Raw genomic sequence first — 112,563 nt, 5'->3', positions numbered from 1 at the left:
ATGATCTTCGAGCCGGCAGCCGATTCCCTCATCGGGAGGGATGGCAGGCAAGATGGGGGCGTGACCCTTATCGATCAGCTGCCGAAGTCCGCGGACCCCGACGCCCTCTACGAAGCCTTCGAGTCGTGGGCCGGGGAACGCGGTCTCACCCTCTATCCCCATCAGGAGGAGGCGCTGATCGAGGTGGTGTCGGGTGCGAACGTGATCGTGTCGACGCCCACCGGCTCCGGCAAGAGCATGATCGCCGCGGGTGCGCACTTCGCTGCGCTCGCCCGTGACGAGGTCACCTTCTACACCGCTCCGATCAAGGCACTCGTCTCGGAGAAGTTCTTCGAACTGTGCAAGATCTTCGGCACCGAGAACGTCGGCATGCTGACCGGCGACGCGTCCGTGAACTCCGACGCCCCGATCATCTGCTGCACGGCCGAGGTGTTGGCCTCCATCGCGCTGCGCGACGGCAAGCGGGCCGACGTCGGCCAGGTCGTGATGGACGAGTTCCACTTCTACGCCGAGGCCGACCGCGGCTGGGCCTGGCAGATCCCGATCCTGGAGCTGCCGCAGGCCCAGTTCATCCTGATGTCGGCGACGCTCGGCGACATGTCGATGTTCGAGCAGGACCTGACCCGTCGGACCGGCCGTCCCACCTCGGTGGTCCGCTCCGCGACCCGGCCCGTCCCGCTCTCCTACGAGTACAGGCTGACGCCGCTCACGGAGACGCTCACGGAGCTGCTCGAAACCAGGCAGGCGCCCGTCTACATCGTCCACTTCACCCAGGCCCAGGCCGTGGAGCGGGCCCAGGCGCTGATGAGCATCAACATGTGCACGCGGGAGGAGAAGGACCAGATCGCCGCACTGATCGGCAACTTCCGCTTCACCACCAAGTTCGGCCGCAACCTCTCCCGGTACGTACGGCACGGCATCGGCGTGCACCACGCCGGCATGCTGCCCAAGTACCGCCGTCTGGTGGAGAAGCTCGCGCAGGCCGGCCTGCTGAAGGTCATCTGCGGGACGGACACCCTCGGCGTCGGCGTCAACGTGCCCATCCGCACGGTGCTGTTCACGGCCCTCACGAAGTACGACGGCACCCGTGTCCGGACGCTGCGCGCACGCGAGTTCCACCAGATCGCGGGGCGTGCCGGGCGGGCAGGCTTCGACACGGCCGGCTTCGTCGTCGCGCAGGCTCCCGAGCACGTCGTCGAGAACGAGAAGGCCCTCGCCAAGGCCGGCGACGATCCGAAGAAGCGCCGCAAGGTGGTGCGCAAGAAGGCTCCGGAAGGCTTCGTCGGCTGGACCGAGGGCACCTTCGACAAGCTCATCGCCTCCGATCCCGAGCCGCTGACCTCCCGCTTCCGTGTCACGCACACGATGCTCCTGTCGGTGATCGCCCGCCCGGGCAACGCGTTCGCCGCCATGCGCCATCTGCTGGAGGACAACCACGAGCCCCGCAAGCAGCAGTTGCGGCACATCCGGCGGGCCATCGCGATCTACCGCTCGCTCCTGGACGGCGGCATCGTCGAGAAGCTCGACGAGCCCGACGCCGAGGGCCGCATCGTGCGTCTCACCGTCGACCTCCAGCAGGACTTCGCGCTCAACCAGCCGCTGTCGACGTTCGCGCTCGCCGCGTTCGAGCTGCTCGACCCCGAATCCCCTTCCTACGCCCTGGACATGGTGTCCGTCGTGGAGTCGACGCTGGACGACCCGCGGCAGATCCTCGCCGCCCAGCAGAACAAGGCCCGCGGCGAGGCCGTCGCGTTGATGAAGGCGGACGGCGTCGAGTACGAGGACCGCATGGAGCGGCTCCAGGACGTGACCTACCCGAAGCCGCTGGAGGAGCTGCTCTTCCACGCCTACAACACGTACCGCACGAGCCACCCGTGGGTGGGCGACCACCCGCTGTCCCCGAAGTCCGTCATCCGCGACATGTACGAGCGGGCCCTCACCTTCACCGAGTTCGTGTCCCACTACGAGCTCGCACGCACCGAGGGCATCGTCCTGCGCTACCTGGCGAGCGCGTTCAAGGCACTCGACCACACCGTCCCGGACGACCTGAAGTCGGAGGACCTGGAGGATCTGATCGCCTGGCTCGGCGAGATGGTGCGCCAGGTCGACTCCAGCCTCCTCGACGAGTGGGAGCAGCTCGCCAACCCCGAGGTGATGACGGCCGAGGAGGCCCAGGAGAGGGCGGACCAGGTCAAGCCCGTCACCGCCAACGCGCGCGCCTTCCGCGTCCTCGTCCGCAACGCCCTGTTCCGGCGGGTGGAACTCGCCGCCCTCGACCACGTCGGCGAACTCGGCGAGATGGACGCCGAGTCCGGCTGGGACGCGGACGCCTGGGGCGAGGCCATGGACAAGTACTGGGACGAGTACGACGACCTCGGCACCGGCCCCGACGCGCGCGGCCCCAAGCTGCTGCTGATCGAGGAGGAGCCGCAGCACGGACTGTGGCGGGTCCGGCAGACCTTCGCCGACCCGAACGGCGATCACGACTGGGGCATCAGCGCGGAGGTCGACCTCGCGGCCTCCGACGCCGAGGGCCGCGCCGTCGTCAAGGTCACCGACGTCGGCCAGTTGTGAGCACAGGAGAACTCGACACATGACAACGAACCCAGCGGAACGGCTTGTCGACCTGCTCGACCTGGAGCAGATCGAGGTCAACATCTTCCGCGGCCGCAGCCCGGAGGAGTCCCTGCAGCGGGTCTTCGGCGGACAGGTGGCGGGCCAGGCCCTCGTCGCCGCGGGCCGCACCACCGAGGGGGACCGGCCCGTGCACTCGCTGCACGCGTACTTCCTGCGCCCCGGCCGACCCGGCGTGCCCATCGTGTACCAGGTCGAACGGGTGCGGGACGGCCGGTCGTTCACCACGCGGCGTGTCACGGCCGTGCAGCAGGGCCGCACGATCTTCAATCTGACCGCCTCCTTTCACAAGCCTGAGGAAGGGAGCTTCGAGCACCAGTTGCCGCCGGCCCGTGAGGTTCCGGATCCCGAGTCGCTGCCGACCGTCACCCAGGAGATCCAGGAGCATCTGGGCGCGCTCCCCGAAGCGCTGGAGCGCATGGCCCGGCGCCAGCCGTTCGACATCCGCTACGTGGACCGGTTGCGCTGGACCCCCGAGGAGATCGAGCACGCCGAGCCCCGCAGCGCCGTGTGGATGCGTGCCGTCGGTCCGCTGGGCGACGACCCACTGGTCCACACGTGCGCGCTCACCTACGCGAGCGACATGACCCTGCTGGACGCCGTCCGCATCCCGGTGGAACCGCTGTGGGGCCGGCGCGGCTTCGACATGGCGTCGCTCGACCACGCGATGTGGTTCCACCGGCCGTTCCGCGCCGACGAGTGGTTCCTTTACGACCAGGAGTCGCCCATCGCGACGGGGGGACGGGGCCTGGCCCGTGGCCGGATCTACGACCTGGAGGGGCGGCTGCTCGTGTCCGTCGTCCAGGAAGGGCTGTTCCGCAAACTGGACGTCTGACGCGTCGCACCCCTCGGGGCCGGGCCGCGGATCAGTCGTCTCCGCGACGCAGCCACCCGAGAAGCCCTCGATGACGCCCGCTTGCTCGGTCGGACCGGTGATCGGGATCGGCGTCGGCGACAGGGGTGGGGTCGGGGTCGGGGTTGGGCTCGGGGTCGGGGTCGGGAGAAGCAGGCCGGCACTCGGGTCCCGGTCCCTGCTCGGGGCCGGGCCTCGCGGCGGGTCGCGGTGCGGGGCGGTCCGCGCGTGCCTCCACGAGTGCGCTCGCCAGGTCCGACCGGAGCCAGGCCACCTCGTCCGCATCCTCCGCGGTCATGATCCGCCGGGTGAGAAGGGCGGCCGGCGAGTCGGGGGCGGCGCTCCGCGAGGGCGGTTCGGGCGCGAAACGGTTCATGTGGGCCCGCTCGCAGGGGTCCGGGACCGTCTCCTCGACCTGAGCCGCTTCCAGCAGGGAGGCGAGTGCGGCTGCACGCGCCCAGGGGTCGTTCGCCTGCCGCAGCAAGGAGCCCAGATGCCGTCCCCGCCAATTGCGGGCCCGCAGATCGAGGCCGGCGTCCAGCCGGCGTCGGAGCGGTTCGGGTGTCCGGCCCCGCAGCAGCGGCGCGTGCTTCTCGTCCTCGGTGAACCGCCGCAGGTCCTCGGCCGCGTACAGCCACACCACGGTCCGGTAGCGGTTCAGGTAGAAGCCGACAGGCGAGACGAGGCCCAGCCGTGCCAACCGTGTGAATCGTGGCGTCGTGACTCCCAGCAGGGCCGCGCCCTCAGCGGTGCCGACAGCCCTGACCTGTTCGCGCAGGGCTTCGGGGAACCCGTCCTCGGAGGCCACCCGGTCGATCTCCGCCCGGGTCACGCGGCGTCCTCCACCGCCTTCGTCCGGAACGGTCCTGATCCGGCCCAGCCGAACGGCGAGATCGAACTCGCTTCGCTTGAGTCCCAGTTCACGGGCGGCGCGACTCTGCGGTAGCGCGGGTCGGGTGGTCCCCCCGACGGCCGCGCGAAGTGTGGTCGGGACGGATTGCGTGATCGTGTCGACAGGCATGGTGGCTCTCCCCCGTCAGCGGCGCGCACCCTCGTGCGCTGCTCCGAGAAAAACCGTAGCCGGTTTGCCGGATTTCGGTCCGAGCCTGTGGACAACTCCGAACGTGGGGGCATCCGTGCAGGTCAGCGCTCGTCCAGATCCACGTACAACCGCGTGCGCTTCCTGCCCTGGCGGGCCCTCGCGGGCCCTGGTGGATCCTCGCGGGCCCTCGCGCGCCCGCCCTTCACCCGCCCTTCACCCGCGGCTTCCTGCGCCGCCCCGGCGCGGGTCAGAGGTCCAGCACGGAGGAGTGCTCCGGCTGCCGGGCGTCGACGTGAAGGTGCTCGCCGACGCGGTTCACGAGCAGGGTCGCCTCGTAGGCGACCTGGCCGATGTCGGCCTCCGCGCCGCTGAGCACACACAGGCAGCTGCCCGTGCCCGCCGCCGTCACGAAGAGAAGGGCCTCATCGAATTCGATCATGGTCTGCCGGACCTGGCCCGCCCCGAAGTGCCGCCCAGACCCCTTGGCCAGGCTGTGCAGGCCCGAGGAGACCGCGGCGAGGTGTTCGGCGTCCTCCCGCCTGAGCCCCGTACTCGCCCCGGTCACCAGCCCGTCGTTCGACAGCACCAGCGCGTGCCGTACGTGCTCGACCCGCTGGGTCAGATCGTCCAGCAGCCAGCCAAGCCTCTGATTCTCAGCCATCGTCCGTCTCCCCCTGATGCTCGACTCCCCCTGGATGGAGGATCCGATCAACCAGCCTTCCCCACCACGGGCATCCGGGCAAGGAGGATAGGGCCATGGCACAGAAGATGACCGATGAGCAATGGCGGGCGTTCGTCTCGCAGGGAACCCGCACCGGCAAATTGTCGACCGTCCGGGCCGACGGGAGCCCGCACGTGGCCCCGATCTGGTTCCTGCTGGACGGCGACGACCTCGTGTTCAACACGGGGAAGGACACCGTCAAGGGACGCAATCTGGCCCGGGACGGACGGGTCGCCCTCTGCGTGGACGACGACCGTCCACCGTTCGCCTTCGTCGTACTCCAGGGGCACGCCCAGTTGTCGGAGGACATCGACGAGGTACGCCTGTGGGCGGGACGGATCGGCGCGCGGTACATGGGTGAGGAGCGGGAGAAGGAGTTCGCCGACCGCAACGGCGTACCCGGCGAACTCCTCGTCCGGGTGAGGATCGGCAAGGTTCTCGCCCAGGCTTCCGTCGCCGACTGAACCTCCGGATCACCGTCCCGGCGCGCGACGCCCGCTCGGCGGGCGAGCGCGCCGGGATCGACCGGCCAACGGCCACCGGCCGTCAGGGGCATACCGCCGAACGTGGGACGTCCGCGCCATCGGTCGCCCGGCAGCAGCCGGACGGTCAGCCGACGGTGTCGAGCATCCGCGCGGTGTGCATCCGTCCGGCGTACTCGACGAGCCTGACCAGCACTTCCTTGCCCGAGTCACGGTCACGGGCGTCGCAGAGAACCACGGGGGTTCCCCGGTCGAGGTCCAGGGCACGCGACACCTCGCCGGCACCGTACGCGCGCGCTTCGGTGAAGCAGTTGACGGCCACGACGAACGGGATGTGCCGGTGCTCGAAGAAGTCCACCGCGGGGAAACAGTCCTCCAGCCGACGGGTGTCGGCGAGGACGACGGCACCGAGCGCCCCCTGCGACAGCTCGTCCCACAGGAACCAGAAGCGGTCCTGACCGGGTGTGCCGAACAGGTAGAGCGACAGGCCCGACCTGATGGTGATGCGGCCGAAGTCCATGGCGACGGTGGTGGTGACCTTCTGGGACACGCCGTCGGTGTCGTCCACCGACTCACCCGCCTCACTGAGCAGTTCCTCCGTGCGCAACGGCCTGATCTCACTGACCGCGCCCACCAGGGTGGTCTTGCCCACGCCGAATCCGCCTGCGACGAGGATCTTCAGCGCCAGGGCGGTCGAGTCACCGCTCGTCGCGTCCGAGTGTTCGGGGACCATCGATCACTTCTCTCGGGAGTGCCGGCAACGGTCGTCGTCGGTCCGTGTGCGGAGGACGCCATCATGGCAACCACCGTGCCACTTCGCGGGATTGGACCGCAGATGCGGTCTTCTGGCCGATTCGGTCCGGTTGAGTGCCGGGATGGGAGCGGGACACGTCGTGGACGGGTTCCGCGCGGGGTGCGTTCCGTCATCCGTCATCTACAGGGCCCTCAGCCCCTCGATGACCTCGCGCAGAATGCGCTCGTCGGGCAGTTTGGCGGGCGGCACCGGCCGGGTCACCGTGACACAGCCCAGTTCCAGGAGGTCCCCCAGGAGCACTCTCACGACACCCACGGGCAGGTCTGCGCCCGCCGCCAGCTCGGCAACCGACTGGGTCTCCGTCCGGCAGAGTTCGACGATTTCCAGGTGCTCCGGCCCGAGCGAGGTGTCGGCGCCGGCGTCGGGTGCCCCGGTGTCGAGGGTGACCAGGGCGATGAGGTCGAAGCGCATCCCGGCGGGACCGGACGTGGTGCGTCCGCCCGTCATCGCGTACGGACGGACCAGTGGCCCGGCCTCGTTGTCGTACCACTGGCTGCCCGGTTCCTCGCGGGTGCCCGTACGGTCCTCGCTCATGAGGGGCGGCCTCCGTCTCACCTGGCCGCGGGCGGTTGGGCCGACGCGCGCGGCGCCGTGCGCAGGTGCTCGCCGACCTGTTTGACGAGGCGTGCCATCTCGTAGGCGACCAGGCCGATGTCGGCGGTCGCGGTGCTGAGGACGGCGAGGCAGGAGCCGTCCCCGGCGGCTGCGACGAAAAGGAAGCCGTCGTCCATCTCCACCATGGTCTGACGGACTCCGCCCGCGCCGAAGTGGCGGCCCACGCCCTTGGCCAGGCTGTGGAACCCGGAGGCGACCGCCGCGAGATGGTCCGCGTCCTCGCGCCGGATGGCGCCCGACGCGCCGACGGCGAGCCCGTCGTTCGACAGCACGACGGCGTGCCGCACCTCGGCGACGCGCAGCGCCAGGTCGTCGAGCAGCCAGTCCAGTTCACCGGACCGCGGTGCGGTCCCCAGGCCGGGGTCCTGCGTCATGCGGGGTCTCCTTCACTGCGGTCGCCGCCCGCTGTCGGGTCGGGGGTGATGCCGTCGCCGGGTGCGGGTCCTCCGCCACGGGCCCATCCCGCGCGGTAGGCGGCCATGCGGTCGCGTACCGACTCGGGGGTCCGCTCCTCGTCTCGACGGTCCGGGGCCCGTACGGGCTCGGCGGAGGGCTCCTTCCGCAACTGCGGGGCGAGGCTTGCCTGCCGCACGCGCCGCGGGAGTCCGTCGGGCTCTTCGAGGGCGGCCTCCGCCGCCCGGTGCAGGCGCAGGGTCGCCACGCCGGGCGGGGCACTGCCGTGCGACGCTTCCGCGCCGGCTGCCGGACGGGCCGCCCGCGGCGGGACCAGGGCGGGCCTGTCGACGGGCGTGCCGAGGGAGTCCGGCTCCGCGGCGGCGCCGGGCACGCGCGCGTAGGCGCGTTCCTCGGGCCGGACCGTCCCCTCCCGGCGGGTGCCCGAACGTTCCTCCACGCCGGTGCGCAGCAGGGCCGTGGGCAGCAGCACGACTGCGGTCGTGCCTCCGTAGGGCGATGTCCGCAGGTGAACGGCGATGCCGTGCCGGGCGGCCAGCCTGCTGACGACGAACAGGCCGAGGCGGTCGCTGTCGAACAGGTCGAGGGCCTCGGACTGCTCGATGCGGCGGTTGGCCTCGGCGAGGGAGTCCTTGCCCATGCCGAGGCCCCGGTCCTCGACCTCGACGACGAAGCCGTTGCCCACGGGCTCGCCGGTGATGCGGACCCTGGTGTGGGGCGGCGAGAACTGGGCGGCGTTCTCGATGATCTCGGCCAGCAGGTGGATGAGGTCGGCGACCGCGGTTCCGACGACCGATGTCTCGGTGAGGTGGCGTACCTCCACGCGCGCGTAGTCCTCGACCTCGGAGACGGCGGCGCGGATGACGTTCGTGAGGGAGACCGGTACCCGCCAGGCGCGCCCCGGGGCGGACCCGGAGAGGATGATCAGGCTCTCCGCGTGGCGTCGCATCCGGGTGGTGAGGTGGTCGAGCCGGAACAGGTCGCTGAGTTCGTCGGGATCCTCGGAGCGGCGTTCCATGCTGTCCAGCAGGCTGAGCTGGCGGTGGACGAGAACCTGGCTGCGGCGGGCGAGGTTGACGAACACCCCGGAGACACCGTCGGCGAGTTCCGCCCGTTCGACCGCCGCGCGCAGGGCCGCGCGATGGACGGTGCCGAGCGCTTCCGCGACCTGCCCCGCCTCGTCCTCCGCGGGTGGTCCGGGCGGGACCTCGGCCCGGATGTCGATCGTCTCCCCCGCGCGCAGTCTGCGCATGGCCTTGGGAAGCCTGTGCCTGGCGATCTCCAGGGCCGTGTTGCGCAGGCCGACCAGTTCGACGACGAGGCCGCGTCCGATGCGTACGGAGATCACGAGGGAGGCCGCGACGGCGAGGAGTCCGAGGGCGACCGCGGCGCCCGCCGCTGAGAGCAGTCCTCGGCGCAGCGGGTCAGCCCGGTCGGCCACGGCGCTTCCGGCGTCGGCCTGGATCGACCGCATGTCGTCGCGCACGCGCGCGTGGGCCGCTTTCCAGCCCGCGGCGGGTGCCGCGTCGAGCGCGTCCCGACCGGGCCGGGCCGCGAGCACGTCGTCCTCGATCGCGCGCACGTCGTCGTACGCGTTCCCGTCGGCGAGGTCCGCCCAGGCCGCCCGCTCGGACCCGCGCAGGTCGGCCGCCGCCGCCTCGGTCAGGAAGCGACGGGTGTCCACGGCACCGGTGAACAGGCGCAGGCGCTGTCCGTCGAGTGTCGCGGCCGGCCGGGCACCGGCGAGTACGGCGTCCTCCCTGGCGAGCGCCTCGCCCGCTCGCGAGAATTCGAGCAGCACGCGTGCGTCGGAGCCGATTTCCGCGTCCTGGATGCCCGTGAGCGCGCCGTCCACGGCGAAGGCCGCGTCGATGGCGCGGGTGTACCGCTCGTACGTCTCTCCCCAGCCCGCCTTCCGCTCCAGTACGGCGGTCCGCAGGGAGTCCAGGCGCTCGGCGGCGGCGACGAAGGCTTCGAGACGGCCCGCGACGCCCGGGGGCAGTTCCTCGCCGTCGGCGACGGTGTTGCGGTCCCCGAGCCTGAGGGCCGCGACGGCCCGCCCGGTGCGTGCCGACAGCTTTTCCAGTTCGGCCTCGCGTGCGGCGGTGGCCTCGGTCGCATGGCCGACGGCCACGGTGCGCTCGTCCTGGAGCGCTGCCACGGCGGCGGCGACGGGGGCCCGCACCTGCGCGTCCACGCGCTGCAACTGCCGCAGCCGTGACACGTCCTGGGCGGTGGTCACGGTGGCGTAGCCCCACAGGGCCAGCAGGGACATGACCGGCACCATCAGCAGGCAGACGATCTTCGCGCGTACCGTGCGGGGCCGCAGGGTCCAGCCCTCCGGCCGCGAGGAGGCGTCACCCGGTTCGGCGCCCTCGGGCTGCCCGGGCCCGGGGTCCTCCTCGGCCGGTGGTCCGGCGTGCGCTCGGCGGCCCCGTTCCGGGGCCGGGGACGGAGAGCCGTCCTTGGGGGTGCTGCGGGATGTACGCATGGCCTCCTCGCTCTGAGAGGTTCGGGCGCGTCCTCCGGGTGGCAGGTCCGGGCCCTTCACGTGCGGGCGGCGCTTTCGACGGGCCGCTGGGCCGACGCGGACGCCTCGCGTTCGCCGGCGGTCGGGGAGAGCGCGACGAACGCCGAGGTCAGGAAGAGGTAGGACCCGAGGCCGACGGCGAGGGGGAAGACGAACTGCATCGCCGCGGCCCCGGGCAGGACGTCGTCGGAGGGGGCGACCCGGACCCCGACCGCGATCATGCCGGTGTAGTGCATGCTGCTCACCGCGCCGCCCATCACCAGCGAGGCGACGGCGACCGCCTTGGGCGACTTGATGTTGAGGGCCGCCCACAGGGCCGCGGTCGCGGCGACGACGGCGATCACCACGGAGACGGCGACGAGCACCGGGTCGAACGTCACCTCGCCGTGCAGTCGCAGGGCGGCCATGCCGAGGTAGTGCATGCTCGCCACGCCGAGCCCGGTGGTGAGGCCGCCGACGAAGAGCGCGCGGCCCCGACCGCGGCCGTAGCCCACGGCGAAGACGCCGGCTCCGACGACGACCATGGCGACGAGCAGACTGAGCACGGTCAGTGGCACGTCGTAGCGGATGTCGGTGCCGCTGACGCTGAAGCCGAGCATCGCCAGGAAGTGCATCGTCCAGATGCCCGTGCCGATCGCGGAGGCCGCGGTGAGCAGCCAGTTGCGGCGCGACCGTCCCGAGGCGGCGAGGGCGCGGACCGTGCAGCGCAGGCCGAGGGCGGCTCCCGTGCAGGCCATCGCGTACGACAGCACGGGGGTCAGCCAGCCGAATGTGGCGTGGTCCATATGTCCCATGGCCCAGGGACGCTAGCCCGGCGCGAGGCGCACGAAAGGGGCGCATTTCGAAAGGTGTGGAAATCTGCCGCAGCCGTGCGCCGGAACGATCGCACCGTGTCCGAACATGTGCACCGTTTCGCGTCTTACGTCGGGTTTCGGCCATGTCGCCGAGACGCCCCGTGCGGGATCATGCGGTGCATGAGTGACGACCACACGCAGGTCCAGGAGTTCTTCACGGCCCGCGCGGCGGCATGGGACGAACGCTTCCCCGACGACGGTCCGGCGTACGAGGCGGCCGTCTCCGAGCTCGGTCTGCGGACCGGCGACCGGGTGCTGGACGCGGGGTGCGGGACGGGGCGCGCCCTGCCGCCCCTCAGGGACGCCGTGGGGCCGTCGGGAGTGGTCCTGGGCGCGGATCTGACGCCGGCCATGCTGGCGGCGGCGGTCCGGGCGGGACGGCAACGGGCGGCGCACTTGCTGCTGGCCGACGTGGTGGGGTTGCCGCTGCGCACGGCCGCGCTGGACGCCGTCTTCGCGGCGGGGCTGATCGCGCACCTCCCGCGTCCGGGCGAGGACCTGCGGGAGTTGGCACGGGTCGTGCGGCCCGGTGGAACGCTGGCGCTCTTCCACCCGATCGGCCGGGCGGCCCTCGCGGCGCGCCAGGGCCGCCGGATCACCCCGGACGACCTGCGCGACGAGGCCAACCTCGGCCCGCTCCTGGCAGGCTCGGGCTGGCAGTTGACCTCGTACGCGGACGAGGACAGCCGGTTCCTCGCGCTGGCGGTCCGCGAGGGCTGAGCGGCCGAGCGGGCCGCGAGATCCGAGGGGACAGCCGGCAGCGAGGACGGGGGACCGAGCGGGTCGACCCGCCACGGGGGCCGAGGGGCCAAGGGGCCGAGCAGACTCACCGGCCACGATCCCCCGGGGAACCGAGCGGTCACCGGCGCCGCGCCGGACCTGCCTGCCGCCACCCGTGAGGACATCGACGAAGGAGGGGCGGGGGTGGCGATTTCGCGGCACACGCCCCCTTCTGGTGCCGAAGCTTCAACTCTACGTTGAATGACAGCAGTTGAACCGCGAGCGAGGACAACCGCACAGGGGGAAGGTGGTCCGCATGTCCGGCATGCCGGCAAGACTCCGCAAGTTCTTCTCACGTCCACGACCGTCCGGGGCCGGGGAGCAGGCGCCGCCCGCGCGAGAGCGGCCGCGCAAGCGCACGCACAACCTCTTCGAGGCGGCGGCCGCCTACGTGTCGGCCTGCGCCGAGGACGATCAGGACGCGATCGACGAGGCCGCGACCTGGGTGTCGCCCGAGGCGCTCTCGTTCGGCGTCAACGAGCTGGCGTGCCGTGCCGTCATCGCCCTCGCCAGGGAACGCGACGTGTCGCCCTCGACGGTGGCGCGCACCCTCCTCGGCCTCCCGGCGGCCTGAGCCGGGCGGCCCGGGACACGACCGGCTGACGCGACCAGGGCGGCGCGGCGGACGCTCCCCGGCGGCCTCGAGTTCGTTTCGCCCCTTTCCAGGAGGATAATCGCAGGTCCGTACGCGTTCAGGACCCGTGACAACCGCCGCGGGGGCGCATTAGGGTGCGCCGACAGATGTAGCGATGGGGAGGCTGGCATGGCCGGGACGGACGATGAGGCCGTGGCCACCGAGGACGACGACGCGCTGTACGTGCTGACGGCGGTGCTCTTGACGCCGGCGCAGTTCCCCAGCGTCCTGGGCGACGACTACCCGGAAGCGTGCGCGACGCTCGGTATCGCGCCGCTCTCCGACGGTTACGGCCTGGTGCTCGGCCAGGACGGGGACGGCGCGCGATGGACCGTGATCATCGACGACGTCTCCCTGGTCGCCGTGGCCATCGCCTCCTGGGACTGCGGCATGGAGTACGACCTGTCTCCCGACGACCGGACGATGGTCGCGGCCCTGCCCGGTTGGCCGCTCGCGCTGGCCGTCGCCGCGCCGGGGGTGCCCGCTCCCCACGACCCCTCGCCGGAGGTCGCGGACCAGGCTCCGCTGTCCCCGCCCGACACCTCGGGCTGGGGTCCGGCTCAGCGGCGCCTCGGCGCCGACGAGATCGCGCTCCAGTGGGCCGCGTGGCGTGAGCAGATCGACGACAAGGAGTTCGCGACCTCGAACACGGAGCGCTCCGAGCCCTCGGGATCGTCCGAAGCCCCGGATGCCTCGGAGCCCTCGGATTCAGGGGATGCCTCCGAGGGCTCAGCCGGCTCCGGGGGCTCGGGCTCGGCCGGGGCGTCGGACGAGAAGGCTCCGGTGACCGGTTCCGGCCAGGACGGGAGCGGCACGGGCGAGCCGCTCACCGGCGTCAAGCGCGTACTGGCCGAGGCGCGTGCCTATGTGGAGACGCCGCCCCCGCTGGGGCGCGTCCGCTCATCCTTCGCCCCGGGCGACGCCAGGATGCTGCGGGCCGACGGGCCGGGCTGGTCGATGGTCGCCAGGACCGACGACATCGCGTTCGTGCTGCTCGACGAGAAGCCGGGCGAGGTCCTCCCGATCGGCCGCGGCGCCGAGCTGCCCGGGCTGCTCGAAGCACTCGAGAAGATGGCCGTGCGCCCCAGTTAACCGGGGGGGGCGGTCGCACGGGCTGCCGGCGTTGCGGGCCGGGAGGCCGCCCGGCCGGGGTCGGGCAGCGCGCGGCCCTTCCGCCTTGGGCGTTGGTCCACGTCGGGCGGCAGGCACCGTCGCCGGACCCTACCCCCTCCCTCGCCGGGACGGGCAGGCCCGCGTTCCCGGCATGGCGTGACACGTACCGGCGTGTGGCGTGACACGTACGGGCGCGGGGCGCCGCGGTCCTCGGGCTGCGTCTTCGCACCCCATATCGCCGACGTCATCCATGTGTTGCGCGCCCATGGGCGGCGCGCGCCGGGAATCGCACGATGGGCAGCCACCAGTTCCCCCTCCCCGTTGCCCGGAGGCCCGGTCATGCGCCTGTCCCGAAGCGTCCCCCTGCTCGTCACCGCCCTGCTCTCGCTGGCCGTCGCGGGACCGGTCCCGGCCGGGGCCTCGTCCGGAGGTCAGGAGCGCTGTGCCCGGCAGGACCGGATACGGGTACCGGGGGCCGCGTTCCAGCAGAGCGCCTGCCTTCCCGACCTGACGACGTCCGCCCTGGCCGGCACCGCGTTCACGGACACGGCCGACCAGGCGGGGCTGACCGCCCGCGCCACCCGGAGCCCGTCGGGCGTGCCGGGCGTTCAGATCGACGGGTACTTCCCCGACCGGTCACGCTCGAACAGCACGCACGGATGGCGGCACGACGCCCAGTTCGTGATCCGCCTGCCCGAACGGTGGAACGGCGGGCTCGTGGTGACGGGCGCGCCGGGAACCCGCAAGCAGTACGCGACCGACGTGGCAATCTCCGACCATGTGCTGGCCCTGGGGTACGCGTACGCCGCCACCGACAAGGGCAACAACGGGCCCGACTTCTACCGCGACGGCACCCGGCCCGGTGACGCGGTCGCGGAGTGGAACAGCCGCACCACGCAACTCACCCGGGCCGCCCGCAAGGTGGTGGCGCAGCGCTACGGACAGGCGCCGCGCCGCACGTACATGACGGGCATCTCCAACGGGGGCTATCTGACGCGATGGCAGTTGGAGAACCGTCCCGAGCTGTACGACGGCGGCGTGGACTGGGAGGGGGCCCTCTGGACGGCGGACGGGCCCAGCCTCCTGACCTCGCTGCCCGCGGGTGTGGCCCGGGTCCTCGGCACGGCTCGCGACGAGGACCTGTACGCGGCAGGGTTCGCCCGCGGCTCCGAGTTCCTGTGGCCGTACCACGAGAAGGCCTACTGGGGGATCACGCAGAAGGTCTACCGGGCCGAGTTCGACCCTGCCTACGACCCCGGCTGTCCGGGCGCGAGCGCGGGCTCCACGACCGAGCAGATCCTCGCGCCCTGTGCCTCGGACGCCGCCTACGACTACGCGTCCCGGCCCGCCTCCGTGCACCGCGCGGTCGCTCGGGTCTCGCTGACGGGGCGGATCGGCAAACCCCTGATCACTTTGCACGGGGACCTCGACGCCCTGCTCCCGAAGGCCGTGGACTCCGATGTCTACGCGCGGATGGTGGCCGGCTCCGGACGCAAGGGGCTGCACCGCTACTACACGGTCGAGGGCGGCACGCACGTGGACGGGCTGTACGACTCGTTCCCGGAGCGGCTGCGTCCGATCCTGCCGTGCTACCGCTCGGCCTTCGCCGCGCTGACCGGGTGGGTGGAACGGGACACTCCGCCGCCCGCGGACCGTACCGTCGGCAGGCCCGCGAGTGGCGACGTGGTGAACTCGTGCGCTCTTGAAGGGAACTGATCGGCCCGGTACCGGATCAGCGGCCGATCTCCTTGCGGGTGACGCGGCGCAGCCTGCGCCGCTGCGAGGGGTCCAGCGTCATGTAGGCGGCGGTCGGGACTCCCAGGACGATCAGGAGTGCGGCCCACCAGGGCAGCCAGATCAGCAGGATGAGCCCGGCCGCCACACCCCCTGCGGCGATCTTCGCCTTCTTCGACATGTGCGTCGCCTCCTCCGCGGCAAAATGCCGCTCTCTGTGGGGAGAACGGGTCCGCGCTCCCGGCGGTTCCAGGTCACGACCCTGAGAGAACCCTGAGGCACACCCCTGCCCGACCCCGAGGAGCCGCTCGGCTCCCGCGACGGCCCCGCGCGCCGGACGGCTGGGAAATCGGGTTCCGTCCCCGCCACAGGGATACCCCTCCCGACGGCGGAACGTGCGCGCCGGGACGTCGGGATCCGCGTGCCGGACGTCGGGATCTGCGCGTCGGTGGTGCGTGCGGTGGCGCGGATGGCCAGGATGCCGGGAGACCTGGGAGACCCGGACGACCTGGGAGACCCGGGCGACCCGGGCGACCCGGGCGACGGAAATGCTCGGGATGCCGACAGCGCGCTACGCCCCGTGACGCCTTCGCCATGTGCGTCGGGCGTTCGACGTGCTGTACTCTCGGCGATCGCCCACCGGTAGTCAAACTTGAGGAATGCATCATACCCGTGCAGAGGATTCCTGCGGCAACTTCTTCCGAGATCTCCGAGCTGGCCCGCTGCTGCGCCGTCTTCACGCCCTCCGATCCGGCCCGTACGGGCCTCGTGGCCTTCTGGTCGCCGGATGGCGGGAGCCCTCCCGGCATCGGCTCGGGAAGCGTCGAGGAACTGACGGTCGCCCTGCCCGGCGAGGACGGCATCGAGCTGGTGCGCGTGCCCGCCGTCGTACTGCCGGTGCGGGCGGCGCTGCCGGTCCTCACGCGTGCGCGCGCTGCGGCGCACGCCCACGCTTCGACCGCCTTCTGGGGCGCGGCGGCGGTGCTCGCGCTGCAGCTCGCGGCACGGGGGCTGCTGCTGCCGGGGCTGAGCAGTGGCGACCACGACGCGTGGCGCGCGGGCCCCCTGACGTCGGACGACGTGCGGCGCGTCCGCGACCTGGCCGCCGCGATGCCGCCGCACGCCCACGCCGTACCGCTGGAGCCGGGGTCGTCGCACGCGCGCGCGGAGCCGTCGGATCCGGCGTCTCCGCGCCTGCCGGACCAGGAATGGCTCTTGAGGGCCTTCCTGGACGCGGTGGCCGACACGCTGCCCCGCTCCCCCGCCGCGGAACTCGCGGCGGGCGGTCCCGTCTTCGCCGCCACCGAGCCCCGCCGGGTGCCCGAGCACCGCGCGTGGGCCGCCGACGTGGCGGCGGGACACGACGCGGGCGTGCGGATCTCGCTGCGGGTCGAGGTGCCGGGTCTCGCCTCGGCGGAGTCGGACGAGACGCCGTTGCCGTTCCGTGCGGTGGTGCAGGTGCACAGCGTCAGCGACCCCGCCCTGCTGGCGGACGCCGCCGAGGTGTGGGGCGGCAGGAGCACGGCGTTCGGCCCGCGCGCGCGGATGGACGCCCTGCTGGCGCTGCGGCGGGCCGCACGGGCCTGGCCCCCGCTCGCCCCGCTCCTCTCGGCGGCCGTGCCCGACGCCGTCGAACTCGCCGACGAGGAGGTCACCGAACTGCTCGGTGAGGGGGCCCGACTGCTCGCCGCCGCCGGAGTGGCGGTGCACTGGCCCAGGGAACTGGCCCGCGAGCTGACGACCGGCGCGGTCATCGGTCCGGCCGAGGCCGAGGAGAGCGCCGGCAGGCTGTCGTCGGACGCGCCCTCGTTCCTGTCCGCCGACGCGCTGCTGGCCTTCGACTGGTGGTTCGCGCTCGGCGATCAGCGGCTGACACGGCAGGAGCTCGACCGGCTCGCCGAGGCCAACCGGCCCATCGTGCGGCTGCGCGACCAGTGGGTGCTCGTCGACCCGCGGGAGGTACGGCGCGCCCGTGCCCAGCAGGACCGCAAACTGTCCCCCGTCGACGCGCTGAGCGCCGTTCTGACCGGTTCCGCGGAGGTCGACGGCCGTCGGGTCGACGTCCGTCCCACCGGATGGCTGGCGACACTGCGGGACAGCCTGTCCGATCCGGAGGGCCACGAGCCGGTCGGTCAGCCCGCAGGGCTGGATGCGACGCTGCGCGACTACCAGCTCCGCGGACTCGACTGGCTCGCCCGCATGACGTCGCTGGGACTGGGCTGCTGCCTCGCCGACGACATGGGCCTGGGCAAGACGATCACGCTGATCGCGCTGCATCTGCACCGGCAGACCGACGAGTCGGCCGCCGGGCCCACACTTGTCGTCTGCCCGACATCCCTGATGGGCAACTGGCAGCGGGAGATCGAGAGGTTCGCCCCGGGTACTGCGGTGCGCCGCTTCCACGGCGCGCGGCGGAGCCTGGAAGGGCTGGCCGACGGCGAGTTCGTCCTCACGACCTACGGGACGATGCGGCTCGACTCGGCACGGCTCGCCGAGGCGTCGTGGGGCATGGTCGTCGCGGACGAGGCGCAGCACGTGAAGAACCCGTACTCGGACACGGCCCGCCGGCTGCGGACGATCGGGGCACGCGCGCGCGTGGCGCTCACCGGGACCCCCGTGGAGAACAATCTCTCCGAGCTGTGGGCGATTCTCGACTGGACGACTCCCGGCCTGCTCGGTCGTCTCGGCACCTTCCGCACGCGGTACGCGCAGGCGGTCGAAGGGGGCCGGGAGCCGGGAGCCGCGGACCGGCTCGCCCGGCTGGTGAGGCCGTTCCTCCTGCGGCGCCGCAAGTCCGACCCCGGCATCGCACCCGAGCTGCCGCCGAAGACGGAGACCGACCGTGCCGTGTTCCTCACCAAGGAGCAGGCCGGCCTGTACGAGGCGGTGGTGCGCGAGACCCTCGCGGAGATCTCCGCGGCCGACAGCATGGCCCGGCGCGGACTGATCGTGAAGCTGCTGACGGGCCTGAAGCAGATCTGCAACCACCCGGCGCAGTTCCTCAAGGAGGACCGACCGACGATCGCGGGCCGCTCCGGGAAGCTGGAGCTGCTGGACGAGTTGCTCGACACCATCCTCTCCGAGGGCGCGGCGGTCCTGGTCTTCACGCAGTACGTGCAGATGGCGCGGCTCATCGAACGGCATCTGCACGCGCGCGGTGTGCACACTCAGTTCCTGCACGGAGGGACGCCCGTCTCCGAACGGGACGCCATGGTGCAGCGTTTCCAGGACGGTGAGGTGCCCGTGTTCCTGCTGTCGCTGAAGGCCGCGGGCACGGGGCTGAACCTGACCCGCGCGGAGCATGTCGTGCACTACGACCGCTGGTGGAACCCCGCCGTCGAGGCGCAGGCCACGGACCGGGCGTACCGCATCGGCCAGACCAGGCCGGTGCAGGTGCACCGGCTGATCGCCGAGGGGACGATCGAGGACCGCATCGCGGACATGCTGACGCGCAAGCGCGAGCTGGCGGACGCGGTGCTCGGCGCCGGGGAGTCCGCCCTGACGGAGCTGACCGACACCGAACTCGCCGAGCTGGTGGAACTTCGAGAGGGCACCCGATGAGCGACTCGTACGAAAGTGGCCCGGAGCGTACGTTCGCCGCGCTGCCGGCCGCACGCGCAGGAGGGTTCGCGCAGACCTGGTGGGGGCGTGCCTGGCTGACGGCGCTGGAGGACGCCGCGATGGACTCGGAGCAGGTGAAGTCGGGCCGTCGGCTCGCGCGCGCGGGCGCCGTGGGCGCGGTGTCGGTGCGTCCCGGCCGTGTCACCGCGGTCGTCCGGGACCGTGACGGCACCTCGCACCGCGCGGACGTCCTGCTCCAGGAGCTGTCCGGGGTGCAGTGGGACAGGTTCCTGGACATGGCCGTGGAACGGGCCGGGCACATCGCGGCGCTGCTCGACCGCGACATGCCGCCGCACCTCGTCGAGGACGCGGCGGCAGCCGGGGTCGAACTCCTGCCGGGCATGGGCGATCTGGAGGCGGAGTGCGACTGCGGCGCCTGGGACCACTGCGGTCATACGGCCGCGCTGTGCTATCAGCTGGCGCGTCTGCTCGACCAGGACCCGTTCGTGCTGCTGCTCCTGCGGGGCCGCTCCGAACGTGATCTCGTCCGGGAGCTCCAGGCGCGCAGCGAACTCCCGTCGGGCACGCCCGAGGAGGGGGAACCGGAGGAGGGGGAGCCTGAGCCCGAGGGCGTGGACGCCGCCGAGGCCTACGCTGACGGAACGATCCTGCCGCCGCTGCCGCCCGTTCCGGAGGTGCCCGCGGAGGCGGGCCTGCCGCCGTCGCTGGACACGGAGCGCGATCCGGCTCCCGGAGTCGACCCGGACGCCCTGGAGTTCCTGGCGGCGCAGGCCGCCCGGGAGGCGCGCCGGCTGCTCGTCGAGGCGCTGGGGACCGGCCATGCGCAGCACTCCCCGGAAGCCCCTTTGACGCTGGGCCAGGACGCTGTCCGGTTGGCGTCGGGAGGCCCCGACACCTCGGTCTCCCGACGGCTCGCGGAGGGTTCGGGGCGCGACCGTGAGGGGCTGGCCCTGGCCGTGCGCGCGTGGGAGTACGGGGGCCGGGCCGGTCTGACCGTACTGGAGGACGTCGTTCCGCTCGGGGCGGAGACGCTCGCACGCGCGCGTGCGGCGCTGGCGTCGGCCTGGGAGGACGACGAGCGCCCTGAGCTGCGTGCCTCGCACAACAGTTGGACGGTGGTCGGCGGGCGGACGCAGTTGCGCCTGGGCCCGGACGGCCTCTGGTGGCCCTACCGCAAGGAGCACGGACGTTGGACGCCCGCCGGTCCCGCGTCCCAGGACCCGGCGACGGCACTGGCGTCGGCCGGACCGCAGGAGTGAGAGCGCGGGCACGGACGTCCGGGACGGAACCGCCGCCGACCGGATGACACGTGGACGCCGTGCGTTCACCCGCCGGTCGCACGGCGTTCGGGGCGGGGGCGAACTCTGGCCGCTGTCATCGCACTTGTGCCCGAGGAGGCCCCATGTCCCCGTACGCCGCAGGCCGGCGCCGTGTCCACCGTTCCGTCGCCGCGGGTGTGCCGCTCGCCCTGCTGGCCGCCCTGTCGGTGGCGGGCACGGCGGTCGGCGCGCCCTCGGGGGAGGCGCGGGTCACGGGCTCCGCGACGCTCGGCGACATCCCGCTCGGCGCGTTCAGCAACGCGCTGCTGCCCGGAACGGTGGGCGACGACCGGGGCGTGGACCTCGGCGGCATCGGCAGCGACATCTACCCGGCGGGCCGCAAGGGCGAGTTCTGGACCGTCACCGACCGCGGGCCCAACGGCCAGATCAAGGTCGACGGCACGAAGCGCCGCACGTTCCCCGTGCCCGGATTCGACCCGGCGATCGTACGGATCCGGGTGTCCGGCAAGACCGTGAAGGTGCTGGACGCGATTCCGCTCACCACGTCCTCGGGCAGGGCGGTCACCGGACTGTCCAACCAGCGGGGGCGCGACGAGGCACCGTACGGGCACGACGCGAGGACGCCGCTCGCGTACGACCCGAACGGCGTCGACGCAGAGGGCATCGTGCGCGCGAAGGACGGCACCTTCTGGCTCGTGGACGAGTACGGGCCCTCGCTGCTCCACGTCTCCGCGCGCGGGAGGGTGCTCACCCGGTACGTGCCCGAGGGGCTGAACCTCGAGGGCGCGGGCTACCCGGTGGTGGAGGCGCTGCCGGGCGTGCTTCTGCACCGGAAGGTCAACCGGGGCTTCGAGGGGCTCGCGCTGCTCCCGGGCGGGGACCTGGTGATGGCCGTGCAGAGTCCGCTGTCCCTGCCGGACACGGACGCCGGTGAGGCCTCGCTGACCACCCGCATCCTGCGCTTCTCGACGAAGAAGCGTGCCGTGACCGCGGAGTACGCCTACCGGTTCGACCCGGTGGGCGTCGTCGACCCGGGCGAGGACGACCCGTCGGAGCTGAAGATCTCGTCGGTGGTGGCCGTCGGCCACGACCGGCTGCTCGTCGAGGAGCGCACCGACCGGGCGGCGCGGCTGCAGGTCGTGAGGCTGACCCGCGGGGCCGACATCCTCGGTGACCGGTGGGACGACGACACCGCGTCGCCGTCCCTCGAGGAACTGGCCGACCCGGCGGCCTCCGGCGTCCCGGTGCTGCGCAAGCGGCTCGTCGTCGACCTCGGCGAGGTGGCGGGGGTGCCCGGCAAGATCGAGGGCGTCGCGCGCGTGGACCACGACACACTCGCGCTGATCAACGACAACGACTTCGGCATGACGGACGGAGCGGGGGCCTTCGACGCCCAGGGGCGCCTCGTCGACAGCGGGATCGAGACGACCGTCGTCCACGTGAGGCTGCCGCACGGAATCTGATCCCGCCGGCACTCCGATCCCGCCGGAACCCCGACGCTCGCGCCACAGCCGCACCGACGCGGTCCCGATGTGCGCGCACCGACGAGCCCCACGCGCGCGTCGCCCGAACGGCACGCGCGCGTGGCTCACTTCAGCGGACCGGTGAGCTGCCGACTGCCGCCCCCGACGTCACCGGAGAGGCTGCAGGCGACCTTGTCGATGCCGACGCCGAAACCTGTGGGGTCGGGGTACTGCACGAGGGTGCCGCGCACGGTGCCCGCGGGCTGCTGGGCCGCCTTGCTGTCCAGGGGCTTCTTGCAGAGGGCCGACGCCGCCTTCTTGAGGGCGGCGTCGGTCTTGTGGTCGCCCTCGAGTTCGACCACCTTCACGACTTCGGCGTCGTGCGCGGCCTCGCACGAGCGCTTCGCTGCCTGACCGGGCCTTCGGTCGTCGATGTCGAAGCAGTCACCGGTCCGGAGCATGTAGTAGGGCACCTCGTCGCTCGCGAGGGACGGGAGCAGCGACTCCAGGTCGGTCGGCAGACCGCTGGGCAGGTTGGACGGCACACCGCTGGGCAGGGACGGCAGGCCGGAGGGCAGCTCGGTCGGGAGTTCCGTCGGCAGCTCCGACGGGATGTCGAGCGACGGCGTCGGCAGGCCTCCCGGAATCGAACTGGTCCCGGAGGGGGACTTGTCGTCGGGTGAGCCCTCGTCGCCGGTGGCCACCAGGACGATCGCGGCGACGACGCCCAGCGCGACGAGCACGGCGAGCAGGAGGAAGAGCCGGCGGCGGCGCCCCGGGCCTCCCGGAGGTCCGGGAGGCGGTGGCGTCGGGCCGCCGCCGTGCCAAGGAGGGCCGTCCCCTCCGGGCGGAGGACCGTATCCCCCGGGCGGGGATCCGAAGCCTCCGGTGGGCGGGCCGAACCCGCCGCCGCCCGAAGGCGGCATGCGGTCCGGCGGGAGAGGCGGCAGGGGCGGTAACGGGGGCGTGGCCATACCGTCAAGAGTCGCCTCGAACCGGTCACGAAGCGACCCCCGCGCGGAACTTGATGCGGACTCAGGGCGTGGACCCCACGATTCCGCCGAATTCCGCGCAGGGGTCGCGGCGACCGCGGACCGGCCGTCCCTCCCCTCCCGGGCCGACCGCTCCACCCGTCCGGGACCGGCCGCCCCCTTCCGGGTCGAATGTCAGCCCCGGGCACCCAGCAGGTGGTCCATGGCCAGCTGGTCGAGGTGCTCGAAGGCCATCCCGCGCGCTGCGGCGGCCTCCACGTCGAACTCCTCGAAGGCACCGCGGTCCGCGAGCAGCGACTGCAGGCCGTCGCCGGCGGTCGGCTGCGCCAGCTCGTCGAGACGCGAGGCGCGCAGGGCCTCCTGGACCTCGGGGTCGGCCCGGAAGGCCGCCGCGCGCTCGCGCAGGATGAGGTAGTTGCGCATGCAGCCGGCGGCCGACGCCCACACGCCGTCGAAGTCCTCGGTGCGCGGCGGCTTGAAGTCGAAGTGCCTGGGACCCGCGTAACCGGCGGTCTCCAGGAGGTCGACGAGCCAGAACGCGGACCGCAGATCGCCCGCTCCGAAGCGCAGGTCCTGGTCGTACTTGATGCCGGACTGGCCGTTCAGGTCGATGTGGAAGAGCTTGTCGGCCCACAGCGCCTGGGCGATGCCGTGCGGGAAGTTCAGTCCGGCCATCTGCTCGTGGCCGACCTCGGGGTTGACCCCGAACAGCTCGGGCCGCTCCAGCCGCTCGATGAACGCCAGCGCGTGGCCAACGGTCGGCAGCAGGATGTCGCCGCGCGGCTCGTTCGGCTTGGGCTCGATGGCGAACCGCAGGTCGTACCCCTGCTCGGTCACGTACTCGCCGAGGAGGTCGAAGGCCTCCTTCATCCGGTCGAGTGCGACGCGTACGTCCTTGGCTGCGCCGGACTCCGCGCCCTCGCGCCCGCCCCAGGCGACGTAGACCTGCGCGCCGAGCTCGACCGCGAGGTCGACGTTGCGGATCGTCTTGCGCAGCGCGTAGCGGCGTACGTCCCGGTCGTTCGCCGTGAAGGCGCCGTCCTTGAAGACGGGGTGCGTGAAGAGGTTCGTGGTGGCCATGGGGACGGTCATGCCGGTCGCGTCCAGGGCCTGGCGGAAGCGCTTGATGTGCGACTCGCGCTCGGTGTCCGAGGACCCGAACGGGATCAGGTCGTCGTCGTGGAAGGTGACGCCGTGGGCGCCGAGCTCCGACAGGCGCTTGACCGACTCGACCGGGTCCAGGGCGGCCCGCGTGGCGTCGCCGAACGGGTCCCTTCCCTGCCAGCCGACGGTCCACAGGCCGAAGGTGAACCTGTCCTCGGGGGTGGGCTGGTAGTTCATGCCGCGGCTCCTTGCTTGCTCCGACTATTTCGTCATGGCGCTTAACAAATTAGTATGCCAAGGCATCCCTGGGAAGGGACAAGATGTCCCCGAGCAGGAACGAAGAGTGGGATCCGCGCCGCGTCCGGGCGGGTAGAACGAGAAAACACCAGGTCAGAACCCGCGGAGCCGCGGAAGAGGGAGAGCTCGATGTCAGCAGCCGAGGGTCCGCTCGTCGTCGGCGTGGACACGTCCACACAGTCCACCAAGGTCCTGGTGGTGGACGCCGCCACCGGAGAGGTGGTCGCCAGGGGCCAGGCTCCGCACACCGTCTCCACGGGAGCCGGCCGCGAGAGCGACCCCCGCCAGTGGTGGGAGGCGCTCAGCGAGGCCCTGCACCAGTGCGGCGACGCCGCACGGGAGGCCGCGGCGGTGTCCGTCGGCGGCCAGCAGCACGGCCTCGTCACCCTCGACGACCGGGGCGCCCCGGTACGCCCCGCCCTGCTGTGGAACGACGTGCGCTCCGCTCCCCAGGCCAGACGGCTGGTCGAGGAGCTGGGCGGAGCCAAGGCCTGGGCCGAACGCACCGGCATCGTCCCCGCGGCATCCTTCACGGTCACCAAATGGGCGTGGCTCGCCGAACACGAACCCGAGTCCGTCCGCGCCACCGCCGCCGTACGGCTGCCCCACGACTACCTCACCGAACGCCTCACCGGCCTGGGCACGACCGACCGCGGCGACGCCTCCGGCACCGGCTGGTGGGCGTCCGGCACGGAGACCTACGACGAGGCGATCCTCGCCCACGTGGGCCTCGACCCCGCCCTCCTGCCCCGCGTCGGCCGCCCCGGCGAGGTCGTCGGAACCGTCCGCGACAACGGCGAACTGCCCTTCTCCAAGGGCACCCTCGTCGCTCCCGGCACCGGCGACAACGCCGCCGCCGCCCTGGGCCTCGGACTGCTCCCCGGCACACCGGTACTCAGCCTCGGCACGTCCGGCACGGTGTACGCCGTCTCGACCCGCCGCCCCTCGGACCCCACCGGCACGGTCGCCGGCTTCGCCGACGCGCGCGGCGACTGGCTGCCCCTGGCCTGCACACTGAACTGCACGCTCGCCGTGGACCGCGTCGCCGCGCTGCTCGGCATCGACCGGGAGGCCGTCGAACCGGGCACGAGCGTGACCCTGCTGCCCTACCTGGACGGCGAACGCACACCCGACCTGCCGCGCGCCTCGGGCCTGCTGCACGGCCTGCGCCACGACACGACACCGGGACAACTGCTCCAGGCCGCGTACGACGGCGCCGTGCACTCCCTCCTCGGCGCCCTCGACCTGGTACTGGACGAGGACGCGGACCGTTCCGCGCCCCTGCTGCTCATCGGCGGCGGCGCCCGCGGCAGGGCCTGGCAGGAGACCGTACGCCGACTGTCGGGACGGCCCGTCCAGGTCCCCGAGGCCGGAGAACTGGTGGCGCTCGGCGCCGCGGCACAGGCCGCCGGCGTCCTGACCGGCGAGGACCCCGCGGCGGTGGCCCGGCGCTGGAACACGGCACGCGGCCCCGTCCTCGAAGCCGTCGAGCGGGACGACACGGCGCTCGCCCGGATCGCCGGGGTACTCTCCGACGCGGCCCCGCTCCTGGAGCGGGAGACCGATCAGCACTGACGCCCGGCAACCCCGTGGCGGGAGCCGGCCGACGCCGGCGGCACCCGCCACGGGAGGTGCCGGACCGCACGGACAGGCAGCCCCCGAGGGGAGCGGCCGGACGAGGACTGACGGAGGCATGACCGCACCGCTGCACGAGGCCCATCCCAGCAGTCCCGGCCGGCGCCTGCCCGACACCCAGCAGGGCATGCGGCGCCGCAACCTCTCCCGCGTGATGCACACCGTGAACGCCGAGGGACCCCTGTCCCGGGCCGCCGTGGCCTCACGCATCGGGCTGACACGGGCGGCCGTCTCCACCCTCGTCGACGAACTGATCCGTACGGGGCTCCTCGACGAGCTGGGCCCCGAACGCCCGGGACGCGTCGGGCGGCCCGGCTCCGCACTCGCCCTCAGCGGGCGCGGCCCTGCGGGAATCGGCGCCGAGGTCGGAGTCGACCACCTCGCCGTCTGCGCGGTCGACCTGCGCGGCAAGGTACGTGCCCGCGCGATACGGCACGGCGTGAACCGGGGCCGGTCCCCCGAGCCCGTGCTGCGCGAACTCGGCGCACTGGTACGGCAGGTGGTCGCCGAGGCCGAACGCGAGGAGCTGTGGCCCGCCGGACTCGCCGTCGCCGTCCCCGGACTCGTGGCACGCGACGCGCGGACCGTGGTGCGCGCCCCCAACCTCGACTGGCACGACACGGACCTCGGCACCCTGCTGCCCGACGTGCTCCCGCTGACCGTCGACAACGAGGCCAACTTCGGCGGCCTGGCCGAACTGTGGCTCAACGAGCAGGCGCCACGCGACTTCCTGCACGTGTCCGCCGAGATCGGCATCGGCGGAGCCGTGGTCGTGGACGGGCGCCTGCTGCGCGGCACCCGCGGCTTCGCCGGCGAACTCGGTCACGTACCGGTCCGCCCGGAAGGACCCGACTGCGCGTGCGGGAGCCGCGGCTGCCTGGAGCAGTACGCCGGTGAGGAGGCGGTCCTTCGCGCCGCCGGTCTGGAACCGGGCGGGGACCGCGTCGGGCTGCTGGCCGAACGCGCCGCGGAGGGCGACCAGAACGTGCGGCGGGCCCTGCGGGACGCCGGAACCGCCCTCGGCATCGCCCTGACGGGCGCCGTCAACCTGCTCGACCCGGAGACCGTGGTCCTCGGGGGCGCGCTCTCGGGGCTGGCGCCCTGGCTGCTGCCGTCGCTGGAAGGGGAACTGGCGCGCAGGGCGGCGGGGCCCGCGTGCGCGGTGTCCGTCTCCAAGCTCGGCTCCGAGGGTCCCCTGCTGGGCGCGGCCCACTCGGTCGTACGGGCCGTACTGGACGATCCGGCGGCGGTGGGGGATCGCGCGTAGGGCGTCCACGGGTCCGGGCGTCGGCCGTTTCGGGGCGGGGGCCTGGCGCTGGCCGTTCGGGGCGGGGGCACGGGCCCCGGCGCAGGCCGTTCGGGGCGGAGCATGGGCCTGGCGCTGGCCGTTTCGGAGCGGGAGTACGGCCCAGCGGGAGCCGTTCGGGGCGGGAGTACGGGCCCGGCGCAGGCCCGTTCCGGTCAGGGACGCGCGCCCTTCGGGCAGTCAATCACCCGTGCGGGTGGCCGAGTTGTCCACAGTCGGCCCGCTGTCCACCAACCGAGGCGGCCCCCTCCTCCGCAACCCGCAGGCGTCGTACCTTGATTCACACGAGGCGCCGCCGCAAGACCCACAGGGCGGCGCACAGTCGGGGGAACCGGGGGACGACCGTCACTTCTCTCAGTCCACCCCGCTCTTCTCCAGGACAGGAATCCGTCACCCAGCCTTTGGCAGATCGGAGCCGTGCACGATGAGCGACCCGCGCATCCTGACCGTTCGTCCCGAGCCGGGCGAGTACGCGTGGACCTTCGGCGGCGCGCCGCCCGTGGCGCGCATCGCACCGGGCACGGTCCTCGACCTCTACACCGAGGACTGCTTCGCCGGCCGGGTCCGATCGGAGAAGGACCTGGTCTCCGAGGTCTGTGAGTTCCCGTTCCTCAACCCGCAGACGGGACCCTTCCATGTGGAGGGAGCGGAGCCGGGTGACACGGTCGCGGTGCACTTCGTCTCCATCGAACCGGCACGGGACTGGGCCGCGTCGACGACGGTCCCGCTGTTCGGCGCACTCACCTCCACTCCGTCCACGGCCACCCTTCAGCCGGCGCTGCCAGAGACCGTGTGGATCTGGCAGTTGGACCGCGTCCGCCGCACCGCGCTGTTCAGCGCACGCGACAGCGACATCAGCATCGAACTGCCCATGGACCCGATGCACGGAACCGTCGGTGTGGCGCCCGCCCATCTGGAAGTGCGCTCCGCCCTGGTACCGGACGCGCACGGCGGGAACATGGACACGCCCGAGATGCGCGCCGGCGTCACCTGCTATCTCGGCGTGAACGTCGACGGCGCCCTGCTGAGCCTCGGCGACGGACACGCGCGGCAGGGTGAGGGCGAGACGTGCGGAGTCGCCGTCGAGTGCGCGATGAACACCGTGGTGATCGTCGAACTCCTCAAGGGAGTCGCCACACCGTGGCCACGGATCGAGTCCGACACCCACATCATCTCGACCGGCTCGGCACGGCCCCTGGAGGACGCGTTCCGAATATCCCAACTCGACCTGGTGCGGTGGCTGGTGCGCGACTACGGGTTCAGCGAGTTGGACGCGTACCAGTTCGCCACGCAGGCCGTCGAGTCGCCATTGGCCAATGTCTGCGACGCCAATTACACATGCGTGGCCAAGCTCCGGAAGGAGTGGCTCCCCGAGCGGGAGACGCACCGGGGACTGCACGCCCGCTTGCGCGAGACCGCAGCGGCACTGGGCCTCTGAACCGCCGACGACGGCACAGCGCACCCGCCCGCACCAAGATGACGCCACTGGGCCCAAGAACGACCATCGCACCGAGCCGAGAGGCACCTCCCGTGGACCGAGCGAAACTCCTGCCCCAAGCCCTCCCCAGCAGGCGGCGCCTGCTGCAGAGCACCGCCCTCGCCACACTGGCCACGGCCCTGCTTCCCAGCACCCGGGCGGGCGCGAAGCCCCAGGGATTCGACTACCCGCCGTCCGAGTGGTCCCCCGCGCACACCTCCAACTACACGGTGGCCGACCGCCCGACGAGCCATCCCGTCGACTTCGTGATCGTCCACGTGACCCAGGCGACCTACGCCAACACCCTGGGCATCTTCCAGAACCCGAAGAAGCAGGTGTCCGCCCACTACGTCGTCCGGTCGTCCGACGGCCATATCGCGCAGATGGTGCGGGAGCGGGACATCGCCTGGCACGCGGGCAACTGGGACTACAACACGCGCAGCATCGGAATCGAGCACGAGGGCTGGGTGGACAGACCCGCGTACTTCACCGACGTCCTGTACGAAAAGTCGGCCAGGCTCACGGCGGCGATCTGCGACAGGTACGGGGTCCCGAGGGACCGATCGCACATCCTCGCCCACTACGAGGTCCCGGGCAGCGACCACACCGATCCAGGGCCCCATTGGAACTGGACCCGCTATATGAGGCTGGTCGCCGCCGCCTGACACCCGCAGGGAACAGAGAAGGGGCGCGAGAAGGAGGGAGGAGGGAGGGCGCCCCGGGCACCGAGCGGACGAGGTCGTCCGATCGCTTGTCCACGCCGGCCGGCGGCGTGACGATGTCCCCAACCGCATCACGTCCGGGGAGGCCGACTTGACCGATCCATGGGTTGCCCTCGAACCGGGGGCCGACCCCCTTGAGCGAATGCGTCTGCTGCGCCGGGCCCACGAGACGTTCACGGAGGCGGGCACGGTGTCGCGTCCGGTGCGGTCCGTGGTGGCCGACTCATGGCGGCGCTCGGCGCGGGCCGGAGTGGGACCGGACGGCACGGCCCGGGTCGAACTCAGCGACGGGGACCTCGGGTCCTACCGGGCGGAGCACCCACTGGCCCGGGTGATGCCGCTGTTCCGTGAGCTGATGGGCACGTTCGCCGCGGACGGCGAACACCTGCTGGCGGTGTGCGACGCGCAGGGCAGGCTCCTGTGGGTCGAGGGCCACGCCGCCGCTCGCCGCCGGGCCGACGGCATGAACTTCGTACCAGGCGCGCGATGGGCGGAGTCGGCGGTGGGCACCAACGCCCCGGGAACGGCGGTGGCGCTCGACCGGCCGGTGCAGGTGTTCGCGACGGAGCACTTCATACGTGAGGTCCAGCCGTGGACCTGCGCGGCGGCTCCCGTGCACGATCCGCGGACCGGACGGCTCCTCGGGGCGATCGACATCACAGGCGGGGACGGACTGGCGCACCCGCACAGCCTGGCGTTCGTGCAGGCCGTGGCGCGGGCGGCCGAGTCCCAGTTGGCGCTGCTCGCCCCCGCTGCCGAGAGCGCGGAAGCGTTCGCGCTCACCGCGCTCGGCCGCGACGAGGCGCTGCTCGTGGCGGGAGGCCGCTCGACGCGGCTGAGCCGCAGGCACAGCGAGATCCTGGTGCTGCTCGCCGCACACCCGGAAGGGCTGACCGGCGACGAGCTGCTCTGCGCGCTGTACGAGGACGAGTCGGTGACACCGGTGACCCTGCGTGCGGAACTCGCCCGGCTTAGGCGCCTCCTCGGTTCGGGGGTGCTTGGTTCACGGCCCTACCGGCTGCTGGCGCCGGTCGAGTCGGACGCGGCGGTCGTCGAGCGGAAGCTGGCCGTCGGCGCGGTCACGGCGGCGGTGTCGACGTACGGAGGTCCGCTGCTGCCGGGTTCACAGGCCCCGGCGGTGGTTCGGATGCGCCGCCGGCTCGCGGACGGGCTGCGCGCCGCGCTCGTATCAGGCCGGGACCCCGACCTGCTGGCGGACTGGGCGCGGGCGCCATGGGGCGAGGACGACCTCGACGTGTGGCAGGCACTGGCGGCGGTACGTCCGACGGCCCCGGTCCGGGCGCGCCTCGCAGGTCTGGAGGCCGAGCAGTCCGTACCCCCGGGCCGGAGGCCGCGCTGACGACGGGCCCAGGGCCAGGGTGACGGCCAGGCCGGGAGCGGGGTCGGGGGGCGGGGCCGGGAGGGGTGGGAGGGGGCGGGGGGCGGCCCCCCCCCAGGGGGAACGAACGACAACCGAATCCGGATGCCCCCAAGCACCCCCACTCCCCCAGCTCGCCCCCTCCTCCGCCCCACCACCCCCACTCTCGCCACCCCACACGCCACACCACGCGCCCTCACAGCCCGCGCCCCCACACCCTCCCCGCAACGTACCTGCAACGTCCGCGTCCCTACTCTCGCGCCGAGAGCCGTCCAACGGCGGGCGGTCCTTCCACGGGAGGCAGAGCACATGACCCGTTACGCGGCGCCCGGCACCGAGGGCGCGATCGTCTCCTACCAGGCGCGGTACGACCACTTCATCGGCGGCGAGTACGTCCCTCCGGCCCGCGGTCAGTATTTCGAGAACCCGAGTCCGGTGAACGGGCAGCCGTTCACCGAGGTGGCGCGAGGTACGGCGGAGGACGTGGAGCGCGCGTTGGACGCGGCGCACGCGGCCGCTCCCGCCTGGGGCCGTACGTCGGTGGGCGCTCGTTCCGACATCCTCCTCAAGGTCGCCGACCGGATGGAGGCGAATCTGGAGAAGCTCGCGGTCGCGGAGAGCTGGGAGAACGGCAAGCCGGTGCGTGAGACGCTGGCGGCGGACATCCCGCTCGCCATCGATCACTTCCGCTACTTCGCGGGGGCGATCCGCGCGCAGGAGGGATCGCTGGGCGAGGTCGACGACGACACGGTGGCGTACCACTTCCACGAGCCGCTGGGTGTCGTCGCGCAGATCATCCCGTGGAACTTCCCGATTCTGATGGCGGTGTGGAAGCTGGCTCCCGCGCTCGCCGCGGGCAACGCGGTGGTGCTGAAGCCCGCGGAGCAGACCCCGGCGTCCATCCACTACTGGTTGAGCCTGGTCTCGGACCTCTTGCCGCCGGGTGTGCTGAACATCGTGAACGGCTTCGGTGTGGAGGCGGGCAAGCCTCTCGCGTCCAGTCCTCGGGTGGCCAAGGTCGCGTTCACGGGCGAGACCACGACGGGGCGGTTGATCATGCAGTACGCCGCCGAGAACATCAAGCCGGTGACGCTGGAGCTGGGTGGCAAGTCGCCGAACATCTTCTTCGACGACGTGTGGTCGCGGGACGACGACTTCCGGGACAAGGCTCTGGAAGGGTTCACGATGTTCGCCCTGAATCAGGGTGAGGTGTGTACGTGTCCTTCGCGGGCGCTCGTCCAGCAGGGTCACTACAGCGAGTTCATCGAGGCGGCGGTCGAGCGTACCGAGTTGATCAAGCCGGGGCATCCGCTGGACACGGACACGATGATCGGCGCGCAGGCGTCCAACGACCAGTTGGAGAAGATCCTGTCGTATCTGGACATCGGCCAGCAGGAGGGCGCCAAGGTTCTGACGGGCGGTCACCGTATCGAGTACGACGGTGAGCTGGCGGGCGGCTACTACGTGCAGCCGACGATCTTCGAGGGAGACAACCGGATGCGGATCTTCCAGGAGGAGATCTTCGGTCCGGTGGTGTCGGTCACGTCGTTCGCCGACTTCGACGACGCGATGAAGCTCGCGAACGACACGCTGTACGGGCTCGGCGCGGGGGTGTGGACGCGCGACATGAACACGGCGTACCGGGCCGGCCGGGCGATCCAGGCGGGCCGGGTCTGGACGAACTGCTATCACGCGTATCCGGCGCATGCCGCGTTCGGCGGCTACAAGCAGTCCGGTATCGGCCGTGAGACGCACAAGATGATGCTGGAGCACTACCAGCAGACGAAGAACCTTCTGGTGTCGTACTCGCCGAAGAAGCTGGGCTTCTTCTAGCGGTAACGGGTGTCCGGCCGGGGCGCGCGTCCCGGCCGGAGGCCGCTTCCGGCGCCCACCGTGGGTATGTCACGTGCATTCGGTCGGTCCGGGCACGGCCGCCGCCCCCACCCTCTACCCCCTGCCCTCCGCCCTCCGCCCCCGCACTCTCCACCTGCCCCCTGCCCCTGCCCCCTGCCCCAGAGCGACGAGGAGTGATGCACGGTGACCTCTTCCGCCCCGCGTGTCGAGTTGACGCCCGCGGCCGCCGAGCTGCTGCTCCGGCTGCGCGGCACGCACGGCCCGCTGATGTTCCATCAGTCCGGCGGCTGCTGCGACGGCAGTGCGCCGATGTGCTATCCGGCGGGCGAGTTCCGGACAGGCGGTTCGGACGTCATGCTCGCCTCGCTGGTCGTGGAGGGGGTGGCGGAGCCGGTGGAGTTCTGGATGTCGAAGAGCCAGTACGAGGTGTGGAGCCACACCCGGCTGATCATCGACGTGGTGGCGGGCCGGGGCAGTGGCTTCTCCCTGGAGGCACCCGAAGGGGTGCGTTTCCTGACGCGTTCGCGCCTCGTCGGCACGTAGTGGCCCTCCCGTCCGCCGCCTTGTGGTGAACTCCCCCGTGTCCTGAGCCATTTGAGGAGACAGCGGAGAGAGCAGGGCAGCGTGGGACGACGCACCGGACGACTCAGAACCGCATGGACCGTCTTCGCCGCTTGGAGCGCGCTGGCCGGTGCCGCCCTCGCCGGGGCGGCACCGGCCGACGCGTCACCGGACGGATCGGTGACGGGGTATCACCGGATCGCACCCGGGGTGCGGTACACGGAGTTCGACATCCCGGCCGCGGCTGGTGTGGCGCACGCGCATGTGGTCAGTGTGGATCTGAGCGATCCATCGGTGCGCGTGGATCTGCTGCATCCGGGGGCGGTGGCGGCGCGGGCCACGGTGTCGCGGCTGGCCGGTGCCCAGGGTGCGGTGGCGGGTGTCAACGGCGACTTCTTCAACATCACCGAGACCCAGCATCCCGGGGTGGCGGCGACGGGTGCGCCCGTCGGCCCGGCGATCGCGGGCGGGCGCACGCTGAAGGCGGCGGTGCCGGACGGGCAGCGTTTCGGTCCCGCTCTGCCGCCGGGTACGAGTACGCGGGACGTGCTCGGGGTGGGGACCGACGGGAAGGCCCGCCTGGACAGTCTGGCGCTGGACGGTTCGGTGGAGACGGCGGCGACTCGGCTTCCGCTCGGGGGGCTCAACCAGTACGCGTTGCCCGTCGGGTCCGTCGGCGCGTTCACGTCGGACTGGGGCAGTGTCTCGCGGGTGCGCGCGACCTGTGGCACGGACACCGACCGGGCCGCGCCCTGCAGTGCGGACACGCACGAGGTGACGGTCCGGGACGGTGTGGTCGCCTCGACGGCGGACGCGCCCGGCAGCGGGCCGATCACGTCGGGCAGCACGGTTCTGGTGGGCCGTGAGGCGGGTGCGCAGGAGTTGCGGAAGTTGTCCGTCGGTGAGCGGGTGACCGTGCGGCACCAGTTGGTCGCGGCCTCGTCCGGGGTTCCGTACCGCTTCGTCGTGGGCGGGTATCCGGTGCTGCGGGCGGGGAAGCCGCTCGCGGGGCTCGACGGCAAGACGTCGGCGGTGCGTACGGCGGCGGGCGTTACGGACGGCGGCAACCGGCTGCTGTTGTTCGCGCTCGACGGGGCGCCCGAGTTCCGTGGCGGGCTCACGATCGCCGAAGTCGCCTCCGCCATGCGCGGTTTGGGTTCGGTCGACGCGTTCAGTCTGGACGGCGGCGGCTCGACGACTCTGGTCGCCCGGGAGCCGGGGTCGGCCTCCGCGACGGTGCGCAACCATCCCAGTGGCGGGGTGGAGCGTCCGGTGCCCAACGGCATCGGCGTGTTCTCCGCGCCCGCCGCGCCCGCCGTGTCGTCCGTGCCCTCCGTGCCCTCCGTGTCCTCCGCGGGCTGACCCGCGTGTACCGGCCCGGGTGCGGCTGGTCCGGGCCGGTGCACGGGGTCAGGGCCTGAGGTTGCTGACGATGTCGGCCGTCGCGGTGAGCCCGTCGTGGATGGTCGGGGCCATGCTGGTGCTCGCGAGGTAGAAGCCGAGCAGGACGCATACGGCGGCGTGGGAGAGCTTCAGCGCGCCGTTGCGCACGAAGACCACCGCCAGGATCAGGAGCAGTACCACCACGCTGATGGAAATCGCCATCGTCAACCTCCTCCGCCACGTCCACACCGCGGCATTCGGCCGCAAGTGTGGCGTAACTGAAGGTTCGTCCGGGCGGCTGACGTGTCCGCCGAACGTGTGTTGACTGCGTGTGACGGGTCCTTGCTAGCGGCGGTCGTGGGCGGCGAGGAAGGCCTCGAGGCCGGCGAGGTCGTCGGTGTTGAGGTGGTCGACGCCGGCGGCGACGAGTTCGCTCCAGATCGCGTCGCGTTCGGGGCCGGGCAGGTCGGGGGTGGCCCAGAAGCGGACGCGTTGTCCGCGGGAGTGGGCCGTCGAGACGATGGTCCGCAGTTCCCGCCGCTCGGTGTCCGGGAACGCGCCGATGCCGCGCCAGGTGAAGTTCAGGGTCCAGTTGTCGCTGATGAGCGGGACGAAGGAGGCCGGTGCGGCGGTGCCGAGGTCGGTGAGGCGGCCGTCGTAGAAGGCGCGTCGTACGGTCTGCGCCTCCATGGGTGTGCGCGCGGCGCGGTCGCCGGAGACGACCGCGGTGACGGGGCCGGGGCGGACTCGGCCGTGCGCGTAGGTGGTGAAGAGGTGGCGGTGGCGGCGCAGTCGGCGGTCGAGTTCGAGGTAGGTGGACGCGCCTTCGGTCTTGATGTCGATGAGGAGTTGGAGTGGTTGGTGGTGCCCTTGGTACACCGAGCCGTGGTTGGCCCTGACGCGGGCGGCGAGTGGGGCGAGGTAGAGGGATTCGAGGGTGCGGGCGGGGTCCAGGTCGGCGGGGTCGTGGGCGACGAGGAGTTCTCCGCCGACGAGGAAGATGTCGGCTTCGACGCTGGTGAAGCGGTGGTCGAGTGCGTCGAGGAGGGGGCGGGGGTGCAGGTAGTCGTTGTGCGCGTGGGCCCGCCGGAGCGGGCGGGGGTGGTGCTTCCGTGAGCCGGTCAGGGCCTGGGCCGGTGTGGCGGCGGCGCCGGTCGCGAGGGCGGCGCCGAGGACGGTGAGGGCTCTGCGGCGAGTGGTGAGGGCCATGCTCTGCCTCCCGGGGAGTGCCGTACGGGACGTCAGGAGTATGGGGTCGGGGAGGTGCCGGGAAGCAGTGGTGTGCGCGGAGTTGGCCGAGCTGCCGCTGTTCGTTCACGGTGCGGGCACGGCGAAGGCCCGCTCCTGTCCGGGGGGATGGGAGCGGGCCTTCGTACGGTGTGTGCCGGGGTGTTCGGTGGCCCCGTGGGGTCCTCCGGTCGGGGTCAGGGTGCCTGGAGGTCGACCAACTCGGCCAGGGCCTCGCGGTGACGGCCCGCGGTGCCGTAGGCGATCGAGTCGGCCTTGGCGCGCTTCAGGTAGAGGTGGGCGGGGTGTTCCCAGGTCATGCCGATGCCGCCGTGGAGTTGGAGTGCCTCCTCGGCCGCGTGGACGGCGACGGGTGCGGCGTACGCCTGGGCGACGGCGACTGCGATGTCCGTGTCGGGGCTCCGGGTGGCCAGTGCGTCGGCGGCGTTGCGGGCGGCGGCGCGGGTGTTGACGACTTCCAGCCACACCTGGGCGAGCCGGTGCTTGATGGACTGGAATCCGCCGACCGGGCGGTTGAACTGCTTGCGTTCCTTGAGGTAGCGGACGGTCTCGGTCAAGCACCAGTCTGCGAGGCCGAGTTGTTCGGAGGCGAGCAGTCCGGCGCCGGCTCGCAGTGCGCGGTGTACGGCTGTTTCCGCGTCCGGGGTGAGGCGTCGGGCGGGGGCGGCGTCGAGGCTCACACGGGCGATGGGGCGGGTGAGGTCGAGGGCGGTCTGCGCGGTGACGGTGACGCCGGGGGCGTCGGTGTCGACGGCGTACAGGGCGCCGTCGTCGCCGGGGACGAGCAGTACGTCGGCGGTGGCCGCGTCGGCGATGCCGGTCAACTCTCCGTGCAGGGTGCCGTCTTGGTGGCGTACGGCCTTGAGGGGTGCGGCGGGTCCGGCGGACAGCGGTACGGCGAGTGCGCCGGTCGTGCGGCCGGTGGCCAGTGCGGTGAGCAGGGTGGTGGCGGCGTCGCTGTCGCAGGCGAGCAGTGCCTCGGTGGCGACGACGGCGCTGGTGAGGTAGGGGACGGGGGCGACGAAACGCCCCAACTCCTCGAGTACGACGGCTGCTTCGCGGTGGGTGGCGCCCTGGCCGCCGAGTGCTTCGGGGACGAGGAGTCCCGCGAGGCCCATGCTGTCGCCGAGGGCTTTCCACAGCTCGGGGTCGTGCGGCCGGTCCGACTCGGTGCGGGCGATGACGGCGGGTGCGTCGCACTGGTCGGTGAGGAGGTCGCGTACGGCGGCGCGGAGCGCTTCCTCGTCCTCCGAGTACAGCAGGTCGGGCGTCTTTCCCACCGGGTTGCCGGAGCCGTTCGGGTTGTCGGAGCCGTTCGGGTTGTCGGTGCCGTTCGGGTTGCCGGAGCGGGCGGTGGCCCCGGGGCTCCGGGGAGTCGCGGGGCTCTCGGTGCCTGCCAGGCTCTCGGGGCTCTCGGGGCTCATCGTGCGAGGTCCTTCCAGGCGACGTCCTTGTCGGTGCGCGGCTCGGAGGGCAGTCCCAGCACGCGTTCGGCGACGATGTTCAGCAAAACCTCGCTGGTCCCGCCCTCGATGCTGTTGCCCTTGGAGCGGAGGTAGCGGTATCCGGCGTCACGGCCGGTGAAGTCGACGAGTTCGGGCCGGCGCATCGTCCAGTCGTCGTACAGGAGGCCTTCCTCGCCGCGGAGTTCGACCTCCAGGCCGCTGATCTCCTGGTTGAGGCGGGCGAAGGCGAGTTTCATGCCGGAGCCCTCGGGTCCCGGCTGGCCGGCGACCATCTGCTGCCGGAGACGTTCGCCGGTGAGGCGGGCGACCTCGGCGTCGACCCAGAGTGTGAGCAGGCGCTGGTGCAGGTCCGCGGTGCGCAGTTCGGGCCGCTCGCGCCAGGTCTTCGAGACGGGGCCGATCATGCCGCCCTCGCGCGGGATGCGCATGCCGCCGATGGAGACGCGTTCGTTCATGAGCGTGGTCTGGGCGACGCGCCAGCCGTCGCCGACCTCGCCGAGGCGGTGCGCGTCGGGGATGCGGACGTCGGTGAGGAACACCTCGTTGAACTCGGCCTCGCCGGTGATCTGGCGCAGGGGCCGCACGTCGACGCCGGGGTCGGTCATGTCGCAGACGAAGTAGGTGATGCCGCGGTGCTTGGGCCGGTCGGGGTCGGTGCGGGCGATGAGGATGGCCCAGCGGGCGACGTGGGCGCTGGACGTCCACACCTTCTGGCCGTTGACGATCCAGTCGTCGCCCTCGCGTACGGCTCGGGTGCCGAGTGCCGCGAGGTCGGAGCCGGCGCCGGGTTCGCTGAAGAGCTGGCACCAGACTTCCTCGCCGACCCACAGGGGTCGCAGGAAGCGGCGCTTCTGCTCGTCGGTGCCGTAGCCGAGGATGGTCGGGGCCGCCATGCCGAGGCCGATGCCGATGCGCCGGGGGTCGTTGTCGGGGGCGCCCGCGGCCTCCAGTTCGGTGTCGACGACGGCTTGGAGGGAGCGTGGGGCGGCGAGGCCGCCGAGGCCCTCGGGGTAGTGCACCCAGGCCAGTCCGGCGTCGAAGCGGGCTTTGAGGAAGTCGAGGCGGTCGGTGGTCGCGGGCGGGTTGGCCGCGAGCAACTCGGCGGTGCGGCGGCGGAGTTCGGCGGCGTCGGTCATGCGCCGGCTCCGTTCCGCAGGGCGGGCAGCACGGTGACGCGGCCGGTGGTGACGCCGTCGGCCACTCGCTGGACGGCGTCGGCGGCACCGCTGAGCGCTACGCGTTCGCTGATGAGCGGCTTGATCGCGCCGCGGGCGGCGAGTTCGGTGAGCTGCTCGTGGCAGTGCAGGACGAGTTTGGGGTTCTTGGTGTTGTAGAGGCCCCAGTGCAGGCCCAGGATGGCGTAGTTCTTCACGAGGGCGTGGTTGAGGCCCGGGTTGGGGATGGTGCCACTGGCGAAGCCGACGACGACGATGCGGCCCTCGAAGGCGACGACCTTGGTGGACTGCGTGTAGGCGTCGCCGCCGACGGGGTCGTAGACGACGTCGGCGCCCCGGCCGCCGGTGGCTTCCTTGACGGCGGCGACGACGTCCTCGGTCCGGCGGTCGACGACCACGTCGCAGCCGAGTTCGCGGGCGACGGCGACCTTGTCGGCGCCGCCGACCACGCCGATGACACGGGCGCCGGCGGCCTTGCCGAGCTGCACGGCGGCGGAGCCGACTCCGCCGGCGGCGGCGTGCACGAGCAGGGTCTCGCCGGCTTCCAGGTGTGCGCGCCGGTGGAGGCCGAACCAGCCGGTCTGGTAGCCGATGTGCAGGGCGGCGGCCTCGGCGTCGTCGAGCGACTCGGGGGCGGGCAGCAGTGCCGCGGAGTCCGCGACGGCGTATTCGGCGAAGCCTCCGTGCGGGAGGGCGGGGTTGGCGATGACGCGTCGGCCGTCCTCGGTCTCGCCGCAGATCTCGACGCCGGGGGTGAACGGCATCGGCGGCCTGACCTGGTACTGGCCGCGGCACATCAGGGCGTCCGGGAAGTTGATGTTCGCGGCGCGCACCTTGAGGAGGACCTGCCCGTCGCCGGGGACGGGTCGCTCCACGTCCGCGAGGCGCATCACCTCGCCGGGCTCACCGGTCTGACGCACTTGCCATGCCTGCATGCGGGGCCTCCACGGGACTGTGTTCGTTTCGTTCGCCTCGGGGACGTGTCCGCCCGGACGTCCGTGCGCCGTCGGGGCGTGCGGGCGTCGTCGGGCGTGGGTCCGCGCCGGGGCGTCCTGTGCGCCCCGGTGGCGTTCACGTCGGGCCGTTCGCGTCGGGGGCCCGCGGCGGGTGCCGGTGCGCCGACCGCGACCGGGCCCTCGGTGTCCGCGTGCCCCGTCGGCTTCCGTGCCGTCCGAACGGGCTCCACCGCATACTAAGCGGTCGCTTGCCGATCAGGGAACAGTCTCGTCCGTCACGGTCGCCGGGTGGACGGGCGCGCCCTCACGTGCATCCGCTCGCCCTGCGGTCCGAACAGGCTCAGGAACTCCACCGGCCCCTCCCCCGTCGATCCGAACCAGTGCGGGACCCGCGTGTCGAACTCGGCGGCCTCTCCCGCGCTCAGCACCACGTCGTGGTCGCCGAGGACGAGGCGCAGCCGCCCGGAGAGCACGTAGAGCCATTCGTAGCCCTCGTGGGTGCGGGGCTCCGGCTCGTCGTTGCGCATGGGTTCGAGCACCTTGAACGCCTGGAGTCCGCCGGGCTGACGGGTGAGCGGCCAGTGCGTGCGGCCGTACCGGACGATGGGCTTGGACCGGACGCGCGGGTCGCCCACGGGCGGCGCGCCCACGAGTTCGTCGAGCGGGACCTGGTGGGCGCGGGCGATGGGCAGCAGGAGTTCGAGGCTGGGTTTGCGCAGTCCGGACTCGAGGCGGGAGAGGGTGCTCACGGAGATGCCGGTGGCGGTGGACAGTCCGGCGAGGGTGGCGCCGCGCTCCTTGCGGATGCGGCGCAGGCGCGGGCCGACCTCGGCGAGGACCTCGTCGGTGCCGGCTTCCCCGTGGTCCTCGCGGCCTTCGTGCTCGTGCCGCTCCTCCTGTTCGTCACGCTCGTCGCGGTCGTGGCGGTCGTCGCGTTCCTCGTGCTCGTTCATGCCCGTATTGCAGTTTCGGCAAAGCTGTTTGTCAATATGGCAGGGCCGGGAGGACCTTCGGTGGTGGAGGTGGTCACCATGACCGAGAGGTACGAAGTGGTCGTCGTCGGCGGCGGTGCGGCGGGGCTCTCCGCCGCGCTCGTCCTGGGCCGTGCGCGGCGCCGGGTGCTCGTCGTCGACGGCGGCGAGCCGCGCAACGCGCCGGCGGCGCACATGCAGGGCTATCTGTCGCGGGACGGGATGTCGCCGGGGGAGTTCCTGGCCGTGGGGCGCGAGGAGATCGCCCGCTACGGCGTCGAGCTCGTACGGGACTGGGTGCTGGACGTGGTGCGGGACGCGGACGGCGAGTTCGACGTGACGCTGGAGGGCGGGCGCACGGTGCGCGCGCGCCGGCTGTTCGTCGGCACCGGGCTCGCGGACGAGCTTCCGGAGGTGCCGGGGGTGGCCGAGCGGTTCGGCCGGGACGTCCTGCACTGCCCGTACTGCCACGGGTGGGAGGTACGGGACCGGGCCTTCGGCGTGCTGGCCACGAGCCCGATGGGCGTGCACCAGGCGCTGATGGTCTCGCAGTGGTCCAAGGACGTGGTCCTGTTCCTGCACACGGTGTCCGAGGACGGGCTCGCGGACGAGGACCTGCGCAGGCTGGCGGCGGCCGGGGTCTCCGTGGTGCCGGGCGAGGTCGCCGGTCTGGCCGTCGAGGACGACCGGCTCACCGGGGTGCGCCTGGCGGACGGCACGGTGCACGCGCGTTCGGTGCTGTTCGTGGCGCCGCGGGCCGTTCCGCGCACGGGGCTGCTGGAGCGGCTGGGCGCCGAGCTGGAGGAGACGCCGTTCGGCGCGTATCCCGTGGTGGACGCGACGGGCCTGACCTCGGTGCCGGGCGTCTGGGCGGCGGGCAACGCGACCGGGTTCGCCGAGCAGGTCGTGAACGCGGCGAGCGGCGGTTACCGGGCGGGTGCCACGATCAACGGCGAGCTGCTCTTCGCGGACCTGGACGCGTCCACCGGGAGCTAGCCGCGGCCCGCACCGGGCCACCGGTGGCCCGGTGCGGGCACCGAGTGCGGAGGGGCCGCCGGTTCCGGTGGGCCCGCGTGGGCCCGCGTGGGCACGGACGGAGTGCGGGACAGGCGGCTGCGGGAGGGGCACGGCTCTCTTGGCCGCAGGAGGCCGCCGGGGTCGTGGCGGGGCGGGCGCGGGCGCCCGGGTGTGCGGCGGGCCCCCGCGTTGCACGATGGCTGCATGCTGCTGAGCCGGCTCGCCCACGTGTCCCAGGAGGTCGCCGCCACCTCGGCGCGGTCCCGGAAGATCGCTCTGCTCGCGGAGCTGTTCCGGGACGCCGGGGCGGAGGACGCGCCCGTCGTCATCCCGTACCTGGCGGGCCGCCTGCCGCAGGGCCGGCTGGGCGTCGGCTGGAAGATCCTGTCCGCGCCCGTGCCGCCGGCCGAGGAGCCCACGCTCACCGTCCTGGAGGTCGACGCCCGCCTCTCCCGGCTCGCGGAGGTGTCCGGCCCGGGTTCGCAGGCCGAGCGGGCCCGGCTGGTCGCGGACCTCATGGGCTCGGCCACCGCCGCCGAGCAGCGGTTCCTGCTCGGCCTGATCGGCGGCGAGGTGCGCCAGGGGGCGCTCGACGCGGTCGCCGTCGAGGGCCTGGCCCGGGCGACCGGCGCGCCCCCGGACGGCGTGCGGCGGGCGGTGATGCTGGCCGGGTCGCTCCCGGCGGTGGCGCGGCGGCTGCTCGCCGGGGGGCCGGAGGTGCTCGGCGAGTTCCGGCTGACCGTCGGGCGTCCGGTCCTGCCGATGCTGGCGCACAGCGCCCGCTCGGTCGCCGAGGGGGTGGAGAGGCTGGGTGCCTGCGCGGTGGAGGAGAAGCTGGACGGCATCCGGGTCCAGGTCCACCGCGACGGCGACTCCGTGCACCTGTACACGCGCACCCTGGACGACATCACCGACCGGTTGCCGGAGGTCGCCGCCGCGGTGCGCGGGCTGCGGGGCGAGCGGTTCGTCCTGGACGGCGAGGTCCTCGCGCTGGGCGCGGACGGGCGGCCCCGCTCGTTCCAGGAGACGGCCGGGCGGGTGGGTTCGCGGGTGGACGTGGCGTCGGCCGCGGAGGCGGTGCCCGTCTCCCCCGTCTTCTTCGACGCCCTGTCGGTGGACGGCCGCGACCTGCTCGACCTGCCCTTCGCCGAGCGCCGTACGGAGCTGGAGGGGCTGGTGCCCGAGCCGATGCGTGTCCGGCGCGTCGTCGTGGCCGACCCGGCCGACGAGGGGGCCGGGGCCGCCGCGGAACGGTTCCTCGCCGACACTCTGGCGCGCGGTCACGAGGGGGTGGTGCTGAAGGCCCTGGACGCCCCGTACAGCGCCGGGCGGCGCGGCGCGTCCTGGCTCAAGGTGAAGCCGGTGCACACGCTGGACCTGGTCGTGCTGGCCGCCGAGTGGGGGCACGGGCGGCGCACGGGAAAGCTCTCCAACCTGCATCTGGGGGCGCGTGGCGCGGACGGCTCGTTCGTGATGCTCGGCAAGACGTTCAAGGGCATGACGGACGCGATGCTGGCCTGGCAGACCGAGCGGCTGCGGGGGCTCGCCATGGAGGACGGCGGGCATGTGGTGACCGTACGGCCCGAGCTGGTCGTGGAGATCGCGTACGACGGTCTGCAGCGTTCCACGCGCTATCCGGCGGGTGTGACGCTCCGCTTCGCCCGCGTCGTGCGCTACCGCGAGGACAAGACCGCCGCGGAGGCCGACACCGTCGAGACCCTGCTCGCCGCGCACCCGGAGGCCGCCCCGTGAGGGCCCCGAAGCGCAGTGCGGGGCTGCTGCTGGTCCGGGGCGCCGGCGACACCACGGAGGTCCTGCTGGGGCACATGGGCGGGCCGTTCTTCGCGGGCCGCGAGAGCGGGGCGTGGACCGTGCCGAAGGGCGAGTACGGGCCCGACGAGACGGCCTGGGACGCGGCGCGGCGGGAGTTCACCGAGGAGCTGGGGCTCCCGCCTCCCGAGGGCCCGGTCCGTCCGCTGGGCGAGGTGACCCAGCGCAACGGCAAGATCGTCACGGTGTGGGCGGTCGAGGCGGACCTCGACACGGCGGCGTTCGCACCCGGGACGTTCACGATGGAGTGGCCGCGCGGTTCGGGGCGGATGCGGGAGTTCCCCGAGCTGGACCGGGTGGCGTGGCTGGGTCTCGACCGGGCGCGGGAGCTGCTCGTCACCGCCCAGGCGGCGTTCCTCGACCGCCTCGGGGAGCCGTCCGCGGAGGGGCCTTGACGGCGCGAGGGGCATGCGCCGGGTCCTTGCGGGTACGCGGGGCGGCCTCCGCGTTGCGGGCCGCCCCGCGGCGCGGGAGGGTCGAGGGACAGTCCGTATCAGGAGGTCGGCCATGCCCATCGCGACGGTGAACCCCGCGAACGGTGAGACGCTCAAGACGTACGACGCCTTGGGCGCCGAGGAGATCGAGCACCGGCTCGCGACCGCCGAGGCGGCGTACCGCGCGCACCGTACGACGTCGTACGCGGACCGGGCCCGGCTGCTCCGGCGCGCGGCCGATCTGCTGGACGAGGACGTGCCGGAGATCGGCCGGGTGATGACCACGGAGATGGGCAAGCCGGTGAAGCAGGCCCGCGCCGAGGCCGCCAAGTGCGCGAAGGCGATGCGCTGGTACGCCGACCATGCCGAGGAGCTCCTCGCCGACGAGGTGGCGCCCGAGTCGGCGGCTCGGGACTCGGGTGCCTCCCGGGTCCTGGTGCGGTACCGACCGCTGGGTCCCGTGCTGGCCGTGATGCCGTGGAACTTCCCGCTGTGGCAGGTGGTCCGGTTCGCGGCGCCCGCGCTCATGGCGGGCAACGTGGGGCTGCTCAAGCACGCGTCGAACGTTCCGCAGACCGCCCTGTACCTGGAGGACCTGTTCCGCAGGGCGGGCTTTCCGGAGGGCTGCTTCCAGACGCTGCTGATCGGGTCCGGAGCGGTGGAGGGCGTCCTGCGCGACCCGAGGGTCAGGGCGGCCACGCTGACCGGCAGCGAGCCGGCGGGCCGCGCGGTCGCCTCGGTCGCCGGGGACGAGGTGAAGAAGACGGTCCTGGAGCTGGGCGGCAGCGACCCCTATGTGGTGATGCCGTCGGCGGACGTCGGAGCGGCGGCGCGGACGGCGGTGACGGCCCGGGTGCAGAACAACGGGCAGTCCTGCATCGCCGCGAAGCGGTTCATCGTGCACGCCGACGTGTTCGACGCGTTCGCCGAGGCGTTCACGGCGGGCATGCGGGCGCTGCGGACGGGCGACCCGCAGGAGGAGGAAACCGACATCGGCCCGCTCGCCACGGAGCAGGGCCGCGCCGACCTGGAGGAGCTGGTGGACGACGCCGTCGAGAACGGCGCGACGGTCCTGTGCGGCGGCGAGCGCCCCGACGGGCCCGGCTGGTACTACCCGCCCACCGTCCTCGCCGACATCACTCCCGCGATGCGCGTCCACCAGGAGGAGGCGTTCGGTCCCGTGGCGACGCTGTACCGCGCCGCCGACCTCGACGAGGCGGTGTCCCTGGCCAACGACACGCCGTTCGGCCTGAGTTCGAACGTATGGACCCGCGACGAGGCCGAGGTGGAGCGTTTCGTACGCGATCTGGAGGCGGGCGGTGTCTTCGTCAACGGGATGACGGCGTCGCACCCGGCGTTCCCGTTCGGCGGGGTGAAGCGGTCGGGTTACGGACGCGAGCTGTCGGGCCACGGAATCCGCGAGTTCTGCAACATCACCACGGTATGGCACGGAGCGTGAGCGTTCCGCAGCTACGATCCCCTCTGTGAACCGCGAAGTGACCCTGCCTCTGATCGTCGACGACCGCGGCACGTTGCAGGTGACGGCCGCCGACGTCAGCAAGCTCCTGCGCACGGTGGGTGGCCGCTGGCTGCGTCTGGTCGAGGCCGGGCAGGAGGGCCTCGACGAGGACACCGTGGCCACGCTCACCATCGAACTCGCGAAGCTCGCCGACCGTATCGACGTCGCCTGCATCGCCCACAGCAGCGGTGGCGCCTCCGGCTAGGGCCGCGCCCGCCCGCCTCCGGGGTCGGGCCCCCGTGCGGGTCACGGTGGCTCGCGTCGTGCCGGCGGCCGGTGCGGCAGTCCGCGCTCCGGACGGGCCCGCCGCGGCTGGCACCGCCCCGGTCTCCGCCGCCCTGCGGCCCGGCGTTCGGGGCGGGCATCGCGGGCTCCGGCTCCTCGATTCGCCTCGCCGCGCGGGGCCGTCCCGGCGCCCCTGTCCGGCCCGCCCCGCGCCCGGGGAGACGGGCGGCGGCGCCGCAGCCGACGCCCTGGTCTCCGTTCACTCGGAGTGACGGTGACGCGCTCGGAACACCGGCCCCCGCTCGCCCCGACAGCTCCAGCGTCCACCGGTCCCGCTCGCCGCAGCCGCCCCAGGGTCGCCGACCGGTCCCGCCAGTCCTCCCCGGTCCCGCCGGAGTGCGGCCTCACGGTCCGGCCGCGGACCGGCCCCGGCCCGTGCGCGACGCCGGGGCGCCCGGAGCGCAGGACCGGCGCCGGGTCGTGCACGGTCGGCCACGGCCGGCCGACCGGCCGCAGCGGTCCGCTCCCCCTCCGACGTCAGCGGATCGGCTTGCCCGACAGCGTGCGGGCGATCACGAGCCGCTGGATCTCGCTGGTGCCCTCGAAGATCGTGTAGATCGCCGCGTCCCGGTGCATGCGCTCCACCGGGTACTCCCGCGTGTAGCCGTTGCCGCCGAGGATCTGGATGGCCTGGCCTGTCACCTTCTTCGCGGTCTCGCTGGCGTACAGCTTCGACATCGAGCCCTCGGCGGCGGTGAACGGCTTGCCGTTGACGGCCATCCAGGAGGCGCGCCAGACCAGGAGCCGGGCCGCGTCGATCTGCGTGCGCATGTCGGCGAGCTGGAAGGCGACGCCCTGGTTGTCGATGATCGGCCGGCCGAACTGCTCGCGCGTCGACGCGTAGTCGAGGGCGACCTCGTAGGCCGCGCGGGCCGTGCCGACCGCCATCGCGCCGACGGCGGGCCGGGACGCCTCGAACGTGGCCATCGCCGCGTTCTTCAGCCGCTCGCCGCCTCCCGCCCTGGCCCGCTCCCGGGCACGGGCCAGGCGCTCGTCCAGCTTCTCCTTGCCGCCGAGCAGGCAGGAGCCCGGCACGCGGGCGTTGTCGAGGACGACCTCGGCGGTGTGGGACGCGCGGATGCCGTGCTTCTTGAACTTCTGCCCCTGGGACAGTCCGGGGGTGCCCGGCGGGACGATGAAGGAGGCGTGGCCCTTCGAGCCCAGTTCGGTGTCGACGACGGCGACCACTACGTGCACGTTGGCGATGCCGCCGTTGGTCGCCCAGGTCTTGGTGCCGTTGAGGACCCACTCGTCCTTGGCCTCGTCGTAGACGGCGCGCGTCCGCATCGAGGCGACGTCGGATCCGGCGTCGGGCTCGGAGGAGCAGAACGCGGCGAGTTTGACATCGTTGGCATCGCCGTACATCTGGGGGATCCAGGTGCCGATCTGCTCCTCGGTGCCGTTGGCGAGGACCCCCACCGCGGCGAGGCCTGTGCCGACGATCGACAGGGCGATGCCCGCGTCGCCCCAGAACAGTTCCTCCATGGCCGTCGGGATGCCGAGGCCGGTGGGGTCGAAGTACTGCTGAGCGTAGAAGTCCAGGGAGTAGATGCCGACCTTGGCGGCTTCCTGGATGACGGGCCAGGGGGTCTCCTCGCGCTCGTCCCATTCGGCGGCCGCGGGGCGGATGACGTCGGCGGCGAAGCCGTGCAGCCAGTCCCGGACCTCCTTCTGTTCGTCGTTGAGCTCCATGGTGAACCCGGCCATGACCCCTCCAGCGCTGCACTTACATGTTACTTGCGGTAACGGTAGCCTGTTACCCGTCGGTAGGAAAAGTCAACTCCCCATTCCTGCTCGGCTGCCCGTTCGAGGCACAATCGCCTCCGGGTGTTACGTTGCGCAGGCGTCACCGAATCAGCACAGGTGGGGAGAGCACATGGAGACCACGCAGCGGACCGATCAGCAGAGGTCCGCGGACCGCCGCCGGCGAGAGCTGCTGGAGGCCGCGGACCGGGTGGTGCTCCGCGACGGCCCCGGCGCCTCGATGAACGCCATCGCCGCCGAGGCGGGCATCACCAAGCCCATCCTGTACCGCCACTTCGGCGACAAGGGCGGACTCTACGCCGCCCTCGCCAAGCGTCACACCGACGCGCTCCTCGAAGCGCTGCGGGCCGCCCTGGACGCCCCGGCGGAACGGCGGGAGCGCGTGGAGGCCACGCTCGACACCTACCTCGCGGCGATCGAGGCCCGTCCGCAGGTGTACCGGTTCCTGATGCACCCCTCGGAGGGCGGCCCGCAGAGCGACCAGGGCTTCGACGTCGGCACGCACTCGACCCCGCTGCTGCGCCGCATGGGCGAGGAACTGGCCGAGGTGATCGAGGAGCGCGTCGACCTCGGACCCGCGAGCCACCTGCTCGCCCGCGCCTGGGGGCACGGCATCGTCGGCATGATGCACGCGGCCGGCGACTGGTGGCTCGGCGAACGCCCCTGCTCACGCGCCGAATTGGTGCACGCGCTGGCCGACCTCCTGTGGGGCAGGCTCGCGGCGGCCGGCGACAAGCTCGGGGGCCCCGCCTTCTGACGCCGTCTAGCGGCGCCAGGAGGCCCGCGCCGCCTGCCGCATCACACGGCGCTGCCGCCATCCCGTGACGCGGTCCACGTACAGGCCGCCGTCGAGGTGGTCGCACTCGTGCTGGAGGCACCGGGCGAACCAGCCGGTGCCGTGCACCCGCACCGGCCGGCCGTCCGCCGTGACCCCCTCGACCACCGCGTGGTCGTACCGCTCGGTGCCCGCCTCGAGACCCGGCAGCGACAGACAGCCCTCCGGCCCGCGCAGCACCATCCCGTCCGCCTCCACCAGGCGCGGGTTCACCACGTGCCCCACATGACGGCGGTCCTCGTCGTCCGGGCAGTCGTACACGAAGACCCGCAGCGGCCTGCCCACCTGGTTCGCGGCGAGGCCCACGCCTTCGGCCGCGTACATTGTCGCGAACATGTCCTCGACGAGGAGGGCCAGTTCGGCACCGAACTCCGTGACGTCCTCACAGGGTGAGTGCAGCACCGGGTCGCCGAGCAGGGACAGGGGAAGCACGCGCCCTCGGGCGCCCGGGATCGAGCCGTGTCGCATGGCGGCAAGGGTACGGTCCTCAATGTCGCGCGGGTGCCGAGGTGGTGCCGCGGTTCGGGCCGGTGAGTGGATCTCGATAGGCTGAGGGCCACACGTTGCCGGGGGCAGGGCGCGGCGCCGTACGCAAGGAGGATCGAGAACTGATGGCAGGCAACTCGGACCCGCTGTCGCCGCGGGCCAAGCTGGCCGTGACGGCGGGCAAGGCGGTCGCAGCGGCGTCCCGTGCCGCGGGGCGCGGCAGCGGATCGGTGATCGGCGGCCGGGTGGCGCTGAAACTCGACCCCGACCTGCTGGCCACACTGGCGCAGCACCTGGACGTGATCCTGGTGTCGGCGACCAACGGCAAGACGACCACGACACGTCTCATCGCGGAGGCGCTGCGGGCGGCGGGTCCCGTCGTCTCCAACGCGCTGGGCGCGAACATGCCGGCGGGCATCACCTCGGCCCTGGCCGGCGGCTCGGACTCGCGGTACGCCGTGATCGAGGTCGACGAGAAGTACCTCTCGGGTGTCGCCCGCGACACCGACCCGAAGTGCATCGCGCTGCTCAACCTGTCCCGCGACCAGCTCGACCGGGCCGCCGAGACGCGGATGATGGCCGAGCACTGGCGTGAGGGGCTGGCCGGCTCGAAGGCCGTCGTGGTCGCCAACGCCGACGACCCGCTCGTCGTGTGGGCGGCGTCCTCCTCGCCGAACGTGGTGTGGGTGGCCGCGGGTCAGATGTGGAAGGACGACGCGTGGTCCTGCCCGTCCTGCGGCGGTGTCATGCAGCGGCCCGGCGACGACTGGTTCTGCGGCGAGTGCGGCTTCCGCCGCCCCACGCCGAGCTGGGCCCTCTCCGGCGACCACGTCCTCGATCCGCACGGTTCGGCCTGGCCGATCAACCTCCAGCTGCCGGGCCGCGCGAACAAGGCGAACGCCGCGTCGTCGGCCGCCGTCGCTGCCGTCTTCGGCGTGCCCCCGCAGGTCGCCCTGGAGCGCATGTACGCGGTGCAGGCGGTCGCGGGTCGCTACGACGTCGTGCAGTTCATGCAGCGCGACCTGCGTCTGCTGCTCGCCAAGAACCCGGCGGGCTGGCTGGAGACGTTCTCCCTGATCGACCCGCCGCCGACGCCGGTGATCCTCTCCGTGAACGCGCGGGGCGCCGACGGCACCGACACGTCCTGGCTGTGGGACGTCGACTACACGCGGCTCACCGGCCACCCGATCTTCGTGCTCGGTGACCGCAAGCTCGACCTGGCCGTCCGCCTGGAGGTCGCGAACCAGTCGTTCCAGGTGTGCGAGACCCTCGACCAGGCGGTGCAGATGGCGCCGGCGGGCCGGATCGAGGTCATCGCGAACTACACCGCGTTCCAGGACCTGAGGCGTCGTGTCGGCAACTGATCCCCGGAGGACGAAGAGAATGAGTGACAACAGCCTGCGTCTGGTGTGGATCTACCCCGACCTGCTGAGCACGTACGGCGACCAGGGCAACGCGCTGGTCGTCGAGCGCCGGGCCCGGCAGCGCGGTCTGGACGTGGCGCGTCTCGACGTGCGCAGCGACCAGCCCATCCCGACCTCCGGCGACATCTACCTGATCGGCGGCGGTGAGGACCGGCCGCAGCGGCTGGCGGCCGAGCGGCTGCGCCGCGACGGGGGTCTGGACCGCGCGGTCGGCAACGGCGCCATCGTCTTCTCGGTGTGCGCCGGGTACCAGATCCTCGGCCACGAGTTCATCAACGACCTCGGGCAGCGCGAGCCGGGCCTCGGCCTGCTCGACGTGGTCTCCACCCGCGGTGAGGGCGAGCGCTGCGTGGGCGACGTCCTCGGGGACATCGACGCGCGCCTGGGCCTGCCCCAGCTGACGGGCTTCGAGAACCACCAGGGCATCACCCACCTGGGCCCCACGGCCCGCCCGTTCGCCAATGTGCGGCTCGGCAAGGGCAACGGCACGGGCGACGGCACGGAGGGCGCGTACAACGACACGGTCTTCGGCACGTACATGCACGGGCCCGTGCTCGCCCGCAACCCGCTGATCGCGGACCTGCTGCTGAAGCTGGCGCTCGACGTCAACGCGCTGCCGCCGATCGACGACCGCTGGTACGAGGCGCTGCGCGCGGAGCGCATCAGCTCGGCCCAGCAGCCGGCCTAGGCCGTACGGGGGGCACGCGCGAAGCCGCTTCGCGCGTGCCCCCCGGCCTGCCCGGCACCGTGGTCCGGGAGCCCGCCTGACAGCACCTGCGCTCACTTGTGCGGGTACGTCCATCAGGCGGACGCCCGGTGCGGAACCACCCGGTGGCGCCGGTATGGTGACCGGGATCAAGCCGGACAACGTGGTCCGGATCCCGGCCCACGTTGAGAAGGTATTTCGGGCTATGCGCATTGGTGTCCTCACGTCCGGCGGCGACTGCCCCGGCCTGAACGCCGTCATCCGGTCCGTCGTGCACCGCGCCGTCGTGGACCACGGCGACGAGGTCATCGGCTTCCGGGACGGCTGGAAAGGCCTTCTGGAATGCGACTACCTCAAGCTCGACCTCGACGCGGTCAGCGGCATCCTGGCGCGCGGCGGCACGATGCTCGGCTCCTCCCGCGTCCAGCCGGCGCATCTGCGTGACGGTGTCGAGCGGGCCAGGGGCCATGTCGAGGAGCTCGGGCTCGACGCCATCATCCCGATCGGCGGCGAGGGCACGCTCAAGGCGGCCCGCCTGCTGTCGGACAGCGGCCTGCCGATCGTCGGCGTGCCGAAGACCATCGACAACGACATCGCGGTCACGGACGTCACCTTCGGCTTCGACACGGCCGTCGGGGTCGCCACGGAGGCCCTGGACCGGCTGAAGACGACCGCCGAGTCCCACCAGCGGGTCCTGATCGTCGAGGTCATGGGCCGGCACACCGGCTGGATAGCGCTGCACTCCGGCATGGCCGCGGGCGCCCACGCGATCGTCGTGCCGGAACGGCCCTTCGACATCGAGGAGCTGGCCGCGAAGGTCGGCGAGCGGTTCTCGGCGGGCAAGAAGTTCGCCATCGTCGTGGCCGCCGAGGGCGCCAAGCCCCGTGCGGGCTCGATGGACTTCGACGAGGGCGGCAAGGACGTCTACGGGCACGAGCGGTTCGCCGGCATCGCCCGCCAGCTGTCCCTGGAGCTGGAGGAGCGCCTCGGCAAGGAGGCCCGCCCGGTGATCCTCGGGCACGTGCAGCGGGGCGGCACGCCGACGGCGTACGACCGCGTCCTCGCGACCCGGTTCGGCTGGCACGCCGTGGAGGCCGTGCACCGCGGCGAGTTCGGCCGGATGACTGCGCTGCGGGGCACGGACATCGTGATGGTGTCGCTGGCCGAGGCCGTCGAGACGCTGAAGACCGTGCCGGAGGACCGCTACGCCGAGGCGGAGTGCGTGCTCTAGGCAGCGGCCCTGTCGCGGCCGTTCACCGGCCGCGGTCGCACGGCGCCCCCTTCCGCGCCCGTGCGAGGAGCGTTCCCCCGACCCCGGTCGCCTCGGCGGCCGGGGTCGGTTCTAGTCTGGTGCGGACAGACAGCGCTCAACCCTCCCCCAGTGGCCCAAAAGGACCTGGGGGCATCTCGAAACAGGAGCCGGCGGATGGATCACAGCGGGCACGGCACGACCATGGATCTGCCGCCGTTCACGCTGGGGCGGGGACTCGAGTGGTCCGCGGACCCGTTCTTCCTCGTCGCGTGCCTGTTCGCGCTGGCCCTCTACGGCTGGGGCGTGCTGCGGCTGGTGCGGCGCGGGGACGCCTGGCCGGTCGGCCGGACGGTGTCGTTCGTCCTCGGTGTGCTGACCGTGATGCTCGTGATGTGCACCGGGCTGAACGACTACGGCATGGTCATGTTCAGCGTGCACATGGTGCAGCACATGGTGATCAGCATGGTCTCGCCGATCCTGGTGCTGCTCGGCGCGCCGATCACGCTGGCGCTGCGCGCCCTGCCGGTCGCGGGCCGGGGCCGCAAGGGTCCGCGCGAGCTGCTCATGGCGCTGCTCCACAGCCGGTACATGCGGATCGTCACGCATCCCGCGTTCACCATCCCGCTGTTCATCGCGAGCCTGTACGCGCTGTACTTCACCCCGGTCTTCGACACCCTGATGGGCTCGCAGACCGGGCACACCGTGATGATGTGCCACTTCCTCGCCGTCGGCCTGGTGTTCTTCTGGCCCATCATGGGCGTCGACCCGGGGCCGCACCGGCCGGGCCACCTGATGCGGATGCTGGAGCTGTTCGCCGGGATGCCGTTCCACGCGTTCTTCGGCATCGCGCTGATGATGGCGTCGGAGCCGATGATCGAGACGTACCGGAACCCGCCCGCCTCGCTCGGCATCGAAGCCCTGGCCGACCAGAACGCGGCGGGCGGCATCGCCTGGGCGTTCAGCGAGGTCCCGTCCGTGCTGGTGCTGCTGGCACTGCTCTTCCAGTGGTACAAGTCGGACCAGCGGCAGGCCAGGCGCCTGGACCGGGCGGCCGACCGCGACGGCGACAAGGAGCTGGAGGCCTACAACGCCTACCTGGCCTCGCTCGACGCGCGCAGCCGCTGAGGTCCTCCACCCGCGGCGCGGGGCGGCGGTGCGGCACGCATTTCGTCGTCCGGACTGCAATTCGCCCGGACCGGGGCACCATGGAGGGGACGGACCATGAGAAGGGTGGTGCGATGCCCGGTTCTACGAAGACGATGGGAGTGCTCACCGTCGGCGGCCTGGTGATGGTCACGGCCTACACGGTGGCGCTCGGCAGCAGTGGCTGGCTGTGGTTCGGATGGGTGGTGCTCGGTCTGATCACGCTGGCGATGCTGGTGTCCAGCAGCACCTGACGCACCGCGCGCCCCGCCCCCGGGTGTCCCCCGCGGCCGCCCGGGGGCTCAGTCACGGGTCAGCGGGCTCGCCGGATGCACGCCGGGCTGGTACTTCGGGAGGCGGGCGGTGATCCTCATGCCCGCGCCGAGCGCGGTCTCGATGACGAGGCCGTAGTCGTCGCCGTACACCTGCCGCAGCCGTTCGTCGACGTTCGACAGGCCGATGCCGCCCGAGGGGCTGACCTCGCCGGACAGCAGGCGGCGCAGCCGGTCCGGGTCCATGCCGGGGCCGTCGTCCTCGATCACGACGAGCGCCTCGGCTCCGGCGTCCTGCGCGGTGATGCTGATGCGGCTGCGGTCGACCTCCGCGGTGCCGCCCTCCAGTCCGTGCTTCACGGCGTTCTCCACGAGGGGCTGGAGGCAGAGGAAGGGCAGCGTCACCGGCAAAACCTCGGGGGCGATCTGCAGGGTGACCGAGAGGCGGTCGCCGAAGCGTGCCCTGACGAGCGCCAGGTAGTGGTCGATGGCGTGCAGTTCGTCGGCGAGCGTGGTGAAGTCGCCGTGCCTGCGGAACGAGTACCGGGTGAAGTCGGCGAACTCGAGGAGCAGCTCGCGGGCGCGCTCCGGGTCGGTGCGGACGAACGAGGCGATCACGGCGAGCGAGTTGAAGATGAAGTGCGGGGATATCTGGGCCCGCAGGGCCTTTATCTCGGCCTCGATCAGCCGGGTGCGGGACCGGTCCAGGTCGGCGAGTTCCAGTTGGACCGAGACCCAGCGGGCCACCTCGCCGGCGGCCCGCACCAGGACGGCCGACTCGCGGGGCGCGCAGGCGACGAGTGTGCCGTACACGCGGTCGTCGACGGTCAGGGGGGCGACGACGGCCCAGCGCAGCGGGCAGTAGGGCTCGTCGCAGTCGAGCCGGAAGGCCTCCCCGCGGCCCGTCTCCAGCGGTCCCGCGAGGCGTTCCATGATCTGGTCGCGGTGGTGTTCGCCCGCGCCCTCCCAGGCCAGGACGGTGTCCTGGTCGGTGAGGCAGAGCGCGTCCGTGCCGAGCAGGGTGCGCAGCCGCCGTACCGATTTGCGGGCGGTCTCGCCGGTGAGTCCGGCGCGCAGCGGGGGCGCGGCGAGCGACGCGGTGTGCAGGGTCTCGAAGGTGGCGTGCTCGACCGGGGTGCCGAGGCCGCCCAGGCTGGGCGAGCGGGCGGTGCGGCGGCCCAGCCAGAACCCGGCCGCCAGCAGCGGCAGGGCGGCCACGCAGAGCCCGGCCAGGAATCCACTCATGCCTTGGCCTCCGTACGTACCTGTCCGCCGGCGAGTTCCTCCGGCAGGTGGAACCGGGCGAGGATCGCGGCCGTGCCCGCCGGGACCCGCCCGGGGGTGGCCAGTGACACCAGCAGCATGGTGAGGAAGCCCAGGGGCACCGACCAGAGGGCGGGCCAGGCGAGCAGGGCGTGCGGGGTGCCGGTGCCGGTGAATCCCGCCATGGTGGCGGCGACCGCGAGGAGGGCCGAGCCGCCGCCGACGAGCATCCCCGCGACGGCGCCCGGCGGGGTCAGGCGGTGCCACCAGATGCCGAGGACGAGCAGCGGGCAGAACGACGACGCGGAGACCGCGAAGGCCAGTCCGACGGCGTCGGCGACGGGCAGTCCGCCGACGAGGACGCTCGCGGCGAGCGGGACGATCATCGCGAGGACGGTGCCGAGCCGGAAGTGGCGTACGCCCCGGGAGGGCAGTACGTCCTGGGTGAGCACACCGGCGACCGCCATGGTGAGGCCGGACGCCGTGGACAGGAACGCGGCGAAGGCGCCGCCGGCCACCAGTGCGCCCAGCAGGTCCCCGCCCAGGCCGCCGACGACCCGGTCGGGCAGCAGCAGCACGGCGGCGTCCGCGTCGCCGGTGAGGGTGAGTTCGGGGGCGTAGAGGCGGCCGAGTGCCCCGTAGACGGGCGGCAGCAGGTAGAAGGCGCCGATCAGGCCGAGCACGGCGACGGTGGTGCGGCGGGCGGCGACTCCGTGCGGGCTGGTGTAGAAGCGCACGACGACGTGCGGCAGGCCCATGGTGCCGAGGAAGGTGGCGAGGATCAGTCCGTACGTGGCGTACAGCGGGCGTTCCTCGCGGCCCTCGGCGAGCGAGGTGGACATGCCGCCGTTGCTGCCGCGGTCTGCGATGGGGACGGGGTCGCCCTTGGTGAAGGTCAGCCGGGTGCCGCGTTCGATGCGGTGGACGCCCGCGGGGAGCCGGACGCGGTCGCTCTCGTGCCGGACGCCGTCCACGGTGCCGTCGGCGGTGACGGTGAGGGGCCGGGTGAGTTTCAGGTCGAGTGCGGCGTCGATGCGCACGACGCGGTGCTCGCGGAACGTGGCGGGCTCGTCGAAGGCGTGGCGCGGTGCCCCGTCGCCCTGCCAGGCGAGTACCAGGAAGAGCGCGGGGATCAGCAGGGCGGTGAGTTTGAGCCAGTACTGGAAGGCCTGCACGAAGGTGATGCTGCGCATGCCGCCCGCGGCGACGGTGGCGACGACGACGACGGCGACGATGACGCCGCCGAGCGACTTGGGTGCTCCGGTCAGGACGTTCAGGGTCAGTCCTGCGCCCTGGAGCTGGGGCAGGAGGTACAGCCAGCCGACGCCGACGACGAACGCCCCGGCGAGCCGCCGTACGGACTGCGAGGCGAGCCGGGCCTCCGCGAAGTCGGGCAGGGTGTACGCGCCGGAGCGGCGCAGCGGGGCCGCGACGAAGATCAGCAGGACGAGGTAGCCCGCGGTGTAGCCGACCGGGTACCAGAGCATGTCGGGGCCCTGGACGAGGACGAGGCCGGCGATGCCGAGGAAGGAGGCGGCGGAGAGGTACTCGCCGCTGATGGCGGCCGCGTTCAGCCGGGGCCCGACCGTGCGCGAGGCGACGTAGAAGTCCGAGGTGGTGCGGGATATGCGCAGGCCGAAGGCGCCGACGAAGACGGTGGCGACGACCACGAGGGCGACCGCGGGGACGGCGTAGTTCTCGTTCACGGGCGGCTCTCGTTCAAGGGCGGTTCTCGTTCACGGGCTCGGTGTGCGCACCCGTCGGGGGCGGGTCCGTCGTGGACGTGGCCGCCGGGGGCGTGCCTCTCGTGGGCGGGACCAAGGAGCGCACGGCTCAGCGGTCCTCGACGAGGCGGACGAAGTCCTTCTCGTTGCGGTCGGCGCGGCGTACGTACCAGCGGGCGAGCAGTACGAGCGGGGGGTACACGCAGAAGCCCAGCACGATCCACTCCAGGCTCGAACTGTCCCCGATCGAGGCGAACACCAGGGGCATCGGGCCGACGAGGAGGACGAGCACCGCGAACACGGTGAGCGCGGTGCGCAGTTGGCTGCGCATGAGGGAGCGGACGTAGGTGTGGCCGAGGGTGGTCTGCTCGTCGATCTCGGTGCGCGGACGGTTGCGGCTCAGCCTGCCGGTGCGGCGCGGCGGTCCGGTGACGACGACACGGCGGTCGCCGGGTTCCTGGGGCATCCGGCCGCCTCAGCCCGCGGTCCGGCGCATCAGCAGGTCGCGCAGTTCGCGCGCGTGCCGGCGGCTCACCTGGAGTTCGACCGAGTCGACCAGGACGCTGACGGTGCCGGCGTCCAGGCGCAGTTCGCTGATGTGGCCGAGGGCGACGAGGTGGCGGCGGTGGATGCGGACGAAGCCGCGGGTGCGCCAGCGTTCCTCGAGGGTGGAGAGCGGGATGCGGACGAGGTGGCTGCCCTGGGCGGTGTGCAGGCGCGCGTAGTCGCCCTGGGCCTCGACGTGGGTGATGTCCTCGACGGCGACGAACCGCGTGACGCCGCCGAGTTCGACCGATATGTGGTCCGGGTCGGGTTCGTGCACGGGGATCAGCGGGGCCGCGTCGCGCTGCTCGACGGCCCGTCGGACGGCCTCCGCGAGGCGTTCGCGGCGGACCGGTTTGAGGACGTAGTCGACGGCCTTGAGGTCGAACGCCTGCACCGCGAAGCCCTCGTGGGCCGTGACGAACACGACGAGGGGCGGTTTGGCGAACCCGGCGAGCAGCCGCGCCATGTCGAGGCCGTCGAGACCGGGCATGTGGATGTCGAGGAAGACGACGTCGATGCCCTCGTCGCCCTCGGGGCCGCTGTCGAGCGCCCGGTTGATCCGGCGCAGCGCCGCCGTGGCGTCGCTCGCGCCCTCGACGCTGATCACCCGGGGATCGGCCTCCAGCAGATAGAGCAGCTCTTCGAGGGAGGGCGGTTCGTCGTCGACGGCGAGGGCGCGCAGCATGAAGGTGGAGTGTAGGAGTAATTCGTACGGCTGCACATGCGGAAGGGCCCGTGGCCGTCGCTGGATACAGTGCCGGCATGAGACCCGTGTCCGCGCCCTTCGACGATCTCGACCGGAAGATCGTGACGGCTCTGATGGCGAACGCCCGCACCAGCTTCGCCGAGATCGGCGCGGCGATCGGGCTGTCGGCCACCGCCGTGAAGCGGCGGGTCGACCGGCTGCGCGAGACGGGGGTGATCACCGGGTTCAAGGCCACGGTGGAGCCGGCCGCGCTCGGCTGGCGCACGGAGGCGTACGTCGAGGTCTACTGCGAGGGCGCCGCCCCTCCCCGGCGGCTCGCGGAGGTGGTGCGCAACCACCCGGAGATCACGGCGGCGATGACGGTGACCGGTGGCGCGGACGCGCTGCTGCATGTGCGCGCCAGGGACGTGGGGCACTTCGAGGAGGTCCTCGAACGGATCCGGGTGGAGCCGTTCATCCGGAAGACGATCAGCTTCATGGTGCTGTCCCACCTGCTGCCGGAGAGCCCGGAGGCGGGGGCGAACCAGCCCGCCCCCGAACCGGGCGCCTGAGCACGGGGCCGGAGGCGGCCGGCGGGGCCGGAGGCAGCCGGCGGGGTCAGAGGCAGCCGGCGGGGTCGGAAGCGGCCGGCGGGGTCAGAGGCAGCCGGCGGGGTCGGAAGCGGCCGGCGGGGTCGGAGGCAGCCGGCGGGGTCGGAAGCGGCCGGCGGGGTCGGAGAAGGGCGGCTGCAAGCCCTTTCCGGCCAGGTCACGCAGTGATCGTGCGCGGAAGGCCGCCAAGACGCAGCACCGCTGCGCGGGCACGCAATCACTGATTCTTGTCCGGCGGTGCCCGCGCTTCCTACCGTTGAGGTATCCCACTCGACACCGCAGGAAGCGGAGGAACCCCTCTGTGCCCATGAGCCGTGTGCCGCGCCCCAGACGATTCCTTGTCTGCGAACCCAGACACTTCGCCGTGCAGTACGCCATCAATCCCTGGATGCACGAGGACACGCAGGTCGACGTCGATCTGGCCCACGGCCAGTGGGCGGAGCTGATCCGCGCCTACCGTGCCCACGGCCACACCGTCGACAGCGTCGAGCCGGTCTCCGGTCTGCCGGACATGGTCTTCGCCGCGAACTCGGCGCTGGTCGTGGCGGGCCGGGTCTTCGGCTCGCTGTTCCACGCGCCGCAGCGCCGCCCCGAGTCGAGCGCGTACGAGGCGTGGTTCAAGAACGCGGGCTTCGACGTGTACCGCCCCGAGTCGGTCTGCGAGGGGGAGGGCGACCTGGTCCCCGTCGGCCGGTACGTCCTGGCCGGCACCGGTTTCCGCACCAGCCGCACGGCCCACCACGAGGTCCAGGAGTTCTTCGGCGTCCCGACCGTCAGCCTCCAGCTCGTGGACCCGCGCTTCTACCACCTGGACACCGCCCTGTTCGCGCTCGACGACGGGCCCGAGGCGAACATCGCCTACTACCCGGAGGCCTTCTCCCCCGGCAGCCGCGAGGTGCTCCGGCGGCTGTTCCCCGACGCGGTCGTCGCGACGCGTGAGGACGCGATGGTGTTCGGGCTGAACTCCGTCTCCGACGGCCGCCATGTGTTCATCGCACCGCGCGCCGAGGCGCTCGCGGGCGAGCTGGACCGCCACGGCTACGTTCCCGTCCCCGTCGACCTCTCGGAGTTCCAGAAGGCCGGCGGAGGCATCAAGTGCTGCACCCAGGAGATCCGCTCATGACTGTCGCCGCCAGCCGTCAACTGCGTTCGTCCGCCGAGCTGATCAGCGCCGAGGAACCCGTCCTCGCGCACAACTACCACCCGCTGCCCGTGGTCGTCGCGCGCGCCGAGGGCACGTGGGTCGAGGACGTCGAGGGCCGCCGCTACCTGGACATGCTGGCCGGGTACTCGGCGCTCAACTTCGGGCACCGCCACCCCGCGCTCGTCGAGGCCGCCCACCGCCAGCTCGACCGGCTCACTCTGACGTCCCGCGCGTTCCACAACGACCGGTTGGCCCGGTTCGCCGAGTCCCTGGCCGCGCTGACGGGCCTGGACATGGTGCTGCCGATGAACACCGGGGCCGAGGCGGTGGAGAGCGCCGTCAAGGTGGCCCGCAAATGGGCGTACGAGGTGAAGGGCGTCGCACCGGACCGGGCGACGATCGTCGTGGCCGCGGACAACTTCCACGGGCGGACGACCACGATCGTCAGCTTCTCCACGGACGAGTCGGCCCGCGCGGGCTTCGGCCCCTTCACGCCCGGTTTCCGGGTGGTGCCGTACAACGACCTCGCCGCGCTGGAGGCGGCCGTGGACGAGACGACCGCCGCGGTCCTGATCGAGCCGATCCAGGGCGAGGCGGGCGTCGTCATCCCCGACGACGGCTATCTGCGCGGTGTCCGCGAGCTGACCAGGCGGACCGGCTGCCTGTTCGTCGCCGACGAGATCCAGTCGGGCCTCGGCCGTACGGGCCGCACCCTGGCCGTCGACCACGAGGACGTGGTCCCGGACGTGCTGCTGCTGGGCAAGGCGCTCGGCGGGGGCATCGTCCCGGTCTCCGCGGTCGTCGCGCGTCGCGATGTGCTGGAGGTCCTGCGGCCGGGCGAGCACGGCTCGACGTTCGGCGGCAATCCGCTGTCGGCGGCGGTCGGTTCGGCCGTCGTGGAACTCCTGGAGACGGGCGAGTTCCAGCGCCGGGCCGCGGAGCTGGGTGTGGTGCTGAGGGGCGGCCTGGCGGCGCTGGAGGGCCGCGGGGTGCGGGCGTTCCGGGCACGCGGGCTGTGGGCGGGCGTCGACATCGACCCCGCGATCGGCACGGGCCGGCAGATCAGCGAGCGGCTCATGCGGGAGGGCGTCCTCGTCAAGGACACGCACGGCTCGACGATCAGGCTGGCGCCTCCGCTGACCATCACGGGCGACGAGTTGCGCACGGCACTCGGCGCGCTGGAGAAGGTCCTGGTGGAGGGAGCCTGACCGGTCGCCTCCCCTGACACCGCGGGGCCGGTCCGCACCTCCGGGCGGCCCCGCGGCGGCGTGCGTGCCTGCCTTCGTGCCCGCCTGTCCGCGCGTGGCGCCGGACGGGGTGCCGGGCCGGGCCTGCGCTGCGGTGCGCTCCGGGCCGGGTACCGCCTGCGCGGCTCAAGGACCTGCCGCCGGCAGGCGGCAGTCCGGCGGGAGGCGCCGGCCGGGCACGGCGCGTGGTCGCCTGACGGTGGGCCGCGGGGACCCGGCCCGGTGCCGGCGGCTGACTGACGGCGCGGCTGCGGGGACTGGCCCGGTGACAGTACGTCGGCCGGGCGCGGCCCGTTCCGACAGCGTGTCGGCGGGGCGGGGCCGGCCGAGCGGCGCCCCGGCGGCCGCGGGCGCGGTCGGCCGGGTGGCCGTACCGCAGGAGACCGGGTCGATCAAGACCGGTCCGTCTGCCAGGCCTCGTGCCGATTCCGCCACCCCCGGCGTTCCGGTTGATCCTCCGTGTCCGTGGCGGCACGCTGGTCCGGCGGCGGCCGGAGTGCGCACGCCATGCGTGCGGACCGCTTCCGGGGGCACTCGCCCCGCGTGCGGTCGGGCCGCGTGCGGGCATGGCGGGAGCGTCCTCGGACGGTTCCGCCGGACGGCGCCTGGACATACACTGGCGTCCCGTCACACGCCCGCTGAGCTGCTGCGACACGGCGATTGCGCCGATCTGCCGGAATTGAGGAGCGACCCCGTGTTCTATTACGTGCTCAAGTACGTGATCCTGGGGCCGCTGCTGCGGCTGGCGTTCCGGCCCAGGATCGAGGGCCTTGAGCACGTGCCCGAGTCGGGCGCGGCCATCGTCGCCGGCAACCACCTGTCCTTCGCGGACCACTTCCTGATGCCCGCGATCATCAAGCGGCGCATCACGTTCCTCGCGAAGGCCGAGTACTTCACGGGCCCGGGCATCAAGGGCAGGCTGACCGCGGCCTTCTTCCGCAGCGCGGGCCAGATCCCGGTGGACCGGTCCGGCAAGGACGCCGGCCAGGCCGCGATCCGCGAGGGCCTCGGCGTGCTGTCCAAGGACGAGCTGCTCGGCATCTACCCCGAGGGGACGCGCTCGCACGACGGCCGCCTCTACAAGGGCAAGGTGGGCGTCGCGGTGATGGCGCTGCGGGCCGGGGTGCCGGTGATCCCGTGCGCGATGATCGGCACCTTCGAGGCCCAGCCGCCCGGCAAGGTCATCCCGAGGATCCACCCCGTGGCGATCCGCTTCGGCAAGCCGCTCGACTTCTCGCGCTACGCCGGGATGGAGAACGAGAAGGCGATCCTGCGCGCCGTCACGGACGAGATCATGTACGCGATCCTCGGCCTGTCCGAGCAGGAGTACGTCGACCGGTACGCGGCCGACGTGAAGGCGGAGGAGGCGGCCGCGAAGGCTGCTTCGGCGAAGTCGCGCAGGTTCACCCGCGTGCCGCGGCGCTGAGAAACCGCGTCACCGCCCTCCCGCACCGCCGCCCCGCCCTGTCCCGTAGCGCGGGCACGACACCGCGCCGCGCACGCGCCGCTCTGCTGTCGGCCGATCCGCTGGGATCGCGCGGGTGCCGGTCGTACGGTCGTCCCATGGGACGAGCTGTGGTGATCGGAGCGACGGGCCAGATCGGACGCGTCGCCGTGGGAGCGCTGGCCCGGGACGGCTGGCAGGTGACGGCCGTCTCGCGGGGCGGCGGACGTGACGCGACGTGGCCGGACGGGGTGGGGACGGCGCGGGCGGACCGGGAGGACGGCTCGGCACTCGCGGCCGTGGTCGGCGACGGCTGCGACGTCCTGGTGGACACCGTGGCCTTCGGGCCCGGCCACGCACGGCAGTTGACCGGTCTCGCCGGCCGTGTGGGGTCCGCCGTGGTGATCTCCAGCGTCTCGGTGTACGAGGACGACCGGGGCCGGGGCTTCGACACGCAGACACGGCCCGACGGGTTCCCCCGCTACCCGGTGCCGCTGCCCGAGAGCCGGCGGACGGTCGCGCCGGGACCGGACACGTACAGCAGCCGCAAGGCGGGCCTGGAGCGCGAACTGCTGGCGGCTGCCGATGTGTTGCCCACGACGCTGCTGCGCGCGGGCGCCGTGCACGGACCGTACTGCCGTACTCCGCGGGAGCTGTACTTCGTCAAACGCAACCTGGACGGGCGGGCCCGGCGCGTGCTCGCGTACGGAGGCGGGAGCCGGTTCCATCCGGTGAGCGTCCACACGCTCGCGGAGCTGATCCGCCTGGCCGCCGTCCGGCCCGGCTCGCGCGCCCTCAACGCGGTCGATCCGGACGCGCCGACCGTGGCGGAGATCGCCGGCGCCATCGACGCGGTGATGGGCGCACGGGTCGAGAACGTCCTCGTGGACGGGCCGCCGCCCGCACCGACGGTGGGCGACACCCCGTGGACGGTGCCGCACCCGGTGGTCTGCGACATGCGGGCGGCCGAACGGGAGTTGGGCTACCGGCCCGTCGTGGAGTACGCGCGGACGCTGCCGGAGACGGTGGCCTGGATCGAACGCCGGCTGCGCGGACGGGAGTGGCGCGAGGCCTATCCGAAGATGGCCGCCTCGTACGGGGACCTCTTCGACTACGCGGCGGAGGACGCCTGGCTCGCGGAGCACGCGGCATGAAGGGAGGGGCGGCCGTCCGACGGCCGCCCCTCCCCGATCGCCCTACGGGTGCTACGGCTTCGGCGTGGCGTGCGGTGCGCAGGTCACGTCGGCCGAGTCGACCCTGCCGGTGAGCAGGTAGGTGTCGACCCGCTCGTTGACGCAGGGGTTGGCCAGCCCGGTCACACCGTGGGAGCCCGCGTCCTTCTCGGTGATCAGGCGGGAGCCCTTGAACCGCTTGTGCAGCTCGACGGCGCCTCCGTAGGGGGTGGCGGCGTCACGCGTGGCCTGCACGATCAGGACGGGCGGCAGCCCCTTGCCGGACTTCACGTTCAGCGGGGTCTGCTGCTTGGCGGACCACGTGGCGCAGGGGAGGTTCATCCAGGCGTTGGCCCACGTCATGAACGGGTGGTTCTTGTGCAGCGCGGTGTTGTCGCGGTCCCACTTGCGCCAGCTCGTCGGCCACTTGGCGTCGGCGCACTCGACGGCGGTGTAGACGGCGTTGCCGTTCTCCGAGGAGATGTTGCCCGCGGTGTCCGACAGGTCGGGGGACGCGGCGTCGACGAGCGCCTGGGTGTCGCCGGCGACGTACTTGCTGAAGACCGTCGCGACCGGGACCCACGACGAGTCGTAGTACGGGGCGCTCTGGAAGAAGCCGATGAGTTCGGCCGGGCCGACGACTCCGCCGATGGGGTTCTTCTTGGCGGTCGCGCGCAGCGTCAGCCACTGCTCCTGGACCTCGGCGCGGGTGTCGCCCAGGTGGAAGGAGGCGTCGTTCTTGGCGACCCAGTCCTGCCAGTCCTTCCAGCGCGTCTCGAAGGCGACGTCCTGGTCGAGGTTGGCCTCGTACCAGATCTTCTCGCGCGACGGGTTGACGACGCTGTCCGCGATCATGCGGCGTACGTGGTTCGGGTAGAGCGTGCCGTAGACGGCGGCGATGTAGGTGCCGTACGAGACGCCCAGGAAGTTGAGCTTCTTCTCGCCGAGCGCGGCCCGGATGACGTCCAGGTCGCGTGCGGTGTTGGGGGTCGTCATGTGCGGCAGCATCGCGCCGCTGCGCTCGGCGCAGCCGTCCGCGTACTCGGCGGCGAGCTTGCGCTGCGCGCGCTTGTCGGCCTCGGAGTCGGGCACCGGGTCGGCCTTGGGCGCCTTGACGAACTCCTGCGGGTCGACGCAGGAGATGGGCGCGGAGTGGCCGACGCCGCGCGGGTCGAAGCCCACGAAGTCGTACGCCTTCGAGGTGTTCACCCACAGCGGGCTCTTGGTGGTGACGCGGCGCGGGAAGCGCAGGCCGGAGCCGCCGGGGCCGCCGGGGTTGTAGACGAGGGCGCCCTGGCGCTCCTCCTTGGTGCCCGTGTTGCCGATGCGGTCCACCGCGATCTTGATCTTCTTGCCGTTCGGCCTGGCGTAGTCCAGCGGCACGGTGACCCAGCCGCACTGGATGGGCTTCTCCAGCCCCCAGTCGGCGGGGCAGTCCTGCCAGTCGATGCCGGCCTTGGCGGCGCGGGCGGCGGCGACGGCCGCACCTCGCGCCTGGTCGTCCTGGCCGTGGCGGCTGTCCGCGTTGGCCGTCGGGGCCGCGACGGCGCCGGCTATCAGTGTCGCCGTGACGAGCGCTCCGGCAGAGCCGAACGCCGTCGCCCTTCTGATACCCCTCAAGTGAGTTCTCCCCCTGCGTGGTTGTGGTCGGTACGGGGGATCCTGTCTGCTGTGTGCTCCCTGAGGACAGGGGTGCCGTGGCTTCTTTGCCAATCCGATAACCGGAACACTATTGCCCGTTGAGCGGTCACCTCGGAACGGGCCGGGGTCTCAGCCCAGGACGCGTGCCGCCTCGTCGAGCGTCCGGCGCAGCTTCAGGGCGTCCGGGGCGAGCGCGGTGACGAGGACGCCGGGGCCGGCGAGCGGGGTGAGCGAGGCGTACTCCCCCAGCATCCGGGGTTCGACCGGGCCTTCCGCGAACTCCGGTCGTACGACAAGGAGTTGACCGAGCGCGCGATGGCCGGCGAGTCCGGCGGGGCCGTCCCAGCCGCCCGGCGCCCCGGGTCCGCAGGACACCTCCTGGTCGAGCAGGGGGCGCCCGTCGATCCGTACGGTGAGCCGGCTGGTCAGCCGTCCCGGCTCCTCCCCCCACCGCCCGAGAACCTGCTCCTCGCGCAGCGTCAGCCGGGCGCCCGTCGCGAGGTCCGCGCGGGTCGTCACGGCCAGCTCGCTGCCCCTGACGGCGATCAACTGCTCCGGGAGCCAGCGCAGTTCGGCGCCCGCCGCGACGGTGAGGCGGACGTCGTAGCGCGCTCCGCCCTTGGCCTGACCGGGCAGGGCGATCGTCGCGGCGGCCGACCCGACGTGCAGGCTCGCGTCCCGGGCGACGTCGGCCTCCACCGTGAAGTGGTCGCCGCCGAGGGGGCCGCTCATCGCGCCGACCAGCATGACGCGCGCCTCGGCGCCCGCGGCCCGGGTCCGGCGCGGGGCGAGCGGGCCGTCGCCCTCCAGGGTGGGCAGGGCGGTGCCGCCGCGCCCGTCGGGCCGGGCCGCGATCCGCGCGACGGCCCGCACCCCTGCCGTCGCGGCCGTCACGCGGTCCACGCGGCGAACCGCCCCCGTACCCAGGCGGCGACCTCACCGACTCCGTCCTCGGCCCGCAACGACTGCAGGACCACCGGGAGTTCGGCCCGCTGGGCCTTGGCGTCGGCGGCCATCCGCCCGAGGTCCGAGCCCACGTACGGGGCGAGGTCCGTCTTGTTGACGACGAGCAGGTCGGCCGTCGTCACGCCCGGTCCGCCCTTGCGGGGGATGTCGTCGCCGCCCGCCACGTCGATGACGAAGATCTGCGCGTCGACGAGCCCCTTGGAGAAGGTGGCGGTGAGGTTGTCGCCGCCCGACTCGACCAGGATCAGGTCCAGGGGACCCACCGCGTCCTCCAGGTCCTCGACGGCTTCGAGGTTCGCCGAGATGTCGTCCCGGATCGCCGTGTGCGGGCACGCCCCGGTCTCCACGGCGGTGATCCGCTCGGGCGGCAGCACGGCCTCGCGCAGCAGGAACTCCGCGTCCTCACGCGTGTAGATGTCGTTGGTGACGACGGCCAGCGACAGTTCGTCGCGCAGGGCGCGGCACAGGGCCGCCACCGTGGCGGTCTTCCCGGACCCGACGGGTCCGCCGAGCCCGATCCGCAGTGCGCGGCGCCTCCCGTCGGGACGGTGGGCGTCGGCGCTCACGGCGGGCGGTCCGTCGTGGGAGTGGGTGTGGTCGAGATGCATCGCGGCGGCTCCCGTGGGTCGACTCGTGGGTGGGGCACAGTGGTTGGGCGGGGTGGTTGGGCGGGGTGTTCGGGCGGGGTGTTCGGGCCGGTCACGAGGCGAAGAGACGTACGGCCCACGCCGCGTGCGCCTGCGCGTCGATCTCCAGCAGGGGCGCCGAGGCCGCCGGCAGGGCGTCGATCCCCTCCTCGGCTGCCCGGTGGGCCGCGTCCACGGCCTGCCGGACGACGAGGTCCGCCTCGGGCGCCAGGCGTGCCAGTACCCGTGTCGCGTCGAACGGGTCGAGACTCAGCAGCCGCACGGTCGCTCCCGCGGGGCCGCTGACGCTCTCGTACGCACAGCAGTGCGCGGCGTCCTCGGGGCCGAGTCCGGCGGCGCGCGCGGTCAGGCCGAGCACCACCGGCTGATGGGCGCCCTTGGGGAACTCGCCCGCCAGGGCGTCGAGTTCGCCGGAGGGCCAGGCGGCCCGGGCGGCCCTCATGAGCTGCCGGCCGAGCCTTCGTGAGGCGTTCCGCAGCGCCGGCGACGGCGTACGGGCGTCGGCGGCCCGGTCCAGCTCCACCGGATCGAGCCCGAGGGCGGCCGCCGCCGCGAGGGAGGCGGCGACGAGCCCTGCCGTGTGCAGCCGGCCCCGGCAGAACTCCTCCAGGCTCCCCGCACCCGTGATGCGGCCCGCCTTGACGGCGGCCTCGGCCCCGCCGGAGTGGGCATGCCCCCCGGCGGGGAACCTGCCGTCGGCGAGGACGAGCAGCGCGGTACGCGACATGGCGGTCCCCGTCCCCTCAGAAGAGGAAGTAGCGCTGCGCCATGGGCAGCTCGGCGGCGGGCACGGCCTCGACGAGTTCCCCGTCGATCGTGACGGCGAAGCTGTCGGGGTCCACCTGGACACGGGGCCGGGCGTCGTTCTCCCTCATGTCGGCCTTGGTCACCCCGCGGGTCGACTCGATCGGCACGAGGCGCTTGCCGAGCCCGAGCCGTTCCGGCAGGCCGTCCTCGATCGCGATCGGCGCGACGAAGTTGAGGGAGTTGGCCGCCGGGGCCCTGCCGATCGCCCCGAACATGGGCCGCGGCAGGATCGGTTGGGGTGTCGGGATGGACGCGTTGGCGTCGCCCATCTGCGCGTACGCGATCTGCCCGCCCTTGATGACGAGGTGCGGCTTCACGCCGAAGAACGCGGGCTCCCACAGCACCAGGTCGGCGAGCTTCCCGGTCTCCACGGAGCCCACCTCGCGGGCCAGCCCCTGCGCGAGGGCCGGGTTGATCGTGTACTTGGCGACATAGCGACGTACCCGGTGGTTGTCCGCGTTGCCGTCGCCGGGCAGCGCGCCCCTGCGGCGCTTCATCACGTGCGCGGTCTGCCAGGTGCGCATGACGACCTCGCCCACGCGGCCCATGGCCTGGGAGTCCGAGGAGATGATCGAGATCGCCCCGAGGTCGTGCAGGACGTCCTCCGCCCCGATGGTGGTGGGCCGGATCCGGGACTCGGCGAAGGCGAGGTCCTCGGGCACGGCCGCGTTGAGGTGGTGGCAGACCATCAGCATGTCGAGGTGTTCCTCGGCGGTGTTGACGGTGTAGGGCCGGGTCGGGTTGGTCGAGCTGGGCAGTACGTGGCTCTCGGAGACCACGGTCATGATGTCCGGCGCGTGCCCGCCGCCCGCGCCCTCGGTGTGGTACGCGTGGATGGTGCGCCCCGCGATCGCGGCGAGCGTGTCGCCCACGAAGCCCGCCTCGTTGAGCGTGTCCGTGTGGATGGCGATCTGTGCGCCGGTCCGGTCCGCGACGGTGAGCGCGGCGTCGATCACGGCGGGGGTGGAGCCCCAGTCCTCGTGCAGCTTCAGGCCGAGCGCCCCGCCGCGCAGCTGCGACAGCATGGCCTCGTGGGAGACGGTGTTGCCCTTGCCGAGCAGACCGAAGTTGACGGGGTACGCCTCCATCGCCTCCAGCATCCGGGCGAGGTGCCAGGGGCCGGGCGTGACGGTGGTGGCCTTGGAGCCCTCCGCGGGTCCGGTGCCGCCCCCGATCAGCGTCGTGATGCCGGAGGCCAGCGCCTCGTCGGCGATCTGAGGGCAGATCAGGTGCACATGGGCGTCGATGGCGCCGGCCGTCAGGATGCGGCCGTTGCCCGCGATGATCTCGGTCTCGGGGCCGATCACGAGGTCCGGGTGCACCCCGTCCATGGTGTCCGGGTTCCCTGCCTTGCCGATGCCGGTGATCCGGCCGTCCCGAATGCCGAGGTCCGCCTTGACGATCCCCCAGTGGTCGACGATCACGGCCCCGGTGACGACGGTGTCCGGAGTGCCGTCCGCGCGCGTGGCGCGCGACTGGCCCATGGACTCGCGGATGACCTTGCCGCCGCCGAACACGGCCTCGTCACCGGCGCGGCCCGGGCCGCCGCAGCGGTCCTCCTCGATCTCGATCAGCAGATCGGTGTCGGCGAGCCGTATCCGGTCGCCGGTGGTGGGTCCGAACAGGTCGGCGTAGGCGGCACGCGAGATCTCAGGCACCTTCGTCTCCGTTCGCCGTTCCACCGAGGACTCCGGCACCCGGGGCGTGGACCGGTTCCGGTCCGGCGGCGTCACCGGAGTCCAGGGGGCCCGCGGTCTCCCCGCGCAGGCCGGGCACGACGCGCGCTCCGGCGATCGGTACGAGTTCGACCTCGACCGGGATGCCCGGCTCGAAGCGCACGGCGGTGCCCGCGGAGATGTCGAGGCGTCTGCCGTGCGCGGCGGCCCGGTCGAACTCCAGCCCGGGGTTGGCCTCGGCGAAGTGGTAGTGGGAGCCGACCTGGACGGGCCGGTCGGCGGCGTTGAGCACGGTGAGCCGGGTGACGTCGAGGCCTTCGTTGAAGGCGACGGGTCCGTCGGCGAACAGGATCTCTCCGGGAATCACTTGGCCCTCTCCCGTCAGACGATCGGGTCGTGGACGGTGACGAGCTTGGTGCCGTCCGGGAAGGTGGCCTCCACCTGGACGTCGTGGATCATCTCGGGGATGCCCTCCATGACGTCCTCGCGCGTGAGGATCCGGCGCCCGGAGGCCATGAGTTCGGCCACTGTGCGGCCGTCCCTGGCCCCTTCGAGGAGGTGGGAGGTGATCAGGGCGACGGCCTCGGGATGGTTGAGCCTCAACCCCCTGGCCCGGCGCTTCTCGGCCACGTCGGCGGCCACATGGATGAGCAGCCTCTCCTGCTCGTGCGGTGTCAGTTGCACGGCGTCCACCTCGCTGTCCTCGTCCGGACCGTGCGGGGTCCGGCTGCCGCGGCCACCACGAAGGGTCGGTCCGCGGTACGCGGTACGCGGCTGCGGAACACGGCCGGATCGCGCGACTCTGCGCGCCCCGGGCCGCGAAACCCCTGGTGACGTGGTGGTGCAGGCTAGTTGCGCGGCATTTCAGGGACGTTAACCACCGCGGGGCGGTCGGGGACGGACGGCACGCCGTCGGTCGGGGCCGTCCTCCGGCACGCCGGTCACCGGGCCCGCAGCCCACGGACTGCGGGCCCGGGTCACACGGCACGGACGGCAGGCCGCGGCCGCAGGGCACGGCCCGCGCGCCGGAGGACGGCCCCTGCTCCCGGTGACCCGGGCCGGCACCCCGATCCCACGGCCCGCACCGCGCACTCGGACTCCGGCCCGGGCCCCGGACGCGAGTGGGCCCGCCGACCGCCGACGAGGCCGACCGCCGACCGCCCTGAGAGCGGGCCCGGGACGACGGCGGGCCCCCGACCGCCGGCCGCTGACTGCCCTCAGAGGCGGGCCCGGGTGATGGCGAGTCGCCGATCGCCGACGGGGCCGAATGCCCGGAGCGGCGGGCCCGGTGACGGCGAGTCGCACAGCCCGCGGCCCGGCCCCGGGCACGGCGGACGCGGTGATGCGGCCGTACCGGGCCGGACAGGTCCTAAGGGGCTGCGAGAGCGCGAAGGGGGCCCGGCGTCCACCGCCGCGGCGACGGACCGGCCCACCGCGAGGGCGAGGACGCCGGCCGACGGACCGTATACGGCGTCTCCACCCCCAACCCGCGCCCTGCCGCGCCCCCCGTGCCCGCACCCGCACGGCGCGGAACCCCGCTTACGAGGCGCCGGCCCCCCGGTGCTCCGCGGTCACGCCGTAACGCCGGGGCTCCCGCGCGGCCGACGCGGTCCCGCGGACCCCGGACAGCGCGCCGATCACCCGTTCGTCGGCCTCCGCCGCCGCGTCGAGCTTCTCCAGTCGTTCCAGGTCGGCGGCCGAGACGAGGGCGACGAGGGGCTTCCCGTGCCGGGTCACGACGACGCGTTCGGCCCCGTACACCACCCGGTTGATCAGGTCGGCGAGCTCAGCCCTGGCTTGCGTCACCGGAATCTCGTAGGCCATGCTCCCCATCATAACGTCATGTACGTCCTGTACATTTTTTACAGAACCTCTGCCGAAGGAGGCCTGTGCCGTGACCCGACGTTCCGCCCGTCCCGTCCCGCCCGGATCCACCGTGCACGCGCGTACGGGGAGCTTCGCCACGACCCCGTCCGCGAGGCACCTCCACGAGCGGATCGCACTGCGCGCCGTCCCGGGCCACCGGGCGGCTTCCGGCACACACGGCGCGAGGTGAGCGGCGGATGCCTCCGTCCGAGCCGCCCCCGCTGCCGGCACTGACCCGCGCCGAGGCGGAACTGGTCGACCGCTACCTGGAGGTGCTCGACCTGGTCGGCCGGATCAACCCGGCACGACCCGGCGACACCTATCGCGGACTGCGCGCGGCCCAGGCCCTGGTGGCCAGCGCCGGCGCGCTGCGCGACGCCCTGGCCCTGATGCACCAGCGCGGCGAGCACGAGGTCCACGCGCCGACCCTGGAGCGCGCCCTGCGCGTCCTGGACGGTGAGCGCCGCGCGGCGCGGGTCGCCCTGCCGCCCGGTTCCGACATCTGACGCACCCCCACCGACCCGGCGCCTCCCGGGCATTCGGCAAGGCGTCCGGATCAAGGCCGAAACGCGCCGAACGGTGTACCCCCGGACGGCGTAGCCGGACCTCCTGTTTCGGGACCACACAACTTGCGCAACACGCCCGGCCTCGAGGCGGAATTGACCATTCCGGTGCTGGTGCGGGGGTCCTCGACCCTCGCGACACCCGTCCGCAGAAAGGGCTGTCCACCCGAACGGGTGAGTGGTGAGTAACGCCACAAATCGCCGGTTCCGCTCGGCTTTTCAGACATCCGTGCGTCAAGATCCCTTCCGACGACAAGCCCCCGCCAGAAGCGGCGGGGCGGTCCGGGCGGACGCCGAGTCCTGCCACTGCCCGGATGACAGGTCGACAGAAGTGGATCGGCAGGAGTGGAGGACCCAGGCACGACGGACCACCGGAGAGATCCGAGTGGCCCTTGGGGTGAAGCCGCGTCAGCGGCCGGGCAACTTCGCCAGCCCGAATCCGACAGGTCATCCTTCACAGGCGGCTGACGAAGGGTTGCGCATGACTGCGCTCAATCGTGTCCCGTCGCTGTTCAGCAGGGCCGGCACCGCCTCGGCCCTGACCATCGCCGCCGTCGGCGGCGGCATAGTGGCCCCCGGTTTCGCGTCCGACGCGGAGGCGGCCACACACGCGACGAAGGCACTCCAGGTGGCGGCCTCCAAGAAGGGCGCTCCCTACAAGTACGGGGCCACGGGGCCCAAGCGCTTCGACTGCTCCGGCCTCACGCTGTACTCGTTCAAGAAGGCTGGCAAGAAGCTGCCCCGCACCGCGGCGGCGCAGTACAACAAGACGAACCATGTCTCCGCCTCGAACCGCAAGAGCGGTGACCTGGTCTTCTTCCACTCCGGCCGGAACGTGTACCACGTCGGCATCTACGCCGGTAAGGGAAAGATCTGGCACTCGCCCAAGACCGGGGACGTGGTGAGACTGCAGAAGATCTGGACGAAGAGCGTCTGGTACGGCCGGGTCAGGTGACCTGCCCCGGAGGGCCGCGAAAGCCGTCGCGGCCCTCCGGCGCCCGTCCCGGTCCGTGATGGAACCGGTGCATCGGCTGCTCGTTCGGTCATGGGCGACATCCAGGACCGGGACGAGCGGGACGAGACACGGAGGCGGGCCTCCCGCGCGGCCTCCGGGACTGGGCCGAGGGGCCCGTGCGGGCCCTCTCAGGCCGTCAGCGTCTCGAGGAGCAGCCCGAGCCCCAGCAGCGTGAGAGCGGCGCCGGTGACGGCTCCGACGGCCCGGGCGGCGCGCGGCCGGCGCAGCCACCGGCCCAGCCGGTCCACGAGGAGCGCGACGGCGGGGAACCAGACGAGCGCGAGGGCGACCACGATCAGCGCGAGCAGCAGGGTGCGCGGCATCGCCGGGCTCCCGTCGGGCACGAACTGCGGCAGCAGGCTGAGGAACGTGATGGGCGCCTTGGGGTTGAGGACGTTGGTGACGAAGCCCTGCCGCAGCGCCCTGCCGCCGGACAGCGCGGGCCCCTCGTCCGGCGCCCCCGCCCCCACCGCCACTGCCGCCACCGGCCGTTCCCGTACGGACCGCAGTGTCTGGACGCCCAGGTACAGGACGTAGGCGCCGCCGAGGAGCTGGAGCGTGCGGAACAGCGCGGGCACGGCGGCCAGGACCGCAGCCACCCCGGCGACGGCGAGCGCGGTGTGGACGAGCAGCGCCCCCGCGATGCCGAGCGCGCACGCGACCCCGGCCCTGCGGGAGACCAGGGCGTTGCGTACGACGACGGTGAAGTCGGCGCCCGGCATGGCGACCATGCCGGCGGCGACGCCGGTGAAGGCGATGAGCTGTGCGTCCATGGGCCCAGCCTGCCGCCCGGGAGCCTTCAGCGGGTATGTGCAATATCGTGGGTCTGCCTTAAGCATCTCTTCAGCCCGGGAGCCCCGTGTACGACCCCACCCGGCTCGCGGCGCTGGTGGCGGTCGCGGAGGCCGGATCGATCACGCGGGCCGCCGAGCGCCTCGGGTACACCCCGCCCGCGCTCTCCCAGCAGCTCGCGAAGCTGGAGCGGGAGGCGGGCACGCCCCTGCTCGTCCGCCATCACCGCGGGACCCGGCTGACCGGTGCCGGCGAGCTGCTCCTCGCGCGGGCGCGCCGGGTCCTGGACGAGCTGGAGCAGGCTCGGCACGAGTTGGCCCGGCTGGCCGGGCTGTCGGGCGGGAAGTTGCGGGTCGGTACGTTCCAGACGGCCGGCATCCATCTGCTGCCGCCGGTCCTGAGCGCGTTCCGCCGGGCCCATCCCGACGTGGAGCTGACGGTGTCGGACCACGAGCCCCCGGCAGGCATCGCCGCCGTGGCGGCGGGCCGGGTGGACCTGGCGCTGACGCACGGCTACCAGCCCGCGGAGCCCGTCCAGCTGCCCTCGGCGGTGTCGGCGGAACCCGTGCTGGTCGAGGAGCTGGTGCTGGTGACCGCCCCTGGGCACGTCCTGGCGGGCGGTTCGGCCCGGCTGCCGCTGTCGGAGCTGGCGGGCCAGCCGCTGATCAGCATGGCGCCGGACCATCCGCCCCGGCAGGGCGTGGAGGCGGCGCTGGCCCGGGCCGGGGCGACGCCCTCGGTCCTCGTTCCGACGCCCGGCTACGCCCTGGTGTGCGCGCTGGTCAGCGCGGGGCTCGGGGTGGCCGTCGTCCCCGAGATGGTCGCCAGGACCGCGGCGACTCCGGTGGGGACGCGTCTGCTGGAGCCGGGGAACCTGCGCCGCACGATCTCGGTCGTGCACCGCTCCGACGAGGCGGCACCCGCCGCGGACGCGTTCCGGGCGCTGCTGCGGGGGGCCTTCGGCCGGGCTTCGCAGCAGAACTGAGCGGACCCGGTGCGGTGTTCAGTCGGCGGTGACGGGCTGGACGGGGGCGGTCCAGGGCAGCACGATGGACACCGTCTTGCCGCCCTCCGCCGTGGGCCGGACGGACAGCTTGCCGCCGCACTCGACGGTCAGCCAGCGGATGATCACCAGTCCGCGGCCGTTGTCCTGCTGGACGGCGGCGGGGAGCCGTTTCGGGAAGCGCGGGTGGCTGTCCGTCACCCCGATGCGCAGTTGCTCGTCCCGGTCCAGTTCGATGTCGACCGTGAAGGTCGGCGACTGCCCGAACGTGTGCTGCACGGCGTTGGTGGCGAGTTCGGAGACGATGAGCCGTACGGTGTCGGCCGCCTCGGTGTCGGACGGGAGCCCCCACTCGGCCAGCACGTCCAGGACGTAGTTGCGGGCGGTGGAGACCGAGGCGGGATCGCTCGGCAGAGTGACGGATGCTTCCTGGTGGTCTGCCATGGCGACGTCGTCCCTTTCCCACGGGACCGGGGCCCGACGCGAACGGCTGGTTCGGGTGCGGTCCCGGACTGGTGCTGGCGCCAGAGTGCCACTACCTCGGCGTTCGACGCACCGATCCACCAAGATATGCATATATCTGTCGCTCGAAGCGGTGAACTCTGCGACGGTCGACCGTATTTGGGCGGTGGGCCGGTTCGTCCTCTACCGTCGGCGTGACGCCGGACGACATCGCGCCGGCGCGACGGTCGGAAGGAGACGGCCATGCAGTACGGTCCCGCGGTGCGGCGCCGCAAGCTCGGCGCCGAACTGCGCACCCTGCGTGCCCGTGCGGGGCTGACGAGCGGCCAGGCGGCCCGGCTCGTCGGCTGGCACCAGTCGAAGGTGAGCCGGATCGAGACCGGCCGCAGCGGGGTCAAGCCCGCGGACGTACGGCTGCTCCTGGACGCGTACGACGTCCGGGACCCGGAACTGCACGAGCTGCTCGTGGTGCTGGCGGGCTCCGAGGACGGCGGGCGCCACCACTGGTGGCACGCCTACCGGGGCCTCCTGCCGTCCACGTACAGCGACTTCATCAGTCTGGAGTCCCAGGCGAGTGCGATGCGCACGCTGGAGAACACGGTCGTGCCGGGGCTACTCCAGACGCCGGAGTACGCCCGGGAGGTGACACGGGCCGCGGTGGACGGGGCGCCGGACGGGCAGGTCGACGCGCTCGTCGAGGTGCGTCTCGCCCGGCAGGACGTGCTGCGCGCGCAGCCGCCGCTGCGCCTGAGCGCCGTCCTGGACGAGGCCGTGCTGCGCCGGAGTGTGGGCGGACCGGCCGTCATGGCCGGGCAGTTGGCGCACCTGCGGGAGGCGGCTCGCCTGCCCCACGTGCGGATTCAGGTGCTGCCGTTCGGAGTTGGGGCCCACATCGGAGTGACCGGCCCTTTCGTTATTTTCTCATTTCCGAACAGATCTGATCTGGATGTGGTTGTTCTCGACCACTTGACGAGTAGCCTCTACCTCGAACGGAAAGAAGAACTCCAGGCCTACAGCGAGGCCTTCGACTCCGTTCAGGTCCACGCCCTTTCGCCCGAGGACACGTTGGATTTCATCGCCGGTGTAGCTGACGGCGCATAAGGAGGCACCATGCCCGCCCTGCCTCGGTACGTACCTTCGAGCACATGTCTGCACGGTGTGCGGTGGCGGCGCAGCAGCCGCAGCACGGGAATGAACAACTGCGTCGAGACGGCCCGCCCGGCCGCCGGCCCCTGGGCCGGGCTCCTCGCGGTGCGGGACTCGAAGAACACGTCGGGACCCGCCCTCCTCTTCGCCCCCGCGGCGTGGGAGGGCTTCATCGCCTCGCTTCGATGATGACGCGTACGGCCCGGTCGAGCTGCTCCTCCGTGAGGTCCGCGCGGGCGGTCAGACGCAGCCGTGAGACGCCGTCAGGCACCGACGGGGGCCGGAAGCAGCCGACGGCGATTCCCGCCTCCCGGCAGTCGGCGGCCCATCGCACGGCCCGGTCGGGTGAGGACGCGCGCACGGAGACGACGGCGGCGTCCGGCCGAACGGCTTCGAGACCCGCGGCCGTCAGCCGCTCGTGCAGGGCCGTCGCCACGGCGCGCGCGCGTGCGGCCCGCTGCGGTTCGCGGCGCAGCAGACGCAGTGCCGCGAGAGCAGCGCCCGCCGCCGCGGGCGCCAGACCGGTGTCGAAGATGAAGGTGCGCGCCGCGTTGACCAGGTGGTCGATGACGGGCGCCGGCCCGAGCACCGCGCCGCCCTGGCTGCCGAGGGACTTCGACAGCGTGACCGTGGTGACGACGTCAGGCGCGCCCGCGAGCCCCGCGGCCCGTGCCGCGCCCCGGCCGCCCTCGCCGAGGACGCCGAGGCCGTGCGCGTCGTCCAGGACCAGGGCCGCGCCGGACTCCCGGCACGCGGCGGCCAGTCCGGCCAGCGGCGCGGCGTCGCCGTCCACCGAGAAGACCGTGTCGGAGACGACGACGGCGGGCCCGCCGTGCGTGCCCAGCGCCTTGCGCACCGCGTCGGGGTCGGCGTGCGCGACGACCTGGGTGGTGCCGCGCGCGAGCCGGCAGCCGTCGATCAGGGAGGCGTGGTTGCCCGCGTCCGAGACGACGAGCGAGCCGTGCGGGGCGAGGGCGGTGACGGCGGCGAGGTTGGCCGCGTACCCGGAGGACAGGACGAGCGCGGACTCGAAGCCGCAGAACGCCGCGAGTTCGCGTTCGAGTTCCGCGTGCAGTTCCGTGGAGCCGCTCACCAGGCGGGAGCCGGTGGCCCCGCCGCCCCAGCGCCGCGCGGCACCCGCCGCGGCCTCGGTGACCTCCGGGTGCCGGGCCAGGCCGAGGTAGTCGTTGCCCGCCAGGTCCAGGAGCGGGGAGTCGGCGGGCCTGGGGCGCAGCGTGCGCACGAGGCCGGCCCGGCGACGCGCCCGGGCCTGTTCGTCGATCCACTCGAACGGCGATCCCGCCATGTGTCCTCCGGGCCATCGGGTGAGGGTGGTGCGCGGGCCGCCGGCACACGGCATCCGGCCCGGCCGCCCCTTCCGCTTTTTGTAGGCAGCGCACAGACCCTAGCGGGACCACCAGCCGCCCATGATGTGGCAATACCCACACGTCGAACCGAGTCTGTTGTCCGATGTCTCCTTGGCCGGGCGCGGTCGGATAGGCCAGGATCGGACCTCATGGACCTGCTGAACACGCTGGTGGACAAGGGGCTTCGGCGCGAGCTGCCGACCCGTGACGAGGCACTGGCCGTGCTGGCCACCTCCGACGACGAACTCCTCGATGTGGTGGCCGCGGCCGGCAAGGTGCGCCGGAAGTGGTTCGGACGGCGGGTGAAGCTGAACTACCTGGTCAACCTGAAGTCCGGCCTGTGCCCCGAGGACTGCTCCTACTGCTCGCAGCGGCTCGGCTCCGAGGCCGGCATCCTCAAGTACACCTGGCTGAAGCCCGACCAGGCGTCCGAGGCCGCGGCCGCCGGGCTCGCGGGCGGCGCCAAGCGCGTGTGCCTGGTGGCGAGCGGACGCGGCCCGACGGACCGCGACGTCGACCGGGTCTCGGACACCATCAGGGCGATCAAGGACGGCAACGAGGGCGTCGAGGTGTGCGCCTGCCTCGGCCTCCTCTCCGACGGCCAGGCCGAACGGCTGCGCGAGGCCGGCGCGGACGCGTACAACCACAACCTCAACACGTCCGAGGCGACGTACGGGGACATCACCACGACGCACACGTACGCCGACCGCGTCGACACGGTGCGCAAGGCGCACTCCGCGGGCCTGTCCGCGTGCTCGGGGCTGATCGCGGGCATGGGCGAGAGCGACGAGGACCTCGTCGACGTCGTCCACGCGCTGCGCGAACTCGACCCGGACTCGGTCCCCGTCAACTTCCTGATCCCCTTCGAGGGCACCCCGCTCGCCAAGGAGTGGAACCTCACGCCCCAGCGCTGCCTGCGGATCCTCGCGATGGTGCGCTTCGTCTGCCCCGACGTCGAGGTGCGCATCGCGGGCGGCCGCGAGGTCCACCTGCGGACGATGCAGCCGCTCGCGCTGCACCTCGCCAACTCGATCTTCCTGGGCGACTACCTCACCAGCGAGGGCCAGGCGGGCCGGGCGGACCTGGAGATGATCGCGGACGCCGGCTTCGAGGTGGAGGGCGCGGGCGAGGTCACGCTGCCCCGGCACCGGGTCGCCGACGGCGCGGCCGGCGTCTGCGGTGCGCACGCTCCGGAGGGTGGCGGCTGCGGCTCCCACGAGGGCGGCGGCTGCGGTACGCACGCCGGGGCCGGGTGCGGCTCCCACGAGGGCGGCGGGGCCACGCCCTGCGGCTCGGGCCCGGGGGCCGGCGAGCGCCCGGCCGAAGCCCGTACGGATCTGGTCGCCGTGCGCCGCCGAGGTGCCGGAACGGACCTCGCGCCCAATGCCTGACCTGCCCGTGCGCGAACTCCTGGAGCTGGACAGGCGGCACGTCTGGCACCCGTACGGACCGATGCCCGGCCGTCAGGAGCCGCTCGTCGTGGAATCGGCGAGCGGCGTCAGGCTGCGGCCCGCGGGCGGGGGCCCCGAACTGGTCGACGGCATGTCGTCGTGGTGGTCGGCGATCCACGGCTACAACCATCCGGCGCTCAACGAGGCGGTCCGCGACCAGCTCGGACGGATGAGCCACGTGATGTTCGGCGGGCTCACGCACGAGCCCGCCGTGCGGCTGGCCAAGCGCCTTGTCGACATCTCCCCGGAGGGTCTGGAGCACGTCTTCCTGGCCGACTCCGGTTCGGTCTCGGTCGAGGTGTCGGTCAAGATGTGCCTCCAGTACTGGCGTTCGCTGGGCCGCCCGCGCAAGCAGCGCCTGCTGACCTGGCGCGGCGGCTACCACGGCGACACCTGGCAGCCGATGTCGGTGTGCGACCCCGAGGGCGGGATGCACGAGCTGTGGCAGGGCGTCCTGCCGCGGCAGGTGTTCGCGGACGCGCCTCCGGCGGAGTACGAGGAGTCGTACGCGCGGCATCTGCGGGACCTGGTCGGACAGCACGCGGACGAACTCGCCGCGGTGATCGTGGAGCCGGTGGTGCAGGGCGCGGGCGGCATGCGCTTCCACTCCCCCGCGTACCTGCGGGTCCTGCGGGAGGCGTGCGACGCGCACGACGTGCTCCTCGTGTTCGACGAGATCGCGACGGGCTTCGGGCGCACCGGGGCGCTGTTCGCGGCGGAGCACGCGGGGGTGACGCCGGACGTGATGTGCGTCGGCAAGGCGCTCACCGGCGGCTATCTGACGATGGCGGCCACCCTGTGCACGTCGAGGGTGGCCGAGGGCATCTCGCGCGGCGAGGTTCCGGTGCTGGCGCACGGCCCGACGTTCATGGGCAACCCGCTGGCCGCCGCCGTCGCCTGCGCCTCGATCGACCTGCTCCTCGGGCAGGACTGGCGGACCGAGGTGAAGCGCGTCGAGGCGGGGCTGCGGGACGGGCTGGCCGACGCGGCCGCACTGCCCGGCGTCCGGGACGTCCGCGTGCTCGGCGCCATCGGTGTGGTGCAGCTGGACCACGAGGTGGACATGGCGGCGGCGACCCGGGCCGCGGTCCGCGAGGGCGTGTGGCTGCGCCCGTTCCGCGACCTCGTCTACACGATGCCGCCGTACGTCACGGGCGACGCGGACCTGGCGCGGATCACGGACGCGGTGTGCGCTGCCGCACGGGAGGGCTGACATGCCGGTACTGGTGATCACGGGGACCGGCACGGAGGTCGGCAAGACGGTGACGACCGCGGCCGTGGCCGCGGCGGCACTCGCGTCCGGCCGTTCCGTCGCCGTGCTCAAGCCCGCGCAGACCGGCGTGCTGCCGGGCGCGCACGGGGACGCGGACGAGGTGGCGCGGCTCGCGGGCGCGGTGACCCGCGTCGAACTCGCGCGCTATCCGGAGCCGTTGGCGCCGGCCACCGCGGCGCGGCGGGCCGGTCTCGCCCCGGTGCGCCCCCAGGACGTGGCGGAGGCGGCCGGGAAGCTGGCCGCCGGGCACGACCTCGTGCTGGTCGAGGGGGCCGGCGGGCTGCTGGTCCGCCTCGACGACGAGGGCGGCACGCTCGCGGACGCGGCGCGGCTGCTGGACGCCCCCGTCCTGCTGGTCGCCTCCGCGGGGCTCGGCACCCTCAACACGACGGAGCTGACCTCACGGGAACTGCGCACGCGCGGGCTCGACCTGCTCGGTGTCGTGGTGGGCAGCTGGCCCGGCGACCCGGACCTCGCCTCGCGCTGCAACCTCGCCGACCTTCCGGTCGTGTCGGGCGCGCCGCTGGCGGGGGCCGTTCCCGAGGGGTCCGGGCGGCTCGGCCCGGCCGCCTTCCGGGACTCGGCGGGTACCTGGCTCGCACCGCGCCTCGGCGGAACCTGGGACGCGGCGGAGTTCACGCGGCGGCAGACCGCGCCGTAGCCGCCCGCGGGCTCGCACCGCGCCTCGGGGGAACCCGGCACGCGGGAGCGGCGCGCGCCCCGGTCGTACGGACGGGCCGGACGGGACTCCGGTCGGCGCCCGGGGCCAGTCGGGCGAACGGCGGGTGGGCGCACGGCCCCAGGGGGACAATCGCGGTACGTCCCGACCCGGGGAGGCCTCCATGCGACCACGCGGCCACAGCACCGACCGGACCGGCGCCCTGCCCGCCGACCCCGTGCACCATCCGGTGTTCGCCCGTTTCTACGCCCGGCTCAGCGTGGCGGCCGAGCCCACGATCGGGGTGCACCGCGACGAACTGCTGGCCGGGCTCTCCGGACGCGTCATCGAGATCGGCGCGGGCAACGGCCTGAACTTCGCGCACTATCCGAGCACGGTGTCGGAGGTCGTCGCCATCGAGCCCGAGCGCGGGCTGCGGCGGCTCGCGGTGACGGCCGCGATGCGCTCCGACGTGCCCGTCGACGTCGTTCCGGGTGTCGCGGAGGCGCTGCCGGTCAAGAGCGAGGCGTTCGACGCGGCGGTCGTGTCCCTGGTGCTGTGCAGCGTGCGGGACCTGCCGCGGGCCCTCGCCGAGATCCGCCGTGTCCTGCGGCCTGGCGGTGAGCTGCGCTTCTTCGAGCACGGGGCGGGCGGCGGGCGGGCGATGGCCCTCTGCCAGCGCGCCCTGGACCGCACGGTGTGGCCGCTGTTCTTCGGCGGGTGCCACGTGGCCGGTGACCCGGTCGGCGCGATCCGGGACGCGGGGTACGAACTGGGGCCGCACCGCAGGCTCTCGGTGCCCGAGAAGGGGCTGCGGACCCCGAGTTCGTACTGCGTGCTGGGCACCGCGCGCCGCCCCGACTCCGCCGCGCCGGACGCACCCGGCGCGCTCTGAGTACGGACCCCGGACACGGGCGGGCTCACACCGCCCACTGGCGCAGTTCGCGGGCGATGTCCTCCACGGTGGCCTCGCCCGTCTTGACCAGTCGGGCCAGGTCGCGGACCCGTTCGGGGGACGTGGCGACCTTCAGGCCGCTGGCGACGAGGTAGGCGTACGCGACGGACATGGCGAACATCGCGTTGGAGCGTTCCAGCGCGGGGACGTGCAGCAGGAGCTGGAGCAGGGCCGCGGCGCGGGCGTGCGGAGTGTCGTAGACGGGGACGCCGAAGATCTCCGCCTCGTGGCGGCCGACCGCGGCGACGAGGGCGCCCCAGTCGGTGACCTGGGGGTCTCCGGGTGTCTTCTGTTCGGCCACCATGAGCAGCCAGGCGAGGTCGACTCTGACGTTCAAGGGTTCAGCGACGGCCTTCTCGCTCCGTGCCGAACTCGTCGGCGAAGACGGACTCGTACTGCTTCATGAAGTCGGCCGCGGCCTCGACGAAGGTGTGGCCGGCCTCTCCGGTGTCCTGTCTGACGAGTTCCTCGATGTACCGGTTGACGCTCATCCCGCGGGCCAGGGCACGCTCGCGCGCCGCCCGGGCGGTGTCCTCGTCCACGCGTACGTTCAGCTGGGTCTTGGCCATGCTTCGACGCTAGCGCCGGAGCGCTAGCGTCGGCAAGGGGGCCCCGGACCGGCGCGCGCCCCCTCCCGCACCTCCGGGCGCCCGCTCCCCGGAAACCGCCGGACGCCACGGGACCCGCCTGCGGACGCCGCGGGACCCCGCCGACGGATGGCTGACCGCCCCGGCCCCGCGCGGCCGGCCACCGGCATCGGCCCTCGGGCACCGGCCACCGACCGACCAGCTAAGGGTGCCCCTTACACGAACCCTGAGAAAACCGACCTTCGATGGAGGACGTCCGGCACCTCGGGGGGATTCCGGGTGTGCCCCGCCTCACACTAGGCTCGCCCGCGGACTCCGAAGTCCGACCTAGGAGGCGGCCTTGTCCACAGCAGCTGCGGAGCACGCCCTCGGGCGCACGGACGCCGAGGGGATCGCCGCGCGCGCCCGGGGCCTCACGAAGGCGTACGGGTCGGGCGAGACGGCCGTGCTCGCCCTCGACGCCGTCGACGTGGACATCGCGCGCGGGCGTTTCACCGCGGTCATGGGGCCCTCGGGCTCCGGGAAGTCGACCCTGATGCACTGCCTGGCGGGGCTCGACAGCGTCTCGGCGGGGCAGGTCTGGCTGGGCGACACCGAGATAACCGGACTCAAGGACCGCGAGCTGACCCGGCTGCGCAGGGACCGGATCGGCTTCATGTTCCAGTCGTTCAATCTCATCCCCACCCTGAACGCGGCGGAGAACATCACCCTGCCGATGGACATCGCGGGCCAGAAGCCCGACGAGAAGTGGCTGGACCAGGTCATCGACTCCCTGGGACTGCGGGACCGGCTCAAGCACCGGCCCGCCCAGCTCTCCGGCGGCCAGCAGCAGCGCGTGGCGTGCGCCCGCGCGCTCGCCTCGCGGCCCGAACTGATCTTCGCGGACGAGCCCACCGGCAACCTGGACTCCCGGGCGGGCCTGGAGGTCCTCGGCTTCCTGCGGGCGGCCGTCGACGATCTCGGGCAGACCGTCGTCATGGTCACGCACGACCCGGGTGCCGCCGCCCACGCCGACCTGGTCCTCTTCCTCGGGGACGGCCGGATCGTGGACGAGATGGCGCGTCCCACGGCGGAGGCGGTGCTGGAGCGCATGAAGCGCTTCGACACCATCCGCGGCACGTCCGAGACCACCGCGGACCCCGCCCCGGGCGCCGCGCCCCACCAGGACTGAGGCGGGCCCGCCGTGCTGAAGGCGACACTCCGGAGCTTCCTCGCGCACAAGGGCAGGCTGCTGCTGTCGGCGCTGGCCGTCGTCCTGTCCGTGGCGTTCGTCGCGGGCAGCCTGATCTTCTCGGACACGGTCTCCCGTACCTTCGACCGGCTGTTCGCGTCCACGTCGGCCGACGTGACCGTGACGCCCCGGGAGGACCTGGAGTCCCAGATCCCCTCGGGGGCCACCGCGACCGTGCCGACCAGCCTGGTGGACCGCATCTCGAAGGTCGACGGGGTGTCCGAGGTGCGTCCGGACGTGTCCGTCGAGAACGTCACCGTGGTCGACGGCGACAACGAGTCGGTCGGCCCGACCACCGGCGCGCCCACGATCGCCGCCGACTGGTTCGTGACCCAGCGCAGCCCGGTGCGGCTGACCTCGGGCCACGAGCCGCGCGGAGCGGGCGAGGCTCTCCTCGACGCGGACACCGCCGACAAGAAGCACGTGGCGATCGGCGACACGCTGACCGTGATCGCCCAGCCGGGGTCGTTCAAGGTGGAGGTCGTGGGCATCGCGACCTTCCGAACCACCAACCCGGGCGCCGCGCTGGTCTTCCTCGACCCGGCCGTGGCCCAGGCCCGCCTGCTGGGCGAGGAGGGGGTCGCCACCAGCATCCAGGTGGACGCGGCGGCGGGCGTGGGGGACGCGCTGCTGAAGAAGCGGATCGCCGCCGAACTCGGCTCGGACAAATACGAGTTGGAGACCGCGGGCGAGCAGGCGGAGTCCTCCGCCGCGCAGTTGGGCGGCTTCCTCGACGTGATCAAGTACGTGATGCTCGGCTTCGCCGGCATCGCCGTCCTGGTCGGGGTCTTCCTGATCGTCAACACCTTCTCCATGCTGATCGCCCAGCGCACCCGTGAACTGGGCCTGCTGCGCGCGCTCGGCGCCGACCGGCGGCAGGTGCGCCGGTCCGTGCTCACCGAGGCGGCCCTGCTGGGGCTGGTGGGTTCGACGCTCGGCCTGGCCGCGGGCATCGGGCTCGCGGCGGGCCTGATCGAACTCATGGGCACGTTCGGCATGAACCTGAAGAGCACCGAGATGGTCATCGGGTGGGGGACGCCCGTCGCGGCGTACGTCGTCGGGGTCGGCGTCACGTTCGTTGCGGCGTGCCTGCCCGCCCGCCGGGCCGCCGGCGTCTCCCCGATGGCCGCGCTGGCGGACGCCGAGATCGCGGGCGTGGGACGGCCGTTGCGGGTGAGGGCAGTGGTCGGCCTGGTCGTCGGGGCCCTCGGCGCCGCCGCCCTCGTCGGGTGCGCGACGGCCACACAGACCTCGTCCGCCGCCTCGCTGCTGGGCCTCGGCGTCGTCCTCACACTGATCGCGACGGTCATCGCGGGGCCACTGCTGGTGCGTCCCGTGATCCGGGTCCTCGGCGGGTTCTTCCCCGCCCTCTTCGGCACGGTCGGCCGGATGAGCCAGCGCAACGCGCTGCGCAACCCGCGGCGCACCGGCGCCACCGCCGCCGCCCTGATGGTGGGCCTCGCCCTGGTGGGCGGCATGTCCGTGGCGAGCGCCTCGATGTCCAAGTCGTTCGACGAGCAGATCGACAGGACACTCGGCGCCGACTTCGTGGTGCAGAACTCCAACTTCCTGCCGTTCCCGCAGGAGATCACCGACAAGGTGCGCGACACGGACGGCGTCGGACTCGTCGTGCGGCAGCGGTTCGCGCCGGTCGCGGTACGGCTCCCGGACGGCGAGCGGATCGAGACGACGGCGGCGGGGTACGACCCGCAGGTGGACGAGGTCGCCCGGGTCGCCTACGCCGAGGGCGACACGGACTCCGCGCTCGCCGACGGGAACATCGCGATGGACGCGCAGTTCGCCGCGGACCACGGGGTCCGGCTGGGCAGCACGGTCCCCGTCGAGTTCCAGGCCGGGCGGTCGGCCGAGCTGAAGGTCGGGGCGCTGACGGACCAGGACGCCGCCGACGGCTTCGGCACCGCGGGCGGGCTGTTCTTCGGCTTCGGGACGATCGAGAAGTACGTGCCGGAAGGCCAGGACTCGGCGCTGTACGTGAACGCGTCGCCGGGCACGTCCGCCGCCACGCTGCGCTCCGACCTCGACCGGACCCTCGACCCGTACCCCCAGGTCCAGGTGCGTGACCTGGCCGACTACAAGCAGCTGGTCCACGACCAGATCGCCGTGCTGCTCTACCTGGTGTACGCGCTGCTGGGGCTCGCCATCGTCATCGCGGTGCTGGGCGTGGTCAACACCCTCGCCCTGTCTGTCGTGGAGCGCACCCGCGAGATCGGGCTGCTGCGGGCGATCGGGCTCGGCAGGCGGCAGTTGCGGCGGATGATCCGGCTGGAGTCCGTGGTCATCGCCGTGTTCGGCGCGGTCCTCGGGCTGGCCCTCGGACTCGTGTGGGGTGTCTGCGTGCAGCAGGTCCTCGCGCTCCAGGGGATGGACGCGCTGGCGATCCCGTGGACCACCGTCGTCGCGGTCGTGATCGGTTCGGCCGTGGTCGGCATCGTCGCGGCGCTGCTCCCGGCGCTGCGCGCGTCGCGCATGAACGTACTGGCGGCCATCGCGCACGAGTGAGCGGCGCGGGTACACTCCCGCGTCCATGTGGCCCGCAGGGCGGAGGAGTCGACGGTGCGTCCGTTCCGGTTCGGAGTCAGTCTGATCACCCCCGCGGACACGGGGGCGTGGCGCGCCAAGTGCCGCCGGGCCGAGGAACTCGGATACGACGTGATCCTGGTCCCCGACCATCTCGGCATGCCCGCGCCGTTCCCCGCGCTGGTCGCGGCCGCCGGCGCCACCCGACGGCCCCGCCTGGGCACGTTCGTGCTCAACGCGGGCTTCTGGAACCCCGCTCTGCTGGCCCGCGAGGTCGCCACGACCGACGCGCTCACGGGTGGGCGCCTCGAACTCGGTCTCGGCACCGGATACGTACAGGCGGAGCACGAGACGGCCGGCCTGCCGTTCGGCTCGCCGCGCGAACGGGTCGACCATCTGCTGCGTACCGTCGGCGAGTTGGACCGGCTGCTCGACCCGAGCGGGCTCCCGCCGGGCGGGCCGGCCGCGTCCGGGCGGGCCCCGGAGGAGGCGTCCGCCGGGCCCGGCGAACGGCGGCGGGTACCGCTGCTCGTCGGGGGCAACGGCGACCGGATGCTGAGGCTGGCCGCCGAACGGGCCGACATCGCGGCCTTCACCGCGGTGCGTTCGGTGCCCGGCAGCACGACCGGCCGGCTGGAGCCGCTCACCGCCGGGGAGATCGACGGGCGGATGGCGGCCTACCACCGCTTCGCCACCGCCCGCCCGGAACCCGCCGAACTGAACCTGCTGGTCCAGCTGGTGGCCGTCACGGACGACCCGTCGGCGGCCGTCCGGCCCCTGCTCGCACGCGTGCCGCGGTTCACCGAGGAGCAGATGCGGGAACTGCCGATCGTGCTCGTCGGCACACCGGAGGAGATCCGCGCGCAGGTGCGCGCCGCCCGTGAGCGCTACGGATTCTCGTATCTGACGGTGCTGGAGCCCCACATGGAGGACTTCGGGAAGGTGATCGCCGGGCTCCGCGGCGAGTGACGCCGTCCGGATCGTGGAATGGGCGGTCCCGGCCGGGCCGCCGTGATGGGATGCGGGGCATGAGTGATCTTCGGATACGGGCCGCGGTGCCCGCCGACGTCGACGCCGTCCTCGCCTTCTGGAAGGACGCGGCCGAGGGCACCAGCATCAGCGACGACCGGGACGGGGTGGCGCGCCTCGTCGCCCGCGACCCCGAGGCCCTGATCCTCGCCGAGCGGGAGGGCCGTCTCGTGGGCACGGTCGTCGCGGGCTTCGACGGCTGGCGCTGCCATCTGTACCGGCTCGCCGTGCATCCGCGGCAGCGGCGTCAGGGCATCGGATCGGCCCTGCTGGCCGCGGCGGAGGAACGCTTCGCCGGACTCGGCGGGCGCCGGGGCGACGCGATGGTGCTCCAGCACAACGAGAACGCGCACCATGCCTGGCGCGCGGCGGGGTACACGCCGGAGGAGCAGTGGCGGCGCTGGGTGAAGCCGCTGGTCGAATGAACGAACCCGCAGGACGTCGCCGGACCCCTCCCTCCGCTCGGTGAGGGATCACGTCGTCCCCCAGGAAAGGTGTGACCGTCCGACCATGGGCGAGCCTCCCAGGCGCGGGCGCCACGGCGTCCCGCCGTGTCGACACCGCGCGAATCCCCCGTCCCTGGCCGATCATGGGGCGGTGGTGACCCGATGACAGAAGTGCTCCTCCTCGCCCTGGCGGTCCTGCTGAGTCTCGTCTGCGGCGCCTTCGTCGCGGCCGAGTTCTCCCTGACCACGGTCGAACGCAGCGAGCTGGAACGTGCCGTCGAGCGCGGTGAGGTCGGCGCCTCGGGCGCCCTCAAGGCCGTACGGAACCTCACTTTCCAGCTGTCCGGCGCGCAGCTCGGCATCACCGTCACCAATCTGGTGGTGGGCATGCTCGCGGAGCCGTCCGTCGCCAAGTTGATCGCCGGTCCGCTGGAGGCCGCCGGGGTGCCCCCGTCGGCGTCCTCGTCCGTCGCTCTGATCCTCGGGACGGCCCTGTCGACGCTCTTCCTGATGGTCGTCGGCGAGCTGGTGCCCAAGAACTGGGCGATCTCCTCGCCGCTCGCCGTGGCCAAGCGGGTGGCCACGCCGCAGCGCCTGTTCAGCGCGCTGTTCAGGCCGTTCATCACCCACCTCAACAACACGGCCAACCGGGTCGTCCGCCGCTTCGGCATCGAGCCGGCCGAGGAGCTGGCATCGGCCCGCGGCCCGCAGGAGCTGGTCGCGCTGGCGCGGCACTCCGCGAAGCAGGGCGCCCTGGAGCCGGACACCGCCGAACTCTTCGTACGCACCCTGAACCTCGCCGACCTGACAGCGGAGAACGTGATGACGCCACGCGTCCAGGTCGTCGCCCTGGACGTGAAGGCGACCTGCGAGGACGTCGCGAACGCGACCAGGGCGACGGGGTTGTCCCGCTTCCCCGTGCACAGCGGCACCCTCGACGCGGTGGTCGGCGTCGCGCACATCAAGGACGCCATCACCGTGCCCGCCGCGCAGCGGCCGCGTACGCCCGTGTCGCAGGTGATGCGCGAGCCCCTGCTCGTGCCCGAGTCGCTGACCGTGGACCGGCTCCTGGACCGGCTGTCCGGCAAGCGGACCATGGCCGTGGTGATCGACGAGTACGGCGGCACCGCGGGGGTCGCCACGCTGGAGGACATCGTGGAGGAGGTCGTCGGCGAGGTACGGGACGAGCACGATCCGCACGAGACGCCCGACCTGGCCGCCGCCGGCACGGACGAGGAGGGCCTCGCGCTGTACTCGGCCGACGGGGCCGCGCGCATCGACCGGCTCGCCCGCATCGGACTGCGGGTGCCGGACGGCCCGTACGAGACGCTCGCCGGGCTCGTCGCCACCGAGCTGGGGCGGATTCCCGCCGAGGGGGACACGGTCGAGATCGGCGGGTGGCGGCTGGACGTGGTGGACGCCACGGGCCGCCGGGCCGCACGGGTGCTGGTGCACGCTCCGAACCCCGAGGACGGCACGTCCGCGGGAACCGGCGAGGGGGACGCGCGATGACGGCCGTGCAACTGCTGATCGGTCTCGCGACCCTGGTCGTGAACGCCTTCTTCGTCGGCGCCGAGTTCGCTCTGATCTCCGTGCGCCGCAGCCAGATCGAGCCGTTCGCCGAGGACGGCGACCGCCGGGCGCGCCGGGTGCTGTGGGGTCTGGAGCACGTGTCCGTGCTGCTGGCGGCCGCGCAGCTCGGCATCACCCTGTGCACGCTGGTCCTGGGCGTGGTCGCGGAGCCCGCGATCGCGCACCTCCTGGAGCCCGTCTTCCACGCCGTGGGTGTGCCGACCGGCACGGGCCACGTGATCTCGTTCGTGATCGCGCTCACGCTGGCCACGTATCTGCACATGCTGCTCGGCGAGATGGTGCCGAAGAACGTCGCCCTGGCCGAGCCGGTGCGCACCGCGCTGCTGCTCGGACCGCCGCTCGTCGAGCTGTCCCGGGTGCTGCGGCCGGTGATCTTCACCGTCAACACCTTCGCGAACTGGCTGCTCAGGCTGTTGCGGGTCGAGGTCCGCGACGAGGTGTCCGCGACCTTCTCGGACACCGAGCTGGCCCGGCTCGTCAAGGACTCCAGCGAGGCCGGGCTCATCGACGGCCGGGCGCAGGAGCGCCTGAACGACGCCCTGGAGCTGGGGCGCCGACCCGTGCGGGACGTGGTGCTTCCGCTGGAGGGGGTCGTCTACGCGCGCGTGGGCGTCACGCCCGAGCAGTTGGAGGACCTGTCCGCCGAGTCGGGCTTCTCACGCTTCCCCGTCGTGGACGACGGGCGCCGGATCGTCGGCTATCTGCACGTCAAGGACGCGCTCGACGCCCTGCCGCGCGATGTGCCGTTCCGGGTCGAGGACATGCGGCCGATCGCCCGCGTCCGGGAGGGCACGCCCCTGGACGACGTCCTGACGGCCATGCGCCGCAGCCGTACGCATCTGGCCGCGGTCCTGGGCGGGGACGGCCGGCTGGCGGGGCTGGTGACGATGGAGGACGTACTGAGGGAACTGTTCGGACAACCCGTGTGAGTGCGCGGGGCGCGGTGCCGGGGAGCGCGGTGCCGGGGGCCGCGGTGCCGGGGTGCCGGGGTGAGCGGGGCACGGGTCGGGGTGCCCCCCCCGGGCGTCGCGGGCTGTGCTCCGTAAGCGGGCTTCGGGGCCGGGCTGCGGGCCGGATGTCGGGTTTCGCGGGGCGGGTTTCGCGGGCCGGCAGACCCGTCGCGGGGGCGGCTCGGGACCGGGCTTCGGGGACGGACAGTCGCTTCGCGAGGGCGGGCCGCAGGGGCGGGCTTCGCAGGCGGCGGTCCCCTGGCGGGGCGGGCGGTCACGGCCTGCGGCGTGAGGCGTACGGCTCCGGCGGCCGGGGCGCGGTCCCGGCGCGGGTGGCAGACCGATGGGTATGTTTACGGGATATCATCTCTTCCGCCATGCAGATGAATGCCACCTACACCAGCCTTGTCGCGGTCGGCGACTCCTTCACCGAGGGCATGTCGGACCGACTGCCCGACGGCTCCTACCGGGGCTGGGCCGACCTCCTCGCCGCACGGATGGCCGCGCAGACCCCCGGCTTCCGGTACGCCAACCTCGCAGTGCGCGGCAAGCTCATCGGGCAGATCGTCGCCGAGCAGGTGGACGTCGCCGTGGCGATGCGCCCCGACGTGATCACTCTGGTGGGCGGGCTGAACGACACGCTCCGCCCCAAGTGCGACATGGGGCGGGTGCGCGGGCTCCTGGAGGAGGCCGTGGAACGGCTGGCCCCGGCCTGCGAACGGCTCGTGCTGATGCGCAGCCCCGGCCGCCAGGGCCCTGTCCTCGAACGGTTCAGGCCCCGCATGGAGGAGCTGTTCGCCTGCGTCGACGACCTCGCCGCCCGGCACGGCGCCCTCGTCGTCGACCTCTACGGCGCGCCCTCGCTCGGCGACCCGCGCATGTGGGACGTGGACCGGCTGCACCTGACGGCCGAGGGGCACCGCCGGGTGGCGGAGGCGGTCTGGCAGGCGCTCGGGCACGAGGCGCAGGACGCGGAGTGGCGCACGCCCATGCCGGCGTCCGACCCGCTGGGCTGGGCCGCCCGCCGTGCGGCCGACGCACGGTTCGCCCGGGAGTACCTCCTGCCGTGGATCGGCCGCCGGTTGACCGGCCGCTCGTCGGGCGACGGCCTTCCGGCCAAGCGCCCCGACCTGCTGCCGTACGAGATCCGCGAGGCTCCCAAGCGGTAGGGCCGCGGGCCTGCGGTGCCGACAGCCGGGTGGCTCGCGGTTACGCCGCTGCCGCCGGGCGCCCATCTCTGCCGCCGGGCGCCTTCGCTGCCTTCGGGCGCCTTTCGTCGCCGTCGCGCGGCGCTGGTTGGCGTCCGGGTTCCCCTCGGTCCCGCCGGGTACCTCTTGTAGGTTCCGACGAACGGACCCGTGGCGCCGACCTGCAGGAACCGCCAGTAGAATCCGTACACGTGACTTCTGCGCCTGCAAAGCCCCGTATCCCGAACGTCCTCGCCGGCCGCTACGCCTCGGCCGAGCTCGCCACCCTGTGGTCCCCCGAGGAGAAGGTGAGGCTGGAGCGCCGGCTCTGGCTCGCCGTGCTGCGGGCCCAGAAGGACCTCGGCATCGAGGTGCCCGACGCAGCCCTCGCCGACTACGAGCGTGTCCTCGACCAGGTCGACCTGGCCTCCATCGCCGAGCGCGAGAAGGTCACGCGGCACGACGTGAAGGCGCGCATCGAGGAGTTCAACGACCTCGCCGGTCACGAGCACGTCCACAAGGGCATGACCTCGCGCGACCTCACCGAGAACGTCGAGCAGCTCCAGATCCGCCTCTCCCTGGAGCTGGTCCGCGACCGCGCGGTGGCGGTCCTCGCCCGGCTGGGCAGGCTCGCGGGCGAGTACGGCGAGCTGGTCATGGCCGGCCGCTCGCACAACGTCGCCGCTCAGGCCACCACCCTCGGCAAGCGGTTCGCGACCGGCGCCGACGAACTGCTCGTCGCGTACGCGCGGGTCGAGGAACTGCTCGGCCGCTACCCGCTGCGCGGCATCAAGGGCCCGGTGGGCACCGCCCAGGACATGCTGGACCTGCTGGGCGGGGACGCGGCGAAGCTCGCGGACCTGGAGCACCGCATCGCCGAGCACCTGGGCTTCTCGCAGGCGTTCACCTCGGTGGGCCAGGTCTACCCGCGCTCGCTCGACTACGAGGTCGTGACCGCGCTGGTGCAGGTGGCGGCCGCTCCCTCCTCGCTGGCGAAGACGATCCGGCTGATGGCCGGGCACGAGCTGGTCACCGAGGGCTTCAAGCCGGGCCAGGTCGGCTCGTCCGCGATGCCGCACAAGATGAACACCCGCTCCTGCGAGCGCGTGAACGGCCTGATGGTGATCCTGCGGGGCTACGCGTCGATGACGGGCGAACTGGCCGGCGACCAGTGGAACGAGGGCGACGTGTCCTGCTCGGTGGTGCGCCGGGTCGCGCTGCCGGACGCGTTCTTCGCGCTGGACGGCCTGCTGGAGACGTTCCTGACCGTGCTGGACGAGTTCGGCGCCTTCCCCGCCGTCGTCGCGCGCGAACTCGACCGCTACCTGCCGTTCCTCGCGACGACCAAGGTCCTGATGGGCGCGGTGCGCGCGGGCGTCGGCCGCGAGGTCGCGCACGAGGCCATCAAGGAGAACGCCGTCGCCTCCGCCCTCGCCATGCGCGAGCAGGGCGCCGAGCGCAACGAGCTGCTGGACAAGCTCGCCGCCGACGAGCGCATCCCGCTGGACCGCGCGCAGCTCGACGCGCTGATGGCCGACAAGCTGTCCTTCACGGGCGCCGCCGCCGACCAGGTCGCCTCGGTCGTCGGCCGGGTCGAGGAGATCGCGAAGCGGCACCCGGCGGCCGCGGGCTACACGCCGGGGGCGATTCTCTGACCCGGCTCACGCCCGCCGACTTGGAGGCCGCCCGCGACCGGCTCGTACCGGACGTGGTCGCGGACGGCCTCTCGGTGCTGTTCTGCGGCATCAACCCCGGGCTGATGACGGCGGCCACCGGCCATCACTTCGCCCGTCCCGGCAACCGGTTCTGGCCGGTGCTGCACCTGTCCGGGTTCACCCCGAGGCTCATGAAGCCGTCCGAGCAGGGCGAGTTGCCCTCCCTCGGGCTCGGCATCACCAACGTGGTGGCGCGGGCGACCGCCCGCGCCGACGAGTTGAGCGCCGAGGAGTACCGCGAGGGCGGGCGGCTGCTCGCGGCGAAGGTGAAGCGGCTGCGGCCGCGCTGGCTCGCAGTCGTGGGAGTCACCGCGTACCGGGCGGCGTTCGACGACCGCAAGGCGGTCGTGGGACCGCAGACGCGCACGTTCGGCACCACCCGGGTGTGGGTCCTGCCCAACCCCAGTGGCCTCAACGCGCATTGGACGGTACACAGCATGGCGGAGGAGTACGGGCGGCTGCGGGACGCGACCGCCTGAAACCCCGCACCGACCGCGCCCGCCGCGACCCCGGCAACCGCTGCGACTGCTGCGATCCCGGCAACACCGCTGCGACTGCTGCCGACTGCCGCGACCGGCGGTCAGGGCGGGTCGACGACCGTGACGACGGCGAGGAGCTGGAACGGCAGTTCCTCGCCCCACTGGGAGACCCCGAGGGCCACCCAGCGGTCACGGGCCCCCTCCTTCCACAGGTGCACGTCCGGCACATGGGAGGCGAGGTCGTCCCAGGGCGGCGGTATGTCCTCGCCGCCCAGGGCCCGGCCGAGGGCGCCCGCGAGGCTGAAGACCTGCGGTCTGCCCCAGCGGCCGGCCAGCAGCTCGGAGAGTCCGTCCCTGTCGTACTCGTACTGCGCGGCGGTCTCCTCGCGCCGGGTGCCGTCGTCCTCCCAGAAGTCGTCGCTCGTCGCCAACTCGGCGATGTGGAAGCCGGGCCCCGATGTGCCGACGTCGGACCTGCCGTGCTCCGCGGGGAAGTCCCGCGAGCACAGCAGCTCGATCGTGCCCAGGTGCTTGGCCGTGGTCATGCGCTCCAGTAAAGCGCCCAGCACTGACAGTTGGCCCCGTGCGGGGCGCCTCCCGGCCACTCCTCGCACGGCCCGGCCGCGGGCGCGGTCCGGCACATCACGCGGTCCCGCCGCGCATGTGTACCGGCACCTCACGCCGTCCGGCGGCGCACGCGGTGCCGTACCTCACGCGTCCCGGCGGCGCACGCTCCACGCACCCGCGGCCAGCGCGGCCGCCGCCCACACCGCCGTCACGGCGAGCCCGGTCCACGGGCCGAGCGCGCCGTCCGACGTCGAGTGCAGCACCACCTGACCCGCCTTGTCCGGCAGGTAGTCGGCGGCTGTACCGGACACTCCCCCGATGACGAACGAGACGACGAGCAGGAACGGGACGAGGATGCTCAGCGTCATGACACCGCTGCGCAGCAGCGCGGTGAGTCCGGCCGCGAACAGGGCCATCAGGGCCATGTAGACCCCGCACCCGACGACACCCCGCAGCCCTTCGCCCCAGTTCGGCCCACCCGCCCGGGAGCCGGGCACGGCCCACCCCACGGCCAGGCTCGCGCACCCCGCGAGGAGTCCCGCGGCCAGGGCGGACGCGCCGACGGCCAGCGCCTTGGCCGCGAACCACCGGCCCCTGTGCGGTACGGCGGACAGTGAGAGCCGCAGGGCGCCGCCCCGGAACTCCGCGGACACCGCCTGCGCGCCGAACGTGACCGCCGCGATCTGTCCGAGGACCACGCCGAAGAGCGACGCGAACAGGGGGTCGGAGTCCGCGCCCGCCGACTCGTCGAGTCCGGCGAGCGCGGTGAAGGCGGCGGTGACGAGGACGACTGCGGCCGGCCCGGCGGCGAGCGACGGCAGGGTACGGATCTTGAGCCACTCCGAGTGGAGTGCGGGTGCGAACGGCATGGTCAGGCCTCCTGCGCGCGGGACGGGGACATGGCGGTGAACTCCGCCTCCGCGGCGGTCAGATCGAGGTAGGCCTGCTCCAGGGTGCGTTCCTCCGCGGCGAGTTCGAGGACCGTGACGCCCGCTCCGGAGGCGAGCCGGCCGATGTCGTCCACGCGCGCGTGGCGCACGGTCCACCGGTCCCCCGCGCCCTCGCCCTCCTCCGCCACGGACTCGTACCCGTGCCGCGCGAGGAGGTCGCGCAGGGCCGCGCCGTCCGGGGTGCGCACGCGTACCCGGGGCTCCGCGCGCGCGTGGACGAACTCCCGCACGGGTGTGTCGGCGAGCAGCCGGCCGCGGCCGAGGACGACCAGGTGGTCGGCGAACGACGCGGTCTCGTTCATCAGGTGGCTGGAGACGAGCACCGTGCGGCCCTCGCGGGCGAGCCGGCGCAGCAGTTCCCGGATCCAGACGATGCCCTCGGGGTCGAGGCCGTTCGACGGTTCGTCGAGGAGCACCACCCGGGGGTCGCCGAGGAGCGCGGCCGCGATGCCCAGGCGCTGGCGCATGCCCAGGGAGTACGTCCTGACGCGGTTCCGGGACACGGCGGCGAGACCCGCCTCCTCCAGCACCTCGTCCACCCGGCGCCCGGGGATGCGGTGGGTGGCGGCGAGCACGCGCAGATGGTCCCGGGCGGTCCGCGATCCGTGCGCGGCCCCGGTGTCGAGGAGGGCGCCCACCTCGCGGAGCGGCTCGTCGAGGGCGGCACAGGGCCGGCCCCCGATCGTGGCGGTGCCGGACGTGGGCCGGTCCAGGCCGAGCACGAGCCGCATGGTCGTGGACTTCCCGGCGCCGTTGGGGCCGAGGAATCCGGTGACGCGGCCCGGCCGGACGCTGAAGGTCAGCCGGTCCACGGCGCGCCTGCCGCCGTACTCCTTGGTCAGGTCTCGGACGTCGATGCTGGTCATGGGTCCAGCGTGGCCGCGGCGGCCCGGCCGCCGCCTCCCCCGCCGGTGGGGGCCGCCTCCCCCGGCCGGGGGAGGCCCGTTGTCAGTGGCCGCTGGCACGATGGCGCCATGGCCCGATTCCTGCGCCCGCTGCTGTCGGGGACGACGTACAAGCGCTGGCTGCATCTGTGGGTGCCGATGCTCTTCGTCAGCGTGTGGCTCTACATCGACCCGTCGAAACCGTGGGTGCCCGCGGTGCTGCTGATCCCGCTCGGGCTGATACCGGCCGTGCGGCGGGGCGAGGGCGTACAGGCGCGCCTGATGCTGGTGCCGGACGGGCGGGCGGAGGAGCAGGCGTTCTCGGTGGCCCCTTCGGCCGGCTGGCGCGACCGCTGGCGGACCGTGCTGTGGCTGGAGGCACGGGTCCTGCTGGGGTGGGTGGCGTGCGGTGTCACGGTCTGGCTGCCCGTGATCGCCGTCGATCTCGTGGGCGCGGCCTTCGGCCACCCGTCGGCCGGTGACCCCGTGGTGGCGCTCCTGGAGCCGCACTGGAGCTGTGCCCTGCTCGTCCCGCTGCCCCTGCTCGCCCTGTACGGGTCGGTGGTGGGGCTGGGTGAGCTGGTCACGGCGCTCGCCCGCGCGCTCCTCGGGCCGTCCTCCGGGGAGCGGCTCGCCGCCCTGGAGGAGCGCACCGAGCAGCTTCTGGAGCGCAATCGCATCGCCCGCGAGCTCCACGACTCCATAGGCCACGCGCTGACCGTCGCGGTCGTGCAGGCCGGTGCGGCGCGGGCTGCGGGCGACCCCGCCTTCACCGACCGCGCCCTGACGGCGATCGAGGACACGGGTCGAGCCGCCCTGGAGGACCTGGAGCGGGTGTTGGGCGTCCTGCGCGAGGCGGAGCGTCCCGCGAGCAGCCGTCCGACGCTGGTCGACGCCGACGTGCTGCTGGAGTCGGCGCGGACCTCGGGGGCCAAGGTGGACGCGGAGGTGACGGGTCCGCTGGAGACCGTGCCGGGGCCGGTGTCCCGGGAGGGGTACCGCATCCTCCAGGAGTCGCTGACCAATGTGCTGCGGCACGCGGGAGCGGTGCCGGTCCGGGTCCGCATCGCTGTCGACGGCCCGGCGCTGGTGCTGGAGGTGCGCAATCCGCTGCCCGCGGGCGGGACGGGGCCGGCCCGGGGCAGCGGCCTGCGGGGCATACGGGAGCGGGCCGCACTGCTCGGCGGGCGGGCGCGGACGGGTCCGGACGAGGGTGACTGGCAGGTGCACGCGGAGCTGCCGGTTCGCTGATCTACGCTGGCCGGGTGCCGGTCACCGTTCTGCTCGTCGACGACGAGCCACTCGTCCGCGCCGGCCTGCGTGCCGTGCTGGACGCCCAGCCCGACATCGAGGTGGTCGGGGAGGCCGCCGACGGCGCCGCGGTGATCCCCCTGGTCCGCCGGCTGCGGCCCGACGTGGTCGCGATGGACGTCCGTATGCCGCTGATGGACGGTATAGAGGCGACGCGCGCGGTCCTGCGGAGCGTGGACCGGCCGCCGAAGATCGTCGTCGTGACGACGTTCGAGAACGACGAGTACGTGTACGAGGCGCTGCGTGCGGGTGCCGACGGGTTTCTGCTGAAGCGTGCCCGGCCGGCCGAGATCGTGAACGCCGTGCGGCTGGTCGCCGAGGGCGAGTCGCTGCTGTTCCCCGCTTCGGTGCGGCAGTTGGCGGCCGCGTACGGGGAGGACCGGGGCAATCGTGAGGCCCGGTCGGTCATGGACCGGGCGGCCCTGACGGAGCGCGAGGCGGAGGTGCTGCGGCTGATGACCCGCGGCCTGTCGAACGCGGAGATCGCCGCACGGCTGCTCGTGGGGACCGAGACGGTGAAGTCGCACGTCAGCGCCGTACTCGCCAAGTTGGGGGCGCGCGACCGCACACAGGCGGTGATCACGGCCTACGAGTCGGGGTTCGTGGCACCCGGCTGACGGGGCTCCGCGGACGACGAGGTGGTCCCCGCACTCGCCGGGGCCCGCCGCGCCGAGTACGATCCGGCCAACCGACACGCGCACGAGCTGGGAGGACGGACGTTGGGGCAGTTGACCGGCGGGGATCCCTCCCTGCTGCGGAGGATCAACTCCGCGGTGGTGCTGCACGCGCTGCGGGCCACGGACTTCGCGACACTCACCGAGATCACCCGGGTGACCGGACTGTCCCGGCCGACCGTCGAGGGCGTGGTCGAAGGGCTCATCGAGGGCGGGCTCGTCGTCGAGACGGCCGCCGAGGAGGGCGCCGCACGCCGTCAGGGGCGTCCCGCGCGCCGGTTCCGGTTCCGCGCGGAGGCGGGCCACCTGCTGGGCCTGGAGATCGGACCGCACCGGGTGGCCGTGCTGCTCGCGGATCTCGACGGCCGGGTGCTCGGCACGCTCGCCAAGGACGTCTGCGAGACGGCCTCGGCCGACGAGCGGCTGGACCGGCTGCGCACGGCCGTCGCCGAACTGCTGCGCCGGGGCGGCGTCTCGCGCGGTTCGCTGCGTGCCGTGGGTGTGGGCACGCCCGGGATCGTCGAGGCGGACGGCACGGTTCGGCTCGGCACCGCGCTGCCCGAGTGGACGGGCCTGCCGCTGGGCGAACGGCTGCGGCGCTCCTTCAAGTGCCCGGTGCTCGTGGAGAACGACGCCAACGCGGCGGCGGTCGCGGAGCACTGGAAGGGCGCGGCGACCGAGACCGACGACATGGTGTTCGTGATGGCCGGGCTGAGCCCGGGGGCCGGCTCCCTGATCGGCGGACGCCTGCACCGGGGCTACGGAGGCGCGGCCGGCGAGATCGGCGCGCTGCACCTGCTCGGTCGCGGCGCGACGCCCGAGACCCTGCTGTCCACCACCGACGAACCGCTGCACCCGCTCGACGAGCAGGCGGTGGCGAAGGTCTTCACCCACGCGCGCGCGGGCGACGAACGGGCCCTGGCCGCCGTCGACCGCTTCATCCAGCGGCTCGTGCACGACGTGGCCGCGCTGGTCCTGGCCCTGGACCCCGAACTCGTCGTGATCGGCGGCTGGGCCGCCGGCATCGACGGCGTACTGGAGCCGCTGCGCAGGGAGTTGGCGCGCTACTGCCTGCGGCCGCCCCGGGTGGCCCTGTCGCTGCTGGGCGAGGCGGCGGTGGCGACGGGCGCGCTGCGGCTGGCCTTGGACCATGTGGAGGAGCAGCTCTTCGCCGTGGAGGGCACGGTCACGGCACGCCGCTGACGGCTGCACGCCAGAACGCGCCGCGTCCCCGGGGGTCCGGGGCACGGCGCGTTCGGGGCGTTCGGTGCGGGCCGTTCAGGAGGCCCGGCGTTCCTGGTCGTGGTGGATCTCCACGCCGCCGGAGTCCCCGAAGGTCAGCCGGCAGGTGTCGGCCCGGTAGGTGGCCACGGAGACGGCCGCCGTGCGGCCCTCGGCGAAGAACCGGGTCGTGACGACGAGCACGGGAGCGCCCGGGAGCCGGTCGAGTTCCTTGGCGTCGTCCGCGCGGGCCGATCCCAGTTCCACGGCGCCGTCCTGGCCCTCCAGGTCGAGGCGCTGGAGTTCACGGACCACGGCACGCGCGCGTGCGGCTCCCGAGGGCGCGTCGATGCCCGACAGGTCCGGTACGGACGAGGCGGGGATGTAGAGCAGTTCGGCGGCGACCGGCTGGCCGTGGGTCACGCGGGAGCGGCGCACGATGTGGACCGGCTCGTCGGCCCCGGTCTCCAGCGCCTGGGCCACAGCGGTCGGCGGGACCGCCGTGGCGCAGTCGACGGGCTGCCAGGCGTCCCCGGCCGTACCGGGCCAGGTGTGCTGCTCCGCGCCGACGGCCACGCCCATGCGCGGGGGCGCGACGGTCGTGCCGACGCCGCGGCGCCGCTGGAGCCGGCCTTCGAGTTCGAGCTGTTCCAGGGCCTGGCGGAGCGTGGCCCGCGCGACGCCGAACCGGGCCGCGAGATCGCGCTCGTTCGGCAGGATCTCGCCCACCGAGAACTCGGAGTCGAGTGCTTCGCTGAGCACGGTCCTGAGATGCCAGTACTTGGGCTCCGGCACCGAATCCAACTGCGTGGTCCCCACCCTGTCCTCCGCAATCGCCGTGACCCGGCGGCTTTTAACGCCCTTGTTTATTAAAGGTTCCTGCACTAACCCTGCGACCATAGGGCCGCCCTCACCCTTGGTCAAGACCAATCCTCGATCCGTTGCGGCGCCCGCGGGCGCGCCGCCGCAGAGCGTTCACGCGACGTTCGCGGCGGGCCGCGCACGCGACATGACGGCGAAACCCCCGCCTACGGGCGGGGGCTCGAATTCCGCTTACGGTCCGCTCCGGACGCCTGCGGGCACGGCATCGGTCCGGACCGATGCCGGCGGGATGCCGTCGTCGGGGTCACCCCCGTACGCCGGACGGGGAGCACGGGCCGCCGGCCCGCCCCTCGCACCCCGGACCGGGGCGCGGGCGTCGTGGGGCGCGGGCGTCATGGGGCGCGGGCGTCATGGGGCGTGGGCGTCATGGGCGCGTCATGGGGCGCAAGGCCGCCAAGGCGCGCCGTACAACCGCCGGGACGGGCCGCCCGGCGGCCCGGCGGCCCGGCGTTCGGGCGCAGTGGCCGTACGGGCGCGGGGAGGGAGCCGGAAGGGAGCCGGCGGCGGCCCGGAAGTGGCGCTGGGCCGCCAGGACTTCGGGGCCGCGCCACCCGGGCGGGCCTATCGGTCGGCCGCGAGGGAGACCAGCTTGTCGGGGTTGCGGACGATGTAGACGCACTGGACGCGGCCCTCGGCCACGTCCAACTGGAAGACGCTGTCGGGCCTGCCGCCGGAGAGCACCAGCAGGGCGGGCCCGCCGTTGATCTCCATGAAGCGCAACGACATGTCCGAGAGGCCCTTCCCGGCGACCGCGAGGAGGAACCGCGCGACCTTGTCGGCCGATTCGACGGCCCGCAGCGGCGCCTGCGCGCGGCCCCCGCTGTCGCCCACCAGGCGGGCGTCCGGGGCCAGCAGGGACATCAGCCCCTCCAGGTCGCCCTCGACGGCCGCGGCGATGAACCGCTCGGTGAGGTCGCGCTGTTGGGCCGGGTCGACCTCGTACCGCGGCCGCTTCTCGGCGACGTGGCGGCGGGCCCGCGCGGCGAGCTGGCGCACCCCGGACTCGGTCCGGTCCAGGGTGGCGGCGATGTCCGCGTACGGATGCCCGAATGCCTCCCTGAGCACGAACACCGCGCGTTCCAGGGGCGACAGGGACTCCAGGACGACGAGCACGGCCATCGAGACGGAGTCGGCGAGCACCACGCGCTCCGCGACGTCCGGGACCGTGCCGGCCAGGTCGGTGGCGCAGGGCTCGGGCAGCCACGGGCCCACGTACGCCTCGTTGCGGGAGCGGATGCGGTCCAGCCGGTCGATGGCGAGTCTCGTCGTGACGCGCACCAGATAGGCGCGCGGGGAGCGGATGTCGGAACGGTCCGCCCCGGACCACCGCAGCCACGCCTCCTGGACCACGTCCTCCGCGTCGGCCACCCGGCCGAGCATGCGGTAGGCGACGCCCATCAGTACGGGCCGGTGCTCGACGAAGACCTCGGTCACGGTTTCGGTAGACACGACACCATCCCAACCCGGCGGGAGGGTCCGTGTCCAGGAGGTATCGGGCCCGGGACGCACGCGGTCAGGACGGGCCGCGCGGCCCTCCGAGGTTGGCCCGGCCAGGGGCTACCGGCGAGTAGTAATTGCTGACAAGCTGTCTATGAGTCAGCCGCAACCAGACGAGGAGCAGTTCCATGGCCGCGACGGTCTCCCTCAGCGTCACCTCCCCGCACGGCCCGCGCACCGTCGACGTCGCGTACACGCGCGTGGGCAGCGGCGAACCGCTTCTGCTGCTGCACGGGATAGGCCATCACCGGCAGGCGTGGGACCCGGTCGTCGGCCTGCTGGCGGCGGAACGCGAGGTGATCGCGGTGGACCTGCCCGGTTTCGGCGAGTCGCCCGCGCTCCCCGACGGCCTCGCCCACGACCTGCCGACGATCACCGCCGCCCTGGGCGCGCTGTGCACGGCCCTGGACGTCGAACGGCCGCACGTGGCGGGCAACTCCCTCGGCGGACTGCTCGCCCTCGAACTGGGCCGCGAGAAGCTCGTACGGTCCGTCACCGCACTGTCGCCGGCCGGCTTCTGGACGCCTGCCGAGCGCCGGTACGCCTTCGGGATGCTGCTGGCGATGCGGCGGGCTGCTCGGATGATGCCGGTGCCGGTGGTCGAGCGGCTGTCCCGGTCGGCGGCCGGACGTGCCGTTCTGACCAGCAGCATCTACGCGCGCCCGGCCCGCCGTTCACCCGAGGCGGTCGTCGCCGAGACCCTCGCGCTCGCCAACGCCCAGGGGTTCGTCTCGACCCTCAGGGCCGGCGGCTCGGTGCGGTTCACGGACGACGTCCAGGGGCTGCCCGTCACCATCGCCTGGGGCGCCCGCGACCGGTTGCTGCTGCGTCGGCAGGGCGTCCGGGCCAAGTACGTCATCCCCCGGGCTCGGCTGGTGCGGCTGCCGGGTTGCGGGCACGTCCCGATGAACGACGATCCGGCGCTGGTCGCACGGGTGATCCTCGACGGCAGCCGCTGAGCGTCCCGCGCGCCGCGCCGACGCCCTCGATCCGAGGGCCACTCCGCCACCCACCAGGACACTGCCCGCGACCTGCGCCGCGCCGTACGACCCCGTTCCCACGAGCGGGGCCGTGCAGGCCGCGGCGACCGGGATGAGGCCGGAGAAGAGTGTCGCGCGCTCCGCGCCGATGCGCTGCACGCCCATGTACCAGCAGACGAAGCCGATCACCGTGACGACCGCCGCCTGCCACAGCAGCGCGGCGGCCTCGGTGGGGTCGGGCGTCCGCAGCCAGGACCGGCCGTCGAGCAGCAGGCCCGCCACCGCCGACTCGGCCGCGGCGAGCCCGCAGACCGTCGCGGACAGCAGTCGCGGACCGAGCGGTCGCAGCACGGGCACGGCGAGCACCGCGAAGCCGACCTCGCCGGCCGCCGCGCACAGGGAGAAGGCGATTCCGGTGCCGTCCGTACGGCCCCATCCCTGGACCACGAACGCCCCGGCGGCCACGAGCAGCGCGCCGTTGAGCACGGCCCGCCGCGGCCGGCGGCCCTCCAGCAGCGGGACGAGCACGGCGACGACCACCGGCGCGCAGCCGACGAAGACTCCGGGCACGGCCGGTTCGGCGGAGTGTTCGGCGGCGATCACCGCGAGGTTGAAGCCGACCATGCCGACGGCGGCGAGCAGCGAGAGGCGCACCCACTGACCCCGCCCCAGCGTGCGCAGCGGGGCGGCGCCACCGCGGCCGACCAGGGGCAGCAGCAGGACGCAGGCCAGGGCGTAGCGCAGGAACTGGCCGCCCGCGTACGGGTAGTGGCCCAGCACGCTGTTCGCCGTGAAGGAGCCTCCGACGAGGACGCAGGCGAGGGCGGACAGCAGCATGCCGCGCGTGGTGGTGTTCATGGACGTGACGCTATGGACCACGGCGGTCCGGTTTAAGGTCCACTTCCATGACGTCATCGGGGACCAATCCGGGTGTGCCGGGACAGGCGTCGCGGGCCGCCGCCTGGGAGCTGCTCCTGCCGGCCGTCGCGGCGCCCGCACGCGCGCGTGGCCGTTCCCTCCGGGCGGCCCTGCGCGACGCGGTCCGCTCGGGGCTGCTCGCGCCCGGCACCCGGCTGCCGCCCAGCCGTGAACTCGCCGCCGATCTGGGGGTGTCCCGCGGACTGGTCACGGAGGCGTACGAACAGCTCACGGCGGAGGGCTATCTGCGCAGCGGGCGGGGTGCCGGGACCTGGGTGGGCGAGGCCGTACGGGCCGCCCGCCCCCCGGTGCGCGACCTCGCGCCCCGCTCCCCCGGTGCCCGCGCCGACTTCGTGCCCGGTACGCCGGACCTGGCGCTGTTCCCGCGGGCCGCGTGGTCGGCGGCGCAGCGCGGGGTGCTCGCCGAGCTGCCGCACCACATGCTCGGCTACCCGGACCCGAGGGGCCTGCCCCGGCTGCGTACGGCCCTCGCGGAGCTGCTGGCCAGGCGGCGCGGCGTGGTCGCGGACCCGGAGCGGATCGTGGTGGTCTCCGGGGTGGCCCAGGCGACCACGCTGCTCGGATTCGTGCTCCACGCGCGCGGGGTGCGTGCCGTGGGGGTGGAGGACCCGGGGAGCCCCGAGCACGGAGCCCTGTACACGGCCGCGGGCCTGGACGCGGTCCCGCTCCCGCTGGACGACGAGGGGCTGGCCGTCGGACGGCTCAGGGCTTCGGGTGTGCGGGCCGTGGTGACGACTCCGGCCCACCAGTTCCCCACCGGCATCGCCTACTCCGCGCGGCGCCGCACCGAACTCCTGGACTGGGCCCGTTCCGTGGACGGACTCGTGGTCGAGGACGACTACGACGGGGACTTCCGCTACGACCGGGCACCGGTGGGCGCCCTCCAGGGGCTCGATCCGGAACACGTCGCGTACACGGGGTCCGTCAGCAAGTCCCTGGCCCCCGGACTGCGGCTGGGCTGGCTGCTGGCGCCCGCCTCGCTCACGGAGGAGGTCGTCGAGCGCAAGCGCACGATGGACCTCGGCAATCCCGTGGTCGACCAGGCGCTGCTGGCACGGTTCGTGGAACGCGGCGACTACGACCGCCAACTGCGCCGCTGCCAGCGGGCGTACCGGGAGCGGCGCGACACGCTGGTCGCGGCCCTGACCGAGCACTTCCCCGGCAGCGAGGTCACGGGTGTCGCCGCCGGACTGCACGCGATCGCCGAACTGCCCGGCCACCACGGTCCGCCGCACCGCTTCCTGGAGCGGGCGGCCGCGGCGGGCGTCGCGCTGCGCGTGCTCACGGACTACACGAGGAGTCCGCCGCCCGACGACGCGGTGCGCCTGGTGCTGGGCTACGCGCACGTCCCGCCCGCCCGCATCCGGGAGGGCGTACGGGTGTTGGCGGAGGCGACGCGGCTGGATCGAGACGGTCGGGACGGCGTCCGGGGGCGGTCGTGACGGGGTAGGCGGGCGGGTGGAGAGCGGCCCGTAGGCGGTCGGAAAGCGCTGACTGCGGAGGCGGTCGACACGCCGTCCGGAGGCGGTCGACACGCCGTCCGGGGTCGGCCGGCACGTCGTCCGGGGTCGGCCGGCACGTCGTCCGGGGTCGGCTGGCACGGGCGCCGTCGGCGCCTCGTCGGGGAGCGCTCCGGCCCCCGCCCGGGCACGTTCGGCCCGGGGCCGCTCGGTCCCGGGGCCGCTCGGTCCCAGGGCGACCGGCAGGGGCCGGCCGGCCGGTGCGCCGCAAGGCCGGTGCCGCGCGCCGGTTCCCTTGCCGCCGCGGTCAGTTGTTCACTTGTGGTTTGCGTGTGCGCTGCGGCGCACCAGTAGTTGTGGCCGTGCACATTGGTCCGACCCGTCCCAGGAGGCGATCCATGTCACACCGTCCCCCGAGCCCGTTCCCGGACCGCCGCGGCGTGCTGCGCGGCTCGCTCGCCGCGTCGGCGGCGCTCGCACTGCCCTCCGCCGCCGGCGTGGCGCCGGCACTCGCCCTGACCGGCCGACCACGGGCTCCGTGGGGCGTCCAGGCCGGGGACGTCACCACGCACTCGGGCCTCGTGTGGGTACGTTCCGACCGGCCGGCCCGCATGGTGGTGGAGACGTCCGCGACGGAGTCGTTCCGCAACGCCCGCAGATGGCGCGGTCCGCTGCTGGGCCCCGGCACCGACTTCACCGGCACGGTTCCGGTCCGCGGCCTGCCGTCGGGCGAGCAGATCCACTACCGGGTGACGTTGGCCGACCCGGACGACCCCCGTCGCTCCGGCGAGCCCGTGTCCGGCACCTTCCGGACCGCTCCCGGCAAGCGGCGCCAGGGCGTCCGCTTCCTCTGGTCGGCCGACATCGTGGGACAGGGCTGGGGCATCAACCCGGACCTCGGCGGGCTCTTCGCCTACGAGGAGATGCGCCGCCTGGACCCGGACTTCTTCCTCTGCAGCGGCGACACCATCTACGCGGACGGGCCGCTCTCCCCGACCGTGACACTGCCCGACGGGCGTGTCTGGCGGAACGTGACCACCGAGGAGAAGTCCAAGGTCGCCGAGACCCTCGCCGAGTTCCGCGGCGCCTTCCGGTACCCGCTGCTCGACGAGAACGTACGCCGCTTCAACGCCCAGGTCCCGACGATCACCCAGTGGGACGACCACGAGGTCGTCAACAACTGGTACCCGGGCGAGATCCTGACCGACGCCCGCTACACGGAGAAGAACGTCGACACGCTCGCCGCCCGCGCGCTCAAGGCGTTCAGCGAGTACGTCCCGGTCTCCACCCTGCCCTCCACCGGCGACGGGGGCAGGGTGCACCGCGTCGTGCGCCACGGTCCGCTGCTGGACGTCTTCGTACTCGACATGCGCACGTTCCGGGACGCCAACTCGCCCGGCCGGCAGCCCGACGCCACCGACGGAATCCTGGGCCCGGAGCAGTTGGCCTGGCTGAAACGCGAACTGGCGCGCTCGCGCGCGGTGTGGAAGGTGATCGCCTCCGACATGCCGCTCGGGCTGGTCGTGCGGGACGGCGCGACGGACATCGAGGCCGTCGCGCAGGGGGACCCCGGCGCGCCGCTGGGCCGCGAGCTACAGATCGCGGAGCTGCTGCGCTTCGTCAAGCACCGCCGGATCACCGGCACGGTGTGGCTCACGGCGGACGTGCACTACACCTCGGCGCAGCACTACGACCCGTCGCGGGCGGCGTTCAAGGACTTCGCGCCCTTCTGGGAGTTCGTCTCCGGACCGCTCGCCGCGGGCGGCTTCCCGGCGAACGCGCTCGACGGCACCTTCGGCCCGGACCGCGTCTTCCTCAAGGCGCCGACCAGGTCGAACGTCTCCCCGATGGAGTCGCCGCAGTACTTCGGCGAGGTGGACATCGACGGTGACAGCGGCGAGTTGACGGTCCGTCTGCGGGCGACGGGCGGTGCGGTGCTGTTCACGAAGGTGCTGCAGCCGGGGCGCGTGGGGCAGTAGTCCCGTACCCTCGGAGCTCGGATTTCGTGCCGAGCAGTCCCCCGCGCCCGGAGTCCCCGCCGCGTACCGGTGTCATCCTCCGGTACGCGGCGCATCGGCCTCCACCGGACCGCCGGTGTGCCGCTCCCGGGTTGCACCGCTGCCGCGTCTTCGACGCCCTGTTCTCGACCCCCCATGCCCCGTGTGCGGTCGCGCACCCGCCACCGAGCGGCGCCCGGCACTGAGCGGCACGGTGCTGACGAGCCGTCAGAGCCGTGCAGGCCGATCCTGTCGACCGGCCGTCAGTCGAGCACGGCCACACCGCCCGGACCGCGCCCCCGGGCTGCGCATCCACGCGGCCGGAATCCTCGTTTTCGCAGGTCGGAGCGATTGTCAGTGGTCGCGCCTACGGTTTTTCCATGACGCGATCCTTGCAGGCCGTGGCCTACACCCGATCCTCCGCGCTGGAGTCCTCAGCAGGCGTACGGCGCCTGGGGCTGGAGACCTCGCGCGGCGCGACGCCCCGCGGTGTCGAGGACCACCCGCGCTTCTTCACGGGCTTCCTGACCTCGCCCCAGGTGGCCTCGGCGGGGCTCCTCGCGGTCGCCGACGTGGCGGTCGCCCGGTACCACCAGCAGCAGTTGCGGGCGTCCCTGGACCCCGTGGTGACGGGCAACGGCGACCGGCTGCGCTTCGAGTCCTTCTCCGGCTGTGGCGGGGTGTACGCCCGCCTCGACGTCCTGGAGTCCGGGCTGGACGGCGGCGAGGTGGGCCACGGCACGACGAACGTCGACGTCAACAACCCCTTGCGGGAAGCGCTGTCGAGGATCGGCTCGGACGATCCGCTGCACCTTCGGGTCGGCCCCGACGAGATGGCCGTGACAACGCTGGACGGGCCGGTCGTGGAGAAGAGGGTGCCGCTGCCCGACCGGTGGCTGCGCGGCTTCGCCGAGGCCCAGGTGATATCGGCCGGTTTCGACCTGCGGGCCGAACTGACCGCGGTCGAGGCCGTGCGCTTCCTGCGCTCGCTGCCGCGTTCCGGCGGGCGCGGCGCCCAGTGGGTGGTCCCTGCGGGCGGCGGTCTGCGTCCCACGACCCGGCCGGTGCCCGGAGCCGTGTGCCTGCCCGGCCCGGAGCGGCTGATCGCGCTCCAGCGGGTGCTGCGCCGCGCGACCGCCCTGCGGGTGTACGGGCCCCGGGTCGAGGGAGCCGCCGCGACGGCGTCCGCCTGGGAGGTCGCGCTGCCCGGCATGCGGCTCACGCTCACCCTCTCGCCCGAGGCCTCACGCGGGTTCTCCGGTGAGGGCGGCGTCCTCGACGCACTGTCCTCGGACGCGGCGGCCGAGGACGCGGAGCTGGTCTCCGTGCTCCTGGCCTGGGAACCCCGGATCGACGTGGAGGACCTCTCCGCCGCGTCGGGGCTGCCCGCCGACCGGGTGCGCGCCGCGCTGGTCCGCCTCGGCACCTCGGGCCGCGTGGGCTACGACACGGCTGAGGCCGCCTACTTCCACCGCGAACTGCCGTACGACGCCGACCGCGTGGAGAGGCACAACCCGCGTCTGCGGGCCGCCCGGGCCCTGCTCGCGGCGGACTCCGTGGCGCTGGACGGGGCGCTCGGCACGGTGACCGCGGAGGACGGGCACGTCCACCGGGTGCGGGACGACGCGGGGAGGCTGAGCTGCAGCTGCCTGTGGTGGGCCAGGTACCGGGGAGGGCGGGGACCGTGCAAGCACGCGCTGGCGGTGCGGATGGCCAAGCGGGAAGCGGTCGCGGGACGGACGAAGGTACTGGTCGACGGGGGTGCGCGATGAGCGGGACGACGATGACGAGTGAGGCGGCGGTGTCCGCACCGCCGTTGGGCGACGCGCTGCTCAAGGCAGTGCGGGCGGGCCGGACGGCCGAGGTCGTGGGACTCCTCGACGGTATGACGGACGCCGAACGGCGCGCCTGCCTGCCCGCGTTGAAGGAGCTCCGCAAGGAGCTGCGGCCGGCCCGCTGGGACTCCGCGTCCCGCAGGGCGCACCCGACGCTCCACGCGGCCGGGGCGGCGTGCCACACCGGCGCGGCGGGCACGGCGGACTGGCTCACCGGCGCCGACATGCGCTGGGCCCAGGCGTCCCCGGCGGTGCTGCTCCATGTGCTGGGCGACCGGGAGCGGGCCTGGCTCGGCGATGTGGCGCACCGGCTGGCGGAGCGCCCGGACAGCGCCCAGGTGCCCTACGAGCTGATGTCCGGCCTGGTCCGGCTGTCGGGCTGCCCCTTGCCGACGACGGAGACGTACGTCTTCGGCTGGGTCCAGTGGATCTGCGGCACACGCCGCCGCGGTGACACCGTCGCCCAGCGGCTGCGCCAGGACCCGCACACGGCGGAGCTGGTCACCGCCTCCTTCGGGACCACCGGGATCGGCGGCCGACTGGACTGGATGTTCGGCAGCGGCGCTCAGGACTGGGTCGACGCGCTCACGCAGCTCACCCGCGAGGGCACCCTCGACCGGCAGGAGCTGCTCGACTCCTGTGCGGCGGCACTGCTGCGCGGCGGCCCCCCGGCCGACTGCCGGGTGTTCCTGCGATTGCTGAAGGGCCTCGAACCGACCAGGGCCGAGGAACTGGAGCACGTCGCGACCTGGATGGCGCTCGCCTCCGACGCCGTGTCCACGGTGGCCTCCCACGCCCAGTCGGTGCTCGGGTCCCTCGCACTGGACGGCGGCCTGACAGCCCGGCAGCTCGCCGAGATGTCGGACGCTGTGCTGTTCCGCGCGGAGCGGAGACTGGTCCGGTCCCAACTCGTCCTCCTCGGGAAGGCTCTGCGCCGCGACCGGTCCAGCGCGGCCGAGCTGTTGCCCGCCGTGGCCCGGGCCTTCGGCCACGAGGACACGGACGTGCAGGAGCGCGCGCTGAAGCTGGTCGAGCGGCACATCGGCTCGGTGACCGCGGAGGTGCGGGCCGAGGTGGCCGCCTCGGCGGACCTGCTGAGCGCGGGGCTGCGCGCGCGGGCCGAGGGACCGCTCGGGCTGGAGGAGGCAGGGACGGCCCCGGAGCCCTACCGGGAGATGCTGCCGCCTGCTCCCGAGCCGCAACGCCTGGCCACCGCCCCCGAGTCGGCGGCCGAAGTTGCCGAGGAGGTCGCGGCCCTGCTGGCGTCCGGCGGTGACGTGGCCGCGTTCGAACGCACCCTGGACGGCCTGGTGCGGCACTCGTACCGGGACAGGGCGGCGCTCGTCGAGGCCCTGCGGCCCGCGGTCGCCCGGCGCTGGTGGTTCGACATCGACAGCCGGTACACGGCGGTGGACGGCTACTTCGGCGCCGCGCCCCACGGACTGGAGGTCGTACTCGCCGCACTGTTCGGGCAGGTGCGCGTGGAGGCGCTGCGCAAGGCCGTCCAGCACCCGCCGACGACGGAGTCCTGTGCACACAGCGGGCCGGCCCGGGCCTTCAACGCCCGGCTCTGGGAAGCGGCCCACCGGGCGGTGACGGAACCGCAGCCGCTCCTGCTGGCCACGCCCACCTGGGCGTCGGGCGTACTGGAACCGGACGAACTGGTTTCCCGGCTCGACGAGTACCGGCGGCTGGGCGCGCGGCCCGGCGAGGCGGATCTGGCTCAGGCGCTCCTGCGGGTCCGGCGCGACGACCGGGCTGCCGCGGACGCCGCCGCCGCACGGGCCGCGGCCCTCGGCACACCGGAGGGGGACCGGCTGGCCCGCTGGCTGGCGACCGCAAGTCCCTCCCTTCCCTCGGTGAGACGGCATGTCTCGGGGAACCGGGTACTGCTCGAACCCGCCGGAGCCGACGAGTCGGCCGGCACGGGATGGTTCCCGGATGAGCTGCCGCCGGAGTTCCGGCTGCTCGGCCTGCCCGTCGACGTCTCCACACAGCGCAGGTACTGCAGCCACTACTGGGAGCAGTCCGACCAGCAGTACTGGCTGGCCGTGCTGCCCGGGCAGCGCGAGTTGGTGGCGGGGAGGCTGCTGAACGACCTCTCCGCGCTCGCGACGGACGACATACGGGGCGACGCCGCCCTGCTGCCGAGAATGGCCGAGGCGGAGGGCGAGGCGGGCGGGGCCGTGCACCTGGGGCTTGCCTACGGCCTGGGTGCCCGCCATCCCGAGGACCGCCTCGGCGCGGTCGACGCACTGTTGGTCCTGGCCGCCCGGGGGCAGTTGGACGCCTTCCGGCTCGGCGCGGACCTCGGGGAACTGGTCCGATGCGGCGCGGTCAAGCCCCTGCGGCTCGCCGAGTCCGTGCGGACCGCGGCGGCGACCGGCGCGTACGCCACGGTCTGGGCCGTGGTCAGGACCGCGCTGCCCCCGCTGTTCGAGCGCCTCGACGCGGACGGCGCCACCGCGCCGCCCCACGGGCTGGGGGAACTGGTGGCCGTGGCCGCCGACTGCGCCGAACGGACGGGGGTACGCGGCGAGTTGCCCCATCTGTCGCGGGCGGTGGACCGGCGGGGCACGTCCCGACTCGTGACTCAGGCCCGTCGCCTGCGGACCACTCTGGACCGGGACGAGGCGGCCTAGGGGAGTCGACGGGGCGTAGGGATTCGGTGCGGCGGGCCTGCCGACCAGGTCAGCGCGGCCGACGTTCACTTCACGCCAAGGTTTACTACAAAACACAACAAACGGGGCAGATATACACTTAACCGATCAGTCACAAAGCGTTCGTGATCACGCAACACGAATCCTTCACAGTGACTGTATGACTCCAGACATGTCTGATGTGACGCGTGCGAAAAACGGCCGGCCGGTCCGCCACCGGCGCCGGGACCTCCTCCAACTGGCCGCGCTCTTCACCGCGGTGGCGGTCGCCGACAGTGTGGCCGACCTGATCGGGCACGGGCCCGACGGCGCCGCCCGGCTCATGATCCCGGCGACCGTGCTGGCCGCCACGGCGGGCTTCCACACCTGGTGGGCACGCCGCCACGGCCACGGCCACGCCCCGCCGACGAGTGATACCGGCCCCCGGCCGACCGCGACCGCGCGGCAGGCCGGGGCGTCCGAGGAGCGGCAGGACGCACCGGAGTCCGTCACCGACGCGACGGTGCTGTGGCGGATGCGGACCACCGTCCGGGACGAGCCGGGATCACTGGCGGCGCTGTGCGCGGCGCTGGCCGGGCAGCGGGTCGACATCCTGAGCCTCCAGACACACCCGCTGGCGGAGGGCACGGTGGACGAGTTCCTGCTGCGCGCTCCCGCCCGGGTCGCCGCCTCCGACGTCACCGTCGCGGTGTCCGGGGCGGGCGGCACCGGCACCTGGATCGAGCGGGCCGACACGCACGACCTGGTGGACGCGCCCACCCGCGTACTGGGCCTTGCGACGCGCACTGCCCTGGACGCGGCCGAACTTCCGCTGGCGCTGCGGCAGTTGCTGGGCCGGTGCACCATCCGGTCGCTGCCCGCCGGTTCGGGCCGCGACGGCCGTGCGGACGAGGGCGCGCCCGTGGAGGGGGTGCTCGACGGCACGGTGATGCGGCTGCGGGCGCCCGAGGGCGGAGTGATCACGGTGGAGCGGCCGTATCTGCCGTTCACACCCACCGAGTTCGCCAGGGCGCGGGCGCTGGTCGAGCTGGACGCCCGGCTCGGTCCGCGTGTTCCGCACAGCCAGGACGTACTGACGCTGTCCCAGGGCAACGACATCACCGTGCGCCGCGCCGACATCGGTGACGTCGCCGCCGCGAAGGCGATGCACGAGCGGTGCTCGTCGCGCACGTTGAACATGCGCTACCACGGGCCCGTGCTGGACGCCGACAAGTACCTCAACCACCTGCTCAGCCCCCGCTTCGGCCGCACGCTCGCCGTGCAGACGGCCTCGGGACGCCTCGTCGGCCTCGGACACCTCCTGTGGGACGGCGACGAGACCGAGATCGCGCTGCTCGTGGAGGACTCCTGGCAGCGGCGCGGCATCGGCGCCGAACTGCTCGGCCGGCTGGTGGCGATGGCCGTCGAGGCGGGCTGCGACAGCGTGTACGCCGTGACGCAGGCCTCCAACACCGGCATGGTGGCCGCGATGCGCGGCCTCGACCTCCCCCTCGACTACCAGATCGAGGAGGGCACCCTGGTCATCACGGCCCGCCTGGCCGCGACCCCCGTGGACTCGCGGCTCCCGTACGACGAGGCCGAGGCGCACGGTCCCGAGCACCAGCACCAGCACTCCCTGCGGGACTGAGAAAGCGGGGCGGGCCGCCCTTCCGGTCATGGTGATGGGCCCGGCGCGATCGCCGGGCCCATCACCATGGGATCGGGTCCGGGACACGGGTTCGGGGCCAGCGGCTGGGGGCCGGGTCCGGGGACACAGGTTCGGGGCCGCGGGTTCGGGGCCGCGGCGGGGG

Annotated in this window: 101 protein-coding genes, 1 pseudogene and 1 riboswitch; of the genes and pseudogenes, 61 read left to right on the top strand and 41 right to left on the bottom strand. The window is 73.1% G+C overall.

Annotated features, from left to right (window positions below; genetic code table 11):
* Window positions 1–60 precede the first annotated feature (60 nt).
* Together IE265_RS19830 and IE265_RS19825 are read left to right on the top strand one after the other, a co-directional pair.
* The gene (locus IE265_RS19830; RefSeq protein WP_190036961.1) at window positions 61–2,574 is read left to right on the top strand and encodes a DEAD/DEAH box helicase; all 2,514 of its coding nucleotides are present in this window, start codon (window positions 61–63) and stop codon (window positions 2,572–2,574) included.
* 19 nt (window positions 2,575–2,593) lie between these two features.
* Window positions 2,594–3,469 carry an acyl-CoA thioesterase gene (locus tag IE265_RS19825; protein ID WP_190036960.1) on the top strand — a complete coding sequence of 292 codons (876 nt, stop codon included), beginning with the start codon at window positions 2,594–2,596 and terminating at the stop codon, window positions 3,467–3,469.
* A 31-nt stretch (window positions 3,470–3,500) separates the two neighbouring features.
* Here IE265_RS19825 and IE265_RS19820 read toward each other — a convergent pair whose 3' ends face one another.
* The gene (locus IE265_RS19820) at window positions 3,501–4,508 is read right to left on the bottom strand and encodes a DUF6397 family protein (protein WP_190036959.1); all 1,008 of its coding nucleotides are present in this window, start codon (window positions 4,506–4,508) and stop codon (window positions 3,501–3,503) included.
* 268 nt (window positions 4,509–4,776) lie between these two features.
* Window positions 4,777–5,190 carry a roadblock/LC7 domain-containing protein gene (locus IE265_RS19815; RefSeq protein ID WP_190036958.1) on the bottom strand — a complete coding sequence of 138 codons (414 nt, stop codon included), beginning with the start codon at window positions 5,188–5,190 and terminating at the stop codon, window positions 4,777–4,779.
* A 95-nt stretch (window positions 5,191–5,285) separates the two neighbouring features.
* Between IE265_RS19815 and IE265_RS19810 the strand changes: the two genes are divergently transcribed.
* Window positions 5,286–5,714 (top strand): PPOX class F420-dependent oxidoreductase, encoded by a 429-nt coding sequence (locus IE265_RS19810; RefSeq protein WP_190036957.1) that lies wholly within the window; start codon window positions 5,286–5,288, stop codon window positions 5,712–5,714.
* 145 nt (window positions 5,715–5,859) lie between these two features.
* Here the strand turns inward: IE265_RS19810 and IE265_RS19805 are convergent, their stop codons facing one another.
* The 5 genes from IE265_RS19805 to IE265_RS19785 all read right to left on the bottom strand — a co-directional run bounded on the left by IE265_RS19805 (window position 5,860) and on the right by IE265_RS19785 (window position 10,899).
* Window positions 5,860–6,465 (bottom strand): GTP-binding protein, encoded by a 606-nt coding sequence (locus tag IE265_RS19805; RefSeq protein ID WP_190036956.1) that lies wholly within the window; start codon window positions 6,463–6,465, stop codon window positions 5,860–5,862.
* Window positions 6,466–6,666: 201 nt separating this feature from the next.
* Window positions 6,667–7,080, bottom strand: coding sequence for a DUF742 domain-containing protein (locus tag IE265_RS19800; RefSeq protein WP_190036955.1), 414 nt, complete (start codon window positions 7,078–7,080; stop codon window positions 6,667–6,669).
* 17 nt (window positions 7,081–7,097) lie between these two features.
* Window positions 7,098–7,535, bottom strand: a complete 438-nt coding sequence (locus IE265_RS19795) for a roadblock/LC7 domain-containing protein (RefSeq protein WP_190036954.1) — start codon at window positions 7,533–7,535, stop codon at window positions 7,098–7,100.
* Window positions 7,532–10,066: a sensor histidine kinase gene (locus tag IE265_RS19790; protein WP_190036953.1), complete on the bottom strand. Its 2,535-nt coding sequence runs from the start codon at window positions 10,064–10,066 to the stop codon at window positions 7,532–7,534. Before IE265_RS19790 ends, IE265_RS19795 begins: the two co-directional genes overlap by 4 nt.
* Window positions 10,067–10,122: 56 nt before the next feature.
* On the bottom strand, window positions 10,123–10,899 hold the full coding sequence (locus IE265_RS19785) for an MHYT domain-containing protein (protein ID WP_190036952.1): 777 nt from the start codon (window positions 10,897–10,899) through the stop codon (window positions 10,123–10,125).
* Between the two features lie 180 nt (window positions 10,900–11,079).
* Here IE265_RS19785 and IE265_RS19780 point away from each other — a divergent pair, with 180 nt between their 5' ends.
* The 4 genes from IE265_RS19780 to IE265_RS19765 all read left to right on the top strand — a co-directional run bounded on the left by IE265_RS19780 (window position 11,080) and on the right by IE265_RS19765 (window position 15,202).
* The gene (locus tag IE265_RS19780; RefSeq protein ID WP_190036951.1) at window positions 11,080–11,679 is read left to right on the top strand and encodes a class I SAM-dependent methyltransferase; all 600 of its coding nucleotides are present in this window, start codon (window positions 11,080–11,082) and stop codon (window positions 11,677–11,679) included.
* Window positions 11,680–12,004: 325 nt separating this feature from the next.
* Window positions 12,005–12,313: a hypothetical protein gene (locus IE265_RS19775; protein ID WP_190036993.1), complete on the top strand. Its 309-nt coding sequence runs from the start codon at window positions 12,005–12,007 to the stop codon at window positions 12,311–12,313.
* A gap of 189 nt (window positions 12,314–12,502) precedes the next feature.
* Window positions 12,503–13,465: a hypothetical protein gene (locus IE265_RS19770; RefSeq protein ID WP_190036950.1), complete on the top strand. Its 963-nt coding sequence runs from the start codon at window positions 12,503–12,505 to the stop codon at window positions 13,463–13,465.
* Window positions 13,466–13,825: 360 nt separating this feature from the next.
* Window positions 13,826–15,202, top strand: coding sequence for a tannase/feruloyl esterase family alpha/beta hydrolase (locus IE265_RS19765; RefSeq protein ID WP_190036949.1), 1,377 nt, complete (start codon window positions 13,826–13,828; stop codon window positions 15,200–15,202).
* Window positions 15,203–15,218: 16 nt separating this feature from the next.
* On the opposite strand, the gene IE265_RS19760 is transcribed toward IE265_RS19765, so the two are convergent.
* Window positions 15,219–15,401, bottom strand: a complete 183-nt coding sequence (locus IE265_RS19760; protein ID WP_190036948.1) for a tail-anchor membrane protein — start codon at window positions 15,399–15,401, stop codon at window positions 15,219–15,221.
* Window positions 15,402–15,892: 491 nt separating this feature from the next.
* On the opposite strand from IE265_RS19760, the gene IE265_RS19755 reads away from it, so the two are divergent.
* The 3 genes from IE265_RS19755 to IE265_RS19745 all read left to right on the top strand — a co-directional run bounded on the left by IE265_RS19755 (window position 15,893) and on the right by IE265_RS19745 (window position 21,545).
* Window positions 15,893–18,781, top strand: coding sequence for an SCO1167/SCO6262 family helicase (locus IE265_RS19755; protein WP_229916300.1), 2,889 nt, complete (start codon window positions 15,893–15,895; stop codon window positions 18,779–18,781).
* Window positions 18,778–20,061 (top strand): SWIM zinc finger family protein, encoded by a 1,284-nt coding sequence (locus tag IE265_RS19750; protein ID WP_190036946.1) that lies wholly within the window; start codon window positions 18,778–18,780, stop codon window positions 20,059–20,061. Before IE265_RS19755 ends, IE265_RS19750 begins: the two co-directional genes overlap by 4 nt.
* A gap of 143 nt (window positions 20,062–20,204) precedes the next feature.
* Window positions 20,205–21,545 (top strand): esterase-like activity of phytase family protein, encoded by a 1,341-nt coding sequence (locus tag IE265_RS19745; RefSeq protein ID WP_190036945.1) that lies wholly within the window; start codon window positions 20,205–20,207, stop codon window positions 21,543–21,545.
* A 125-nt stretch (window positions 21,546–21,670) separates the two neighbouring features.
* Here IE265_RS19745 and IE265_RS38445 read toward each other — a convergent pair whose 3' ends face one another.
* Window positions 21,671–22,288 carry a hypothetical protein gene (locus tag IE265_RS38445; RefSeq protein ID WP_229916299.1) on the bottom strand — a complete coding sequence of 206 codons (618 nt, stop codon included), beginning with the start codon at window positions 22,286–22,288 and terminating at the stop codon, window positions 21,671–21,673.
* Window positions 22,289–22,711: 423 nt separating this feature from the next.
* Complete coding sequence (gene xylA, locus IE265_RS19735; RefSeq protein WP_190036944.1) at window positions 22,712–23,878, bottom strand: xylose isomerase; 1,167 nt, start codon at window positions 23,876–23,878, stop codon at window positions 22,712–22,714.
* A gap of 189 nt (window positions 23,879–24,067) precedes the next feature.
* On the opposite strand from xylA, the gene xylB reads away from it, so the two are divergent.
* The 8 genes from xylB (at window position 24,068) to IE265_RS19695 (ending at window position 34,233) form a co-directional block, all read left to right on the top strand.
* A complete protein-coding gene (gene xylB / locus IE265_RS19730; RefSeq protein ID WP_190036943.1) occupies window positions 24,068–25,513 on the top strand; it encodes a xylulokinase in 1,446 nt (481 codons plus the stop codon).
* A 118-nt stretch (window positions 25,514–25,631) separates the two neighbouring features.
* A complete protein-coding gene (locus tag IE265_RS19725; RefSeq protein ID WP_190036942.1) occupies window positions 25,632–26,840 on the top strand; it encodes an ROK family transcriptional regulator in 1,209 nt (402 codons plus the stop codon).
* A gap of 463 nt (window positions 26,841–27,303) precedes the next feature.
* A complete protein-coding gene (locus IE265_RS19720) occupies window positions 27,304–28,317 on the top strand; it encodes an acetamidase/formamidase family protein (protein WP_190036941.1) in 1,014 nt (337 codons plus the stop codon).
* A gap of 92 nt (window positions 28,318–28,409) precedes the next feature.
* Window positions 28,410–29,021: an N-acetylmuramoyl-L-alanine amidase gene (locus IE265_RS19715; RefSeq protein ID WP_229916298.1), complete on the top strand. Its 612-nt coding sequence runs from the start codon at window positions 28,410–28,412 to the stop codon at window positions 29,019–29,021.
* A 148-nt stretch (window positions 29,022–29,169) separates the two neighbouring features.
* The gene (locus IE265_RS19710) at window positions 29,170–30,438 is read left to right on the top strand and encodes a GAF domain-containing protein (protein WP_190036939.1); all 1,269 of its coding nucleotides are present in this window, start codon (window positions 29,170–29,172) and stop codon (window positions 30,436–30,438) included.
* A gap of 327 nt (window positions 30,439–30,765) precedes the next feature.
* Window positions 30,766–32,289, top strand: coding sequence for an acetaldehyde dehydrogenase ExaC (gene exaC, locus IE265_RS19705; RefSeq protein WP_190036938.1), 1,524 nt, complete (start codon window positions 30,766–30,768; stop codon window positions 32,287–32,289).
* Between the two features lie 204 nt (window positions 32,290–32,493).
* On the top strand, window positions 32,494–32,853 hold the full coding sequence (locus IE265_RS19700; protein WP_190036937.1) for a DUF779 domain-containing protein: 360 nt from the start codon (window positions 32,494–32,496) through the stop codon (window positions 32,851–32,853).
* A gap of 81 nt (window positions 32,854–32,934) precedes the next feature.
* Window positions 32,935–34,233, top strand: coding sequence for a phosphodiester glycosidase family protein (locus IE265_RS19695; RefSeq protein ID WP_190036936.1), 1,299 nt, complete (start codon window positions 32,935–32,937; stop codon window positions 34,231–34,233).
* Window positions 34,234–34,281: 48 nt separating this feature from the next.
* Here the strand turns inward: IE265_RS19695 and IE265_RS19690 are convergent, their stop codons facing one another.
* The 6 genes from IE265_RS19690 to IE265_RS19665 form a co-directional block, all read right to left on the bottom strand.
* Window positions 34,282–34,476 carry a hypothetical protein gene (locus IE265_RS19690; protein ID WP_190036935.1) on the bottom strand — a complete coding sequence of 65 codons (195 nt, stop codon included), beginning with the start codon at window positions 34,474–34,476 and terminating at the stop codon, window positions 34,282–34,284.
* Window positions 34,477–34,599: 123 nt separating this feature from the next.
* Window positions 34,600–35,463, bottom strand: coding sequence for a phosphatidylinositol-specific phospholipase C/glycerophosphodiester phosphodiesterase family protein (locus IE265_RS19685; RefSeq protein WP_190036934.1), 864 nt, complete (start codon window positions 35,461–35,463; stop codon window positions 34,600–34,602).
* A gap of 215 nt (window positions 35,464–35,678) precedes the next feature.
* Window positions 35,679–36,782 carry an acyl-CoA dehydrogenase family protein gene (locus IE265_RS19680; RefSeq protein ID WP_229916302.1) on the bottom strand — a complete coding sequence of 368 codons (1,104 nt, stop codon included), beginning with the start codon at window positions 36,780–36,782 and terminating at the stop codon, window positions 35,679–35,681.
* 140 nt (window positions 36,783–36,922) lie between these two features.
* A complete protein-coding gene (locus IE265_RS19675; protein WP_190036932.1) occupies window positions 36,923–38,104 on the bottom strand; it encodes an acyl-CoA dehydrogenase family protein in 1,182 nt (393 codons plus the stop codon).
* A complete protein-coding gene (locus IE265_RS19670; protein ID WP_190036931.1) occupies window positions 38,101–39,078 on the bottom strand; it encodes an NADPH:quinone oxidoreductase family protein in 978 nt (325 codons plus the stop codon). The genes IE265_RS19675 and IE265_RS19670 overlap by 4 nt, the downstream gene beginning before the upstream one ends.
* A 296-nt stretch (window positions 39,079–39,374) precedes the next feature.
* Complete coding sequence (locus IE265_RS19665) at window positions 39,375–40,052, bottom strand: helix-turn-helix domain-containing protein (protein ID WP_229916297.1); 678 nt, start codon at window positions 40,050–40,052, stop codon at window positions 39,375–39,377.
* 78 nt (window positions 40,053–40,130) lie between these two features.
* Here IE265_RS19665 and IE265_RS19660 point away from each other — a divergent pair, with 78 nt between their 5' ends.
* The 5 genes from IE265_RS19660 (at window position 40,131) to IE265_RS19640 (ending at window position 45,075) form a co-directional block, all read left to right on the top strand.
* Complete coding sequence (locus tag IE265_RS19660; protein ID WP_190036930.1) at window positions 40,131–41,066, top strand: NAD(P)/FAD-dependent oxidoreductase; 936 nt, start codon at window positions 40,131–40,133, stop codon at window positions 41,064–41,066.
* A 225-nt stretch (window positions 41,067–41,291) separates the two neighbouring features.
* On the top strand, window positions 41,292–42,839 hold the full coding sequence (locus tag IE265_RS19655; protein ID WP_190036929.1) for an ATP-dependent DNA ligase: 1,548 nt from the start codon (window positions 41,292–41,294) through the stop codon (window positions 42,837–42,839).
* A complete protein-coding gene (locus IE265_RS19650) occupies window positions 42,836–43,312 on the top strand; it encodes an NUDIX hydrolase (protein ID WP_190036928.1) in 477 nt (158 codons plus the stop codon). The genes IE265_RS19655 and IE265_RS19650 overlap by 4 nt, the downstream gene beginning before the upstream one ends.
* 112 nt (window positions 43,313–43,424) lie before the next feature.
* On the top strand, window positions 43,425–44,810 hold the full coding sequence (locus IE265_RS19645; RefSeq protein WP_190036927.1) for an NADP-dependent succinic semialdehyde dehydrogenase: 1,386 nt from the start codon (window positions 43,425–43,427) through the stop codon (window positions 44,808–44,810).
* A gap of 25 nt (window positions 44,811–44,835) precedes the next feature.
* On the top strand, window positions 44,836–45,075 hold the full coding sequence (locus IE265_RS19640; RefSeq protein WP_190036926.1) for a DUF6213 family protein: 240 nt from the start codon (window positions 44,836–44,838) through the stop codon (window positions 45,073–45,075).
* A 557-nt stretch (window positions 45,076–45,632) separates the two neighbouring features.
* Here IE265_RS19640 and IE265_RS19635 read toward each other — a convergent pair.
* Window positions 45,633–46,862: an acyl-CoA dehydrogenase family protein gene (locus IE265_RS19635; RefSeq protein ID WP_190036925.1), complete on the bottom strand. Its 1,230-nt coding sequence runs from the start codon at window positions 46,860–46,862 to the stop codon at window positions 45,633–45,635.
* A gap of 169 nt (window positions 46,863–47,031) precedes the next feature.
* Here IE265_RS19635 and IE265_RS19630 point away from each other — a divergent pair, with 169 nt between their 5' ends.
* Window positions 47,032–47,676 (top strand): TetR/AcrR family transcriptional regulator, encoded by a 645-nt coding sequence (locus IE265_RS19630; protein ID WP_190036924.1) that lies wholly within the window; start codon window positions 47,032–47,034, stop codon window positions 47,674–47,676.
* 6 nt (window positions 47,677–47,682) lie between these two features.
* Here the strand turns inward: IE265_RS19630 and def are convergent, their stop codons facing one another.
* Window positions 47,683–48,222, bottom strand: coding sequence for a peptide deformylase (gene def, locus IE265_RS19625; protein ID WP_190036923.1), 540 nt, complete (start codon window positions 48,220–48,222; stop codon window positions 47,683–47,685).
* Between the two features lie 143 nt (window positions 48,223–48,365).
* On the opposite strand from def, the gene IE265_RS19620 reads away from it, so the two are divergent.
* From IE265_RS19620 to IE265_RS19600, 5 genes are all read left to right on the top strand, one after another.
* Window positions 48,366–49,604: a MurT ligase domain-containing protein gene (locus IE265_RS19620; RefSeq protein WP_190036922.1), complete on the top strand. Its 1,239-nt coding sequence runs from the start codon at window positions 48,366–48,368 to the stop codon at window positions 49,602–49,604.
* A gap of 19 nt (window positions 49,605–49,623) precedes the next feature.
* Window positions 49,624–50,352 (top strand): type 1 glutamine amidotransferase, encoded by a 729-nt coding sequence (locus IE265_RS19615; RefSeq protein WP_190036921.1) that lies wholly within the window; start codon window positions 49,624–49,626, stop codon window positions 50,350–50,352.
* 223 nt (window positions 50,353–50,575) lie between these two features.
* Window positions 50,576–51,601, top strand: a complete 1,026-nt coding sequence (locus tag IE265_RS19610) for a 6-phosphofructokinase (RefSeq protein ID WP_190036920.1) — start codon at window positions 50,576–50,578, stop codon at window positions 51,599–51,601.
* Window positions 51,602–51,796: 195 nt separating this feature from the next.
* Window positions 51,797–52,747, top strand: a complete 951-nt coding sequence (locus IE265_RS19605; protein WP_190036919.1) for a cytochrome c oxidase assembly protein — start codon at window positions 51,797–51,799, stop codon at window positions 52,745–52,747.
* A gap of 113 nt (window positions 52,748–52,860) precedes the next feature.
* Window positions 52,861–53,019, top strand: coding sequence for a hypothetical protein (locus tag IE265_RS19600; protein ID WP_190036918.1), 159 nt, complete (start codon window positions 52,861–52,863; stop codon window positions 53,017–53,019).
* A 48-nt stretch (window positions 53,020–53,067) separates the two neighbouring features.
* Here the strand turns inward: IE265_RS19600 and IE265_RS19595 are convergent, their stop codons facing one another.
* The 4 genes from IE265_RS19595 to IE265_RS19580 form a co-directional block, all read right to left on the bottom strand.
* A complete protein-coding gene (locus IE265_RS19595) occupies window positions 53,068–54,282 on the bottom strand; it encodes a sensor histidine kinase (protein ID WP_190036917.1) in 1,215 nt (404 codons plus the stop codon).
* A complete protein-coding gene (locus IE265_RS19590) occupies window positions 54,279–56,006 on the bottom strand; it encodes a sodium/solute symporter (RefSeq protein ID WP_190036916.1) in 1,728 nt (575 codons plus the stop codon). Before IE265_RS19590 ends, IE265_RS19595 begins: the two co-directional genes overlap by 4 nt.
* Window positions 56,007–56,133: 127 nt before the next feature.
* Window positions 56,134–56,490, bottom strand: coding sequence for a hypothetical protein (locus IE265_RS19585; protein ID WP_190036915.1), 357 nt, complete (start codon window positions 56,488–56,490; stop codon window positions 56,134–56,136).
* Between the two features lie 9 nt (window positions 56,491–56,499).
* Window positions 56,500–57,255, bottom strand: a complete 756-nt coding sequence (locus IE265_RS19580) for a LytR/AlgR family response regulator transcription factor (RefSeq protein ID WP_190036914.1) — start codon at window positions 57,253–57,255, stop codon at window positions 56,500–56,502.
* 77 nt (window positions 57,256–57,332) lie between these two features.
* Between IE265_RS19580 and IE265_RS19575 the strand changes: the two genes are divergently transcribed.
* The 5 genes from IE265_RS19575 to IE265_RS19555 all read left to right on the top strand — a co-directional run bounded on the left by IE265_RS19575 (window position 57,333) and on the right by IE265_RS19555 (window position 62,855).
* Complete coding sequence (locus IE265_RS19575) at window positions 57,333–57,827, top strand: Lrp/AsnC family transcriptional regulator (protein WP_190036913.1); 495 nt, start codon at window positions 57,333–57,335, stop codon at window positions 57,825–57,827.
* 340 nt (window positions 57,828–58,167) lie between these two features.
* Window positions 58,168–58,989: a dimethylargininase gene (gene ddaH / locus IE265_RS19570; protein ID WP_190036912.1), complete on the top strand. Its 822-nt coding sequence runs from the start codon at window positions 58,168–58,170 to the stop codon at window positions 58,987–58,989.
* Entirely contained in the window at window positions 58,986–60,218 is a 1,233-nt protein-coding gene (gene rocD / locus IE265_RS19565; RefSeq protein ID WP_229916294.1) for an ornithine--oxo-acid transaminase, read from the top strand. Before ddaH ends, rocD begins: the two co-directional genes overlap by 4 nt.
* A 733-nt stretch (window positions 60,219–60,951) precedes the next feature.
* Window positions 60,952–61,683, top strand: coding sequence for a lysophospholipid acyltransferase family protein (locus tag IE265_RS19560; RefSeq protein WP_190036911.1), 732 nt, complete (start codon window positions 60,952–60,954; stop codon window positions 61,681–61,683).
* Between the two features lie 149 nt (window positions 61,684–61,832).
* Window positions 61,833–62,855, top strand: coding sequence for an NAD-dependent epimerase/dehydratase family protein (locus tag IE265_RS19555; protein WP_190036990.1), 1,023 nt, complete (start codon window positions 61,833–61,835; stop codon window positions 62,853–62,855).
* Window positions 62,856–62,906: 51 nt separating this feature from the next.
* Here IE265_RS19555 and IE265_RS19550 read toward each other — a convergent pair whose 3' ends face one another.
* The 8 genes from IE265_RS19550 to IE265_RS19515 form a co-directional block, all read right to left on the bottom strand.
* A complete protein-coding gene (locus tag IE265_RS19550) occupies window positions 62,907–64,493 on the bottom strand; it encodes an alpha/beta hydrolase (protein ID WP_190036910.1) in 1,587 nt (528 codons plus the stop codon).
* Between the two features lie 150 nt (window positions 64,494–64,643).
* Window positions 64,644–65,417, bottom strand: a complete 774-nt coding sequence (locus IE265_RS19545; RefSeq protein WP_190036909.1) for an urease accessory protein UreD — start codon at window positions 65,415–65,417, stop codon at window positions 64,644–64,646.
* On the bottom strand, window positions 65,405–66,088 hold the full coding sequence (ureG, locus tag IE265_RS19540; RefSeq protein WP_190036908.1) for an urease accessory protein UreG: 684 nt from the start codon (window positions 66,086–66,088) through the stop codon (window positions 65,405–65,407). Before ureG ends, IE265_RS19545 begins: the two co-directional genes overlap by 13 nt.
* A gap of 91 nt (window positions 66,089–66,179) precedes the next feature.
* On the bottom strand, window positions 66,180–66,854 hold the full coding sequence (locus IE265_RS19535) for an urease accessory protein UreF (RefSeq protein WP_190036907.1): 675 nt from the start codon (window positions 66,852–66,854) through the stop codon (window positions 66,180–66,182).
* Window positions 66,855–66,870: 16 nt separating this feature from the next.
* Window positions 66,871–68,592, bottom strand: coding sequence for an urease subunit alpha (locus IE265_RS19530; RefSeq protein WP_190036906.1), 1,722 nt, complete (start codon window positions 68,590–68,592; stop codon window positions 66,871–66,873).
* Window positions 68,585–68,977: an urease subunit beta gene (locus IE265_RS19525; protein WP_190036905.1), complete on the bottom strand. Its 393-nt coding sequence runs from the start codon at window positions 68,975–68,977 to the stop codon at window positions 68,585–68,587. Before IE265_RS19525 ends, IE265_RS19530 begins: the two co-directional genes overlap by 8 nt.
* Before the next feature lie 14 nt (window positions 68,978–68,991).
* Window positions 68,992–69,294 (bottom strand): urease subunit gamma, encoded by a 303-nt coding sequence (locus tag IE265_RS19520; protein ID WP_190036904.1) that lies wholly within the window; start codon window positions 69,292–69,294, stop codon window positions 68,992–68,994.
* Window positions 69,295–70,149: 855 nt separating this feature from the next.
* Window positions 70,150–70,434: a type II toxin-antitoxin system Phd/YefM family antitoxin gene (locus tag IE265_RS19515; protein WP_190036903.1), complete on the bottom strand. Its 285-nt coding sequence runs from the start codon at window positions 70,432–70,434 to the stop codon at window positions 70,150–70,152.
* A gap of 239 nt (window positions 70,435–70,673) precedes the next feature.
* Here IE265_RS19515 and IE265_RS19510 point away from each other — a divergent pair, with 239 nt between their 5' ends.
* The gene (locus IE265_RS19510; RefSeq protein ID WP_190036902.1) at window positions 70,674–70,982 is read left to right on the top strand and encodes a hypothetical protein; all 309 of its coding nucleotides are present in this window, start codon (window positions 70,674–70,676) and stop codon (window positions 70,980–70,982) included.
* A gap of 370 nt (window positions 70,983–71,352) precedes the next feature.
* A riboswitch (cyclic di-AMP (ydaO/yuaA leader) is annotated at window positions 71,353–71,517 on the top strand.
* Window positions 71,518–71,520: 3 nt separating this feature from the next.
* Entirely contained in the window at window positions 71,521–71,994 is a 474-nt protein-coding gene (locus IE265_RS19505) for a C40 family peptidase (RefSeq protein WP_190036901.1), read from the top strand.
* 188 nt (window positions 71,995–72,182) lie between these two features.
* Here IE265_RS19505 and IE265_RS19500 read toward each other — a convergent pair whose 3' ends face one another.
* Window positions 72,183–72,827, bottom strand: a complete 645-nt coding sequence (locus tag IE265_RS19500; RefSeq protein ID WP_190036900.1) for a LysE family translocator — start codon at window positions 72,825–72,827, stop codon at window positions 72,183–72,185.
* A gap of 86 nt (window positions 72,828–72,913) precedes the next feature.
* On the opposite strand from IE265_RS19500, the gene IE265_RS19495 reads away from it, so the two are divergent.
* Complete coding sequence (locus tag IE265_RS19495; protein WP_190036899.1) at window positions 72,914–73,831, top strand: LysR family transcriptional regulator; 918 nt, start codon at window positions 72,914–72,916, stop codon at window positions 73,829–73,831.
* Window positions 73,832–73,849: 18 nt separating this feature from the next.
* Here the strand turns inward: IE265_RS19495 and IE265_RS19490 are convergent, their stop codons facing one another.
* Window positions 73,850–74,293 (bottom strand): ATP-binding protein, encoded by a 444-nt coding sequence (locus IE265_RS19490; RefSeq protein ID WP_190036898.1) that lies wholly within the window; start codon window positions 74,291–74,293, stop codon window positions 73,850–73,852.
* A 261-nt stretch (window positions 74,294–74,554) separates the two neighbouring features.
* On the opposite strand from IE265_RS19490, the gene IE265_RS19485 reads away from it, so the two are divergent.
* Both IE265_RS19485 and IE265_RS19480 read left to right on the top strand, forming a co-directional pair.
* Window positions 74,555–75,412 (top strand): helix-turn-helix domain-containing protein, encoded by an 858-nt coding sequence (locus IE265_RS19485; protein ID WP_190036897.1) that lies wholly within the window; start codon window positions 74,555–74,557, stop codon window positions 75,410–75,412.
* 9 nt (window positions 75,413–75,421) lie between these two features.
* Complete coding sequence (locus tag IE265_RS19480; protein ID WP_190036896.1) at window positions 75,422–75,646, top strand: DUF397 domain-containing protein; 225 nt, start codon at window positions 75,422–75,424, stop codon at window positions 75,644–75,646.
* Here IE265_RS19480 and IE265_RS19475 read toward each other — a convergent pair.
* Entirely contained in the window at window positions 75,627–76,763 is a 1,137-nt protein-coding gene (locus IE265_RS19475) for an 8-amino-7-oxononanoate synthase (RefSeq protein ID WP_190036895.1), read from the bottom strand. The genes IE265_RS19480 and IE265_RS19475 overlap by 20 nt on opposite strands.
* A gap of 210 nt (window positions 76,764–76,973) precedes the next feature.
* Here IE265_RS19475 and bioB point away from each other — a divergent pair, with 210 nt between their 5' ends.
* The 4 genes from bioB (at window position 76,974) to IE265_RS19455 (ending at window position 81,101) form a co-directional block, all read left to right on the top strand.
* Window positions 76,974–78,215, top strand: a complete 1,242-nt coding sequence (bioB, locus tag IE265_RS19470; RefSeq protein ID WP_190036894.1) for a biotin synthase BioB — start codon at window positions 76,974–76,976, stop codon at window positions 78,213–78,215.
* Window positions 78,208–79,488 (top strand): adenosylmethionine--8-amino-7-oxononanoate transaminase, encoded by a 1,281-nt coding sequence (locus IE265_RS19465; protein ID WP_190036893.1) that lies wholly within the window; start codon window positions 78,208–78,210, stop codon window positions 79,486–79,488. The genes bioB and IE265_RS19465 overlap by 8 nt, the downstream gene beginning before the upstream one ends.
* Before the next feature lies 1 nt (window position 79,489).
* The gene (gene bioD / locus IE265_RS19460; RefSeq protein ID WP_190036892.1) at window positions 79,490–80,209 is read left to right on the top strand and encodes a dethiobiotin synthase; all 720 of its coding nucleotides are present in this window, start codon (window positions 79,490–79,492) and stop codon (window positions 80,207–80,209) included.
* A gap of 181 nt (window positions 80,210–80,390) precedes the next feature.
* Window positions 80,391–81,101, top strand: a complete 711-nt coding sequence (locus IE265_RS19455) for a class I SAM-dependent methyltransferase (RefSeq protein WP_190036891.1) — start codon at window positions 80,391–80,393, stop codon at window positions 81,099–81,101.
* 25 nt (window positions 81,102–81,126) lie between these two features.
* Here IE265_RS19455 and IE265_RS19450 read toward each other — a convergent pair whose 3' ends face one another.
* Both IE265_RS19450 and IE265_RS19445 read right to left on the bottom strand, forming a co-directional pair.
* Complete coding sequence (locus tag IE265_RS19450; RefSeq protein WP_190036989.1) at window positions 81,127–81,465, bottom strand: fic family toxin-antitoxin system, toxin component; 339 nt, start codon at window positions 81,463–81,465, stop codon at window positions 81,127–81,129.
* A gap of 37 nt (window positions 81,466–81,502) precedes the next feature.
* Complete coding sequence (locus IE265_RS19445) at window positions 81,503–81,730, bottom strand: antitoxin (protein WP_190036890.1); 228 nt, start codon at window positions 81,728–81,730, stop codon at window positions 81,503–81,505.
* 358 nt (window positions 81,731–82,088) lie between these two features.
* Here IE265_RS19445 and IE265_RS19440 point away from each other — a divergent pair, with 358 nt between their 5' ends.
* From IE265_RS19440 to mug, 9 genes are all read left to right on the top strand, one after another.
* Window positions 82,089–82,919: an ABC transporter ATP-binding protein gene (locus tag IE265_RS19440; RefSeq protein WP_190036889.1), complete on the top strand. Its 831-nt coding sequence runs from the start codon at window positions 82,089–82,091 to the stop codon at window positions 82,917–82,919.
* A 12-nt stretch (window positions 82,920–82,931) separates the two neighbouring features.
* Complete coding sequence (locus IE265_RS19435) at window positions 82,932–85,499, top strand: ABC transporter permease (RefSeq protein ID WP_190036888.1); 2,568 nt, start codon at window positions 82,932–82,934, stop codon at window positions 85,497–85,499.
* Between the two features lie 54 nt (window positions 85,500–85,553).
* Window positions 85,554–86,486: a TIGR03621 family F420-dependent LLM class oxidoreductase gene (locus tag IE265_RS19430; RefSeq protein WP_190036887.1), complete on the top strand. Its 933-nt coding sequence runs from the start codon at window positions 85,554–85,556 to the stop codon at window positions 86,484–86,486.
* A gap of 59 nt (window positions 86,487–86,545) precedes the next feature.
* Entirely contained in the window at window positions 86,546–86,971 is a 426-nt protein-coding gene (locus IE265_RS19425; RefSeq protein ID WP_190036886.1) for a GNAT family N-acetyltransferase, read from the top strand.
* A gap of 183 nt (window positions 86,972–87,154) precedes the next feature.
* On the top strand, window positions 87,155–88,504 hold the full coding sequence (locus IE265_RS19420) for a hemolysin family protein (RefSeq protein ID WP_190036885.1): 1,350 nt from the start codon (window positions 87,155–87,157) through the stop codon (window positions 88,502–88,504).
* Window positions 88,501–89,514 carry a hemolysin family protein gene (locus IE265_RS19415; RefSeq protein WP_190036884.1) on the top strand — a complete coding sequence of 338 codons (1,014 nt, stop codon included), beginning with the start codon at window positions 88,501–88,503 and terminating at the stop codon, window positions 89,512–89,514. The genes IE265_RS19420 and IE265_RS19415 overlap by 4 nt, the downstream gene beginning before the upstream one ends.
* Before the next feature lie 398 nt (window positions 89,515–89,912).
* A complete protein-coding gene (locus IE265_RS19410; RefSeq protein WP_190036883.1) occupies window positions 89,913–90,704 on the top strand; it encodes an SGNH/GDSL hydrolase family protein in 792 nt (263 codons plus the stop codon).
* A 230-nt stretch (window positions 90,705–90,934) separates the two neighbouring features.
* Window positions 90,935–92,377, top strand: coding sequence for an adenylosuccinate lyase (gene purB, locus IE265_RS19405; RefSeq protein WP_190036882.1), 1,443 nt, complete (start codon window positions 90,935–90,937; stop codon window positions 92,375–92,377).
* Complete coding sequence (gene mug, locus IE265_RS19400; RefSeq protein WP_190036988.1) at window positions 92,374–92,916, top strand: G/U mismatch-specific DNA glycosylase; 543 nt, start codon at window positions 92,374–92,376, stop codon at window positions 92,914–92,916. The genes purB and mug overlap by 4 nt, the downstream gene beginning before the upstream one ends.
* Before the next feature lie 101 nt (window positions 92,917–93,017).
* On the opposite strand, the gene IE265_RS19395 is transcribed toward mug, so the two are convergent.
* The 3 genes from IE265_RS19395 to IE265_RS19385 all read right to left on the bottom strand — a co-directional run bounded on the left by IE265_RS19395 (window position 93,018) and on the right by IE265_RS19385 (window position 95,299).
* Window positions 93,018–93,461, bottom strand: coding sequence for a hypothetical protein (locus IE265_RS19395; RefSeq protein WP_190036881.1), 444 nt, complete (start codon window positions 93,459–93,461; stop codon window positions 93,018–93,020).
* A gap of 165 nt (window positions 93,462–93,626) precedes the next feature.
* Window positions 93,627–94,352 (bottom strand): ABC transporter permease subunit, encoded by a 726-nt coding sequence (locus tag IE265_RS19390; protein WP_190036880.1) that lies wholly within the window; start codon window positions 94,350–94,352, stop codon window positions 93,627–93,629.
* 2 nt (window positions 94,353–94,354) lie between these two features.
* A complete protein-coding gene (locus tag IE265_RS19385) occupies window positions 94,355–95,299 on the bottom strand; it encodes an ABC transporter ATP-binding protein (RefSeq protein WP_190036879.1) in 945 nt (314 codons plus the stop codon).
* A 108-nt stretch (window positions 95,300–95,407) separates the two neighbouring features.
* Between IE265_RS19385 and IE265_RS19380 the strand changes: the two genes are divergently transcribed.
* The 3 genes from IE265_RS19380 (at window position 95,408) to IE265_RS19370 (ending at window position 98,505) form a co-directional block, all read left to right on the top strand.
* Entirely contained in the window at window positions 95,408–96,568 is a 1,161-nt protein-coding gene (locus IE265_RS19380; protein WP_190036878.1) for a sensor histidine kinase, read from the top strand.
* A 14-nt stretch (window positions 96,569–96,582) separates the two neighbouring features.
* Window positions 96,583–97,245, top strand: coding sequence for a response regulator (locus IE265_RS19375; RefSeq protein ID WP_190036877.1), 663 nt, complete (start codon window positions 96,583–96,585; stop codon window positions 97,243–97,245).
* Between the two features lie 102 nt (window positions 97,246–97,347).
* The gene (locus tag IE265_RS19370; protein WP_190036876.1) at window positions 97,348–98,505 is read left to right on the top strand and encodes an ROK family transcriptional regulator; all 1,158 of its coding nucleotides are present in this window, start codon (window positions 97,348–97,350) and stop codon (window positions 98,503–98,505) included.
* A gap of 75 nt (window positions 98,506–98,580) precedes the next feature.
* On the opposite strand, the gene IE265_RS19365 is transcribed toward IE265_RS19370, so the two are convergent.
* Window positions 98,581–99,342, bottom strand: a complete 762-nt coding sequence (locus IE265_RS19365; protein WP_190036987.1) for a GntR family transcriptional regulator — start codon at window positions 99,340–99,342, stop codon at window positions 98,581–98,583.
* Window positions 99,343–99,966: 624 nt separating this feature from the next.
* The gene (locus IE265_RS19360; protein WP_190036875.1) at window positions 99,967–100,854 is read right to left on the bottom strand and encodes an RNA polymerase sigma-70 factor; all 888 of its coding nucleotides are present in this window, start codon (window positions 100,852–100,854) and stop codon (window positions 99,967–99,969) included.
* 176 nt (window positions 100,855–101,030) lie between these two features.
* Here IE265_RS19360 and IE265_RS19355 point away from each other — a divergent pair, with 176 nt between their 5' ends.
* Window positions 101,031–101,861, top strand: a complete 831-nt coding sequence (locus IE265_RS19355; protein WP_190036874.1) for an alpha/beta fold hydrolase — start codon at window positions 101,031–101,033, stop codon at window positions 101,859–101,861.
* A gap of 93 nt (window positions 101,862–101,954) precedes the next feature.
* Here the strand turns inward: IE265_RS19355 and IE265_RS19350 are convergent.
* Window positions 101,955–102,719: pseudogene (locus IE265_RS19350) on the bottom strand (DMT family transporter); the annotation flags it as partial.
* 68 nt (window positions 102,720–102,787) lie between these two features.
* On the opposite strand from IE265_RS19350, the gene pdxR reads away from it, so the two are divergent.
* The 5 genes from pdxR to IE265_RS19325 all read left to right on the top strand — a co-directional run bounded on the left by pdxR (window position 102,788) and on the right by IE265_RS19325 (window position 112,400).
* Window positions 102,788–104,263: a MocR-like pyridoxine biosynthesis transcription factor PdxR gene (pdxR, locus tag IE265_RS19345; protein ID WP_190036873.1), complete on the top strand. Its 1,476-nt coding sequence runs from the start codon at window positions 102,788–102,790 to the stop codon at window positions 104,261–104,263.
* A 416-nt stretch (window positions 104,264–104,679) separates the two neighbouring features.
* Window positions 104,680–106,260, top strand: coding sequence for an alkaline phosphatase D family protein (locus tag IE265_RS19340; protein WP_190036872.1), 1,581 nt, complete (start codon window positions 104,680–104,682; stop codon window positions 106,258–106,260).
* Between the two features lie 398 nt (window positions 106,261–106,658).
* Window positions 106,659–108,050, top strand: coding sequence for an SWIM zinc finger family protein (locus tag IE265_RS19335; RefSeq protein WP_190036871.1), 1,392 nt, complete (start codon window positions 106,659–106,661; stop codon window positions 108,048–108,050).
* The gene (locus IE265_RS19330; protein WP_229916292.1) at window positions 108,047–110,755 is read left to right on the top strand and encodes a DUF7824 domain-containing protein; all 2,709 of its coding nucleotides are present in this window, start codon (window positions 108,047–108,049) and stop codon (window positions 110,753–110,755) included. Before IE265_RS19335 ends, IE265_RS19330 begins: the two co-directional genes overlap by 4 nt.
* A 190-nt stretch (window positions 110,756–110,945) precedes the next feature.
* Window positions 110,946–112,400 carry a GNAT family N-acetyltransferase gene (locus IE265_RS19325; RefSeq protein ID WP_190036870.1) on the top strand — a complete coding sequence of 485 codons (1,455 nt, stop codon included), beginning with the start codon at window positions 110,946–110,948 and terminating at the stop codon, window positions 112,398–112,400.
* Window positions 112,401–112,563 lie beyond the last annotated feature (163 nt).

Source organism: Streptomyces fructofermentans (assembly GCF_014651055.1).
GTDB lineage: Bacteria > Actinomycetota > Actinomycetes > Streptomycetales > Streptomycetaceae > Streptomyces > Streptomyces fructofermentans.
The sequence above is the reverse complement of the archived record's forward strand: the minus strand, read 5'-3'. Positions and strand labels throughout refer to the sequence as shown.

Excerpts from the sequence above, each read along its gene's own strand:
- xylA (WP_190036944.1), bottom strand. The coding sequence starts at position 23,878 with ATGAACTACCAGCCCACCCCCGAGGACAGGTTCACCTTCGGCCTGTGG.
- IE265_RS19670 (WP_190036931.1), bottom strand. The coding sequence starts at position 39,078 with ATGCAGGCATGGCAAGTGCGTCAGACCGGTGAGCCCGGCGAGGTGATG.
- IE265_RS19505 (WP_190036901.1), top strand. The coding sequence starts at position 71,521 with ATGACTGCGCTCAATCGTGTCCCGTCGCTGTTCAGCAGGGCCGGCACC.
- IE265_RS19465 (WP_190036893.1), top strand. The coding sequence starts at position 78,208 with ATGCCTGACCTGCCCGTGCGCGAACTCCTGGAGCTGGACAGGCGGCAC.
- pdxR (WP_190036873.1), top strand. The coding sequence starts at position 102,788 with ATGACGTCATCGGGGACCAATCCGGGTGTGCCGGGACAGGCGTCGCGG.
- IE265_RS19765 (WP_190036949.1), top strand. The coding sequence starts at position 13,826 with ATGCGCCTGTCCCGAAGCGTCCCCCTGCTCGTCACCGCCCTGCTCTCG.
- IE265_RS19725 (WP_190036942.1), top strand. The coding sequence starts at position 25,632 with ATGACCGCACCGCTGCACGAGGCCCATCCCAGCAGTCCCGGCCGGCGC.
- IE265_RS19615 (WP_190036921.1), top strand. The coding sequence starts at position 49,624 with ATGAGTGACAACAGCCTGCGTCTGGTGTGGATCTACCCCGACCTGCTG.
- IE265_RS19605 (WP_190036919.1), top strand. The coding sequence starts at position 51,797 with ATGGATCACAGCGGGCACGGCACGACCATGGATCTGCCGCCGTTCACG.
- IE265_RS19500 (WP_190036900.1), bottom strand. The coding sequence starts at position 72,827 with ATGGACGCACAGCTCATCGCCTTCACCGGCGTCGCCGCCGGCATGGTC.
- IE265_RS19660 (WP_190036930.1), top strand. The coding sequence starts at position 40,131 with ATGACCGAGAGGTACGAAGTGGTCGTCGTCGGCGGCGGTGCGGCGGGG.
- IE265_RS19770 (WP_190036950.1), top strand. The coding sequence starts at position 12,503 with ATGGCCGGGACGGACGATGAGGCCGTGGCCACCGAGGACGACGACGCG.
- IE265_RS19515 (WP_190036903.1), bottom strand. The coding sequence starts at position 70,434 with ATGGCCTACGAGATTCCGGTGACGCAAGCCAGGGCTGAGCTCGCCGAC.
- IE265_RS19455 (WP_190036891.1), top strand. The coding sequence starts at position 80,391 with ATGCGACCACGCGGCCACAGCACCGACCGGACCGGCGCCCTGCCCGCC.
- IE265_RS19745 (WP_190036945.1), top strand. The coding sequence starts at position 20,205 with ATGTCCCCGTACGCCGCAGGCCGGCGCCGTGTCCACCGTTCCGTCGCC.
- IE265_RS19620 (WP_190036922.1), top strand. The coding sequence starts at position 48,366 with ATGGCAGGCAACTCGGACCCGCTGTCGCCGCGGGCCAAGCTGGCCGTG.
- IE265_RS19780 (WP_190036951.1), top strand. The coding sequence starts at position 11,080 with ATGAGTGACGACCACACGCAGGTCCAGGAGTTCTTCACGGCCCGCGCG.
- ureG (WP_190036908.1), bottom strand. The coding sequence starts at position 66,088 with ATGCATCTCGACCACACCCACTCCCACGACGGACCGCCCGCCGTGAGC.
- IE265_RS19385 (WP_190036879.1), bottom strand. The coding sequence starts at position 95,299 with ATGACCAGCATCGACGTCCGAGACCTGACCAAGGAGTACGGCGGCAGG.
- IE265_RS19595 (WP_190036917.1), bottom strand. The coding sequence starts at position 54,282 with ATGAGTGGATTCCTGGCCGGGCTCTGCGTGGCCGCCCTGCCGCTGCTG.
- IE265_RS19685 (WP_190036934.1), bottom strand. The coding sequence starts at position 35,463 with ATGGCCCTCACCACTCGCCGCAGAGCCCTCACCGTCCTCGGCGCCGCC.
- IE265_RS19805 (WP_190036956.1), bottom strand. The coding sequence starts at position 6,465 with ATGGTCCCCGAACACTCGGACGCGACGAGCGGTGACTCGACCGCCCTG.
- IE265_RS19645 (WP_190036927.1), top strand. The coding sequence starts at position 43,425 with ATGCCCATCGCGACGGTGAACCCCGCGAACGGTGAGACGCTCAAGACG.
- IE265_RS19790 (WP_190036953.1), bottom strand. The coding sequence starts at position 10,066 with ATGCGTACATCCCGCAGCACCCCCAAGGACGGCTCTCCGTCCCCGGCC.
- exaC (WP_190036938.1), top strand. The coding sequence starts at position 30,766 with ATGACCCGTTACGCGGCGCCCGGCACCGAGGGCGCGATCGTCTCCTAC.
- IE265_RS19690 (WP_190036935.1), bottom strand. The coding sequence starts at position 34,476 with ATGGCGATTTCCATCAGCGTGGTGGTACTGCTCCTGATCCTGGCGGTG.
- IE265_RS19390 (WP_190036880.1), bottom strand. The coding sequence starts at position 94,352 with ATGCCGTTCGCACCCGCACTCCACTCGGAGTGGCTCAAGATCCGTACC.
- bioB (WP_190036894.1), top strand. The coding sequence starts at position 76,974 with ATGGACCTGCTGAACACGCTGGTGGACAAGGGGCTTCGGCGCGAGCTG.
- IE265_RS19480 (WP_190036896.1), top strand. The coding sequence starts at position 75,422 with ATGCCCGCCCTGCCTCGGTACGTACCTTCGAGCACATGTCTGCACGGT.
- IE265_RS19475 (WP_190036895.1), bottom strand. The coding sequence starts at position 76,763 with ATGGCGGGATCGCCGTTCGAGTGGATCGACGAACAGGCCCGGGCGCGT.
- IE265_RS19380 (WP_190036878.1), top strand. The coding sequence starts at position 95,408 with ATGGCCCGATTCCTGCGCCCGCTGCTGTCGGGGACGACGTACAAGCGC.
- rocD (WP_229916294.1), top strand. The coding sequence starts at position 58,986 with ATGACTGTCGCCGCCAGCCGTCAACTGCGTTCGTCCGCCGAGCTGATC.
- IE265_RS19510 (WP_190036902.1), top strand. The coding sequence starts at position 70,674 with ATGCCTCCGTCCGAGCCGCCCCCGCTGCCGGCACTGACCCGCGCCGAG.
- IE265_RS19425 (WP_190036886.1), top strand. The coding sequence starts at position 86,546 with ATGAGTGATCTTCGGATACGGGCCGCGGTGCCCGCCGACGTCGACGCC.
- IE265_RS19490 (WP_190036898.1), bottom strand. The coding sequence starts at position 74,293 with ATGGCAGACCACCAGGAAGCATCCGTCACTCTGCCGAGCGATCCCGCC.
- IE265_RS19330 (WP_229916292.1), top strand. The coding sequence starts at position 108,047 with ATGAGCGGGACGACGATGACGAGTGAGGCGGCGGTGTCCGCACCGCCG.
- bioD (WP_190036892.1), top strand. The coding sequence starts at position 79,490 with ATGCCGGTACTGGTGATCACGGGGACCGGCACGGAGGTCGGCAAGACG.
- IE265_RS19335 (WP_190036871.1), top strand. The coding sequence starts at position 106,659 with ATGACGCGATCCTTGCAGGCCGTGGCCTACACCCGATCCTCCGCGCTG.
- IE265_RS19785 (WP_190036952.1), bottom strand. The coding sequence starts at position 10,899 with ATGGGACATATGGACCACGCCACATTCGGCTGGCTGACCCCCGTGCTG.
- IE265_RS19635 (WP_190036925.1), bottom strand. The coding sequence starts at position 46,862 with ATGGCCGGGTTCACCATGGAGCTCAACGACGAACAGAAGGAGGTCCGG.
- IE265_RS19600 (WP_190036918.1), top strand. The coding sequence starts at position 52,861 with ATGCCCGGTTCTACGAAGACGATGGGAGTGCTCACCGTCGGCGGCCTG.
- IE265_RS19675 (WP_190036932.1), bottom strand. The coding sequence starts at position 38,104 with ATGACCGACGCCGCCGAACTCCGCCGCCGCACCGCCGAGTTGCTCGCG.
- IE265_RS19795 (WP_190036954.1), bottom strand. The coding sequence starts at position 7,535 with ATGACGCAGGACCCCGGCCTGGGGACCGCACCGCGGTCCGGTGAACTG.
- def (WP_190036923.1), bottom strand. The coding sequence starts at position 48,222 with ATGCGACACGGCTCGATCCCGGGCGCCCGAGGGCGCGTGCTTCCCCTG.
- IE265_RS19340 (WP_190036872.1), top strand. The coding sequence starts at position 104,680 with ATGTCACACCGTCCCCCGAGCCCGTTCCCGGACCGCCGCGGCGTGCTG.
- IE265_RS19775 (WP_190036993.1), top strand. The coding sequence starts at position 12,005 with ATGCCGGCAAGACTCCGCAAGTTCTTCTCACGTCCACGACCGTCCGGG.
- IE265_RS19720 (WP_190036941.1), top strand. The coding sequence starts at position 27,304 with ATGAGCGACCCGCGCATCCTGACCGTTCGTCCCGAGCCGGGCGAGTAC.
- IE265_RS19630 (WP_190036924.1), top strand. The coding sequence starts at position 47,032 with ATGGAGACCACGCAGCGGACCGATCAGCAGAGGTCCGCGGACCGCCGC.
- IE265_RS19485 (WP_190036897.1), top strand. The coding sequence starts at position 74,555 with ATGCAGTACGGTCCCGCGGTGCGGCGCCGCAAGCTCGGCGCCGAACTG.
- IE265_RS19655 (WP_190036929.1), top strand. The coding sequence starts at position 41,292 with ATGCTGCTGAGCCGGCTCGCCCACGTGTCCCAGGAGGTCGCCGCCACC.
- IE265_RS19810 (WP_190036957.1), top strand. The coding sequence starts at position 5,286 with ATGGCACAGAAGATGACCGATGAGCAATGGCGGGCGTTCGTCTCGCAG.
- IE265_RS19395 (WP_190036881.1), bottom strand. The coding sequence starts at position 93,461 with ATGACCACGGCCAAGCACCTGGGCACGATCGAGCTGCTGTGCTCGCGG.
- IE265_RS19355 (WP_190036874.1), top strand. The coding sequence starts at position 101,031 with ATGGCCGCGACGGTCTCCCTCAGCGTCACCTCCCCGCACGGCCCGCGC.
- IE265_RS19445 (WP_190036890.1), bottom strand. The coding sequence starts at position 81,730 with ATGGCCAAGACCCAGCTGAACGTACGCGTGGACGAGGACACCGCCCGG.
- IE265_RS19825 (WP_190036960.1), top strand. The coding sequence starts at position 2,594 with ATGACAACGAACCCAGCGGAACGGCTTGTCGACCTGCTCGACCTGGAG.
- IE265_RS19410 (WP_190036883.1), top strand. The coding sequence starts at position 89,913 with ATGCAGATGAATGCCACCTACACCAGCCTTGTCGCGGTCGGCGACTCC.
- IE265_RS19760 (WP_190036948.1), bottom strand. The coding sequence starts at position 15,401 with ATGTCGAAGAAGGCGAAGATCGCCGCAGGGGGTGTGGCGGCCGGGCTC.
- IE265_RS19325 (WP_190036870.1), top strand. The coding sequence starts at position 110,946 with ATGTCTGATGTGACGCGTGCGAAAAACGGCCGGCCGGTCCGCCACCGG.
- IE265_RS19535 (WP_190036907.1), bottom strand. The coding sequence starts at position 66,854 with ATGTCGCGTACCGCGCTGCTCGTCCTCGCCGACGGCAGGTTCCCCGCC.
- IE265_RS19665 (WP_229916297.1), bottom strand. The coding sequence starts at position 40,052 with ATGAACGAGCACGAGGAACGCGACGACCGCCACGACCGCGACGAGCGT.
- IE265_RS19750 (WP_190036946.1), top strand. The coding sequence starts at position 18,778 with ATGAGCGACTCGTACGAAAGTGGCCCGGAGCGTACGTTCGCCGCGCTG.
- IE265_RS19800 (WP_190036955.1), bottom strand. The coding sequence starts at position 7,080 with ATGAGCGAGGACCGTACGGGCACCCGCGAGGAACCGGGCAGCCAGTGG.
- IE265_RS19610 (WP_190036920.1), top strand. The coding sequence starts at position 50,576 with ATGCGCATTGGTGTCCTCACGTCCGGCGGCGACTGCCCCGGCCTGAAC.
- IE265_RS19420 (WP_190036885.1), top strand. The coding sequence starts at position 87,155 with ATGACAGAAGTGCTCCTCCTCGCCCTGGCGGTCCTGCTGAGTCTCGTC.
- xylB (WP_190036943.1), top strand. The coding sequence starts at position 24,068 with ATGTCAGCAGCCGAGGGTCCGCTCGTCGTCGGCGTGGACACGTCCACA.
- IE265_RS19575 (WP_190036913.1), top strand. The coding sequence starts at position 57,333 with ATGAGACCCGTGTCCGCGCCCTTCGACGATCTCGACCGGAAGATCGTG.
- IE265_RS19820 (WP_190036959.1), bottom strand. The coding sequence starts at position 4,508 with ATGCCTGTCGACACGATCACGCAATCCGTCCCGACCACACTTCGCGCG.
- IE265_RS19585 (WP_190036915.1), bottom strand. The coding sequence starts at position 56,490 with ATGCCCCAGGAACCCGGCGACCGCCGTGTCGTCGTCACCGGACCGCCG.
- IE265_RS19580 (WP_190036914.1), bottom strand. The coding sequence starts at position 57,255 with ATGCTGCGCGCCCTCGCCGTCGACGACGAACCGCCCTCCCTCGAAGAG.
- IE265_RS19815 (WP_190036958.1), bottom strand. The coding sequence starts at position 5,190 with ATGGCTGAGAATCAGAGGCTTGGCTGGCTGCTGGACGATCTGACCCAG.
- IE265_RS19415 (WP_190036884.1), top strand. The coding sequence starts at position 88,501 with ATGACGGCCGTGCAACTGCTGATCGGTCTCGCGACCCTGGTCGTGAAC.
- IE265_RS19450 (WP_190036989.1), bottom strand. The coding sequence starts at position 81,465 with ATGGTGGCCGAACAGAAGACACCCGGAGACCCCCAGGTCACCGACTGG.